The organism is Mucilaginibacter sp. P2_A5 (assembly GCF_056404995.1).
In genome coordinates this window covers 1-115,343 of sequence record NZ_JBFUCY010000010.1, presented here as the reverse complement: position 1 = coordinate 115,343, position 115,343 = coordinate 1, and the positions used below count along the sequence as shown (strand labels likewise).

Below are 115,343 nucleotides of genomic sequence, written 5' to 3'. Positions count from 1 at the left end.
GAAACGCCAGCCGCCAAGCCTGGTTTTAAACCGAGGTTTAACGCAGCCATGGTGAAGCCCAAACCTGCGGAAAGCACCGAAGCTTCCGAAAACCAGCCCGAAGTAAAGGAAGAAATACCGGCCCCATCGCCCGAAACGCCCGTTGCAAAACCTGGCTTTAAGCCCCGGTTTAATGCAGCCATGGTGAAGCCCAAACCTGAGGAAAGCACCGAAGCTTCCGAAAACCAGCCCGAAGTAAAGGAAGAAATACCGGCCCCATCGCCCGAAACGCCCGTTGCAAAACCTGGCTTTAAGCCCCGGTTTAATGCAGCCATGATGAAGCCCAAATCTGCTACAGAAGACGCTAAAGCGCCCGATGAACCGGAAGTAAAAGATGCGCCTGATGCGCCACTGGCAGGGGATGAAGCTAAGCCTGCCGGGGAATCCCCGATTGCAAAACCTGCCTACAAGCCAAAATTCAACATGAAAACCCTGCCGAAAAAACCGGATCAGGAATAGTTTTTTTGGAATAGATTGTAAAATTTCCTAAAATTATGAAGGGGGAATGACATGTATTGCTTCGCGGCGTGTCGATTCAACCTGACGGGCCGTAGCCATGCGATATACGTTAGAAAAATGATACTTATCCATAAATCTCTAATTATTTTAATTGTAATTTAGCATTTAAGCTCTTGCTAACCACATCATAAACCATCTTCCATGAAAATTTTATATAAAGCTGCGCTCCCGCTGTTTTTTATCCTGGCTGTATTTACCGGCTATTCGCAATCTATCAATCCTGCACTGCTAAAAGGTTCATGGAAAGCATCGTGGATCACGGTACCCGGCGAATCACTTAAAGATTATGGGGTGTACTATTTCCGGAAGAATATCGACATTAAAGATAAACCGGCCACGTTTATTGTACACGTATCTGCCGATAACCGCTACAAATTATACATAAACCAAACACTGGTATCCTTAGGCCCTGCCCGTGGCGATACTTATTACTGGAATTACGAAACTGTAGACCTGGCGCCTTATCTTAAAGCGGGCGAAAATACCATTGCCGCCGTGGTTTGGAACGAAGGCGACTACCGCCCCGAGGCCCAGATCTCTGTCCAAACAGGTTTTATTATGCAGGGCGATGGCGAGGCCGAAGCCGTGGTTAATACTGATAAAAGCTGGCGCTGCATCCGCGACAAAGCGTACAAGCCCATTGTTGGCCTTGGGTATGGCACTTATTATGTAGCAGGCCCCGGCGAAAGGGTAGATATGAACGCCGGTATTGATAACTGGAACGCCGAAATGACAAATATAAGCGACTGGAAAAACGCCATTAAAATAGATAGCGGTAACCCCAAAGGCACAGTGAACGCCTTTGGATGGATGCTGGTGCCATCCTCCATTCCGGCGATGGAATTAACCTACCAGCGCATCCCGGTACTGCGCAAGGCCGAAGGGGCAACCGTACCCAAAAGCTTCCCGGCAACTAAAACGGCTATAACTATCTCTGCCAATACCACCGCCACCTTATTGCTCGATCAAACTTTTTTAACCAACGCTTTTGTATCGCTCAATTTTAGTCTTGGTAAAAATGCCGGCATCAGCCTCAGTTATGCCGAAACATTATTTACCAAACTGCAGGGCCCCGGCGGTCTTGAAAAAGACAACCGCGATGATGTAGAAGGTAAAATATTTTCAGGCCGCCGGGATAGTATCGTTTCTAACGGCAGCGCCGGGCAATCGTTTAACACGCTTGCCTTTCGCACCTATCGTTACATCCAGGTAAAAATAACAACCGCCGGGCAGCCTTTACAGATCGATGATATCTATGGCACTTTTAGCGGTTATCCCTTTAAGCTGAACGCGAAGCTTAACGGAACACCCGAAATGCAAAAGATGTTGGATATTGGCTGGCGCACCGCGCGGCTTTGCGCAGGCGAAACCTATTACGATTGCCCTTATTATGAGCAGCTGCAGTACGTGGGCGATAGCCGCATACAGGCATTGGTATCGTACTATAACAGCGGCGATGACCGGCTGGTGCGTAATGCCATTAACCAGATGGACCACTCGCGCGTGGCCGAGGGCGTTACGCTAAGCCGCCACCCTTCGTTTTCGCCACAAATCATCTCCACGTTTTCTTTATGGTACATCGGGATGCTGCACGATTACTGGATGTACCGCCCGGATAGCACCTTTGTAAAAAACAAGCTGCAAGGCGTACAGGATGTGCTGGCTTTTTTTAGCAGATACCAACAGGCCGACGGCTCGTTAAAAGATACCCCCTACTGGAATTTTGCCGATTGGGTAAACGCCAAAGGCTGGGATTTTGGGGCAGCGCCAAAAAGCGCCAACGGTTCGTCGGCGTTGTTGGATATGCAACTGATGTGGGCCTACCAGCAAGCCGCCCAAATGGAAGCAAAAATGGGGATGCCCGCCCTGGCAGATCTGTATACAGGTAAAGCCGCCCAACTGAAAACTACCATTCAAAAAAAATATTGGGTGCCCGGCAAACAACTCTATTCGGATGTAGAAGACAGGGAACTTTTCTCACAACATACCAATTCGCTGGCAATTTTAACAGGCATGGTAACCGGCGCCGAAGCATCAGCCTTTGGCAAAAAGCTAATTACCGATACTACACTCACCCAATGCACCATCTACTTTAAATATTACCTGCACCAGGCCTTAATAAAAAGCGGTTATGGCGATGATTACTTGAAATGGCTTGATATATGGCGCAGCAATATTAAGATGGGGCTTACTACCTGGGCCGAAACATCCGACCTGGAACATAACCGTTCCGATTGCCATGCCTGGGGCGCCAGCCCAAACATTGAGTTTTACCGTACCATTTTGGGCATCGATAGCTATGCGCCCGGTTTCAGCAAAATAAAAATTGAGCCACACCTGGGCGATTTAAAAACTACTGGCGGAGAAATTCCGCACCCCAGCGGTAAAATCGTGGTAAAATATGAACTAAAAAAAGGAAAATGGAATATAGAGGTTGTGTTGCCACCAAACACATCGGGTATTTTTACCTGGAAAGGTCAAAATTATCCTATTAATCCAGGAAAAAACAGGATAATCGTTTAAAAAAGATCAAAAAACATGATTAATATCATATTTTCTTAGGAAAGTAACAATAAAAAAAGCATTTTTGTATCGTTTTTGACACTTTGGAGCAAAAAATGTCAGGTTTCTGTTTGAAAAGTAAAAAGCAACACTAACTTTACTTTTTTATGTTTATTAGTTATTGTATTAGTTACACTTGCGTTAATTACACATTTAACAATCAATTATTATTAAAAATGTGATATTTACGTGCTAAGTTGTTAAATTGACGGTTAGCCTTGAACCGAAAGTTCTAAGTAAGAAACAAGTAAAGTTTGACTTAGGGCCTCTGGCCAGGTACTGCCGACTTAACACCGGGTAACTAAATTCAATAAAGATGGGCCATCATTAAATGCGATATTAATTTTACAGCCAATGATGGCATCATCAAAACTTAAAAACAAACAACACCGATGAAAAACATTCCATCCCAGTTAAAAATTCTTTCAATCGATATTGGGGGCTCACATATTAAGGCCACAATTTTAAACATCAAGGGCGAACTTAAAATGGATTACGATAAGATAGCTACGCCGGCGCCGGCCAGCCCCGAAAACGTGATTAAGGCTGTCCAAACGCTGGTAAAAAAATTTCCTGGTTATGATAGAATTTCGGTGGGCTTTCCTGGTTATGTAAAAAACGGTGTTGTTAAAACAGCGCCCAATTTAAGCACCAAACTATGGGCAGATTTTGACCTGGCCAAAAAGCTAACCGATATATTAGGCAAACCTACCCAGGTAGTAAACGATGCCGATATGCAGGGTTTGGGCGTAGTAAAGGGCAAAGGCCTTGAAATGGTAATTACCCTGGGTACCGGTTTTGGTACCGCTTTGCTAATGGATGGCCATTTGCTGCCCCATTTTGAACTGGCGCACCTGCCCGTTAAAACCGGCAAAACTTACGACCAGTACATTGGTGAAAAAGCGCTTGAAAAATTTGGCAAAGAAAGATGGAACAAGCGCATACAAAAGGTTTTTGAGATTTTAAAAACTGTATTCAATTACGATACTTTATATATAGGCGGCGGTAACTCTGATGAGTTAACTTTTAAACTGGATAAAAACATGAAAATTGTAACCAATGCCGATGGCATTAAAGGCGGAGCCCGGTTATGGATAAATGACGATGACAGCAAAACCAAACGCGGCATAGCAACCCCAACAACATAACATACAATACCCAAAAAAGATAATGGAAAATACACAGGACATAGAAAAATTAGCAATAGATACCGTACGGATCTTATCGGCAGATGCAGTACAAAAAGCAAACTCGGGCCACCCCGGTACGGCTATGGCGCTTGCCCCTATGGGCCATGTTTTATGGTCAAAAGCGATGAATTACAATCCTAAAAACCCCGATTGGGCAAACCGCGACAGGTTTATCCTTTCGTGCGGGCATGCCTGTATGTTACAGTACAGTTTTTTGTACTTAACAGGATATGATCTGAGTTTGGATGATATCAAAAACTTCCGCCAGATGAACAGCAAAACCGCCGGCCACCCCGAGTACGGTTTGGCTCCTGGTATTGATGTAACCACCGGTCCGCTGGGCCAGGGCTTTGCTAATGGTGTTGGTTTTTCCATTGCCCAAAAACATTTGGCCGCCCGTTATAACAAACCGGGTTACAATCTTTTTGACTATCACGTTTACGCTATAGTGAGTGATGGCGACATGATGGAAGGCGTAACTTCTGAGGCCGCCTCATTAGCCGGTCACCTGGAGTTGGGCAACATTATTTATTTATACGATGATAACCATATTTCGATAGAAGGTGCTACCGATATTACTTTTAACGAAGATGTAAGCGCCCGCTTCCGTTCATACGGCTGGCATGTACAGGATTTGCCTGATGTTAACGATACGCACGCTTTAGAGCTGGCCTTAGTAAACGCCAAAGCCGAAGCGCAAAAACCATCATTGATCCGTGTGCGTTCGTTGATTGCTTATGGCAGCCCTAATAAATCGGGTACTGCAGGTTCACACGGTTCGCCGCTTGGCGCAGATGAAATTAAACTGGTTAAGGAGTTTTTTGGCTTCGATCCGGATAAATCATTCAATGTGCCTGATGATGTGTTGAAATATTACCACGATAAAGGCGCGCGCGGTGGTGCATCCGAAGAAAAATGGAACAAGCTATTTGCCGATTATAAAAAAGAATATCCTGAATTAGCCGCCGAATATGAAACCGCGTTTAAAGGCGACCTGCCCGAAGGCTGGCTTGATAAACTGCCGGTATTTAAAGGATCTGATCCTAAAATGGCTACCCGCCAGGCATCTGGTAAAGTATTAAACGCCATTGCGGCAAGCCTGCCCAATTTAATTGGCGGCGCGGCAGATTTGGCCCCATCAACAGAAACCAACCTGAAAGGGTTTGATTCATTCACTTCCGAAAACAGGAGCGGCCGTAACTTCCACTTTGGTATCCGCGAGCATGCCATGGGCTCGGCTTTAAATGGTATGTCTTTAACAAAAGGGGTATTGCCATTTGGCGCCACCTTCCTGATGTTTTCTGAATACATGCGCCCGCCAATCCGTTTGGCTGCCATTATGAAGATAAGTCCGATATTTGTTTACACTCACGATAGTATAGGTTTAGGCGAGGATGGTACAACCCACCAGCCGGTTGAGCAATTGGCTTCCCTGCGCTCTATCCCTAATGTAACCACCATCCGCCCGGCCGATGCCAATGAAAGCGCGCATGCATGGCGTGTGGCTATCCAGAAAAAAGATGGCCCAACTATATTGGTATTTACCCGCCAGGGCTTACCTATCCTTGATCAGGATAAGTATGGCAAGGCAGAAAACCTGGAAAAAGGTGCTTATATCCTATCCGAAGCCAGCAAAAATCCTGACCTGATATTAATGGCAACAGGATCGGAAGTTGCCTTGATTATGGATGCGCAGGTAAAACTGGAAGCAGAAGGTATATCAACCCGCGTGGTAAGTATGCCATCATGGGAGTTATTTGAAAAACAGGATGCTGCTTACAAAGAGTTGGTATTCCCTAAAGCATACCGCAAACGTTTGGCTGTTGAAATGGCATCCCCAATGGGCTGGCACAAGTACACCACCGACGAAGGCGATATGCTGGGCATGACAACCTTTGGCGAATCGGCCCCGGCCGATGATCTGTACAAGCATTTTGGCTTTACAGTTGATAATGTAGTGGCCCGCGCTAAAGCTTTGTTATAGTAGCAAGTAGTTAGTATCAAGTATCAAGATTTTTTCTTGCCGCTTGATACTAACTGTCGTTTCTACCTGAGGCGGTCTTGATACTTGATACTAAATACTTGATACTAAAAATGGATTGGGATAGTAGTTTAATTAAAAACCTGGCGTGGTCGTCAGAGATCATCAATGTCGCGGGCAAACAAAAGGTCGCGCAGCAAATTGCCGAAAAGGTAAAGGATGGCGATGTGCTTGGCATTGGCTCTGGATCAACCGTTTATATGGCTTTGCTGGCCATTGCGGATAGAATTAAGGGCGAAAAATTGAACGTGTTGGCTATCCCTACTTCGCTGGAAATTTCGATGTTTTGCACTAAACTGGGCATTCCGCTTACTACTTTGTTTGAGCACAAGCCCGATTGGTTGTTTGACGGCGCCGATGAGGTTGACCCGAACAACAGCCTGATTAAAGGCCGTGGCGGGGCTATGTTTAAAGAAAAATTGCTGATTGCATCCAGCGCGGTTAACTATATTATTGTCGACGAATCGAAAATAGTGGATAAGATAGGTACCAACTTCCCTATCCCTATCGAGGTTTTTCCGCAGGCTTTGCTGCATGTGGAAGCAGAACTGAAAAAGCTGGGCGCCAATAGTATTGTTATACGGCCGGCAAAGGGCAAGGATGGGCCAATTATATCCGAAAACAATAACCTGGTTTTGGATTGCCGCTTTGATGAAGTGCCGCTAAGCCTGGAAAAGGATATAAAAGGAATTACAGGCGTTATCGAGAGTGGATTATTTATAGGGTACAACCTGCAAATTTTAATGGCGGCAAACAATTAAATATTGTTACGCTGCTGTAACGCAATGATGATATTAAGCTTACAATAAACAGAATATTAACAAAGAACTTTACAAAACGGATCAAACGAATACATTTGCAGAAAATATCTATCAGATTCATAGGCATTCGCAAAATCAAAATTCAATCCAATAAAAAATACAATATTAAAAACCGACCAATATGGCAACCAACAATGTAAAACAGATACACGATTTCGGACAGAGTATCTGGCTTGATTTTATCGACCGCGAAATCATCGCATCCGGAAAACTGCAAAAATTAATTGACGAAGATGGTGTAAGAGGTGTTACCTCAAACCCGGCTATTTTTGAAAAAGCAATAACCGGCAGCTCTGATTATGATAATGATATCAGGGAGCTTTCGGCAACTACCGATGATAACGAGGAGTTATTTTTTGGTTTGGCAATAAGCGATATTCAGCAAGCTACCGCCCTGTTTAAAGGCGTTTATGACGAATCAAACAAAGTTGACGGATATGTTAGCCTTGAAGTTTCTCCGTTTTTAGCATTAGATACCGAAGGTACCGCAAAACAGGCCGAAGAACTTTGGAAAAAAGTTGACCGCGAAAATGTAATGATCAAAATCCCTGGTACTAAACCGGGTTTGGCAGCTATTCAGCAATCCATTGCAAAAGGCATCAACATTAACGTTACCCTGCTTTTTGGTTTGGAGCGTTACGAAGAAGTAACCGAGGCCTATATTTCTGGTTTAGAGGAGCATTTAGCTGCGGGCCATAAAATTGCGCACATATCGTCAGTAGCCAGCTTCTTTTTAAGCCGTATAGATGTTATTGTTGATCCATTATTGGAAGCCAAAGGCGCTAAAGACCTGCAAGGTGAAGTTGCTATCGCATCGGCTAAAAAAGCATACGAAATTTACAAAAGAGTATTCAGCACCGAAAGGTGGCAAAAACTGGCTGCCGAAGGCGCACAGCCACAGCGTTTACTTTGGGCAAGTACAGGAAGCAAAAACCCTGCATTTAAAGATACCAAATACGTTGAGGCTTTAATTGGTCCCGATACTGTTGATACCGTTCCGTTGGAAACTGTTGAAGCTTTCCGCGATCATGGTATTGCTGCCAACACGCTTGAAGCCGGTTTAGATGAAGCAACCGCTACTTTAGCCAAGCTAAAAGAGTTAGGTATCGATCTTGACGCCATTACCCAGCAACTGGAAGATGAAGGCATCGAAAAATTCAATAAACCATTCGAAAAACTGTTAAAAGCTATCGAAGATCAAAAAAGTAAAGTAGCCTAAACGGCTTTATGGAAACCGCAAACGTAAAGATCCTTTTTTTCGACGTAGGAGGTATTTTATTGTCGAACGGCTGGGGGCACGAGGCACGCGAGGAAGCAGCCAAAAGGTTTAACCTTGATTATGCCGAAGTAAACGCCCTGCACAATTTCATCTTCAACGTATATGAAATTGGCAGCATCACCTTAGATGAGTACCTGGATACGGTGATTTTTAACCATCCCCGAGATTTTGTAAGGGAAGATTTTAAGGATTTTATTTATTCTACCTCGTATGAGCTGCCGAATATGCTGGCCTGGCTTAAGGAGTGGAAAAAAGATTGCGGTTTCCGTATTATATCCCTTAATAACGAAGGTAAAGAGTTAAATGATTACCGCGTGCGCAAATTTAAACTGCATGATGCGTTCGACGCGTTTGTATCATCGTGCGAGGTAAAAATGCGCAAGCCCGATCCGGGCATCTGGCAACTGGCCATGGGTATTGCCCAGGCATCGCCCCAGCAATGTGTGTATTTTGATGACAGGATGATGTTTGTTACCACAGCCCAAAAACTGGGCATCCGCTCGTTTCAGCATACCAGTTTCGAGACCACCAAAAAAATATTAGAAGACCTTAAAAAAGAAAACCTCAAATAACATGAGCGCAACAACAGATAAATATGCTTTTGGCATGATAGGCTTAGGCGTTATGGGCCGCAGCTTACTACTTAACATGGCCGATCATGGCTTTGCAGTAGCCGGGCATGATAAGGACGCCGCAAAGGTATCATCATTAAATGATGAGGCCGGCGATAGGGCCGCTAAAGGCTTTGGCGATGTAAAAGAATTTATTCAAAGCCTTACCACACCACGTGCCATTATGATGCTGGTACCTGCCGGTAAAATTGTAGATGCCGTAATTGAGGAACTTACTCCGCTATTGGAGAAAGGCGATATTTTAATTGATGGCGGTAACTCGCACTTTACCGATACCAACCGCCGTGTTGAGCAGTTGGAGGCCATTGGCCTGCACTTCTTTGGTATGGGTGTATCTGGCGGCGAAGAAGGTGCCCGCCGCGGCCCAAGCATGATGCCGGGCGGCGATAAGGATGCCTACGCAGTAATGAAACCGATATTTGAAGCTATTGCCGCTAAGGTTGATGGCGCGCCATGCGTAACTTACATTGGCCCTGGCGCATCTGGTCACTTTGTTAAAATGGTGCATAATGGTATCGAGTATGGTATTATGCAGGTAATTGCCGAAACTTATGAGATATTAAGAAAAGGCTTAAGACTGGATAACGATGCTATTCAAAAGATTTTTGCTCAATGGAATGCTGGCCGCTTACAATCATTCCTGTTGGATATCACCAAAGATATTTTTGCCTATAAAGCTCCGGGAACCGATCATCTGTTACTGGATGATGTTAAAGATGAGGCTAAAGCCAAAGGTACCGGTAAATGGACATCGCAGGTGGCTATGGACCTGGTTACGCCTATCCCAACCATCGATACTTCGGTATCCATGCGCGATCTGTCGAAATACAAACAACTGCGCGAAAAAGCTTCAACCCTTTACGGATCTGAAGTTGAATTAGCAGGCGATAAAGACGAATTGCTGGTTGCATTGGAGCAGGCTTTTTACTTTACATCTATCATTACTTACGCACAGGGTATGCACCTGTTATCAAAAGCATCCGAAGAGTATAAATACGACCTTCACCTTGGCGAGATAGCCAAAATATGGAGAGGTGGCTGTATCATCCGTTCGGAGTTTTTAAACGATATTTTTAACGCCTACAGTAAAGACGCGCAATTGCCACACCTGTTATTGGATAGCGATATTCAAAAACTGGTTGAAGCAACGCTGCCGGGTATTCGTAAAATTCTTGCCGGTACTATTGCCGCCGGTGTTGCAGCGCCGGGATATGCATCAGCTTTAAGCTATTTTGATGCTTTCCGCAGCGAAAAAATGCCATCGAACCTTACCCAGGCACAGCGCGATTATTTTGGCGCGCATACCTACGAGTTGATAGGCAAAGAAGGAACCTTCCATACACAGTGGCCCAAAGCCGAAGACTAAACATAAACTATTAAAGCTGATCACAATGAGCGCAAGCGTAAAATCAGACCCTACCATATTCATCATTTTTGGTGGCACGGGCGATTTAAATTCCCGCAAAATTGCCCCGGCACTCTATAATCTGTTTTTAGATGGATGGATGCCTAAACAATTTTCAATTATTGGTACCGGTCGTACAAAATTAACCGACGAACAGTTCAGGGAAAACCTGCATAACGATATCAACCAGTTTTCGCGCAGCGGCAAAGCCGACGAAGCAAAATGGGCCGAATTCGTAAAAAACATTTACTACCAGGTATCGGATGCAACCGACTTTGAAACTTATAAAGAATTTGGCAAACGTATTGAAAAACATAATGCCGAATGGAAAGCCAAAGCCAACGTATTGTTTTACCTGGCTGTAGCACCAAACTTTTTCCCAATCATCGCATCCAACATATCAAAAGCCAAACTGGCCGAAGATAAAAAACGTGTGCGTATCATTATTGAAAAACCATTTGGCCACGACCTGGAAACAGCAAAAGAGCTGAACGCATTACTGAAAAGCATTTTTGACGAGTGCCAGATTTACCGTATAGATCATTACCTGGGTAAAGAAACCGTTCAGAACATTATGGCTTTCCGCTTTGCCAACTCCATTATGGAGCCACTGTGGAACCGTAATTATATTGAGCACGTACAGATTTCGGTTACCGAGCAACTGGGTGTTGAAGAACGCGGAGATTATTACGATGGATCGGGTGCCATGAGGGATATGATCCAGAACCACCTGTTGCAGCTGCTTTGCCACATAGCCATGGAGCCGCCTGTAAGCTTTAGTGCCGATGAGGTACGCGACCGTAAGGTTGATGTATTAAAGGCCATGCGTAAGTTTACACCCGAGGATGTACGTAATTCGGCCGTTAGGGGCCAGTACGGCAGCGGATGGATGAAAGGTAAAGAAGTAGCCGGCTACCGCGAAGAGCCAAAGGTTAACCCCGAATCAAATACAGAAACTTTTGCAGCCATCAAATTTTTTATAGATAACTGGCGCTGGCAGGGTGTGCCGTTTTATTTGCGTACAGGTAAAAGAATGCACCAGTCATCGTCGGTTATCACCATACAGTTTAAAGATGTTCCGCATTTGATATTCCCTACCGAAGCCGCCGAAAGCTGGCAGCAAAACAGGCTCATCATCAGCATTCAGCCCGAGATGAGCATCCGTTTGCAGGTACAGGCCAAGCGCCCCGGCATTGATATGGTATTAAACGTAGTTGATATGGTGTTTGATTATAAAGGCACTTATACCAACCAGGCGCCTGAAGCTTATGAAACCCTGATACTGGATACCATGATGGGCGATCAAACCCTGTTTATGCGTGGCGACCAGGTAGAAGAGGCATGGGCATTGGTTATGCCGATACTAAGCACCTGGCAACATAAAAAGAGCCTGAATTTCCCTAACTATTCTGCCGATTCGTGGGGCCCCGAAGCCGCCGAAGCATTAATTGCACGCGATGGCTTTAACTGGTTTACATTACCGGTGAATGGGAAGAAAAATTAATTGAGGTTCGGGTTGCGTGGTGCGAGGTTCGGTTGCTTGGTTTATGAATAGATAGATTCTTTTCCCGAACCACGCAACCCGACCCTCGCAACTGGAACCCCACAACCCGACCCTCGAACCTAAAAAACATGAATTTAAATATCTTTAATACAGCCGACGAAGTGCTGATGGCACTTGCAGATTATTTTGTTAAAATAGCCGATGCATCCATCACCGCGAGGGGCAAATTTACCGTTGCACTATCTGGAGGCAGCTCGCCTAAAAAGCTTTATGAGTTGCTGGCATCTACCAGCTACGCCGACCAGGTTGACTGGACAAAAGTTTATTTCTTTTTTGGCGACGAGCGCAACGTGCCCCAAACCCATAAGGACAGCAACTACCTGATGGCCAAAACCGCCCTGTTTGATCCTTTGCTGATAAGCCCGGCCAACGTATTTGCGGTTGATACCACATTTGAACCGGCCGACGCCGCTGCAAGGTATTGGGACATGATAGCTACATTTTTTGATGAAGACGAGCTAAGCTTTGACCTGGTACTTTTAGGTTTAGGCGATAACTCGCATACCGCGTCGTTATTTCCGCATACCCCGGTATTGCACGATACCACGCCGGGTGTAAAAGAAGTTTGGCTGGAAGATCAGCAGGTTTGGCGTATTACGCTGAATGCGCCGCTGATTAATGATGCGCGCTACATTGCGTTCCTGGTTTATGGCGAAGGCAAAGCAATCGCTGTACACCATGTACTGGAAGATGATGAAGATATTGAAGAATACCCTGCCCAGCTGATAGATTCGATAGTTGGCGAAACGGAGTGGTTTTTAGACGAACCCGCCGCCGCAAACCTGCAGGAACTGGAATAAATAGATTTTTTTTAATCAGAATCAATAAGGCCGATAGACTAACAATCTACCGGCCTTTTTTTTGCTTTGATATTTGCAACGAAACTAATGTTTTAGGCCAGGGAATGGTGTATGATCTTAGTGTATTAATGATGCGGTAAAATAAAGAACAAAACTCGTAAATAAAATTATAATCTTCATTTTTATATATCATTTTATTAATAATTATGCACTAGATAATGAAATAATTGATAGAATTTAAATTTATTTAAAAATTTCTTATGTTTTTTGTCATAACTAATAAAATAAATTGAAACACTAAGTGATTTTTATTAAAAATTGTTTGATGAATTAACTTTTGAATAACATAAGTTTAATAAAAGATGCTTTTTCTGTGCATTTTTTGCTTTGTTGGCGCCGGTTTATTGTATTTATTCAAATTAAATCGCCAAAAAAATACAAATCACATAATATCGACCCCTGATTTAGCCGCTATTTTACTTCATTGCTAAAAATTAGTTCCGCATTTGTAATGCAAATGTTACAAGCTATCTTGTTTTTTAACAACTATTAACTATTTAACTGATTTAAGTATGAAAAAAAGTTTTCTCAAAAACTTAATGGGGATCCTATTGGCATTATTTTGCCAATACGCGTACGCCCAAAACCGAACCATTACAGGTACCGTTACAAGCAAGGATGATGGCTTACCTGTTCCCGGAGTAAGTGTTACCGTAAAAGGAACACACATAGGTACACAAACCTCCGGGTCTGGTAAATTTTCAATCAATGTACCTTCATCTGGTACCACACTGGTTTTTACCTTTATTGGGTTTGCAAAAACAGAAGTGCCAATTGGCAGCACCGGAGTGGTGAACGTAGCTTTAGCTAACGATTTTAAACTACTGAGCGAGGTTGTTGTAACAGGATCAGGCGTGGCTACAAGTAAGACTAAATTAGGCATCTCGGTTGAATCCGTTTCAGGCAAAAGCCTTTCCTCTTCGCCCCAGGCATCTATTGACCAGGGTTTGATCGGCAAAATTCCCGGTGCGCAAATCTCATCTGTTGACGGAACCCCCGGAGCCAGAACAAACATTGTGCTTAGGGGTATCAATACTATCCAGGCCGGTACACAGCCAATGATTTTGATTGATGGCGTAGAGTCAAAAACCGATATCAGCCTACTTGACCCGGACATTGTAGATCACACAGAAGTAGTGCAGGGAGCTGCGGCTTCAACTATTTACGGTGCCCAGGGAGCTAATGGCGTAATACAGATATTTACCAAAAAAGGCAAGATTGGCAAAGCACAGGTTGACATTTCAAGTTCAGTTACTGCCAGTGATTATATCAATATGGGTAACGTTCACCAGGCAAAGCTAAGCAGTTTTTTAACAGATGCCAGTGGCAACTTTATTACCACCAGCGGTACTAAAATAGTTTTAAACGAGGATGGAATTTATCCGGGAGTAAGGTGGCAGTTCCAGTCTGATGCTAATAATCCAACGGCGATGTCTAACCCATTGAACGTTGCACGCCAGCAGTACGGCACCAACCTTAAGTACTACGACCATTTAAAACAATTGTTCAGAACAGCTTATACCACAAATTATAATGCCACTATTTCGGGCGGTACCGATAAAAGCGACTACAATCTGACGATCTCAAATAATCACCAGCAAAGTAATATTCGTACCAATGGGTATAACGATCGTACCAACTTAACAACTAACCTGGGTACAGAATTATTCAAGGGGTTTACCATTCGCAATATTACCCAGTTGATATATAATAAAAACACGCTTAACCCTGCTATGGGTAACGGTAACTCTGGTTCCTTATACGCGATACTTAACGCTTCACCATTTTATGACCTGAACCAGAAGCTGGCCTCAGGCGACTATCCGCTTTCTTTAAACTCAGGATCTGTAAGCGTTAACGGCTCAAATCCATTTTATTTTTCCGAATATGGCAGCAAGATAGACAACCGCGTTGATGTACTCGAAAACTTGCAGGCAAACTATAAGATAAATAAGTTTGTGGAGTTAAATGCTAAATATGGCATTAACTACAGCCACGAGGAAGCCAATTATCTTTATAAATCGCAAACAGAAAATCAAAACTCTATAGATACTAAGGCTACCTACGGCGCCTATGGGGGCGAGCTGGATAAAAACACTTATACCACGGTTTTCCAGAATTTCAATGGATCGGCAACTATCCGTACCGATTTTGAAAAAGATTTTCATATCAACGTACCGATAACTACCAGTACACTGTTACAATACGATTATCGTAAAAACAACTACAAACAATTTTTTACGCAGGGTATTGGGTTGCCGTCATACGCCATTTATAACTTTGGCCAAACCAGCACCCAGGCGGTAACCTCTGATTACACCGAGCCATTTGTAACCTTCGGTTATGTGGTAAATCAAAAAATTGATGTTGGTGAATATGGCGGTGTAAGCGGCGGTTTCAGGAGCGATTATTCATCAGCTTTTGGCGAGGGTTCAAAACCATTTACTTTTCCTAATGTTAATGGCTACCTGCGTGTATCCTCATTCGATTTTTGGAAAAACAGCAAACTGGGTGCCCTGTTCCCGGAGTGGAAGTTAAGGGCGGCCTATGGTGAGGCAGGAATACAGCCCGGGCCATTTGACCGGTACCCAACAGTGAGTACAGGAAACCTCGGCTCGGCCCTTGTGTTTACGATACCTGCAAACGGCAGAAACCCGGCATTAAATGTGGAAGTCTCAAAAGAGTACGAGTATGGTACAGATTTAGCCATCAAAGGGATGGATGGCAACTGGTTAAACGATTTTAGCCTGAGTGCAACTTACTGGCGCCGTAAGGGTTCAAATGTTATCTACAATGTGAGTGTAGCACCATCAACAGGCAGTTCACAAATATTAACAAATGCAATTGATCTTTCATCACATGGCGTGCAGGCTTCATTAAATATCAGTGTTTTAAAAACGCGCGATTTTAATTGGGGCTTTACAACCAATTTCAGTAACGAAACTTCAAAAATTGATAATATAAACGGTCCGCCTATTATTTTAACAACCGCTGCAGGCAGTACGCAGGAAGCATTGGTGGCAGGTCAAAAAATTGGCCAGATATATGGTTTCAAAGCTTTAACAAGCTTAACGGCTGTTAACCACGAAGGAGCAAGGTATATTAGCGATGCCGACCTGGGTAGTTACGAAGTTGTTCAGGGCAGGGTGGTTAACAAAACTACCAAAGCCATTCAGTTTGAAAACGAAGTATCGTCCCTGGGCGACCCCAACCCTAAGTTCAACATGTCGTTCATTAACTCATTCTCCTATAAAAAGCTGTCGTTCGGTTTTCAGTTTGATTGGGTTCATGGCAGCCATTTGTATAACCAAACCAAGGAGTGGATGTACCGCGATGGTATAAGCGGCGATTACGATAACGCCGTAACTATTGGTGGCCAAAGCGGGGCTTATACAGCTTATTACCGAAGCGCTTACGCCGACTTTTTTGGCGCCCGCAATGGTGCCCGTAACGGAACGAAGGATTATTTTTTTGAGGATGCTTCATTCCTGAGATTGCGTAACGTTTCATTAGCCTATGATTTTAGCGGCCTTATCAAAGGAAAAATCTTCAGAAAAGCTATTTTAACATTTACCGGACGCAACTTGTTTACCTCAACCAAATATACCGGTTTTGATCCCGAGATCAGCTCAGGTGGCTCAAACTCGGCATTTGACCGCGGTGTAGATCACAGTTCGATGCCGAACTCAAAATCGTACCAGGTTGGTTTAAGTCTTGGATTTTAATTGAACTAAAAAAGAAAGAAATGAAAATAAATAAATATATATACGCATTAATGATGATGGCTGCTTTATTTGGCGCGTCATCATGTAAAAAAGACCTGGATGTAAAAAATCCAAACTCACCTACACTTGAACAAACCAAAACCGAATCCGGTGTTATTTCTCTGGCTTCGGGCGGTGTTTATATTAATGGCTTTGTAAACGGCGATGGCTGGCTGGGCGACAGCTATTTTTCGCTCCCTATTGGTTTTCATGAATTGCTGGCCGATAACGTATCGGCAGAAGCCGCCAACCAGAACATAAACATAGTAAACGTACCCGACTATGTGATACTTGATGATGGAAGCAAAATTTCAAATACATCGCCACAAAAAGGTAACCTTCGTATAAACAACACGAGGGATAAACAAAGCCAAAACATGTTTTACTATGAATGGACAAATATGTATGCCATGAATAATGCCTGTAACCAGGTTTTAGCGCTTGTAGACAACCTCAGCTTCAGTGGCGATGCCACTGCCCGCAAGAACACAATTAAAGCCTGGGCCTATTGGTGGAAAGGCTTCGCGTATGCTAAATTAGGTTCTGTTTACTATGCCGGGTTGGTGAACAATACAGTTAATGTGGTTAATCCAATTTATGTAAACAGCGCCGCACTAATTGCAGAATCAAATAAAGACCTTGACCAGGCGGCTACCTTGTTATCAGGCATATCAAAAACAGACGACTATTACACGGTGATGGCAAAGCTCCTGCCTGATTTTGTGCAGGTAGGTTTAGGCAAGGTGCCTACTCCCGCCATGTTTATCCATAGTATTAATACCCTGAAAGCCCGCAATATTTTAGCTAATAAAAAGCTGAGCGATATGACAGCTGCCGATTGGAGCGCTATTTTAACACTGGTTAATAATGGCGTAAAATCTGGCGAAAGTGTATTTACCGGCCGTACAAATGCAGCTAACAACAACGGCTTCTTTTCGGCAACCGGCGGTACGGTAGCTTCGCTGGCCTCTGGATTACCTTCATCAACTACGTTTAAAATAAGTGAACGCCTGATACAGGATTTCAAAACCGGCGATAAGCGCTTATCAAATAATTTTAAGGTAAATGAATATTTTAACCAGGTAGGTGGTTTTACCTTTAGCTCCAGATGGCAGCTAATTGATGCTAAACAGGGGTCGCCAAATAATGGTGCTGTTATACTCGCTAATACAACAAACGCTGCCTATGAGCTTTACATAGCGTCTACTTATGAAGAAAATGAATTGATGAAAGCTGAGGCATTAATTAATACCGGGCAGGTAGAACAAGGACTTACCAGTATTGATAATGTTAGAACTTACCAGGGAGCAGGTTTGGCAAAAGTAGCTGGGGTTGGTTTGAGCCTCAATGATGCAAAAGAGGAACTGAGAAAGGAGAGAAGGGCTGCATTGGTGTTCAGGGGAACCGCATTTTATGATGCCCGCAGATGGGGTGTTACTGATGATGTTACAAAAGGCGGCGGCCGTAAAAATGCTGTAGTTCTTACATCGGGAGGAGTGTTGAACACGCACGCCACCATCAACTATAACTTCCTTGATTATTGGGATGTGCCTGCTGATGAGTTTGTATTAAACCCACCGGGAGCCGGCAGTGCTCCAATCAAAAACCCTAATTGATTTGTATCGTTCTTTATATAATATCAGTTAATACTGTTAAGGTCGCGCAAACAAATGCGCGGCCTTTTATATTAAAAAAATAAATGATTATATCTCCACCACGCCATCAAACACCTGCACTGCGGGGCCTTCTAAAAATATATCGGTAAAAACCTTGCCATCGTAATTAAAGCGGATGTTAAGATTACCGCCCAATACTTTTATGGGCGTATCAATGTGCCCGGTTTGCTGGTTATGGCTGGCCATGGCAAGCGCTACCGCGGTAACTCCTGTTCCGCAGGCAAATGTTTCGTCCTCGACGCCCCGTTCAAATGTGCGCACAAAGTAACCATCATCAGCCGGCTCAACAAAGTTTACGTTGATTCCTTTCTCGCGGTAGGTAGCGTTGTTACGGATGGCTTTACCCTCATGGAATACATCGCGGTGCGCCAGGTCGTCAACCAGTTTCACGTAATGTGGCGACCCGGTGTTGAGCACATAGGCATCCAGGTCGGTTTTCAATTCCTTAACATCTATCATTTGCAGGCTTACCCAATTGCCTTCCGCTGAAATTTTGGCATGGTGTGGTCCGTCAACCGCCAAAAATTCAGTTTCGGTATCTATCACACCTAAAAATTTTGCAAAGGCCACAATACACCTGCCGCCATTGCCACACATGCTGCTGGGCTGGCCGTCGGCATTGTAGTAAACCATCTCAAAATCAAAGCCTTCTTTGTTTTGTAAAAACATCATACCATCGCCGCCAATTCCAAAACGGCGATCGCACAGGCCCGCAATCAGCTTAGGGTTGCTGTGATCAACTATATTCTGGCGGTTATCAACCAGGATAAAATCATTGCCTGCGCCCTGGTATTTATAAAATCGTAACTTCACAATAATGTCATTTAGTTAGCCCCTTCTAAATCTCCCCCGGTAGGGGAGACTTGACAGACTTCAAGCTTAATAAATCCGAAATCGAACATCCGAAACCCGAAATAAAATTAAATAAAAATCTTTTAACAAATTTTAACAAAAAACCTGATAACTTATCATTGCTTATGTCGTCTATATGGTATTAAATTTGATTTGTTAATTATAAACAAAATAAAGAAAGGCAAATATAAAGATGAAAAAGATTGGTTTAACATTATTAACCGCTTTTGTTGGAGGAGCCATGGCTTTAGGCACTTACAAGGTTATCGAAAACAAGTATTCTGACAACCTAAGCTTCGAAGACAAACAAAAAGTTTATTTTACCAGTAACCCATCGGCACCTGTAGTATCCTCAACAGGTTCGCTTGATTTTACCGAGGCCGCTGCTGCTGTAACGCCCGCGGTGGTTTACATTCGTACTACCTACAGCAGCCAATCGGGCAGCAGCGGACAAGACCAGTTTGAGCAGATGTTTGGCGATATGTTTGGCCAGCGCATACGCCCGCAGGGCCCGCAAATGGCATCAGGATCGGGTGTAATCATTTCAAATGACGGGTACATCGTAACCAATAACCACGTGGTCGAAAAAGCCGATAAAATTACCGTTGCTACCAACGATCACCGCACCTTCCAGGCCAAAGTGATTGGTACCGACCCAAGCACCGATCTTGCCCTGATCAAGATCAGCGCTACTGACCTCCCGATTGTAAAATTAGGCAACTCAGATGATGCGCGTGTAGGCGAATGGGTATTGGCCGTTGGTAACCCTTTCAACCTTAATTCAACTGTTACTGCCGGTATTATCAGTGCTAAAGGCCGCAACATAGGCATTATTGGCAGCCAGGACAACCAGGACGAGAGCAATCCGTTTGGCCGTACCCGCAACCAGCAAACTACGCCTAAGCTGAACAAGGCTATCGAGTCGTTCATCCAAACAGATGCCGCTATTAATCCCGGTAACAGCGGAGGCGCACTTGTAAACACCAAAGGCGAGCTGATAGGTATTAACGCCGCGATAGCATCGCATACAGGATCATATGAAGGCTACGGCTTTGCCATCCCGGTTAACCTGGCCAAAAAAGTATTGAACGATATTAAAAAGTTTGGTTCGGTTAAACGTGGATTTATTGGCGTAAACTTTACCGAGCTTAATCCGGATGTGGCTCAAAAATTGAACATCAACAACACCACCGGCTTATATGTTAATGACCTGGTTGAGGACGGCGGTGCACAACAAGCGGGGATTCAAAAGGGCGATATCATCGAAAAAGTAGAGGGTATTCCCGTTTATGAATCATCAGACCTGCAGGAACATGTGGGCCGTATGCAGCCAGGCGATAAAATAAATCTTACCGTGCTGCGTGATGGTAAAGAGAAAACCTTTGCCGTAACGCTTAAAGCAGACGCGAATCCTACGGGTACCCGCACAGCAGCCGTATCAAAATCGGCCGAGGAATTGTTTAACAAACTGGGTGCAAGCTTCCAGCCATTAACCCCGGCCCAAAAAGCGAAATTCCATGTAAATTCGGGTGTTATGGTAACCCAGGTGCGCGAAGGCAGGGTGTTTGATAGCTTTGAAATCCCTGTGGGATCTATCATCACCAGCATCAATAAATCGCCAATCAACAGCGTGGCCGATATTGATAAAGTGATCACCAACCTGCGCAATGGTAACCTCGTAATTTCGGGCTATTACCCTGACGGAACAAACTTTAACAACATGTTCCAGGTGCAATAAGCATCTTGATGTGCAGATATGCGGATTAACTTCGTTGAGGGCTTCGCCGTTTCAGATGTGCAGATTTAGGTGCACAGATAACAACAAAAGCCCGGCACTCGCCGGGCTTTTGTTGTTATGGAGACTGGATATAAAAAATGGGGCTTTGAAAGGGGAATAATTTTGGTGATTCGACTCACCCCGACGATCCATTAGCTAACGGACGTCTGCCCCTCCGACTGCGTCGCATAGAAGGGCTAAAAAGGAAAAGCAAATAAGGCTTCACCCTCTTTGCGGCGCAGCCGGAGGGTTGGCCAGCGTAGCGTAGCCGGGTGAGTTTTCGCCAGCGTTCAAAGCCGGCGCCTCACTTAAACCATACCCCCCCCCATAGAGCCGGCCCGTTTTTTAATGCGGCCCTGCAAAAGTGTTCCACCGGAACTGACTGGAACATGCGGAGCGCTTTGGAACGCATTGTGTCTGATAATCAACAGTTTGTATTTTATCGCAAACGCGGTGTGGAACACTATAGTATCTGACTGTCAGGAGCTTAAGTATCTGGCAAAAGACATCAAGCTTGTTTGTATAAAGGCTGTTTATTGCACATTACTGTTATTTGAACAGAAAATCAATGTGTTAAACTTTATGTACTCCTATCCCGCGATCTGTGTCCTCACAGATCGCCATTATCCATTTGGTCCGGCCCTATCCCTTTATACTCAAAATATCATGTATCGCATACTCCGCCTTTTCGTACTGAAAGGCAAAACCGGCATCAAGCAGGCGCTGCGGTTTTACCCAGCGGCTTTTTAATATCAGCTCCGGTTCGGTGCCAATAATAAAGGCGCCAATCTCCAGTAACCATTGCGGCGCAGGCAGGCCAACAGGCATACCGTACGCTTCGCGGATGTGGCGCATAAAATCGGTGTTCTTTTCGCCATATGGGGCTGCGCAGTTGTAAATGCCTTCCGTTTCAGGGTGATTCAGCAAAAATTGTGTGCTGCGGGCAACATCATGCTCATGCACCCAGGCCAGGTATTGTTGCCCGTCGCCCTGCCGGCCGCCCATTCCCATTTTCACCAGGTTGAGCAGGCGCGGAAAAACGCTGCCACTACGACCAAGCGCGATGCCCAGGCGCAAAGCTATTTTCCGGGTGTGCGGTGTTTCGCACTTAAAGAAAGTGCCTTCCCATATCTTGCATACGTCGATGCTGAAACCGTAGCCTATTTCGCCGGTAGTTTCGTCCTGCGGATGGTCTTCGGCATGGCGGTAAATAGTGGCAGAGGTAATGTTGATCCACAGCTTTGGCGGATCGGTCATTTTATGAATCACATCGCCCAATAGTTTGGTAGGCACAACGCGGGAACTGATGATTTCGGCCCTGTTCTTTTTGTTATACCGGCAGTTTACGTTTTTACCGCAAAGGTTAATGAGCATATCCGCGTGAATGAGTTGCACTGTCCAGCCGTTTTCTGTTTTGCCATCCCAAACCACGGTGCGGATGTTCCCGATAGCGGGGGCTTGTTTGCGGGCCAGGATAATGACCTCATCAGCCAGATCTTTATAATATTTGGCCAGCATGGTGCCCAGGTAGCCATTGCCACCGGCGAGCACTATTTTTTTGTACGCTTTCATGATATCAGTTTAAGATCAGGATCAATAAAACAATGCGGTAGCTTACCCAACTGATGGTCATTACCCAACCCAGCTGCAAGAGTTTGGTACGGCGAACATGTTCCAAAAACATTAGCCCGGCTACAGACAGGAAGCACACGGCATATACCAACGGGCCAAGTTGAAACCACTGATTAACAGTGAGTGGTACAAGCAATAACAAACTGCCCGCAAATGAGATGGTCATCATATTGCCAAGGTAAGTCCAGGCTTTGTCTTTGGCATATGCACTTATTACAGCGGCCTGCACAGCTATTTGCCCGCCGCAAACCAGGTATTCGCGGTAGCTATTGCCGAGTGGCGCCATGCCCACCAGCAAATGCGCGTAGCGGGTTAATATAAATGCTGTACAAAACCAGGTAAACAGCAGGTAGGCTATGCGGTAATGCAACTTGAAGGATGGTTTGTAAGCAAAGGCCGCATCCTCATGCACCGGCGGAATAATTACCCGCCTGTTGTAGGATACAAAAGCGTAAACCTTGCTCATCAGCCAGGCAAAGGGCTTAAAAGCAAACAGGGGATTAAACACCGGCCAGGTGTTGCCCAGAATTTTAAACAGGCTTTTGATGCCATAGGTCACTTCGCCGCTATCCAGGTTGATGAGGGCTATTTCGTTAACGGCGCGTTGCCTGTCATAAACAGGGCAGGCGTTTTGGGGCAAGGTTTGGTAAGCAGCCCGGCCACCATTGTCAAGCATGCCGGTTTTTACAAAGGCTTTGGTATAAACACTGCACATGGGGCATTCGGCATCAAAAAGGATCATGTGGTTGTTAAGCGTTTTCATTGTTTTACGTGTTGTTGATTGACAACACAAATATATAGTTTATTTTATATTTTCAATAATTATTGAAAATATAAAATAAATCATCAAACTAGATTTTTCTTCCTGCAGATTAGTTTAAATTTTTAACCTGTTTTTGCAAATCACCTGACGATTGTCAAGGACCCTGACATGGTACTCCTGCCATGTTTGGGATTGATGATATAGTAATATACGCCACCGGGTACCGCCGTACCTTTATAAGTACCATCCCAGGGGACAGCGTAACCTGTGGAGGCGAATAGTTTGGCGCCGTAACGGTTATAAACTTCTACAGTGCAGTTGGCGTAGGTGTTCAGGTATTTGATGTTCCATTGGTCGTTAACGCCATCGCCATTGGGCGAGAAGGCATTGGGTACCACCGGCCCCTGCAATACCGAAACATTCACCTGCCCGCTTACCAAGCAGCCCGAACTGTTGGTTACTGTGAGTGTATAGGTAATATCATCGGTAGGGGTAACGGTTGGGTTTAGCAGGGTGGCATCATTTAAGTAGGTGGTTGGCGACCATAAATAGGTGAGGCCGGTACCCTGGGCGGTTGCCGGCAGTTTAGCGGTTCCGCCGGATAGCACGGTAATATCGGGGCCGGTGGTAATAACCGGGATAGGGTTAACCGTAATTGCCTGGCTTGCCGAAACCGGGCAGGAATTTGTGGCCGTGTAAACATAGTTTATAGTAAAAGTACCGGCCCCTGCTACAGCCGGGTCAAACAAGCCGGTGGCGTTTACGCCCGTGCCTGAGTACGCGCCCGTACCGGATATTCCAGAGGTTTCCCGGGCGGCCAGCTGTACAGTGCCGCTGTTAATACATACTGCCGATGGCGCGGTAAAAGTTATATCAGGCACGGCAAGCAGGGTGATGGTTTTATCGACAACGGATACACAACTACCGCCAGAATAAGCAACCATGCGCACCTGGTAGTTTTGTGTGGCCGGGGTATGAAAAGCCGTATAAGTGTGGTAATATAACTTGCCGTAGGCCGGGCTTTCGTCTGTTTCAACAGTGCCGGGGTTGTTACCATAGTCGTAATACCATTCTACTTTGGTAATGCTGCCAAAATCGACGGTAGAGGTGTTGGTGAATGTTACCTGCTGATCGCTGCACAGCGCTGATGTATTGGCTACTGTAAATGATGCTACGGGTATCGATCCATTTACTGTAAAGCTTTGGGTAATAGTAGCTGTACAGCCGCTTGCCGACGTTACGGTAAGCGTAACCGGGTATACCGCCGCCTGGGTATATTTATGAGATGGGCTTTTCAGGGTGGATGTATTGGGATTGGCGGTAGTTGCATTGCCATCGCCAAAATTCCACAGATAGGTAAAGCTGCCGGTGGTATTGTCGGCAATAGTACTGTTATCCGTAAACGTGGCCGATGCATCGGCCAGGCAAACATCGGGCATGCTGAATGCCGCCACCGGCAGCGGACTTACCGCAAGGGTTTTTGTAAGTGTGGCAGTACACCCGCCAGTATTGGTTATGGTTAGCTTTAAACTATAAGTACCGGCCTTGGTGTACAGGTGGGTAAAGGCTGTATTGGTGGTTTTGGTTTCGGTTGCGCCGTCGCCGTAATCCCATAGCCAGGTGGTAATTGTACCCGTGCCGGTTGTTGACTGATCGGTAATGGTAACCGCCTGGGTTAAACAATCGGGCGTGGTAAAGCCGAACGCCGCTACCGGCAGCGCATTGATGGTTACGGTTTTGGTAGCAACCGATGGCGTACACCCGGTATTGCCTGTCACGGTAAGCGTTACCGTATAAGTGCCGGTTTTAGTGTAGGTATGCGAAGGGCTTTGCAATGCCGACGTTTGCCCGTCGCCAAAGTTCCAGGCCCAGGATTGTATGGTTGATCCGTTGGTTACCGAGGCATCGGTAAATACATTGGCCGTGCCCAGGCAGGTTTGCCCGGCAACGGTAAATGCGGCTGCCGGCGCCGGGGTAACTACCAGTGTCAGGTTGTTGGATGCCACAACGCAGCTGGCCGATGTGATATTTGCTGTTATTGCCGAAACCAGGCGGTACAAGTAGGTGCCGGCCATAGTAGGGGCGGTTATAGTATAAGTAGTTGCTGTGCCGGCGGTACTGAGGTCTGTCCATGCGCCATTGGTATAAACCTGCAGTTTTTGCACATAGCCGCTGGCCAGGGTACTGGTGGCATTAATGGTATAGGTTTGCGCCGAACCCGCACAAGTGGTTTCGGTACCGGTAGTTGAACCGTTGAAAACAGCCGAAACGGTTGATCCGTAAGGGCTAAAGGTTATATCATCTACCGCGAAATCGTTGCCCTGCGTGCCGCTGGCATTACTTACCAGTTTAATAACTACGTCACCAGTGCCAGCGGGTAAGGTAAAGTTTGCGGTATAATTATGCCATACATTACCGGTAGGGACATCGCCGGTTGATACGCCGGTACCTAATTCGGTTACGCCGTCGGCGGCGTAAATGTGAAAAACCATATTAGGCAGTATGCCACCGGTTGATAGTACGTTTTTTATCCAAACGCCAAACTGGTATTGGGTATTGCCGCAAAGGCCGGGTACAGTACGGGTATAAACGGTTCCTGCCTGCACGTTGCCGTTTACCACCATCATATAGCCGTTGGTATTGCCAGTTGTTTCGTAGTCGTGATCATAACTCGTTACAAAGCCGCCGTGTACCGTAGTATTGCTTTGGTTGGTTATGGTGTAGTAATTTTCGCCAATTTGCCCGCTTGCGCTGTAAACATAAGTGGTGGTGCCCGAATCTGCCGATAGTGCGCCTGCTCTTGAGGCCGTACCCGAACCAAAGGTAATTTTAACTACCGGATCGCCCAGGCTTTGTGCCCCGGCCCGGCGGTATGTAAACAGGATGAACAGAAGACAGGCGATAAGGGCAAGCAGCTTGCCGGGCTTTAAAGTAAACAACATCTATAAGCACAATTAATTATGGTGAATTGGCGCAATAACGCGAACCGATGCCTACCAAAGGGAGTAAGCAAGCAGCCAATCTGTACTAAAGATGTTGTAACATAGGCGTATTTATAGTAATGTATCGATTAACTGGCTGTTTCAATCGGTAAATGAAATCCATCATTTAAACTAAAACAGGTTTGAGGGAGGGGCACGTTTTGTTTGTTGATTCATGGGCGCTGGATGCAGGTGGTTAATCATCTGCTGCAGGCTTTTTTAGGCACATGAATATGCCCTCGTAAAATTACCTCGCAATCTTCTAAATAGCCATGATTTATATCATTCTGCTTCGTGGCTTAAGGCATATTTAGCTGCTATATGGCAAATATCTTTGACCTATAATTAAAAATCAAACAACATGAACAAATTATTATTATCCGTTTTTACAATATTAATGATTGCCTCTTTAAGAGGTTTTGGTCAACAAAAAAATGAGTGGGACGTACGCGTTCGCGGCGTATATGTTGCCCCGCAGGAAAGTGCAGCTATTGGTGTTATCGGTGGCGGTATCAATATTAGCAAGGTTGTTATTCCCGAAATCGATTTTACGTACTACTTTATGAAGGATTTTTCGGCCGAACTGATACTGGGCACATCAAGGCATAAAGTAAACACCACGGCCTCAAATTTAACGGCTATTGGCGGTAGCTCATCTGCCGATGTTACGCTGGGCAAGGTTTCGCTGTTGCCGCCAACGCTCACACTTCAATATCACCTGCCAACGGGTACTGCGTTTAAACCATACTTAGGCGCGGGCGCCAACTACACCATTTTTTATAACGCCAACGCGGGCTCCGTGGTAAAAAATGTTACTTATCAAAATAAATTTGCCTTCGCCACGCAGGTCGGATTCGACTATGATCTGAATAAGAAATTCTTTTTGAACATAGACGTTAAGAAAGTGTTCCTATCCACCAACGCAACGGTTGATGCATCTAATTTAACACCGGCATCAAGTCCCGAATTGGCGCCTACACTTGCCGGTATCAAAGCTGATGTTAAAATTAATCCCTGGCTTATCGGCATTGGGTTTGGCGCCCGGTTTAAATAAAAATCAGGTAACGATATCAACAAGCAATTAATTGTAACCATCGCAGGCAACCATCCTTGCGGTGGTTTTTGTATTTCTTTATTTTATATGTTGGTTTTTTTTCAACAAAAAAGCCCTGTATATTGATACAGGGCCCATCGTAATATGATTAACAGGTCGGTTATGACATTTTTAGCTTCTTTTGGATGTCGGCAACGTAGCCTTTGAACTTTTTATCGGTATCAATCAAATCTTCCACCGTTTGGCAGGCATAAATCACGGTAGAGTGATCGCGGCCGCCAAAAAAATTGCCTATTGATTTTAATGAGCTTTTGGTATGCGCCTTGGCCAGGTACATTGATATCTGGCGGGCCTGCACAATTTCGCGTTTGCGGGTTTGTGATTTCACCATCTCGATAGGTACTTCAAAATATTCACAAACCAGGCTTTGGATATACTCCATCGAAATTTCTTTTGATGAGTTTTTCACAAAGTTTTTCAACATTTGTTTGGCAAGGTTCAGGTCAATCTCCTTACGGTTAAGGGTTGATTGAGCCAGTAACGATACCATTGCGCCTTCCAGTTCACGTACATTGTTATCAATATTATGAGCTACATACTCAATAACATCGTTTGATAGTTCGATGCCATCCTGGTAGATTTTATTTTTAAGGATAGCCATACGGGTTTCCAGGTCGGGGATCTGTAAATCGGCCGACAGGCCCCATTTAAACCTTGATAACAGGCGCTCTTCTAAACCAGCCAGGTCTTTTGGCGCTTTATCTGATGTAATGATCAGTTGTTTGCCGCTTTGGTGCAGGTGGTTGAAAATATGGAAGAAGAAATCCTGTGTTTTTTCTTTACCGGCAAAGTTGTGTACATCATCCATAATGAGCACATCAATGGCCTGGTAAAAGTTAACAAAATCGTTAATGTTATTATGTTTAAGCGCGTCTACAAATTGCTGTGTAAATTTCTCGCACGATACATAAAGTACCAGTTTATCGGGCAGTGAACGTTTTATTTCGTTACCGATGGCCTGGGCAAGGTGTGTTTTACCTAAACCTACGCCGCCATAAATCATCAAAGGGTTAAATGAAGTACCTCCTGGTTTTGCAGCCACTGCGTAACCGGCCGATCTGGCCAAACGGTTGCAATCCCCTTCAACAAAATTTTCGAAGGTATAGTTCCTGTTCAGTTGCGGGTCGACATTTAACTTTTTAAGGCCGGGTATCACAAAAGGATTTTTAATGTCCTTATTTATTGAGATAGGGATCGGCATCGACTGATTTTTTGACTCGGCTCCATTTCCGTTCGAGGGCATATTAGTTGTATAGGGTTTACTTGATGATGATTGCTCAACAACAATATTGTACTCTAAACGCCCTTCATCGCCCAATTGTTTTTTAATTGTTTTGCGCAATAACCCTACGTAGTGCTCTTCAAGCCATTCGTAAAAAAACAAACTTGGTACTTGTATCGTCAAGACACTCCCTTCCATTCTTAAGGCTTTTATCGGCTCGAACCAGGTTTTAAAGCTCTGTGCCGGTATGTTGTCCTTTATGATCTGAAGACAGCTATTCCAAACGTTAGTACAAGTTTTTTCCATAGTAAATATAAGTAATTATTTGATTTCCAACCCCTCAGTCAACTTCTTTCGGGACTGTTACGGAACATCAAATGTGTCCAAAAAAAGTGTATAAAAAAATTAAATTTTCACTTTTTTAACATTTCGTAAGTTATCAACAAAAGTTGTTTTTAAGTATAAAATTTGTATATAACGCAATGTTTTGTAATAAAAAACGCAATTGAATTATTTAAAAATTAATTTTTATCCTTTTCGATTAATCCGTTAAAAACCACCTGGATAGCGCCGTTTTTTTTGCAGCTATACGGTAAAATAAAGGCAATTGTTTAGCCATTTTAGCCTTTTGCGTTGCACTAAAAACTAAAGCACTGGTTTAATGCTTATTAAAAATAAAAGCTGTTCTTTTGTTAATTATGGCACGGTACCCACACAAATCCTGAAGCTTCACCCGCGATACTAATATTCCCCAAAAACCTCCCGCAGTATATCCGCGATTTCTCCTAAGGTAGCATAATTTTCAACCGAAGATACTATAAAAGGCATTAAATTTTCTGTGCCCTTTGCCGCTATTCTTAATTGTTGTAAAGTTCTTTCAACAGCTTGGTTATCTCTTTTGTTTTTGAGTTTTTTAATTTTTTCTATCTGCATTTTGCGGATGGAGTCATCAACCCTGAACACGCCCGAGGGAGCATCTTCCTGCTGGGTAAATTTGTTTACACCTACCAGGATTTTATCGCCACTTTCAATATCATTTTGGTACTGGTATGCTGATGCGGCTATCTCCTGTTGAATGTAATCCTGCTCAATGGCTTTAACAGCGCCGCCCATGGCGTCTATCTTATCCAGATACAATTGTGCCGCGGCTTCTACCTCGTTGGTGAGGGCTTCTATAAAGTACGATCCTGCCAGGGGATCTACAGTATCGGTAACGCCGCTTTCAAAGGCGATGATCTGTTGGGTACGCAGGGCTATTTTAGCTGCGGCCTCGGTTGGCAGGGATAATGCTTCGTCGTAACCATTGGTATGCAGGGATTGGGTACCGCCTAACACCGCGGCCAAAGCCTGGTTACTTACCCTGATAATATTATTAAGCGGTTGTTGTGCGGTTAAGGTCGATCCACCGGTTTGGGTATGGAAACGCAGCTTTTGCGCACCGGCATCGGTTGCTCCTAATTCTTTGGTAATATGCGCCCACATTCGCCGGGCGGCCCTGAATTTAGCTATCTCCTCGAAAAAGTTATTATGGCAGTTAAAAAAGAAAGAAAGGCGTTTGGCAAATACATTTATATCCAGCCCTTTTTCAAGCGCGGCTTTTAAATAGGCTTTGCCATTGGCCAGGGTAAAGGCCAGTTCCTGTACCGCCGTTGAACCCGCCTCGCGAATGTGGTAACCGGATATGGATATGGTATTCCATTTGGGCACCTCTTTGCTGCAATACTCGAATATATCGGTAATTAACCGCATAGATGGCGTGGGCGGGTATATATAAGTGCCGCGGGCGGCATACTCCTTTAATATATCGTTTTGAATAGTACCTGATATTTGGCTTAAATCCGCTCCTTGTTTTTTTGCTAACGCGATGTACATGGCCAGCAAAATAGCGGCGGTAGCATTAATGGTCATGCTGGTGGTGATATCCTTTAGCTGGATGCCATCAAACAAAATCTCGATATCTTCCAGCGAATCTATAGCCACGCCAACTTTGCCTACTTCGCCTTCGGATAGCTCATGGTCGCTATCATAACCAATCTGTGTAGGCAGGTCAAAAGCTACCGAAAGGCCGGTTGTGCCCTGGCTTAATAAATAATGATAGCGTTTGTTTGATTCTTCGGCCGTTGAAAACCCGGCATATTGGCGCATGGTCCAGGCTTTGCCCCGGTACATATCTTTTTGAATACCGCGTGTAAAAGGGAACTGGCCCGGCAGTTCGTCCATTTTGGAGGGTTCGGTGTAAACCTCCTTTATTTCGATACCCGATGTGGTGCTGAATTTTTTTGGCATCGCGGGTTAAAATAATTCCTCCAGGTCCTGTCTTACCAGGTTAATGGCAATTTCATAAGGATCATCTTCCAGCTGGCTTAGGTGGATAAGCACGGTTTTACTCAGCTCCATCGCGGTGGCGTTTTGGGGAAGGCCTTTTATGGCATTGTTTACCAAACTCATGGTATCTTCTTTAACCCTTTTCATAACAGCCCAAACCCGGCTGCTTACATAAATTTGCTGGGTAACGTTGTGCTGAAACTCAGTACGAATCTCGTTAACAATAACAATATGCAAATCGGCCGCCGAAAGACCGCCCGCGTTAAGGCGGATGAGCATGTTAGCCGGATTAATACGGTCTATAAATAAAACAACCCGCTCATAAGCCTGTAACCGCAAAGGCAATGTCTGGCTGCTTACGCTGCGTTTAAGCTCCAGTAATTGTACCTGGTTTTGCTTATCAAGATAGGGCTTAACCAGGTAAAAGGCTATCCATATAACGCCGGCGCCGGCTATGGTAAACTTTAAAATATCGAGTAAATATTGGGTTGTAAGCATGGTTATTAAAATGTTATATAGAGGTCATAAAATAGCTGTGGATGTAAAAATCCACATTTTACCTTATATTTGTATAGATTAAATAAAAATAAGATGAGTACTGCTGTTGAAATTTTGCCGGTATCATTTACACCGGGCGCCGTTAAGGAACTTTTTAAATTGAAGGACCAGCAAGAGATTGGCGATGAGTTTGGCCTGCGTGTTGGTGTTGAAGGTGGTGGCTGCTCGGGTATGAGCTACATACTGGGTTTTGACCAGAAAAAGGACGGCGACCAGGAATTTATTATTGATGGTATAAAAGTGTTTATGCACAAAGCCCACGGCATGTACCTGATGGGCATGCAGATAGATTTCCAGGATGGCTTAAACGCCCGTGGCTTTACATTTAATAACCCTAATGCGGCAAGCAGCTGCGGTTGCGGAACGTCGTTTTCGGTGTAAATAGAGTCAAGAGTTAAGAATGCAAGAGTTAAGACGAAGAATCTATCCGGAGTAAACCGTAAGAAAGATTCATTAGTTAGATATACAGGCAGCCCATTGGGCTGCCTGTTTTATGTATTGTGGATTTTACAGGTCCTTATATTTATCTATTGCTGCATCAATAAACTTCGCCCAGTGCGGCCCGTAGCCTACGGTATTAAGCCTGATAATACCTTGTTTATCAACTACCATGTTAAGGGGGTACTGGCGAATGCCTAAAGGATCAGTAAAATAACGACCATCGGCTACCAGGTGATAGGCAAACGGGGTCTCTTTTATAAACTTTTCAATGTCGCTTTTGCTATCCAGGCAAATGCCGATGAATATGATGTTTTGATTACCGGCGTATTTGGTTACCAACTTATTTAACTCGGGAATTTCCTGGCGGCACGGCGGGCAGTTGATAAACCAAAAGTTGAGGACAACGATTTTGCCTGGCCAATCCTTCGATTTCAACTTGAATTTATCAATACCGCTAAGGTAAAAAGGTTCAACCGATTGCTCGTCATTTTTAAACGGGCCGGTAGTTGGCGGTGGCATGTTGGCCATTGAGATAGCTATTTGCTGCTCCGAAAGCCTTTTAAGTACAAATACAGTATCTTTTTCATGAGCTTGCCTACCTGCCAAGGTGTACTCGCCAGTCATCAGTTTGTTGTACCAGTCATCATAAGTTAGTTTTTTGCCGGCAGAGTCGACAACAGGGGTTTGCCTGTCGATACTGGCGATAGATCTTCTGACAACCGTGGTCGAACCGTTTTGGGCAATGCAGGTAAAATGGCATAGTGCGGCAAATACAAATAACATGATATAGGTTTTCATAAGGCGGGTATTTATGGAGGTAATATATTATCTATTGAGCAAATCGTCAATAATATTTGCACCTCTAATTCGAATACTGCCTGTGCAATAAAAACATTTTTGATGCTGTAACAAATTGGTATAGTGCTTAGTCATACGGGCAAGTTTTTTATTTTGATAGCATGCCGGTAAAAACCTCCTACAGAGAAAATATTTCGATAGCGTTACAATCCATTGCCGGTAACAGGTTGCGTACATCGCTTACGGCTTTAATTATCGCTATTGGCATTATGGCATTGGTGAGTATTTTAACGGCCATTGAAGGTATCAGGCAATTTACCAACGATGCCTTTGCCGATTTGGGGGCCAATTCCTTCACCATACAAAACCGGGGCGAAGGACTTAATTTTGGTAATGGCGGTCACCGTAAAATGTACCCGCCCATTACTTATGACCAGGCCGATCGCTTTAAAAAAACCTTTAAGCTGCCCGTTATTATTGCCGTAAATATTGATGTTACCGGCACCGCTGTTGCTAAATTTGGCAGCGAAAAAACAAACCAGAATATCTCGATATCCGGCTCAAACGAAAACTACCTGGCCACCAGTGGTAAAAAACTTTCCTTCGGCCGTAATTTTTCAACTTCCGAACTGGAGCATGGTTCAAACGTGGTGCTCATTGGCGATGAGATAAAACAAAAGCTTTTCAAACACTCCGATCCGGTTAACCAAAACGTTTTTATTGGCGGTAATAAATACAAAATAGTAGGCGTAATTGCCTCAAAGGGCTCAAGCTCATTTGGTGGCGACAAGTTTTGCATTATCCCGATATTAAAAGCCAAGCAAATTGACACCAATAAAAACGCATCCTATACGGTTACGGTTAAAGTGAAAGGCCCAGGCGCTTTGGACGCCACCCTTGGCGAGGCCACCTCGCTGTTTAGGAACGTACGCGGCCTGAATGTGGCTAACCAGGACAATTTTGAAATATCACGGAGCGATTCGATCCAGAAGGAATTATCCGGCCAGTTGGAAGGGATTACTGCCGGTGGTTTTGCCATCAGCATTATTACATTAATTGGCGCCGCTATAGGCCTCATGAATATTATGCTGGTATCGGTAACCGAACGCACCCGCGAAATTGGGGTGCGTAAAGCCATAGGCGCCACGCCGGCGGTAATACGCAAACAGTTTTTAATTGAGGCGATAGTAATATGCCTCATAGGCGGGGCTGCGGGCATAGTATTGGGCATGGCTGCCGGTAACGTCATCGCTGTTCAGATAAGCGGAACATTTGCCGTGCCTTGGGGATGGCTCGTATTCGCTGTTGTACTTTGTACATTAATCGGGTTGATATCCGGTTATTACCCGGCTAAAAAAGCTGCAAAACTTGATCCGGTTGAAGCCCTGCGGTACGAGTAGCGGAAACGCTTAAAGCAGAAGGCTCAAAGCTGAAAGCAAGAGTTAAAAATATATAACCCACTATAATTCTTATCATAATAAAAATGCCGCAGGTTGTTAACAAGCGGCATTTTGCATTAATATCTTTTTCAAATTACCTGCTAAACTTCAGCCAGGCAAAATAGCCTATCCAAAGTACGGCGTTGGAGTATACTCCGGCCAGCACATCGTCCATCATTACGCCGGTACCGCTGGGCAGTGCTTCCATTTTGCGAATACCAAGCGGTTTAACGATATCAAAAAACCGGAACAGTACCAACCCGGCCAATAAAATGTAAAGGGTTTGCGGTAAAAACAATACCGAGATGAGCATACCGGCAACTTCGTCTATCACCACGCGCGAACTATCTTCGCCCCAATCCGGTTCAACTTTGTTGCTCACGTATACACCCCAAAGGGTGATAACGATGGTTGTAGCCAATAAATAAAACGGGTTTTGCAAGGCAGGACATTGCCACAACAGCCAAATGCCACCACAGGTAACTATAGCCGCATAAGTGCCGCCGCCTTTTAAAAAGCCTATACCGAATATGGAGGCTATTATTTTGTTGAAGTTCATTGTTATTCGTTCATTTGTTCACTGGTTCATTAGTTCATTGGTGCGTAGTTTGTTAGACTAACTTACAGCCGGCCAGTTTTGCCAACTGCCAACTGAAAACCGCCAACTGAAAACTGCTAACTGAAAACTGCCAACCGAACTACTGCTTATCCAGTACATCCTCCGCAGCCTCGGCTACTTCCGGTTCGATGGTGTGGCGTTTGGGGAAGTTGAATAGCATTGATGTTAATACAGGTATAATGAATATGGCTACTGTAAATATAGATGTAGCTATATCGGCACCTTCGCCTTCCATCATTTTAGAGAAACCTGTTTCCGGGTAAAAGTGGATGTACAACGATGCCGATAACTTTAAGCCCAGCACACCAATCACAATAAAGGCTACGGTTTCCAGGAATGTGAATTTTTCCATCAGCTTAACAAAGGCCTGGGCAACAAAACGCATGGCCAGTATGCCTATGAATACGCCTATGTAAATTAAAACCACATGATCTGTAAAAGCTACAGCCGCAAATACGTTATCGATAGAGAAGGCAAGGTCCATCAATTCAACCAATGCCACGGTAGCCCAAAATACGCCAAATACGCCCACTGTCGATTTGTATAGCCAGTTTTTGTTTTTGTCAACTTCTTCCTCTTCCCCGCCTGCGTTTGCTGCCTGAATTTTGCCTTTAAAATAATCAAAGCAAAGGTATAACAGGTATAAGCCACCAATGGGTTTCAGCCACCATATTTTTACCAACCACGCGGCCAGGAAAAGACAAACGCCCCGCAATACATAAGCGCCAATAATGCCGTACCTCAAAGCTCTTTTTCGTTGGTGTTTTGGAAGGTCGAGCACCATCGTTGCAAGCACGGCCGCGTTATCTACAGATAGCAGGCTCTCTATCAAAATCAGGTTTAAAATAACCAGCAAACCGGCTTTAATGTCGGTGCCAAGCAGTTGATGTAAAAAATCCATATTATAACAGGTAATGTATTTTTGTTAAGGTTAAATAAACTAAATTAAATCGGTATTCAGCATGCTTTTTAAAATATTGGCTTGCACATCAATATTACTGATATTATCCAGGAAGGTAATATCCGAGATCTTTTTATAATTGTCGGCAAGCAGGGCGGCAATTTCTGGCGGCATATAGCCTTTCATAGCGGCGGCGTTGCCCTCCAGCCTGTCATTTTTATCCTTCAGCTCATACATCAGCCGTTCTTTTTTCGACATGTTGGTGGTCATATCCAGCCCGGCTATCTTTGCAACATCAAAAAACACAAACAGGTTGTCGCCCGGGGCATATATAAAATACCTGTCGGTATCAATAAACTTGTAAACCTCTGTTACCTGCGCGCCCGATTTTAAACCGCAATAAAACTCTGTTTTAAAATCGTATTTGCACAACACCCCCATCAGCTTACGCTGAATTTTGGCGTACTCATTTTTGTAAACGTCCGCAAGATTAAAAGCCGTAACCTCTTCCATCAAATCGGTGCTGATGGTATAAAAAAAATCGGCCGCAAACCGCGAACTGAAGGCGTTGATGTTTTTAGACAGAGGATTTTCTGTTGAACTATCTGACAATACCTGGAACAGCTTGCGTAACGACAGGTTGATCTTGAGCGCTTGCCTTTGTTTTTCGAGATTGAAGTTTGCCAGGGTATAGGTAGGGTCGTTCAATCGTTCAATCATCTCGCGGTTAATCTGGATCTCGTCAAACAACAGGCTTACATTGGTCTCGTTGTTCTTTTTGATCTTGCGGAGCAGGTCTATCAAACTTTGGGTAAACTGCAGGTGGAACAGATCGAGCTTATTCATATCCAACTCGGGATTGGCTTCAAACAGTTTATGGATCACCTGGCTGCGCAGGTAAATTTTATAAATCATATCGTCGCCAAAAAATACAGAAAGCAGTTGCAGCTTACTGAGCATCCGGTTACTCTGATTTAAAATATTTAACCTGTTTTCGTCCATGAATAAGGTACAAATTTACGAAAAAAAGCCCCATCCAAATCCTCCCCGGAAGGGATGGCTTTAAAAATTAAATTTTTTATGCTGTGCCGGCTTTTGTGTTACTGCATTGCCGTTCTTATAAATGCAAATCGCCTGTGAGGACACAGACGATGGGAAATTATGTCATTGCGAGCGCAGCGCGGCAATCGCGAACTATACAGTGTACGCAAGGTTCGCGATTGCTTCGTTCCTTATAATGACATAAAGGACGACGGGGCCTGGCTTACGCATTAGTCACATGTTTCTTCAACTCTGTTTCCAGTGTCTGCAATTCTGTGTTGAGTACCTTCCTGTTGGCTGTGCCTTCATCATGAATACGTTTTACCTCGGTGAGGGTTTCAATCAGCGATGCTGTTGTTTTTTTCAGCGTATCAAGCGATACTACCGTTTTTTCGTTCTCGCGGGCAACGTCGATGCTGTTTTGTTTAAGCAACTCGGCATTTTTTTGCAGGATAGTGTTGGTTGTATCCGAAATCTTTTTCTGCATCTCCACATTTTCCTTTTGCCTGTTGAGGGCAACCGCTATGGTGAGCTGGTTTTTCCAAACCGGAATGGTGGTTGATACGATGGATTGTGCTTTCTCGGCTATGGTAGTGTTATTGCTTTGCACTACGCGAATTTGCGCCAGCGATTGCATCATAATAAAGCGTACCACTTTCAAGTCGGCGAGGCGTTTGTCAAGTCGGTTCACAAAATCGCGCAGGTCGGCAATTTCGTAATCATTGTAGGCAGATGGGTTGGCATCCATTTGCGCCAGCTGCTCGTTTAGTTCATTGTACTTTAACTGGCCCGAGATAATCAGTTCTTCCATCTGGTGAATGTAAGTCACGTTGCTATCAAACATGGTTTGCAACGAACTATTATCCTTTAAAGAATTAACGCGACCGGCTTTTATCTTATTGGTTATTTTATCAATGTTGTTGATAACCGTATCGTATTTCTGAAAAAGCTTTTTGGCATCAAACACCAGCTTTTTCATGAAAGGAATATGCGAGATAAAGGAGGTGAATGCGTTTTGGTTCAGCTCATCCACATCGATGTAATTCAGTTCGGTAAGCAGGTCGTTGATCAGTAAACCAACCTCGCCGGAGTTATAGGTACGTACCGAAGTTAAAAAGTTGTTACTGTACTTTTCCATTGACGCCTGTACGTCGGTGCCGTAATTCAGGATGGAGTTAACATCCTTAGGGTCGAGGGCCTTAGCCACCTCGCTATATTTTTGAACTTCGGTAGGGGTAATGTTAGCTAAATCTACATTGCCTTCCTTATCCAGCAATTTTACAGGAGTTGTTGTTCCCGGTGCCGGAGTTATATCCAGGGTAACCGGGGTTATATTTATCGGGTTGTTGTTTGGTGCGCCTTCCATTTTCTTAAGTTTTTAATGGTGATTTTGGTGAGTGGTCAGTAGTGAGTGGTGAATGGTCAGTAGTGAATGGCCAGTCGGCAGTAGTGAGCGGTGATTGATATTAATCTTCTTCCTAACTCACTACTCACCGCTCACTATTCACCAACTCACTATAAATAATTATTGGCAACAGTTTTAACGGTTTCTTCCAGCTTGCGGTCACGGGTTGGTTCGCCAATGGCGTTAAACTTCCATTCGCTGTTCTTTTTGTAAAAAACGCCCATTACCATAGCTACGTGCCCCGCAAATTCTTTGCTGTGTGCAATATCGTAGGTAGCAAATACCTCGTTTACACGGGTTGGTGTTCCTTCATAAATACGGATAGACGCGAACGGAATAGTGCCAAAATCCTGTCCGCGAAAGCTGTTGAGCATAAATGCCACATAAGCTACCGGTGCAGGCAACCCCTGCAGATTAACGGTTATCACTTCGTTGTCAATGCCATCATTGCCATTAATGTCGCCTGTAAGGTCGTCGCCGCTATGTTTTACGGAACCGTCTTTTGATTTTAAATTACCAAAGTACACCACATCTATCAAGCGTTTGCCTTCGTCAAACAAAGCGCAGCTGGCGTCAAGGTCAACCGCCTCTTTAGTTGCCCCAATGCCAAAAAGGCCTTTTTTTTCAATTGCGCCCCAGTTAATGCCTACACAAACACTTTGTAATTTGCTGCCGTTACTTTTTTCGAGACTAATGCGTTGTCCCTTTTGAAGATTAATTGCCATGTTTTTATTGGTATTTGTTTAAATAATCCTGCAGGCCGCCCTTCATGCCAACGCCAACAGCTTCAAATTTCCAGTTGTTATCTTTTTTGTAAATGCGGCCAAACTCTACAGCGGTTTCTATCGAAAAATCCTCTTCCAGTTCATACTTCAAAATATCGGCGCCTGTTTCGGCGTCAAATATCCTGATGAAAGAGTTGCGTACCTGGCCAAAGTTTTGTTTGCGGGCTTCGGCCTCATGAATGGTTACCACGATGCAAATTTCGGATACTTTGGCGTCGGCTTTTGATAAATCAACCTTGATTTGCTCATCATCCCCATCGCCGGCACCGGTAAGGTTATCGCCGGTATGCTCAACCGCGCCGTCAGGCGATACCAGGTTATTGTAAAAAACAAAATACTCGTCGGCGACTAATCTTTTATTATCGCCCAAAATAAAAATAGAGGCGTCTAAATCGAACGCGCTGCCCGTTGATGAGCTATTGGTATCCCAGCCCAGCCCGATGGTGAATTTGGGGGCATGGATGCTTTCGCGCTGGCCTTTTTGCAAATTAATTGCCATGTTTAATCAGATTTTTATTGTTTATAAATAGGTTTTTGCTAATAAAGTTAAGGTTTTGGGCGTAGGCGTCAATAGTATGGTAGCCATTGCCCAAAGCCATATCATACAGCAAGTTTACAAAATCCATTGATTGGTTTTGTATAAAAATGCCAAAACAATCGGCATTGTAATTCAATATATATTTAACTATGCGGGTATTAATGGCAAAACTACCGCCTTGAATAATAGGCTCCAGGTCGAATATTGTTTTTACCTGGTGATAGTTTAAAAAATTTTCGATGTTGGGGTGGATGTTTTTGTTCACCAGTTCGGCAAAGTAAAGCATATAAATGCTGTTGCTTAAGCCATTGGCATTTACCATTTTCATGATCATACGTTCGTGGCTGCCGGTTATTTTAATATCATCCAAAAATATCAGCGTTTTACCGGTCAAAAAGTCCTTATCAATATGGAACGAATCGTTACCTATCAGGTTCATCCTTTGCTCAGCATCCAGTTCGCCATAATCCTCTTTATAAGTAATAGTGCGGTGTACCCTGGTTTCCTGCACAACCGGGTAGCCATGCTGTGCCAGCCAACGGTTAAGCCCGTAAACAAACCATGTTTTCATGGCAAAGGTTGCCGTCGGGATAAACGAATAAGGGCTTGATATCACTACAATTTGTTGCGTTACAGGTTGTAACAATAATACTTCTGCTATAAAACCATCGGCCAAAGCGCTGCCAAATTCGCGGGCTACCGCCTCATCGCCAAATTTGAAACGGCTGTAGCTATCCGGGCAAAAGCCGAATTTACTATCATTGCTGATGTGATGTAATGAGTAGGTAGTGTTCATTAACTTAATAAGGCTAAAATAGATTGGTTGTTTGAGTTGATGAGCAAACTTTTTATGCCCGCCGCATGAGCGCCTTCAATATCAGCCTTAGGGTTATCGCCTATGTGGATGATATCGCTTAAACGAATATCCTTATTTATATTGATCTGTTTGATATTTTGCAACATTAAATTAAATAAAGCAGGGTTTGGTTTCGACATCCCCACTTCGTCCGAGTACAGCTGAAAATCAAAGTATTCAATAATCCTTAACTCCGCCAGCACCTTTCGTAATGTTGCCCCTTTTATAAAACCAGTATTGCTTAACAAACTAAATGTACTACCTGTTTTATTTTTTAGATGCTGCAGCGTTGAAATTGTTACAGGCGAGTATACCAGGGGCATATAGTAGAATAACAGCTTCTCCATATCCTGGTACAGCTTGCCGGTGTCAATACCCGATAAATTAAGCTGGTTATCATTAATGAGGCTGATCACCATCAGGTACATCTCGTCCGCATCAATGTTTTTGCCGGTGCTCTCGTTCACGGCGTTGCACATCAAATCCACCTGCCTGAAAGCCCGCGCCACCTCGTCAATACTTTTGCCCGCAGGGTTAAAATCTCGGTGGAATACTTTGGTACGCTCAATTTTAAAATACGGGTTTGATTTGATCAGCGTAAGCCAGAGGTCGAAGGAGTAGTGTTGGTACATTAGGCTCGTGGTTCGGGTTGCGTGGTTCGGGTTGCCGGATTCGGGTTGCGTGGTTCGGATTCCTGAGTTGATCTCGAACCTCGCAACCCGCTACCCGAACCTCAATATTGCTTAAGTAGTTCTAAAAAATTATCGGTAGCATATGGTTCGCCAATGGCGCAGAATTTCCAGGTGCCGTCTTTGCGGTAAACTTCGGCAAATTTCATCGAGCACATGCCGTTGTAGGTGGCATCGCCCGATAAACTGAATTTGGCTATCTCTTTCCCGTGATTATCAACTGCACGGATAAAGGCGTTCTCGATCATGCCAAAATGCTGGTTTTTTCGCTGACCCTGGTATATAGTTACGATAAACAAAATCCGGTCGTATTTGGTGTCCAGCGAATCCAGTTTTACGATGATTTGCTCATCGTCGCCATCGCCCGCGCCAGTACGGTTGTCGCCCGTGAGCCAAATGTGGTTTGATGGATGGCGCATGGAGTTAAAGTACACCACGTCGCCTTCGTATAAATTTACTTTATTGCCGTTGGGTTTTTGAAAGGTGCGGCCCCTATTGGCCACCTGGCCGTTTTTATCCAGCACAAAAGCGATGGCATCCAGATCGTATTCCACTTCTTCGCTGCTGCCGCCAAATAGTTTGCCTAAAAAACCGCCACCGCCGTGGCTTTGCCTTACATCCCAACCCAGGCCGATGGTTACCGAAGACAGATCGAAGCTTTCGCCTTTATCATTTTTACGAAGATCAATTGTTTGACCTTTTACCAAATTTATTGCCATAATAATATTGTTAATTAATACAAGCCAGCCCCCTCTAAAGCCCCCCCCTTCCGGGGAGGGTTGGGTGGGGCCTCCCCTTTTTATTTAATAATCTGCCCTTTAAAATATTTACCCAAAAAGAAGGCCAGGTCTTCTTTATAACCCACGCCGGATGCCTCAAACTTCCAGGCCCCGTTGCGGCGATACAAGCGACCAAACTCAATAGCTGTTTCGATAGAGAAATCCTCGCCCAGCTCATATTTGCAAACTTCGCTGCCGGTTTGCTCGTCTATGATACGGATATATGAATCGCGCACCTGGCCAAAATTTTGCCTGCGGGGCTGTGCTTCGTGGATGGTTACCACAAACAGTATCTCCTGTATCTTGCCATCAACTTTAGTCAAATCAACGTTGATGGATTCGTCATCGCCGCCATCGCTGTTACCGCCCGAAGGGTCGTCGCCGGTGTGGTGAACTGCACCGTCGGGAGAGTCAACATTGTTATAAAAAACGAAGAACTCGTCTTCGGGTACAAAGCGGTTGGCATCTATCATTATAGCTGATACATCCAGGTCGAAATCATAACCTGTGCCTTCGTTTGGGTTCCAGCCCAAACCTACTGTCATTTTTGACAGCCCGATATCTATTTTTTGTCCTTTTTGAAGATTAATAGCCATTGTAAAATGTATTTATATATTGACAGGCAGGCCGCGTAATTGTTACGAAAATGCCTGTGTATTTTGCATAGTTTAGGTTTAAATTACGGAACTAAGGTATATGTTTTTTTGATAAAAAAAAGCCCCACCCAAACCCTCCCCGGAAGGGAGGGCTTAAAAAAATAGTGAAGTTAAGTCTCCCCTACCGGGGGAGATTTAGAGGGGGCTCTTCCCGAGGATGATTTAGGAGGGCTACCACTTTCAATATTCGCAGGTATTCAACACATTTGTATAACCTTAACAACCTGCAAATAATCATGGCCAAATTACCTCCCAAAACAAACACCCAGCTGGTAACCGAATACATTGAAAACCTGGATGCTCCCGTTGCCGAAATTGTTACAGCTATCAGGCAGATAGTTTTAAGCGTTGATCCTGAAATTGGTGAAGAAATAAAGTGGAACGCTCCCAGCTTTTTGTACACCGGCGATATGAAACCTTTTAATCCAAAAGAATATAAAAGATATATCATTGTCATGAACCTGCATAAGCGTATCCTGCTGGTTTTCCCAAGCGGGGCAAAAATTAACGATACCGGTGGCTTGCTTACAGGTGATTATACCGATGGCCGGCGCCTGGTGTATATTAAGGATATGGATGATTTGAAAAGCAAAGAGGCCGGCATTAAAAAAGTAGTGCTGGATTGGCTGGCCCTGGTTGAGAAATAAGCCCGGTTAATTCTTCAAAAGGCATCTTGTTTTTTGACTCCGAAAGTGCTTCCCTTTTTTAGAATCACGTTAGTCTGCAACTCATTTTCTATTGAGCAAAGCAACTTGTTATAAGCTTGTAATATTTGCGATACCCAAGTTACGCAATCGATGGAAATTCTTACATTTAGCCCGCCTTAAGCATAAAACTATTAAGCCAAAACAACCAATAAAACCTATCAATAACTTCATATGCGATTAAAAATTACTTTACTGCTGGCGCTTGCAATGCTTGCATTTAACTTCAGCAAAATAGTTGTTAAGCCCAAAATCCTGGTATTTACAAAAACATCCGGCTATCATCATGCATCCATCGCGGCAGGCGCTGCAGCTATCATTAAACTGGGTGCCGAAAATGATTTCTCGGTTGATACCACATCCAACGCTGCAAAAATCAGCGAAACTAATCTTAGCCAATATGCCGCAGTTGTTTTCTTGAGCACTACCGGCTATATGCTTAACAATTACCAGCAGGCCGACCTGGAACGCTATATGCAGGCAGGCGGCAATTTTGTTGGTGTACATGCTGCTGCCGATGCCGAGTACGACTGGCAATGGTACGGCCGTTTGGTAGGCGCATACTTTGACAGCCACCCCGCTATGCAGGAGGCTATTTTAAAAGTTGTGGATAAAAGCCATCCCTCAACCCGCACTTTGCCCGATGATTGGAAAAGAACAGATGAGTGGTACAACTTTAAAAAGATCAGCAAAAACCTGCATGTGCTTATTAAAATTGATGAAGACAGCTACAAAGGCGGCACCAACGGTGATAACCACCCAATGGCCTGGTACCATAACTTTGAAAACGGACGCGCCTTTTATACCGAGCTTGGCCATACTGATGAATCATATAGCGACCCTGTATATTTAAGCCACCTGCTGGGCGGTATTAAATACGCTATTGGCGACAATAAAAAACTCGATTACTCCAAATGTACTACGCTGCGCGTGCCAGAGGAAAACCGTTTTGTGAGAACATCCCTGATCCAGGGCACTTTTTACGAACCTACCGAAATGACTATTTTGCCAAACCTGGATATTTTGGTTACCCAGCGCCGCGGCGAGATCATGTTGTTTAAAAATGCTACCAAGACTATTAAGCAAGCCGGTTTCCTGGATGCTTATTTTAAAACGCGTCATACCAAAGGGGTAAATGCCGAAGAAGGTGTTTTAGGCATCCAGGCCGATCCCGACTTTAAAACCAACCATTACGTTTATATTTATTACAGCCCGGCAGATACTTCGGTGAACCGTTTATCGCGCTTTACGCTTACGGGCGATACTATCGACAACAAATCAGAAAAAGTTGTATTGCAGCTGTACTCCCAGCGCGAAATTTGCTGCCATACGGGCGGCTCCATAGCGTTTGGGCCAGATCATTTGCTGTTTGTATCTACCGGGGATAATACTACGCCATTTGACGAGGGTAGAAAACTGCTGCATGATACGCACTCATTTGCACCGCTGGATGACAGGCCCGAGCATATCAATCACGATTCAAGGCGTTCGGCGGGTAATACCAACGATTTAAGGGGGAAAATTCTGCGGATAAAAATGAAAAGTGATGGTACCTATACCATTCCCGATGGTAACTTATTTAAACCCGGTACGCCAGGTACCCGCCCCGAGATTTATGTAATGGGCGACAGGAACCCGTACCGTATAGCCGTTGATAAAAAGAACGACTACCTGTACTGGGGCGAAGTTGGCCCCGATGCACATAACGATAGCCTGGCTACACGTGGCCCCCGTGGTTACGATGAATTTAACCAGGCCAAAGCTGCGGGTTTCTTCGGCTGGCCGTTGTTTATCGGCCCCAATATCCCTTATCGCCCTTATAACTACGAAACCGGCGAATCGGGCCCTGCTTTTGATCCGCTGCACCCGGTAAACGATTCCAGGAATAATACTGGCTTAAGGAGCCTGCCGCCTGCACAGCCGGCATTTATCTGGTACCCTTACGGGGAATCGAAAGATTTTCCGCAAGTTGGCTCTGGCGGACGTACCACTATGGCCGGCCCTATTTATTATTCCGATATGTACCCCAAGGCAACACGCCTGCCCGATTATTATAACAAAAAAGTATTTTTTTATGATTGGATCCGCGGCTGGATAAAGGTACTTACCCTGCAACCAAACGGCGACCTGGACAAAATGGAACCGTTTATGGCCACTACAAAATTCAACTCGCCTATTGATATGGAAACCGGCCCCGATGGCAAAATTTATGTGCTTGAATATGGCTCGGGCTGGTTTACCAAAAACAAAGATGCCGGCCTGGCCCGTATTGATTACAATACCGGTAACCGCGCCCCCGAAGTAAAAAGCATTGTTGCAAACAAAGCTTTTGGCAAATTGCCTTTAGCGGTAACTTTTACCGCAACAGCAACCGATCCGGAAAATAATAAAATGATGTACACCTGGAACCTGGGCAACGGCATCAAAAAAACAACTGCCTTGCCAAAGCTGGTTTACACTTATACCAAAAAGGGCAACTACAATGTATCTGTAGAGGTTAAGGACGATGAGGGCGCGGCTACATTAAGTAAAACCACCGCAGTATTGGCTGGGCAGGATTCGCCGGATATGAAGCTTAAAATGGCCAATATTAAAGCTAATGCTGCCGGGATGGCCTTGGTTATGTCGTCAGATTGCAAGGCCTGCCATAAGGTAGCCGAAAAATCCGTCGGCCCGGCTTTTACCGATGTAGCAAAAAAATATCCCAATAATACCGCGTCAACCAATCACCTGGCCAAAAAAATAGTTACCGGCGGCCATGGCGTTTGGGGCGATGTTGATATGCCGGCACATCCCAATCTTAAACCGGCCGAAATTAAACAGATAATTAATTGGGTATACTCACTTAAATAGTCCTTTTCTACCATAACAACAAATCCGGCTTGTAAAACAGGCCGGATTTGTTGGTTTAAGTAAGATGCAATTCTCGAAATCTTTTGCCTGCTAAGGGGGGGCGCACCAAAGTCGCCGGCGTTCAAACGGATGTTTATGTAAACCGGGCATCAATAATTATATACCTCTATAACCATCTGCCAATTGACCTGACTTACTTATTTTTTCATAGCGTTGTGGCGGGTCTTTTACGAAATTGAAATTTTAATATTTCGTGTTACTTAACTGGATTGTGCGACTATTACATGGTAAACCACGGACCTGCCCGGATAAAAACAGGGTCATTTTTTGAGCATTTTGATTGAAAAAATGGCAAAATAAGGGCCTTTTTTTCAAAAAACACGCCTTTTTGATCAAAATATGGTGTTTTTTCATAAAAATGAAGCTTTTTTTGCCAAAAATTAGTCTACTAATCCTATAGTGCTTATATTTGTCCTAATTGTTATTATCGATCTAACCAATTAGTTCTTTATGGTAAATAATGAGGTCAGTCAACTTAAAAAAAAGAGAGAGCCACTTGGCTATCTCTTTTTTTGTTTTAGACCTGTATTTATGCTTAAATAAAGTATCTAACCGGTAATACTAATATGCCGGTAGCGTCATCTAATAACCGATTGTTTAGGAGTTGGGAAAATTGTCGGGCAATGATGTTGCATTGTAAATAAGGCTTATTTTTAATTTGAAACTTAAGACTTTCGGCTCAAGACTAACATGGCCAGGTGATTTAAGAAAGCACTTCCTCCAACACATCCCCAGACTTGATATTACCAAACCCCTCAATGTGCAGGGCATAATATTCAATTAATTTCTGGATCAGGTACCTGCGCTCGTCGTTGCTCAATTTCAGCTGGTCCATGCTTTCAAAATTACACTGGAGCAGCCTGCTAAAATTTTGTGTATGCGGGGGCGACAAATACATCACAGTATCCGGCTTGTATTTGCTGAACGTACCGTTTTTTAGGTCGAAATAATCGGCATGGTTAATCAAACTCCGGTCGGGATAAAACCCGAGGTACCGTGTAAGCCGCGTTAAAAACAGCAGGTGAAAGTTGGCCACATTACCTGTTTGATGATCGAGCCATTCTATAGCGCTGAAAACAAAATCAAAAATATTTTCTTCGGCCGATTGTTGTTTGATGGATTTATATAGCACCTCATTCAAAAAAATGGCTATGCAGCTCTTGATCACATCATAAGGGATGGTTTGCAATACGGGCGAATTTTTAAGTTCGGCTATACGCTGCACGCTGCCGGTATTTTTATGATAAACAACCAAATCAAGCAAGTGCAGCGGTTGCAGCATATTACGGCCTATTTTAGCTTTTGGCTTTTTAGCCCCGTTGATGATATATGATTGCAGGCCAAACTTCTCGGTAAAAATTTGCACAATTACGCTGCTTTCGCCATAATCGGTGGCTTTAAATACTATACCACGGGTTTTATGCAACATGCTTTACCAATAAAATAAGTTTAGGCAAAAATATTACGATGCCGGTTATAAGCGCAAACAAGGCCGCAATTACTACTGCGCCGGCGCAAACATCTTTCACCCTGCCGGCCTTTTCATTGTATCCGGGCGATACCAGGTCGGTTAATGTTTCAATCCCGGTATTTAAAAGCTCAATTACCAGTACGAGAGCAATAGCCAGCATAATCCATTGCCATTCTGCAAAGGAGATATGGAGCGAAAAGCCCAGCATAACCGCAATAAAGGCCAGTACCAGGTGTATCCTGAAATTAGGCTGTGTTGCTGCGGCATACTTTAAACCTTTAAAAGCGAAGCCAAAACTGCGCATCAGTCTTTTCATGACTCAAAAATACGTGTAATTGGTGTAACTGATATATTAAAGATTCTTTGGTAGTAAGTTCATAGGTGTTCGGAAGACTTTTTAGTTCCCTCCCAACGGGAGGGGTGCGGTCGGAAATGAGCGTAAAGGCAGGGAGGGGTTTATACGAGCGGCGAGTTGCAAAGTGGCTTAAACGCCTGATTTAACCCCTACCTCCCCCTTCCCCAAGGAAGGAATCGCACACCCCTCCGCTTTTTTTATTTCTTCCGAATACTTATGGTGTTAAGCCCTACAAGTAAAATAGTATTCAACCAGGCCCCCTGGTGTTATAAATACTATAACCCGGGCAAACATCTTCTGTAATAATATTGATATAATACAATTGGCCGATTAGTTGTAATTTCATCGCTGCTAATCATAATACATGAAAAAAACATTACTACTCGCGCTTGCCTCCCTCTTTGCGGCCACCGCCATAGCTCAGCAGGATGCACCAAAAGCTATTTATTATTCCATATCGTTTCCTAATGCTGCCCATCACGAGGCCGAGATTACCATCACCATTCCGCAGGCCCCAACCGGCCCTTTGCTGGTTAGGATGAGCCGTTCGTCGGCCGGCCGCTATGCTACGCATGAGTTTGGTAAAAATATTTATAACGTTGCCGCTACCGATATAAACGGAAAGGCCCTTGAACTGAAGCAGGTAGAAGGAGATGTTTACTCGATAGAAGATCACCCGTCTACCGTAAAAGTAAGCTACACCTTTTTTGGCAACTGGACAGATGGCACTTACGCCAGTATCGACCCAAGCCACGCCCACCTGAACATGCCCGCCGCTTTTATGTGGGTAGTAGGGCAGGATAAACGGCCGCTTACCTTCCAGTTTAACGATTTGGATAAATATGGTTGGCATGTAGCTACCCAGCTAAAGCACGAGGATAAAAATGTGTACAGCGCCCCCAACCTGCAGTACATGATGGATTGCCCGACAGAATTATCCGATTATAAAATTACCAGCTGGGATGTGGTTAATTACGACAATAAAAAAGAAAAGATAAACCTTACCGTTCATTCCGATGATAGCCAGGCCGTGATAGATAATTTTGGCAAAATGGTTGCCAAAATGGTACAAGAGGAGAAAGCTGTGTTTGGCGAATTTCCGGCCTACGATTACGGCGAATATACTTTTATCAGCGATATCCACCCAACAACTTCTGGCGATGGTATGGAGCACCGTAATTCAACTTGCATTACAATACCTGCACCTAAGGTTGAAGGTTTAGAGAAAAGACTGCTGGGCGTTTATGCCCACGAATACTTTCATAGCTGGAATGTGAAACGCATCCGCCCCAAAACATTGGAGCCTTTCAATTTTGAGCACGCCAACATGAGCAGCGAGCTTTGGTTTGCCGAGGGCTTTACCCAATACTACGGCGAGTTGCTGCTGGTACGGTCGGGCTTTGTTGATCTCGACGATTATACAGGTACTTTAGCGGGCCTGGTAAACCAGGTATTAAATACCCCTGCCGCTGCCAAATACCCGGCAACCCAAATGAGCCGTTACTCGGTATTTGCAGATGCGGGTGTTTCTATCGACCCTAACAACAACGCCAACGATTTTACCAGTTACTACACCTATGGCGGTGCCATAGCCCTTGCACTTGACTTGCGCCTGCGCAGCGATTTTAACATTACGCTTGACGATTATATGCGCCAGGTTTGGCTAAGCCGCGGCAAGGTAATGAAACCTTATACCGTTCCTGATTTGCAAACCGACCTGGGCAAAGTAACCAACCCGAAATTTGCTGCCGACTTTTTTAAGAGATACATTACCGGCATTGATAAAAATAACTACGAAGAACTATTAGCCAAAGCTGGTTTGGTTTTACGCAAGGTTAATCCCGAAAAAGGCTGGGCCGGTTCATTGGCAACCACCGCAGGCCGTGGCAGGGCAGGCCAGCCGCGCGCAGGTAATGCCGAAGGTTTACCAATACTATCAAGCACAATTATCGGCTCGCCGGTTTATAAGGCCGGGCTTGACGCAGGTGATGTTATATTAAAAGTAAACGGCGTTGACATCAAAGACCAGAAAGGTTTTGACGACCAGCTTACTGATAAAAAATCTGGCGACAAGCTCACTGTAAATTATAAAAACCGCACCGGCAGCCACGAAACAACCATTGTATTAGAGGCAAACCCTAATTTTGAAGTAGTTACCTTTGAAAAAGCGGGCAAACAATTATCAAAAGACCAGGAAACATTCCGTAACAATTGGTTGCAAACTAAAGTCAAATAACCATGAAAAAAACCTTATTAAGCTTAGCTTTATTAGCAGCTTCAACTTGTGGATTTGCCCAGGACGTAAATAAAATGATTGGGCAGGATGATGTTGGCCGCATTATTAAAACCCTATCTGCCGATGATATGCGGGGCAGGGCAACTTTTACGCCGGGGATTGACAAGGCAGCCAAATTTATTGAAGGTGAGTTTAAAATCGCCGGCTTAAAGCCACTGGCCGGGAACGTCGGCTTCAGGCAAAATTTTAAAGTGCTGCGTTCAACTCCTGTTAAATTAACGCTGGGCATTAATGGAAAAAGCGTTGCGGCTGATAGCGCTTTTGTAACCGGTGGCGATTCATTTAACTGGGCTACCAACGCCGATGTGCAGGTAGTACAGGTAACCGCTGATAAAGATTTCAGACAGGAATATGGCATTACTACAAACAGTGGTAAAAAATCGCTGGTATTGGTAGACCCTAAATTTAAAGACCTGTTTAACCGCGTGCGTGAATTTAGCAGCAGGGGCAGCATAACCTTTAAGGGCAAAGCAAGCGCCCCAGTGGTGTTTGTGCTCGGAAGTTTTGAAAAGGTAACCGCCTTTGATGTCAGCTACGAAACCAAAAGCGAGGAGCTTTCTTTGTTTAACGTTGCAGGCGTAATTCCCGGCAAAAGCAAGCCAAATGAGTTTGTGGTATTCTCGGGGCATTATGATCATCTGGGCATTCTTAAACCTATGGAAGGCGATAGCATTGCCAACGGTGCTGATGACGATGCATCGGGCACAACGGCTGTAATATCACTGGCTAAATACTACAAAAAGTTAAATAACAATGCCCGCACCCTTATTTTTGTAGCTTTTTGTGCCGAAGAGATTGGCGGCTACGGTTCGCAATACTTCTCGGGCCAGGTTAACCCTGATAAAACCGTGGCTATGTTTAACATTGAAATGATAGGCAAGGCATCAAAATTTGGCGAAAACTCGGCATTTATTACCGGCTACGAGCGTTCGGATTTTGGTAAGATACTGCAAAAAAACCTGCGCGGCACCGCCTTTAAATTTTACCCGGACCCTTACCCCGAGCAGAATTTGTTTTACCGCAGCGATAACGCCACACTGGCCAGGCTTGGCGTACCTGCACACACCATATCAACCGACCAGATAGATATCGACAAGTTATACCATACAGTAAAAGACGAGTTTAGCTCGTTAGATGTAAGTAATATTACTTTAACCATCAGGGCCATCGCGCTAAGCTCGCGCAGTATTGTTGCGGGTAAAGATACGCCAACAAGGATAGCAAAGTTGGAGCGGTAGTAGATGTGCAGAGTGATAAAATTTGGTAAAACGCTGAAGAGAGGTTAACATCCTTTAAAGAGTTGTCATGCTGAGGAACGAAGCATCTGCGAACTTTTCTATCGGTCATGCACAGCTGATAGATCCTTCGTACCTTATAATGACGTGTTTTTAAGTTGCTGATTGTTAGTATTATTAATTATGTCATTGCGAGGAACGAAGCAATCGCGAACTTTGTATGGCGGACTTGCACAGTTCGCGATTGCCACGCTGCGCTCGCAATGACATAGTTGTTGTGTGGCGCTAAAGCCAATACGTCATCCCCGTTTTTTTCAGGATCATCCTGATGGTTACTCAGGATGACAAGTTGAAAAACGGAAGTCATCCCGAACTTGTTTCGGGATCCCACGGGACAGGTGACCGGCATGATGTACACTTAGCATATGGGGTGCCGAAACAAGTTCGGCATGACAATGGGAATTAAATAGTTGTCATTTCCTCTTCAAAATTCGCAGATTTTACTATCCAGGATGACAAAAAATAATAGCAAAACTCATGTCCCATATCCCCAAAATAGCAGTAGTAGGTCCCGAATCGACAGGTAAATCAACCATGTCAGATTACCTGGCGGCGCATTACCATACCGTTGCCGTGCCTGAATATGCCCGTGGTTACTGCGAAAAGTTAACAGAGCCCTGCACCTGGGAGGATGAGATTAATATGTTTTATGGCCAACTCGCTTTAGAAGAACAAATGCTGCCCCTGGCCAACAAGATCCTGATCTGCGATACCACTTTTATCACCGTAAAAATATGGAGCGAGGAAATGTTTGGCCGCTCGCCACAGGAAGTATTGGACGAATTGCCCAAACATCCTTACGATTTATACCTTCTGCTCAATATCGATCTGCCCTGGCAGGATGATCCGCTGCGCAACTTCCCTACCAAACGGGAGTATTTTATGGATGTTTGGCATAAAGAGCTACGCGCGCTGAATGCAAATTATGTGCTGATATCGGGCACCGGCGCGGATAGGTATGAAAGCGCGGTAAAAGCAATAGATGAGTTTTTGGGGAAATGAGGCTCTTTTTAGATGTGCAGATTAACTACGTTGAGGGCTTCGCCGTTTCAGATGATTTAAATCAATTTGAAAATTTGAGGATTTGAAAATTTGAAAATAAAATCTACGTATCTGAAATACTGCCCTTCATCTGCACATCTGAAATCTGCACATTCATTAGTGTCAATTCAATTTCTTATTCACAATCCTGTCTGCATAATCCTGGATGAAGGCCTTGCAATCGGCTATGCCGGTATTCATTTCGGGATTCGGGTTGTTAGTCATCAGGTTTTTTTTCAGGCCTTTGTCGGCAACGGCGTATATCCCGGTAACGTTTTTTCCGTCGAACAGGTAGGTGTAATTGCCCTGCATCAGCTGGTAGATGTTCCCTGTTGAATTAATAACTCTCGGCGTCTCGGCTGGCAGGCTGCTGACCAGGCTGCGCCCCCATGACCGGAAGGGTTTGTTGTAACCTATCAAATCGGCTACCGATGGGTATATGTCCATTTGCGAGGCGAGGTCGGTACGTACGCCCTTTAGCCCATAGGTATTGTTGGCGCTGTAAAACAATATCGGCACGGCAAAGCGGTTAACGCCTTCGCTGTATTCGGGGTAATATGTCTGGCTGGTATGGTCGGCGGTTATTACAAAAATGGTGTTGCTATACCAGGGCTGGGTTTTGGCATAGTTAAAAAATATCCGCAGCGCGTTATCAGTATATTGAACGCATTTATCAATAGCAAGCGGCCCGCCTTTAAATCTGGTCTTATATTTTTCGGGCAGCTGATAGGGGTCATGCGACGACAGGCTGAACAAAGTAGCCATAAACGGCTGTTTTTGGGTGCTGAGTGTTTTGCCCATAAACTGAAAAAAGTGCTCGTCCCAAATGCCCCAGATGCCGTCAAAATCCCGGTCGTTATTGTATTCTGTTCTGCCGTAATAGTTTTTAAATCCCAAAATGCTTCCAAAGCCCTGGAAACCCATGGAGCCATTTGCCGCGCCATGAAAAAATGAGGTTTGATACCCCATGCCATTACATACCGACACAATAGATTCAATTTTTTGCTTGGCAAAAGGGGATGAAGTAAAAGCCGTTTGAAACGAAGGAATGCCCGCCAAAACCGACGACATGGCGTGGATTGACTGGCGGCCATTGGCGTATGCGTTGGTAAATATCAGGCTGTTGCCAGACAGTGAATCTAAAAACGGCGTGTACGATACAAAGCCAGGTATATTGGCGCCCTTGTTCATGCTGCCCCAGTATTCTTTGGCCATGCTCTCTAAAATAATGATCACCACGTTGGGTTTTGCAGCGGGCTTGCTGTTGTACTGTTTTATGGGTTTAATGTTTGCGTTAATATAATCTGCAGTGGTCCAGTGCTGAAGCTTGAAGTTGTTGCTGCTGATGGTGCGGATAATGGCAAAGGGCGTATTTAAAACCACGTCGCCCTGGTTAGGTACGGTAACGTGTTTATAAGCATCTACCATATTAATAGGCCTGGTACTGTGCGCAAAATCGCCCCGGATACCACCTATAACCAGTGCCACGGCAACAAGAAGCGAAACTATCGACGTGTAAAAATAAGGCCGTAAATGCTTTACTGGCCGCGGTTTAACTTTTACGCGGGAGTACAGCCAAACCCAGCAAACACAACACAATATGTATATCACCAGGATATACCAATAGGCCCAGGTAAAATGTTCGAGCAACGCTTTTTTATTGGTTTCGTCGGACAGAACATCAAGCACAGCTTTGGTTGAGCGTACCTGGCTGAAGCGATAGTAAATGATATCGACAAAGTTGGTGGCGTAGGCCAAAAAATTGGTAACAAAGTATAAAATGGTGATGCCTTTTTGGGATCCTGGCCGTGTATTGATGGTTAACGGCAGTACGCTTAATAAGATAAACAGGCTGTTAACGTATAGTAGGGCCGTGGTATCAAAGGCCATCCCGTAATAGCACAGTTTTAACAGCGTAGAAAGATTATCAACGGCCAGCAAGTGCGTGTTATAGGCAAAAAACAAGACCCTGGCTATAAAATAGAACAGGTAGCCTAAAAACATGCGATATATAAGAACCTTATACTCGGATAACCTAAATTTATCGTCCATGAAAATATTGTTTTGGCTACCCCCCAAATTGTGTAAGGCGAAAGGTGGTTACCTCCTGGTTAAGGAGAAACTTTGAATTTATCGTCGTTTAAAATGCAGGGGTGCTTATTAAGCAACGAATGTAATAAATAAGTAAACCAGGAGTTTTGATTTTTTGTCATAATTTAAAATAACCTGTGAGTTTATATAATGTTATCAAATTATTAAATAAAAGGAAATGTTTTGGCGCTTGCGGTCGGTGTTCTAACACAGGCAGCTATTCCGGAAGAACGACAGGCTTCGGGGAAAGCGTTTGTGAGGACACAAACGCCGGGAGGGGCGTAAACCCAAAAAAGCCGCGTTGAGCGGCTTTTTTGCATATCGTTAGTTGCTCATTATTCCTCAACCATTTCGCTGTTCGGGCTGGCGGTTTCAGGTACTTCGTGTTTGAAGTAGCGTTTCTGGTATAGCAGGATCATAATAACCCCTACACATATGGCCGAATCGGCCAGGTTAAATACCGGCCTGAAAAACTCAAATGCCTCGCCTCCCCAAAACGGAAACCATGACGGGTATGTGCCTCTTAACAGGGGGAAGTAAAACATATCTACAACGCGGCCATGAAACAGTTTACCATGCTGAAACAGGACGCCGTAAAAGGTAGAATCGATAATGTTACCTACAGCGCCGGCTAAAATAAGCGCCACGTTCATGATTAGCCCGCGATGATATTTGTGTTTAATGAGGTAAACCAAGCTGTATACTATACCTACAACCGCCGCTATGCGGAACAGGGTTAACGCCAGCTTACCGGCATCGCCGCCCCATTCCATGCCAAATGCCATGCCGTTATTTTCGGTGTAGTGCAGCATGCCATGGCTGCCCAGGAAACGAATTTCTTCGCCCATGTACATATACCTGCGTACCCAGGTTTTAATAGCCTGATCGGCAAGGATAATGATGAAAGCGGTAAAAAAAGGTTTGGTGTAAGCAGCCTTCATTTATTGCCTTAATTTTGCTTCCATCGTCATGGTGGTGTGCGGCACTGCGCGCAAACGCTCCTTAGGTATTAGTTTACCGGTTTCGCGGCAAATACCGTAAGTTTTGTTTTCTATGCGTACCAACGCAGCTTCCAGCTGATCGATGAATTTTTTCTGACGGGCAGCCAACTGGTTAATTTGTTCTTTTTCCAGTGTGGCCGAGCCATCTTCTAAAGTTTTATAGGTGCCTGCGGTATCATCGGTCCCGTTCGCGTTTGGCGAACTTAATGATGTTGCAAGTGAATTTAATTCTTCTTTAGCAATACGCAGTTTATCCAGGATTAGCGCTTTAAATTCCTGCAGGTCTGACTCAGAATATCTGGTTTTTTCGTTTTCTACTTTCATTTATATTTTACTAATTACAATCAAAATTTCATGTCCGTCAATGGCTATTAAATCGCCATCATTTAACTGGGTATCAAGCACTATACCCACTGCCAAAACTTCGGCGCAAATATATGCTAAATTATTTTTTACCGCTTCGCTGATGTAAGGATGATCAAAAAGCTTAACGTCTATTTTATCAGTTACTTCAAACCCTTTATCCTTACGAAGATTTTGAATGCGGTTAATCAATTCGCGCGCTATACCCTCCTGTTTCAGCTCGTTGGTTATGGTAACATCCAAAGCAACGGTTAGTTTGCCCTGGTTTGCAACCTGCCAGCCGGGTACGTCTTCGGCAATAATCTCTACGTCAGTGGTGAGTAGTGAGTAGTGAGTAGTGAGTGAGTTGGCACCAGTCACTTCTAAATCAATACTTCCGTTCGCTTCCAGTTCAGCTATTTGTTCATTGGTGAGCTTATTTATCGCCTCGGCTACTGCTTTCATATCCTTACCTACTTTTTGGCCAAGGGCTTTAAAGTTTGGCTTTATCTTCTTTTTGATGAAGCCTGCGGTATCGGTAATATACTCAATATCCTTAATGTTGGTTTCAGATAATATCAAATCCTTAACCTGCTCTACGTGTACCTTAAAGTCTTTATCCAATATAGGCAAAAGTATTTTGCTTAAAGGCTGCCTTACGTTAATCCCTATCTTTTTACGTAATGATAACACTAAGGATGAAATATCCTGCGCCAGTTTCATGCGCTCTTCCAGGTCGGCATCAACCAGGTTTGCATGATACTCGGGGAAGTAGGCCAGGTGAACAGATTCAAAGGCCTCTTTGCCGGTAACGCTGTTTAAATCGCTGTATAACCTATCGGCAAAGAAAGGCGCAATGGGCGACATCAGCTTGCTGATGGTGATTAAACAGGTATATAGCGTTTGGTAAGCCGATAACTTATCATCCGAATTATCCGACCTCCAGAAACGGCGGCGGCTTAAGCGGATAAACCAGTTGCTGAAATGCGCATCCACAAATTCCTGTATAGCGCGGGCGGCTTTGGTTGGCTCAAAATCAGCATAAAAACCATCAACCTCCTGGGTTAAGGTGTTTAATAATGATATAATCCAGCGATCGATCTCCGGGCGTTTGCCGATCTCAATTTCAGCTTCGCTGTAAGTGAACTTATCGATATTGGCGTAGAGTACGAAGAATGAGTAGGTATTATAAAGCGTACCGAAAAACTTACGGCGAACCTCGTCAATGCCCTCTACATTAAATTTCAGGTTATCCCATGGCGATGCATTGCTGATCATGTACCAGCGCGGCGCATCGGCGCCAAACTGCTCGATGGTTTCAAAAGGATCGACACCATTACCCAAACGTTTAGACATTTTGTTGCCGTTTTTATCCAGCACCAAACCGTTCGATATCACGTTTTTAAAGGCTACACCACCGTTGCCAACTTTTTCGTTTACAGCTTTAACTTCATCGCTGCATTCGCTCAGCATTACAGCTATGGCGTGCAGGGTAAAAAACCAGCCGCGGGTTTGGTCAACACCTTCGGCAATAAAATCAGCCGGGTAGGCTTTGGCAAACTCATCTTTATTTTCGAAAGGGAAATGCCATTGCGCGTAAGGCATAGCGCCGCTATCAAACCAAACGTCAATCAGATCCGGCTCGCGGAACATTTTGTTGCCGGTCGACGAAGTTAATATTACATCGTCCACATAAGGGCGGTGCATGTCTTCCAGCGTGAAGCCTTCAGGCATAAATCCGGCGGCAATTGATTTTTCAATCTCGGCGTTCAGTTCGGCAATGGAGCCGATGCATTTTTCTTCTCCACCGTTTTCCTCGCGCCAGATGGGCAGCGGCGTACCCCAGTAACGGGAGCGCGAAAGGTTCCAGTCAACTAAATTTTCAAGCCAGTTACCAAAACGGCCGGTACCGGTCGATTCGGGTTTCCAGTTGATGGTTTTGTTAAGCGCTACCATTTTATCCTTAACGGCAGTTGTTTTGATAAACCAGCTATCCAGCGGATAGTATAAAATCGGCTCATCAGAACGCCAGGAGTGCGGGTAGCTGTGCTCGTATTTTTTTACGTCGAAGGCTTTGTTCTCGGTTTTTAGTTTAATCGAGATCTGTACGTCGGTAGCCCTGAAGCCTTCCACGGCGCGCTCTTCGGCGGTATAATATTCTTCTTTAACGTATTGGCCTGCAAAATCGGTAACCTCGTCAACAAAACGGCCTTGCTTGTCTACCAACGGAACTTCCTTGCCGTTCTCGTCTTTCACCATTACCGATGGTACGTTGTTTTCTTTACAGGCCCTAAAGTCATCCGCTCCAAAAACAGATGCGGTATGTACTATGCCTGTACCATCCTCGGTAGTAACAAAATCGGCAGGGATTACACGGAACGCGTTTTTCTCTAAATCCTCATTGGTTACGTAAGGCATCAGCTGCTCATAGTGGATGCCTAATAGTTGGCTCCCCTTAAATTCGGCCGCTAATGTCCATGGGATGATCTTGTCGCCGCCTTTGTAATCATCAAAGGATGCGTTTTCGCCTTCGGCCTTAAAGTATTTTTTTACCAGGTCTTTTGCTAATACAACGCAGATTGGCTCAAAAGTGTAGGGGTTAAAGGTGCTGATTTTAACGTACGTGATATTTTCGCCAACGGCAAGGGCACAATTTGAAGGCAGTGTCCAGGGGGTGGTTGTCCAGGCCAGGATAAACACATCGGTATTTACGCCTTCAAACAAAAAGGCCGAATCCTGGTCGCGTTTAACTTTAAACTGGGCAACAATGGTGGTATCCTTCACCATTTTATAAGTGCCCGGCTGGTTAAGCTCATGCGAGCTTAGGCCGGTACCCGATTTTGGCGAATAAGGTTGTACAGTGTACCCTTTATACAAAAAGCCTGCATCGTAAAACTTCTTCAGTATCCACCAAAGGCTTTCAATATATTCGTTTTTGTAGGTGATGTACGGATCTTCAAGGTCGACCCAATAACCCATTTTCTCGGTCAGGTCGTTCCAAACATCGGTATAGCGCATTACCTCCTTGCGGCAGGCATCGTTGTACTCTTTAACAGTAATTTTTTTACCAATATCGTCTTTGGTTATCCCCAAAGCTTTTTCAACAGCCAGCTCAATGGGCAGGCCGTGGGTATCCCACCCGCCTTTACGTTTAACCTGGTAGCCTTTTAAAGTTTTATAGCGGCAAAAAATATCCTTGATAGAACGCGCCATTACGTGGTGGATACCGGGCATACCATTGGCGCTCGGCGGCCCTTCGTAAAAAGTGTAAGGGTTATCTTCCGGGCGGCTGCTGATACTTTTTTCGAAAATGTTATTCTTTTTCCAAAATTTAAGTACCTCTTTGCCTGTTTGCGATAAGTTTAACTGCTTATATTCCTTGTACATGTATATATTCTACCGTTTATCACCTCTTTTTTAAGAGGTTGCAAAAATACGGAATTTATAAATGATTTTTTTAATTTAGACAGGTGAAAAATAATAAAGTAAAGCGCACGATATTAATGTTGTTAGTAGCCGTGATCCTGTTTTCGGCCACAATGGTTATCCCGGCTTTACAGGGCTCCAATTGGAAAGTTTACATGCAGGGCGGGGCCACCGGGTTAACCATGGCAGCTATTGTGAGTATTATTACTTTGATTATTGATAATTTGAAGGAGAGTAGGAAGTAGACACGATTTTTATGATTAGACAGGATTTACAGGATTTTTGATTGTCTGATTAAGGCTGAACTTGGATTAAACGGATTTATCAGATTTTTTGGATTTGATTTGCAAATTGGTGAACTTGAATCAGATTATTCCGCCCAGGACAGTCAAAAAAATCCAGTATAATCCCATAAATCTGTTTAATCCGAGTTCAGAAAAAAAGAAAAAATCCTGTCAAGCCTGCAAAATCCCTAAATCCTGTTAAAAGATTGCCCTATTAGCTCCACCATCAACCTGGATAGTTGTGCCGCTAATATAAGCCGCCTGTTCTGATGCCAAAAAGGCAACCAGCGCTGCCAGCTCTTCGGGTTTGCCAATACGGCCAAGGGGGATGGCTTTTGCTTTGTCTTTTATCGCTTGTTCAGGGTCAACATCTTTCGGAAAAGTGTGCTTAATGCGGTCGGTAAGGATTAAGCCGGGTGCCACATTGTTTACGGTGATATTATATGGTCCAAATTCATCTGCCATTAGCTTGGCCATCCCCACAACGCCCATGCGCATGGTGGTTGATAATACAGAATTGCCCAACACCGCCTTTACCGAACCACTAATGATGTTGATGATTCTGCCGCTGCCGGTTTTTTGCATATGGGGCAGTACTAATTTACTTAAGCGGGCTACGCTTAGCAGGTTTAGTTCAAATGCCTTTTGCCACTGCTCATCATCAAAGTTTTCAAATTTATCAAACGGTGGGCCGCCAGCGTTATTCAGCAAAATATCAATGCGACCAAAAGTGGCCGCGGCTTTGGCGACAAAGGCGTCTATTTCATCAGTTTTGGAAACATCAACAGGAATTACAACCACCTCGCCACCAGTTAGCCTTTTGATTTCTTCGGCAGTTTTATTCAGTTCCGCCTCATCGCGCGAGCCGATAATTACTTTGGCGCCTTCGGCAGATAGCGTTGTGGCTATTGCCTTGCCCAACCCTTTGCTGGCGGCCAGCACCAGGGCTACTTTGTTGTTGAGTTTAAGATCCATGTCGATGTTCTTCGTATAGTTAAATTCTAAAAGGGAAATGACATTTTTATCATGATAGTAGTGATTCAATAAAAACAGGCTCCCTACTCCTCTATATCCGGCCCTTTTAATTTTTTCCTGTCAACGCCTTTTTCAAGCGTTAATAAAAACGCAGGCAACAGGGTAAGGTTGCTGATCATGGCTACTAACAATGTAATTGATAGCAGGATGCCAAGGGCTTGTGTGCCGCCAAATTTTGATACGACAAACACGCCAAAGCCAAAAAATAGTACAGTGGCTATAAATATCATGCTCACCCCTGTTTCGCGGATGGTATCGGATACAATTACAGATATACTTTTGCGGGTGTTGCGCAGCTCGTGGCGGTAACGGGTGATAAAATAAATGGTCTGGTCGGATGAAATACCCATGGCTATACTGAAGATGAGGATAGTTGAAGGTTTAAGCGGGATGCCAAAAAAACCCATGATGCCGGCTGTAATAATCAGCGGTACCAGGTTGGGTACCAGGGATACAGCTATCATTTTAACACCGCGAAATAATATCCACATCACAATGGCAATCAGGAAAATAGCCCAGGCCAAACTTTCATACAGGTTAATAAGCAGGTAATTGGTGCCTTTAATAAATATGATACTGCTGCCGGTAAGCTCTACATGAAACTTTTTAGGGTTGAAGATAGAATCAATACGCGGCTGCAGTTCGGCCAGCACTACATTCATTTTTTTCGAACCTGCATCAATCATTTCGAACGTTACGCGGGTTACCTGCTTGGTGCTATCTACATAACTGTTTAACGCGCTGGTGCCTTTACCCGCCGAGTTGCCTGCATAGTTCAGGATAAAGTTTTGCTCCAATCCATCGGGCAGCCGGTAATATTCGGGCGCCCCGCCGTAAAATGCCTGGGTGCTGAATTTTAAAACCTGGATAAGCGATATCGACCGGCTGAACTGCGGGTACGACGAAATTAGTTTTTCCAGCTTCTCTACCTTGCGGATTACGCCCAGGTTTACCACACCGTTTTTACGTTTGGTATCGATGCTTACCTCTAAGGGCAGTACGCCGTTAAAATTGGCCTCAAAAAATTTCAGGTCTTCCAGCGTGTTGTTATGCTGGGGCAGGTCGTCAACCACAAACCCATTAATGTTTATTTGGTAAATGCCCGCACATGATATGGCAATTAATACCAATGTACCTATGTAAATAGCTTTGCGCCTGGTATGCACCAGCTTATCTAAACCGCTTAGCAAGCCGGCCATCAGCTTACTATCCTTAATGCCGGCCATTTGGGGTTTGGGCGATGGCAGGTAGCTGAAAATAATGGGTACTAAAATTAAACTTAAGGCAAAAGTAGCTATTATGCTGATGGAGGCTACCAGGCCAAACTGGGTAAGCAACTCGCTGTTGGTAAAGCATAATACGCCAAAACCTATGGCGGTTGTAATATTGGCAATAAAGGTGGTTATACCGGCTTTTTCAACAGCCAGGTGCAATGCCTCCATTTTATCGCCGCACAGCCCGTATTCGTGGTAGTATTTGTTAAGGATAAAGATAGTATTCGGGATGCCGATAACCACAATAAGCGGCGGAATGATGCCGGTAAGGATAGTCATTTCGTAATGCATCAGCACCAGTGTGCCCAGGCTCCAAACTACCCCAAGTACAACAATTATTATAGGGAATACTACCGGGAAAAACGAGCGGAAGAACGCCAGTAATATTATCGCGGTAATTAACACCGATAGGCCCAGGAACATGGAAAACTCGTGCGCCACCAAATCGCCAACCACGGTACGGATAAGCGGCAGGCCCGAGTAGTGTACTTTTATGCCATGTTTTTGCTCAAAGGCCGCGCCCAGTTTTTTTATTTTGTTGATGATAGGTACACGGTATGGGGTGTTGATGATCTTATCATCAAAAGTAATAGCCATCAGGGTAGATTTGCCATCGTTACTCAATACCACTCCCTTATAAAAAGGCAGGCTGGCCAGTTTTTGTTTTATACTATCAACCGCCTGCGCTGTTGGCAATATACCGGTAACCAATGGTTTTATGATAAAACGATGTTGGGCGGTATCCTTTTGCAGGTTATAAACATTGGCTACCGAAATAACCGCTTTAACACCTTTTACCTGCCTCAAATCGTTGCCTATCTGGTACCAGTCGTTAAATACATCTTTGTCAAAAATTTTATCCGATTTGATGCCGATTACCATGGATGACGCATCCTGGCCAAACATTTTTTTAAACTGGTTATACCGGATATAGGCCGAATCGGTAACGGGCAGCACCTTGCCGCCATTAAAGGTTATTTTTACTTTGGATGCTTCATAGCTCATAAAAACGCTTAATGCCACAACGCTTATCAACACAAGAAGCCTGTTTTTAAGAATAAATGATGCCGTTTTTTTCCAGAACATGAACAGTAAATTATGACCGCCGCTAAACTACGAATTTAGATTTAACCCCCCATGGAAGATATTGACTTTGTGACAATAGCTGGTGCCCGAAGCTGACGTATAAGCTATAACTATACAGGTATGGCAAACTTATTGACCAGGTTGTTATAAGCTATGCACAGCCGCAATTTGTTAACCTTTATTTAATACTTCGGCACATATAAAACGGGCTATCGCAAAATACCGGGTTATTTATCCGTACCTTTAAAGAAATTCTTTAAGCTCATGATCCTTTTTTCGAAGCGAAACCTGCATTATACCGATTACAAATGGACAAACTATACCCAAAACGACCCACGCGTAAACGGCAAACCAGATGCAACCCCATTTGCAAAGGATGAGGGTAACGAAGTTGTTTACCTGATAAACAAACTGATGATATTATGGGATTACCGCTTTGCCAATACCGGCAACAAAATGGAAAAACTTATTCACGATAAACTGCCCGCCGAAATATTTACCCAGGAAGATGTACAGGTTTGGCTAAAGTCGAATTTGAAGTTTTAGTGAGTGGTAAATAGTTGATTGGGTGAGTGGTTGATTAAGTTATAGAATTTGCTATTCAAGCCGGTTAATATCTTCCGATCTCAACCAACCTTGAGTGCTGTGGTTATTTACGTCGGTAAAGGTGCAATGAACCCAATTGTTCTTTTCCTCATCAATGTAAATAATATTCCCTTTTACTAAATATGCTTTCCTTTTGGTTTCCAACCCGGCATCTGTATAAAAGAATGCTTTGATGGCGGTGATATATTTGATAGCTATCCAATTTTGTTTTTTACTAATAGCAAAAATCACCGGCTCGTCTTTAAAATGTTGCACCATAGAGCAGCCACCGTGTTCTTTGTCTAATTTTAAAGATAGTTTATTATTGGCGGTCGGAATAAGTGTACCTGCTATCAAGTCGTTATTGTCAGCCGGAAAATTATCCAACGGAAAAAAGGACCTGACTTTTGCCTGTTTATCCGTTAGTTTTCCTTCGATATAAAAAGCACAAGAAAATTGTGGGCTCCCGCCAGCAGCATCTTCGCCGGTACCGCTTTCAAAGTAGCCGGTTACCTGGTTGTTTGCAGGGTTGAAAGCTATTTTCAATTCATCATATTCGCCGGATAAAACAAGGGGATCATTAAGACTCGATTTTTTAGCGCTTTGTTGGCAAGCGGTAAAAATTACTACGAAACCGGCAACCAATAATGCTTTTTTCATTGTGAAGATTCAGGATCTAAAGATATAAAAATCTACATCCAAATCGCCTCACTCCTTCTTAAAATCATAAGGGTTATACTCCACAAAATCGGCTGCATCATTTTTAAAGTCCTCCCTACCGGGGAGGATTTAGGAGGGGCTTCATTCCTTCTTAAAATCGTAAGGATTATACTCTACAAAATCGGCTACTTTAACCCGTACGCCTGTTACCCTGCCGTTTTGTACGGTAAAGGGGAATATGGCCTTGCCTAAAGTGGGATCTGAAAAGGTTACGTAGTAACGGTTGCCACCCAAAGGTTGTAGTTTGGCAAACATTTTAGGGTGGTGTTCAAAACGCATCTCCAGGTCGTTGTTTTCGCCTTGGGTTACTGTCATGCTGCCGTAAAGGCTGTTGGTGTATTTACCGGTGTAGTTTTGTGCCGGTAATGCCGGGCGTAGGTTTAACAACACCGAATCGCGCAGCTTTTTATCTGTGGCAAGGTCGGCAGTGGCGTGGGTTTTGTAATTAGCCAGGTAAGCATCACTATAATTGCGGTATCCCTGGCCAAAATAAGCATCTAATATTTCCCAGCGCAGGGCTTCAAAAAACTGGTTCTGATCGGTATTGGTTAAAATGATAATACCCAGGTGGTCCTGCGGAGATAATGTTACCGATGATAAATAGCCATTCACCCCGCCATCGTGCATTACCAGCCTGTGGCCCGAGTAATCCTGTATAAACCATCCCAGCCCGTATAGCTCAAAATTATTTTCGCCATTCAGGTGGTGGATGCTGCCTACAATATCCTGTGGTTGGCGGGTAGCCTGGATGGCTGCGGCGGGAATTACCTGCCTGTTGCCAACTTTGCCATCATTAAGCAAAGCCATAACCCATTTGCTCATATCATTTACCGACGAACTGATAGCTCCTGCCGGTGCAAGCCCGTCAATCTGGCAATAAGGTATCGCGGTTAGCCGGCCATCATTCAAGGTATGCGGTACCGTGCGGTTTATTGATTTGGGCATTTCGGCTGTAAGGGCCAGGGTGTTGCTCATGCCCAGTGGGGCAAAAATATTTTCTTTCAGATAAACTTCCCAGGGCTTGCCGGTTACCTTCGGGATAATTTGGCCAGCCGTTAAAAATGCTGAATTGGTATAGCCCCATTTGGTGCGGAAAGGATACGGCGCTTTAATTTGCCCCAGCTTTTGAATAATTTCTTCGCGGCTAAGGTTGGTATTGTAAAATGTAAAATCGCCCTGGAAGGTTTGAAGCCCCAGGCGGTGGCACAATAAATCGCGCACAATGGCTTGCTCGCCGGCCGGTTTGTTATCCAGCCTAAACTCCGGAATGTATTTGGTTACCTTATCATCTAAGGAAAGCTTACCGCTGCTTTGCAGCATGGCCAGGGCAGTGGCCGTAAAGGCTTTGGTGTTACTGCCTACCATAAACAAGGTGTTTACATCCACAAGGTTTGGCAAGCCAAGTTCCTTAATGCCGTAACCTTTCATTAGTACAATTTTATTGTCTTTAACAATACATACAGCCACTCCCGGGATGCGCCAGTTAGTGAGGGCGCGGCTTACATACAGGTCAAGGCTGTCGCTTATAAATTTGCTCCGGTTGGCGCGTTGGGCCTGTGTAACAGTAACTAATGAAACAAAAAGGATAATAAGCAGAAGTATTTTTTTCATTACACTGGTTTTATGCTTGGCGAATGTGCTAATTTAACGCAAAATTTACGGCGGCATTACTTATTTTTTAAATAATGCCGCATTCATTATTCAAAGTATAATTATATGAAATTTTACCGTTCAGGCTGGTGTTTCCTGTTAATCGTTCTGTTTATTTTAAACAATAACCTGGCTAAAGCGCAACGCGCACCTACACACTGGGCCAATGATGGCTATCAGTATTATAAAATCACAGGCGGCGAAATTACCGTTTACGATACCCGCGACAGCAGCAAAAAAACAGTTTGGATAAGCACCGCCATGCTTACACCCAAAGGCAAAACACCCATTGGCGTAAAAAGGTTTACGATATCTGACGATGGAAAGAAGGTACTCATTAACACCAATACCCAAAAAGTATGGCGCTATGATACCCGTGGCGATTACTGGGTGTTTGATACCGGCACGCAAAAACTATCGCAATTAGGCAAAAACCTGCCCGAATCATCACTAATGTTTGCCAAACTATCGCCCGATGCAACTAAAGCAGCTTACGTGAGCGGCCATAATATTTATGTAGAGGACCTGGCCAGCGGCGATGTTAAGCAACTGACCACAGATGGAAGTACCCATGTAATTAATGGCACTTTTGATTGGGCCTATGAAGAGGAATTTGGCTGCCGCGATGGTTTTCGCTGGTCGCCCGATAGCCGTAATATAGCTTATTGGAAGATAGACGCCACCAAAATTAAAAGCTATTATATGCTAAATACCACCGATTCGATATATCCGTTTGTGGTACCGGTAGAGTATCCTGTTGCAGGCGAGGACCCAAGTTCGGCAAAAATTGGCGTGGTTGATATCAACACCGCCGCTACCAAATGGATGGATATTCCCGGCGATAACGTACAGCACTATATCCCCCGTATGGAGTGGGCCTTAAGCCCCAACGAAATTATTGTGGAGCAACTGAACCGCGCCCAAACCGAAAGCCGCGTATTTATCGGCAATATATCAAACGGTACAACACGGCTTATCCGTGAGGAAAAAAGCGACTCCTGGATTGATGGCAAAGAGCGCTGGAACAATGGCGACCCGATTGGCTGGGAGTGGATAAACAAAGGCAAAGACTTTTTATGGGTGAGCGAAAAAGATGGCTGGAAACACATTTACCGGGTAAGCCGCGAGGGCAAAGAAACCCTGCTTACCAAAGGCGATTATGATGTAATTACCGTAAGCCTGATTGACGAGGCCGGCGGTTACATTTATTTTATGGCTTCGCCGGATAATGCTACCCAGAAGTATTTATACCGCATAAAACTGGCAGGTGGCAAAGCAGAGCGTGTTTCGCCTGCCGATCAGCCTGGTACCCATGGCTACGATATTTCGCCTAACGGAAAAGTGGCGCTACACAATTTTAGCAATAGCTATACACCGCCAGCAAGCGAAGTGGTAAGCCTGCCCAGCCATCAACACATTGGCGGTAAAGTTATTGCCGTTGATAAGAATGCTAAAAACAAGCCCGAGTTTTTCAAGGTAAAAACAGTTGATGGTATTGAGATGGACGGCTGGATGATGAAGCCAACCAACTTTGATCCGAATAAAAAATACCCTGTTGTATTTACCGTTTATGGCGAACCTGCCGGCCAAACTGTTACCGATACCTGGGGTACAGGCCGTAATGGCTTATACGTAGGCAGTATGGCCGATGATGGCTACATTTACATGTCTGTTGAAGGGCGTGGCGCACCGGCCCCCAAAGGTACAGCCTGGCGTAAGGCTATCTATAAAAATATTGGCATCATCAACATCCGCGACCAGGCCATGGCTGCCAAAGAGATCCTGAAATGGCCTTTTGTTGATTCGGCACGCGTAGCGGTACACGGCTGGAGCGGCGGCGGTTCATCAACCCTTAACCTGATGTTCCAATACCCCGAGATTTACAAAACAGGGATAGCTGTAGCAGCGGTAGGCGACCAGCTAACCTATGATAATATTTACCAGGAACGCTACATGGGCGTACCGGTTAATGACGAAGGTAAAGCGGCATTCATCAAAGGATCGCCAATTACCTATGCCAAAAATCTGCGCGGCAACCTGCTGTACATACACGGTACAGGCGATGATAACGTACACTACAAAAACGCCGAAGAACTGATTAACGAGCTGGTTAAATACAACCGCCAGTTTGAACTAATGGCATACCCCAACCGCACCCACGGTATTTTTGAAGGCCCGGGCACCAGCCTGCACCTGCATACCATGTTCACCAAATATTTGAAAGAACATTGCCCGCCGGGTGGGAGATAGGATGGTGGTTTGATATCGAGATGCCCCTAGTGAAAATGAGGGGCATTTTTTAATTCGCGCTTGTGATGTTTTGCCCCTCTGGGGCAGAAGAAGGGTGTGCGGCGCGTTTCTACAAAGCTATTGTCCCTCTGGGACAGGGGGCGTGCATGTAGGCGTTTTGTTAAATTTCAAATATTACATGATTTCTTTTCGTTAGTATTTAAAAAGAGCTTTTTACTACAATTTTGTAAACGCTATCCACTCTTCAATCAATTCCTTAAGGTGGGTTAATGGAACCTCTACCTGCTGATTAATTATTGCAGCAGGAGGAATGATCTGAACACCATCGGAAAAGTTGGCGTTATCAGGACTGTAATACTCTTCGAATGGGCGGTTGTTCAATGCGTTATCGAGTTCCTCAAGTAAAGATGGTCCTTCCAACCTTCCAAGTGCATATAACAAATTGGATAAAGCATGAGCCTCTGCCGACTCTCCAACCTGCGTGCACAAGAAACTATCAAAGTATCCCTGCACGGTAAGTTTTGAAAAAACTAAATTATATTGTTGCTTCCTGCTCATGAAACTTTAGCTGCTTACTGTTATTTAAACTACAACCTCCCCGACAAAACACCCGAACAAGGTTAAATAATATATCGGCCTTGTATTTTTTAAATTAACCTTTTGTTTGATCACGATTAATTATTCTATCTGCTTTTACTCTCCTATAAATCAAGCGCTTTTGTTATGCATAGTTTACTTCTACTGCCTCGCAAACACCATCCCATCCACATTAACCGTACTTACTTTACCCAGTTCATCAATGTTAAAAGTTGCGCCAATTTTGCCGTACTCCTTGCGGGCGTATGGGCCAACAAAAGTGTCATAGTTCCAGCAGGTGGCTTCGGCGGTTATAAAATTGTTGATGTTGAAAGTTAGCTTATCGGCGGTGGCGGTTATTACTACCGTTCCGTAAAGCGGATCGGTGTAGGTGCCCGCATAAGCTTTAAGGTCCAATGTGGGATGGGTGCCCATAACCCGTTTAGCTTCATATTCTTTGGTTGATTTTTCCCGTTTGGCCCGGATATCTCCATAAAGCGTTAAAAACTCCTTACTCCAATCGCGGTTGCCCCCTAATGCAAAGTAATCAAAAGCTTTAAACATCAGTGCGTGGCGCACTTCGGCGTGGTCAAGGTTGGCCAGTATGTATACGCCCACCTTTTTATCTACAATCATTCCGTTTATGGCAATCAGGCCTGTTAAACTGCCTGTATGGAAATCAATTTTTTGTCCCTGGTAATCCTGCTGGAACCAGCCCAGCCCGTAGGTTATCCAATGGGGTTTGGTAACGCGGGCTGTGGGGTAAAATTCGCTTTCGGATACAAAGGTTTGCGGTTTAAGCAGCATGGCCCAGCTTTCGGGTTTAAGCAGGCGCTGGTTGCCGTTATACTTAGTGCTATCCAGCATGCAATTAACCCATTTGGCCATATCCTCCGCGCTTGACCATACGCCACCCGCAGGGCCAATGACGTCCGTAACATCTTTTTGGGCCACAACAATGCTGCTATCAACCTTAATATGCGCCGATGATTGGTTGAGCATCGCTTTACTTTTGCTAAAGGCTGGTACGGTATGTATCATTTTTAGCGGTGTGAAAATCCTTTTCTGCACAAAATCTTCCCAGGGCATACCGCTGACTTTTTCAATTACTTTACCGGCTGTTACATAAAATATGTTCTGGTACACAAAGCCGTCCCTGAAGCCATATTCTGGTTTTACCAGGCGCAAACGGCGTAGCATGTCGTCAGCAGGAATGTTCATGAAAGCCCATAAATAATCGGTATTGCCTACACCGCTATCGTGCAAAAATAAATCGCGTACGGTTAGTTCGCGGGTTACGTAAGGGTCATATAGCTGAAAACCGGGCAGGTAATCGGTTACCTTATCATCCCAGTGCAGCTTACCTTCGTCAACCAGCATGGCGGCACAGGCGGCGGTCATGGCCTTGGTTGTTGATGCAATGGCGAATATAGTTTGCGCATCAACTTTATCGGGTTTGCCCAGTTCACGTACGCCGTAACCTTTGGCAAATATTACCTTGCCATCTTTAACCACCGCTATGGCCAGGCCTGGTACATGCCAATCGGTAACGGCCTGCTGTACGTAGTTGTCAAATTCCTGGATTTTTGGGTTGGTTTGGGCAAACGCTATGGCGGGGGCAAGGCATATAGATAGCAGGCATTTTAAAAATTTCATGATTTTGGGGCAAAGGTTTTTTGCACTCAATATAGCAATAAAATATAATCCTGCCAGTGCCTCGCTATCGAAATAAAAAGCACAAAAAACACCCTTTGGCAATGGGCAAAGGGTGGCAGGTAATAATTGGTTAAAACACGCTAATAAGCAGGCGGCAAATCTTCTCCATTCGTGTAAATTACCGATTCCGCGCTTTTTGCCAACCTGTTAGGATCTGTTTCAAAATCGGTTTTGCGGCCAAGCATGGTAAAGTTTTCGGCAACAACTTCGGTGGTGTACTTTTTAATGCCGTCTTTATCTTCAAATGAGCGGGTGCGTAATTTTCCTTCTATGTAAACCAGTTTGCCTTTTTGTAAAAATTTAACGGCCATATCTGCAAGGCCGCGCCACATTACAATATTGTGCCACTCGGTTTGCTCTACCTTGCGGCCATCTTTGTTAAAGGTTTCGGAAGTAGCTAACGGAAAGCTTGTTACGGATACTCCGCCATCTAAAGTACGCAATTCGGGATCCTTGCCTAAGTGGCCGACAAGGATAACTTTATTAATTCCAGACATGCCATAAAATAACGGAAAATTCTTTTATAAATTAAAAATATTTTTTATTAATATAAAAATAACCTTCGGCAGCGCTAATTCATGCAGGTTTTCAACCGGAATATAAGCCCAGTTTGGGTTCAATACAGGTGGGAAATTATCGGTTTTAATCATCCGCACAAATAACCGCTGATGGGTAAGAATGTGTTTTATTACGGGTGTATCTTCTATAATGTTCAGTTTATCGCCAAAAATACCGGCCACGCCAGGCTGCTTTGCCAGTTCATGTGCCGGTAACAGCGATGTGGTTTCAACCATGGGCAAATCGTACATATTGGCCCAGATGTCTTTATCGTCCCTTTTATTCATTAAAACAGTTTGCCCGTCAGTAACTAAAAAGTAATTAAAAAAGCGTTCGCGCACTTTTACCGTTTTTAATTTTACCGGTAAAGCTGTTGTCGCGTTGTTTAAAAAAGCGGCGCAGCCCATATGTACCGGGCAAACACCGCAAGCCGGGTTTTTAGGTTTACAAAGCATCGCCCCAAATTCCATCATGGCCTGGTTGTGCAATGCTGCATTTTGCTCATTAAGCAAATCTGTTGCAAGCGACTGGAAAACCTTTTTACCGGTGGTGGAATTAATGGCATCATAAATACCAAAATACCGCGCCAGCACCCTGTACACATTGCCATCAACAACGGCCTTAGCTTCGTTTGCCGAAAAGGATGAAATTGCAGCCGCTGTATACTCGCCGATGCCTTTTAGTTTAATCAATTCGTTATAGGATTCGGGGAACACGCCATTGTACATTTCCTGTACAAGCCGCGCGGTTTTAAGCATATTACGGCCACGGGAGTAGTAGCCAAGGCCCTGCCAAAGCTTAAGCACTTCGTCCTCATGTGCGGCTGCAAAATCGCTTACTGTTGGGTACTTTTCAATAAAACGGTTAAAATAAGGCAGCCCTTGCTCAACCCGGGTTTGCTGCAAAATAATTTCCGATAACCATATGGTATAAGCATCGGTAGTGTTACGCCAGGGCAGGTCGCGCTTGTTTGCAAGGTACCATTGTACCAGTTGGTCGGTAAAGTTCATTGGGGTAAAGGTAGGGAGGATAAAGTTAATGAGGGTAAAGGTGAAAGGATAAAGGCGAAGGGTAGCTGCGGTTGAGGAGCAGGTGAAAGATAGCTGCGGTTAAGGGGAGGTTAAAGGTAAAAGGTGAAGGGTAAAAGGTAGCTGCGGTTGAGAGGGTAACTGGCTTAAAAACCTTTCGCCTTTTACCTTTTGCCTTTCACCTAAAAATAAAGCCTTTTACCCTTGATTGTCTATACTTTGTAACGAAAATGTACGTTTTAGGTACTGGGTAAAAAAAAACTGTTAAATATTTCGCACTTAAATATTAAAGCGATACTTTTGCAACCCCAAAACAGTTAAGTATTTATATAATTAAATAAGAAAAATTAGACATGACTAAGGCAGAAATTATAACTGAAATCTCATCTAAGACAGGTATCGAGAAAGTAGACGTGCAGGAAACTGTTGAGGCGTTTTTTAAAGTTGTTAAAAGCTCAATGGTAGGTGGCGAAAATGTTTACGTAAGAGGATTCGGTAGTTTTGTAGTAAAGAAAAGAGCAAAAAAGACAGCACGTAACATTTCAAAAAACACTGCCATCATTATTCCAGAGCATTTTGTGCCAAGCTTTAAACCAGCAAAAACTTTTGTTGAAAAAGTAAAAACAGGCAACAAAACCAGCAAATAATTTTAAGATATGTATAAGAAACAAATAGCCGTTAGTGTAGCAATAGTTGTTGTTATGGGCTATTTGTATTATTTACCTGTTAAAGGTTTAATAAAAGCTAAAGAGGCCAAAAGCGATAAAACAACGGTACTTAACGGCCGCAAGGCAACAACGGTAACGGTTGATATGGTATCTGAGCCAGCCAAAGCAGCAATTGGGGCAGCATTGGCAGCAAAGATAAATGACCTTGAAGGGCAATTGAAAACAGCATCGGGCGCTGATGCCGATAAGTTGCAGCTGCAGCTGGCCAAACAGTGGGACGATGATAACCAACCCGCACCCGCGGCGTTTTACTACCAGGCCCTGGCCCGGAAAAATAATACAGCCGGGGATTGGTTAAATGCAGGTAATCGTTTTAACGATGCATATAAACTTACCCAGGATACTTTATTGCAGCCTGCTTTTGTAAGCAACGCTGCCGAGGCTTTTCAAAATGCCTTAAAGTTACAACCTGAAAGCCTTGCAGGCAAAACAGGGTTAGGCGTGGCGTACGTAAATGGCGCAGGCGCACCTATGCAAGGTATAGCCTTACTGCTTGAAGTAGTAAAAAAGGACCCGAATAACTGGAGTGCAAACCTCAATTTAGGAATGTTCGCCATGAAATCGGGCCAGTTTGAAAAAGCAGTTGCAAGGTTTAAAACATTGCTTGCCCAAAGAACAGAGCTTGAGCCGGAGTTTTACCTGGCCGAAAGCTATAAGCAACTGGGCATGAAAAAGGAAGCCATTGAGGCTTACCAAAAGTGCAAAAGTATGGTGCCCGATTCAACATTCGTGCAGCGTATTGATGACGATATAAACGAATTAAAGAAGTAATCAACATTTAAAAATTATTATTATGCCCAGCGGTAAAAAACGTAAAAGACACAAAATGGCTACCCACAAACGTAAAAAACGTTTAAGAAAAAACAGACATAAAAAGAAATAGGCTGCGATAACCAAAGCAGATTTTACCCGCCTTTACTAAAGGTGGGTACTTTTTATTATGAGTGTTTTTTACCCTCTTATTTACATACGGTATTTACCGTTTTAAGAAATGGAGTAGCAGTTGATAAAAGAATTAATTATCGATTCATCCCCCAATGGGGCTACCATTGCATTATTACAGGACAAACAACTTGTAGAGCTTCATAAAGAGCAAATCAGCAACAATTATACTGTTGGTGATATTTACCTTGGACGCATTAAAAAAATAATGCCCAGTTTAAATGCTGCCTTTGTGGATGTAGGCTACGAGAAGGATGCCTTTTTGCATTATCTTGATTTGGGGCCGCAGGTGCAAAGCCTGCTTAAGCTAACCAAGCAAGTACGTAGCGGGGGATATCAGTCAAAGCTGTTGGACGGCTTTAAGCTGGAAGCCGATATCAATAAAGGAGGCAAAATCTCTGATATATTGACTAAGGGCCAGCTCATTCCGGTTCAAATAGCCAAAGAACCTATATCAACCAAAGGGCCGCGCTTAAGTTCTGATCTTTCTATCGCAGGGCGATATGTAGTACTGGTTCCGTTTTCGGAAGCTATCTCTATCTCCAAAAAAATAAAAAGTAACACAGAGCGTAACCGCTTGCGCAAGGTTGTTGAAAGTATTAAGCCAAAGCATTTTGGCGTAATTATCCGTACGGTATCTGAAAGCAAAGGCGTTGAGGAATTACAGAAAGACTTGCTTGATCTGATATCAAAGTGGGAAGCATTTATTACCAGGTTGCCGTCTATCGAACCATCTAAAAAGGTTTTGGGCGAAATTGGGCGTACATCAACTATCCTGAGGGATATATTGAACCCCGATTTTCAGCACATCTACGTAAATGATAACAGTATGTTCGAAGAAATCCGGTCATACATCCACGAGATTTCGCCGGATATGGAAAGTATAGTGCGTATGCATAAGCATAAGGAGCCTATATTTGAACATTTTGGCGTTGATAAACAGATTAAAGGAGCTTTTGGTAAAACCGTAAACCTTGCCGGTGGAGCTTACCTGGTAATTGAGCATACCGAAGCGTTGCACGTTATTGACGTAAACAGCGGTAACCGCACAGCCAGTAAAGAAAACCAGGAAGAAAACGCCTACCAGGTAAACAAAGAAGCGGCTAAAGAAATTGCCCGCCAGCTACGCCTGCGCGATATGGGCGGCATTGTTGTTATCGATTTTATTGATATGCACAAACCCCAAAACCGCAAAGAGCTGTTTGATCACCTGCGTGCCGAAATGCAACTGGATAGGGCAAAGCACACCATTTTACCACCCAGTAAATTTGGCCTGGTGCAAATTACCCGCCAGCGCGTAAGGCCCGAAATGAATATTGTAACCAGCGAAGTGTGCCCTACATGTAATGGTACAGGTACCATTAGGCCAACCATTTTGCTGATGGACGACATTGAAAATAACTTCAATTATATATTGGATGAGCAAAACGAAAAGGGCATTACCCTATCTGTGCACCCCTATATTGAAGCTTATATTAAACAGGGTATTTATACCCGCCAAATGAAATGGTTCCTGAAATACGGACAGTGGATTAAGGTTAAAAGCAATCCTGCTTACCAGATCACCGAGTTTCACTTCTTCTCCTCAAAAGACGAAGAGATCAAATTATAAATGTGCAGATTTCAGATTGCAGATGTGCAGATGTTGATAAAACACCTGCACATTTTTTGTGCGCCTTTAACAATCCGAACTATATGGTACCGGGCAAACCGCCCGGTCGTTTTTGTCCTTTAATTGCTGAACTCACCATAGTGGCGCCCTCACTTAGTTTTCTGTTTTATAAAACTATTTACAGGTTACAATGTTTAAATGGCAGATAGATTGAATAAAGATAGACGGTTGTTTCGAAAGCTCCTTTTCAGTTAATTTTTTTAATTATTTATCACACGATTGAAACAAAATTAACTTTTTACCGTTTTAAATACATCAAGAAATCCGGACAGGTTGGTAGAATAGCCTATCCAGTTTTTAAGATTAAACGACAAAGACAGGGCCACAAAAGAAATTTTGGGGCCCTGTCTTGTTAAGCGGCTCTTCGGTTCATGTGGTCCATGTCCCGCAGATCGCTATCGGAGCGGAAAGACTTGCGAAGTTTTTAAAACTTCGTAAGTCTGATTGGCCTTCCCCCGCGATCTGTGTCCTCACAGATCGCTTCTCCGTCGGTCTGTCCCCGCGGTCTGTGTCTCCGCAGTCTGTGTCCCCACAGAACGCTATTCCTAAAGCTTTCGTTAATTACAACCGCCTATCTGAAAGATGCCTGTGAGGGCACAGCCATCGGGCGGGGGCAATTGTTAAATCATTCAGGCCCCAAACTGCCTTAAATGATGGTCGATATGTTTATAGGCGAAGCAACCTATTTGTTCCTTGGTCATTTTGCCAAAAAAGGGGTGTACAAAACTGTGGTTCGAGAAATTTTCCTCTTCATTGATCAGGCCAATCCATTTAACTTTTTCGGCCTCCACATCGCCCGTGCCCGTAATGTTAAAGCCGGGAACAGTGGGCATGTTTTTTTTAACAGGGCTGTCGTCTTTCAGCATGCCTTTCAGGGCCATTTTACCAAACAGCTTCCCGATAAACGATTGTTTGTAGATGGTTTTACCCAATACCATCTCTTCCCACAGGCTGCAATGTTTCAGCATCTGGTAAACGGTCATTTTGCCCCATTGCGCGGTGCTGGTTTCATTAAGGGTGCCAATGCGGGTAATAAGTTCCTGGCGGGTGGCGTTGTCAAAAATGGTTTTCATGGTTGGGGAATTGGTTTTTTGGGCTGGTTTAAAAGTAGTTAATTATTTGTGAGGATAAAACTTTGGCAAACTCGTTGTGTTGAGGTGAAAAATTTTGCAAAGGAATGGCGTATATCGCATGGCGGCGACGACTCACCCTGTCGAGGCTGCGCCCGACATCCCTCTCTTCATCTGCGATGGAAAGAGGGGCTTGAACGGTGGATAATTTTGGTGCGCTATATGCATTCAGCTCTTCAAGCCCCACTTTCCGGCGAAGCCGAAGAGAGTGGGGCCAGCGCAGCGTAGCCGGGCGAGTCTTCGCCAGCGTTCGAAGCCGATATTCATTTGAACCGAAACACATCATAACGAGGTAAGTTGCCAAACAAAGCTATCGGATACTGATGAATAATTGTAGTTTTGGTTGCGACAAACAAAAGGTAAAATGCGACAATAGCAGCAGGTATTTAGAGATGAATTTTATGTATAACCGCACCTGTTCAATAGTTGTTTGTTGTATAACTGTGATGTTGTTTGCATGCTCGCGTGGTAAAAGAAACAGCACGGCTACAACTGCTTTTTACTATTGGAAAACCAATTTTAAACTGGATGCCGGGCAGGCAGCATTGGTAAAACAGGCCGGATCCAACAAAATATACGTCCGCTTTTTTGATGTGAACTGGGATAAGGGCCAGCACCGCGCCTACCCCAACGCGGTGATACAGTTTAACAACACCCCGGCCAGGCTAAATATCATACCGGTTATTTACATCACCAATACAACCTTTGAAAACATGGCCGATACGGCTATTAACAGCCTGGCCATAAATTGTAATAAACTGCTTGGCAGCCTTGCCGCCGAACAACATCTCAGTTACGCCAAAGTACAGGTGGATTGCGACTGGACGCTGACCACCCGGCAACGGTATTTTAATTTCCTGCTGGCTTTTAAAAAGCTTAACCACCTGGAATTACAGGCCACCATTCGGCTGCACCAGGTAAAGTTTAAGGAGCGAACCGGCGTGCCGCCTGTTGATAAAGGAGTACTGATGTTTTACAATATGGGCAAGCTGAATCCCAATTTGCAGCAGCCAAACTCTATTTACAATGATGCCGATGCCGAAAAGTATATACCCTATTTAACATTATATCCGCTGAAGATGGATGTTGCCCTGCCGCTGTTTTCATGGGCTATCCACATTAGGGAGGGCAGGGTGATACAGGTGTACGGTAAAATTGGGCATCCTCAACTTAACAACCGCGACGACTTTGAACCTACCTACGGCGAGAATAATTACCGGGCCAAACACAGCTTTTTTTTAACGGGGATTTATATCAAACAAAATGATATTTTTAAGCTTGAACAAACTACCGCTGCCGGTTTAAACACCGCCGCAAAACAATTGGTTAAATACCTGCCGCAACAACCCGGCAGGACTATAATTTACTATGAACTGGCCAACATCAACCTATCAGAATATCAGGCAGAAACTATCCGCCAGGTTTCTGATCGTTTTTAGCTTTTGTACCCTTGCCCTTGCCGGGGTCATCTGGGCCTGTGCCGATTCGTACGAGCCGGAGTACTCAGCCTTTACACCCGAGTTTTTTGTAAACAAGCAATACTCGCCATTTTTTTATACCGGCAACGAGGTTTACTACGGGTTGGACCACGCAGATGACAGTAATATATGGTACAATGATAAGGTGACTGATGAGTGGTATCATCATTTTAACGGGCAGTTTGCCCGCCAGTCTCTCCTGTTTTTGTTGACTACGGCAACCCCCGGCATAATTGACACCGTTTATAAAAACTACACCGGTGCCTTGCATGTTTTACCGGCAGCATACCCCGATAGCAGCAAAGGGCGGCCCGATAAAGCGCAGCTTTCCGGCTTTTTTAAATACCTGCAGCTTGCCAAAAGTTGCGAAACGTTTACCGTAAACAATAGCTCGCGTAGCTGGGATAAAGTTACCCCGTTATACGCGCCCGCTAAACTGGAGTCATCGTTAATGAATGCTTTTCGGGATGAAAAAGATCCGTTCATCAAATCGCGGTTGTGGTTTCAGTTGGTCAGGTACTATTATTTCAGGGACGATGAAGCTGCCAACGCCAAATCGGTAGCGATATTTAATAAATATAAAGATGGGTTTGCAAAGGATTTAACTTACTACCGCGCCCTTGGCTACGTGGCCGGGTATTATTATCGCCAAAAAAACTATGCGCTATCCAATTACCTGTATAGCCTGTGTTACAATTACTCGTACGAGTTAAAGATCCCCAGTTACTGGAGCTTCCACCCGCAAAATGAGGCTGATTGGAAGGCTACGCTGCGGATGGCAAAAAACAAGGATGAGCAAATAACACTTTGGCAAATGCTGGGCATCCAGTATGATGAAAACCGGGCTATGAAAGAGATTATGGCGCTTGACCCAAAATCTGAAAAACTTGACTTGTTGTTAAGCCGGATGGTTAACAGCCATGAATCCTCGGGGATATACAGTGATCCTGTTAACCCGGATTCGGTTAGGAAAAGCTACCTTGATCGTAAACGCCTGGTAGAAAACATTGCACTGAAAGGTATCACTGCCAAACCCTACTTCTGGAACCTGGCTGCCGGCTATATCAATTATATGGATAGCAATTATAAGGCCGCCGGCAAGTTTTACGCCATTGCCAAAAAACAGTTCCCGGCGGGCGACGTAAACGTACAGGCGCAGGGTAAATTGCTGGATATATTGCTGATAGTTAACAAACTCAAAAGAATGGATGCCGCCACCGAGCGCCTGCTAACCGAACCATTAAACTGGCTGGCCGACCCAACCCTAGGAAAAAGCGGAGCGACATTAAGTAAATTGAGATACAGTGACGCCAAAGGCACGGTAATGCAAGTAATTGCGCGGTTATATCACCAGCAAGGTAACCTGCTTAAGGAAGTATGCTTTAACAACAACTATGTAATTTATAAAGATAGTGCGCAGGTAGAAAACCTGGTTAAGCTGCTTACAAAAACCGGTAAAACGCCGTTTGAAAAGGTGATGGTACGTTACTACCCTGTAACTTTAGATAACCTGTACTATCACCAGGCGCTTAGCCTGGTTTATCGGCAGCAAAATGGCAAAGCGATGGTGCTGCTAAAAAAAATGAAGCCCGTCGAATTTGTACTTTACGCCAATCCCTTCAACAGCCGGATAACGGATTGCCATGATTGTGACGCCGCCGCCCCGCAAAAGCAAAAATTTACGCCATTATCCTTTGTACAAACGCTGCTAAAACTGCAAACCGAAGTAAAAGCCGGCAAAAACGTATACCGCAATACCTGGCTTATGGCCAACGCCTATTACAATATTACCTATTACGGAAACGGGAGAGCATTTTACCAGAATGAAAATCTTGGCATCGATACATCGCCTAATGCGGATTTATCGGGTACCGGTGATGATGCCAATGCGGCTTTGGAAAATTATTATGACATGGCCACAGCTACCAAATATTACACCCTTGCGCTCCGCAACGCCACAACCAATGAACAGCGTGCACGCTGCACCTTCATGCTGAGCAAATGCGCCCAAAATGATTTTTACAACGGGGTGGATAATCCTAACTATATTAAAAAGGATATTACCGATACAAGCTATACTTATTTAAACAAGTATTTCCAGCTGTTAAAAAACAACTACAGCAAAACGGCTTATTATAAAGAAGTGCTTAAAGAGTGTGAATACTTCAGGAGTTATGTGGATGAGAAATAGCGTGGGATGGAAACAGTTATAGGTTTACTCATAGTGTATTCTATTTTGTGTCATCCTGAGTTGTAAAATTTCGCGAAAGTCTGAAGGAGGGGTGACATCGTAAAAAGGTTGTCATGGTAAGCTTGTCGAACCATAGCAGGCAAAGGCCTGCTCCGCGCGACCCTTCGACAGACAAATATTGCTAAATCGATATTTTCAGTGGCAGTGTGCATATATTAATATCAGGCCGGGGTTTGCTAAATTTAGCAGGATCCGTTTAATTCCCCGCGTAATTTTCCTGTGCGTAAAAGTTGAATATTTTTGTAAATTTTTTGTATAAAAGTGAAAATTAACCGCTGTTTAGTTAAACATTATTATGCGTTATTTGCATATTTTTACATTGCTTAGGGGGTTAAAATTCAGCTATTTATCAAAATTGCTGATGGCATTTTGTCAGTGTTCGGATGTAAAAAAAGGTGTTCGGATTTTTGTTCTGCAATAAAAAGCAACTATCTGATTATTAGATATTTGAGTTGGTGCGCTCTGTGTTTGCTAATAATTAAGTTGCTGATTATCAGTGCAATATGTGTTTTTGTATTTGTTGCGTTATCTATTCCTGTAAAAAACCGACCGATTGATTTGCTAACCAAATTAGTAAAACCCGGATTTTTATCTGCATATTTGTGTATACAATGCAAATTTCACCATCTGCATATCTGAAATCAAAAATCTGCACATCTAAATTTCCATGGCCAAAACTAAAATAGCCTATTTCTGCCAAAGCTGCGGCTTCGAATCGCCCAAATGGTTGGGTAAATGCCCATCGTGCCAGCAATGGAATACTTTTGTAGAAGAAATTATAGAAAAAGGTAACACCAGCAATGCCGTACCCACCTGGAAAGTAACATCCAACACCCAGCAACGGGCCAACAAGCCCGTGCAGGTAGCCGATATTACCTTTAACGAGGAGGATAGGGTACTTACCCCCGATAAAGAATTTAACCGCGTTTTGGGCGGTGGGATAGTTGCCGGTTCGCTGGTGCTTATTGGCGGAGAGCCCGGCATTGGCAAATCAACCCTGATGCTGCAGCTGGCGCTTAATATGCCAAACCTGAAGGTGTTGTACGTATCGGGCGAGGAAAGTGAAAGGCAAATTAAGATGAGGGCAGAAAGGCTGATGCCCCCCCCGCCCCCTGAAGGGGGAGCCCAAAAGAATAGGCCGGCGATAATTAATTCAGAGGCTCCCCCTTCAGGGGGCGGGGGGGGCTCTTACGTACTTTGCGAAACCTCCACCCAAAACATATTTAAACAAATAGAGGCTTTGGAGCCTGATCTGGTAGTGATAGATTCTATCCAGACACTGCACTCATCGCACATCGAATCGACCCCGGGAAGTGTATCGCAGGTACGGGAGTGTACGGCCGAAATGCTGCGCTTTGCCAAAGAAACCTCTACGCCGGTGTTCCTGATAGGACATATTACCAAGGATGGTGCTATAGCCGGTCCCAAAATCCTGGAGCATATGGTTGACACCGTGCTGCAATTTGAGGGTGACAGGCACCATGTTTACCGCATATTGCGTACAATTAAAAACCGTTTTGGTTCGGCATCGGAGCTGGGTATTTACGAGATGATGGGCGAGGGGCTGCGGGAAGTATCCAACCCATCCGAAATCCTGCTATCGCACCGCGACGAACCGCTTAGCGGCATCACCATATCGGCCACCTTAGAGGGCATGAGGCCCATGCTGATAGAAACCCAGGCATTGGTAAGTGCATCGGCCTATGGTACCCCTCAGCGTACTGCAACAGGCTTTGATACCAAACGAATGAGCATGTTGCTGGCTGTATTAGAAAAACGTTGTGGTTTCAGGCTGGCCGCTAAAGATGTATTCCTGAATATTACGGGCGGCATCAGGGTAGAAGACCCCGCGATAGACCTGGGCCTGGCCGCAGCCATTATATCATCTCACGAAGACATGCCCATCCCCTTTAAAACCTGTTTCGCAGGTGAGATTGGGCTGTCGGGTGAGATAAGGGCTGTAAACCGCGTTGAACAACGTATTGCCGAAGCCCAAAAGCTGGGCTTTAACCAGATCTTTATCTCCAAATACAACCTCCCATCAGGCGGCCAGGATAAAAAGCGTATGGACCTGTCCCGCTACGATATCGACATCAAAATAGTAAGCAGCATCGAAGAGGTATTTGGGCAGTTGTTTGGATAGTAGTGAAAGGTGAAAGGTGAAAGGTGAAAGGTGAAAGGTGAAAGGTGAAAGGTGAAAGGTGAAAGGTGAAAGGTGAAAGGTGAAAGGTGAAAGGTGAAAGGTGAAAGGTGAAAGGTGAAAGGTGAATCAACCGGGCTTCGCCGGTTGATTCACCTGGTTGGGACATGCCGCTAACGCAGCCGCCTTTTACCTTTCGCCTTTATCCTTTCACCTACTATAAAGATGGTAGTACAATTTTGCGGATACGGTTATTGCCCGAGTCTGCAACGTATAGGTTGCCGCTCGCGTCGGCAGCTACGCCTTGTGGCGATGCAAACAGTGCGTTTTTACCGCTGCCTTCGGCAAAGCCTGCGGTGGCGCTAAGGCCGGCTAATGGTAATAAAACTTTATTGGTAGTAATTTCAAAAATACGGCCGGTTTGGTCGGCCACAAAAAGGTTTCCTTTGGCATCAAATGTTAATGCCGAAGGCGAGCCGATAACCTTGTGTTTGGGATCGCCTAAATAGGTGCTCACCACACCAGCTGAGGTTATTTTGCGGATAGAATAATTTAGCGCGTCGGCTACATAAATATTGCCGGATGCATCTATAGCAAGCCCCGATGGCTTGTTAAACGAAGCAGTGGTGGCAGTAGTGTTATCAACCCAGGCAGCTGTCCTGTTGCCGGCAAATGTGGTTACCACACCAGCCGCAGTAACCTTACGGACCAGGTTGTTGCCCCTGTCGGCTACGTAAAGGTTACCCGAACCGTCAATAACCAGGCCGCGAGGATTGTTAAATGAGGCTGCTATGCCTGTTCCATCGTTATAACCTGCGCTGCCGCTACCAGCCAATGTGCTTACCACGCCGGCTGGCGTTATTTTACGGATAACGTTATTGCTGAAATCGGCTACGTATATATTACCTGCGGCATCAGTTACCACGCTTTGCGGAGCATAAAAACGAGCGTTGGCTAAGGGGCCGTCTACATATCCAATACTTCCGTTACCGGTTAACGTGGTTACCGTGCCGCCCGTAGTAACAGTCCTGATGGCGCTGTTAAAAGCATCGGCTATGTAAATAGTACCTGTACTGCCGATTGTGATACCCTGCGGACTATAAAAAGACGCCACGGCTCCATCCCCATCAATGAAGCCGGCACTACTGTTACCGGCAAATGTGCTCACTGTACCTACTTTCGATGTAAGATTGGCACCGGTAGTAAATTCCACAACTTTACCATAGCCGGTACCAACAGAATTGGTGGCGTAGGCGCGTACATAATATTTGGTATTAACTTTTAAACCTTTCATTTTACTTGTATAGGTTAAATAGTTAACAGTATCGGCAGTTTTTGAATCGGCAGTGGTTGGGGTAGAGTTTGTGGCGCTCCAGCATACACCATATGTTGATACAGCATAAGTAAGCGCTTCGGTAATAAAACCGCCGCTATGGGCGCTGGTATCGGCAGCATCTTTAACCACATCAATGGTAGATATAACAGGTATAACGCCAGGAGTAGCGTCATTGCTTTTAACACATCCTGTTTGGGTTAACGATATAGTGAACAGCGCTGCCGCAAACAGAATGGAATTAGTAAGATTTTTGTTCATTTGAAATAATATGAATTAGTGGGCACGGTATTATCAGCTGTAAAAATAAACAACTTGACAAAGCTTATTACTCAAAACGAATATTTTAACATTCATTAACACTTAAATAAAAACCGGCTGCAAATTGACTAAAAATAAATGAGTTTAAGGTGAATATAATACGGCCAATAACCACAAAATGTAACAGTAGCAGGCCGGTAAAGTAAATGCAACATTTTGCCGGCTATAGTGTTATGTAAAAACAAGTTATTGTTATGAAAATATCCGTGTTACTGATGGCCTTGCTGATGTCTGCAATGGTATTTGCTCAAAAGCATATTCCGCTTCCTCATGGTATGGTTTACGGACAAAAACCCGATACCGTGGCCATGATGACTGCCAGCAAAGTTGAAGCCTTTATGGGTAAAAAGACAAGAATAAGTACCACTATTGAGGCGAAGATCATAAAAGTGACCAAAGAAAAAGGCGGCTGGTTTGATATGGACGCAGGTGGCGGCAAAGTAATTGCCGCCCATTTTAAAGATTATAATATTACCTTACCTAAACAGTTGGCCGGCCGTACCGTAATCATCGAAGGGGTGGCCGAAAAAGTGTTTATTGCCGATGATCTGCAGCATCTTGCCGGAGATACCGTTGTTGGAAAAAAGCAACACACGGTAAAAACCGATCCGAAGAGAAAAGTAACTTTTGAGGTTAAGGGACTATTGGTAGATATTTAATGTAGATGATTATTCAATCAACCAATTTGGTGAACGAGTAGCTGTATATGATTCTCATACCGTAAATGGCCAGATTTTTACCGGTGTTATTCTTAAAATCGGCATGGAAATTAAGGTCGATAGTTTGATGGGGCCTCACAAATACCATATAGCCCAGCCCTCCGGTGCCACCGCCCCCCGTTTCGCCAAAACCATCACCCTCGGCATTTACAAATCCGCCTCCATGTACATATAGTTTAGGGTTTATATAAAACCTTACAGCAAGACCTGCGTAAACCAGGTACGGTATTTCCACACCAACAGATGGTGTTACGCTCACAAATCTATTCAGCCTGACCTCGCCCTGGCTTACAACGCCAAAACCAGGCATATTTTCTTTTGAGTAACTTAACGCACCGCCACCGCCAACGGCAAACTTAGCCTGGGCATCGGCCTGTTTAGAACAAATAGTTAAGCAAAATAATAAAAGAATAAGGGTGATAGCTTTACAGGCAGTTTTCATAAGGTTATGTTAAAACCAACAAGGGCCCTTTTGCCGGGCCTCTGTTGGTTAAATACAATAACGGTAAAAATACCGGTTAATGATAAGCTTAATTAAATTTTGTATTGCGGGATAAAACCGGTTCCAAGTAAACCTGGGCTGTAAACAGTTCTTTTACTTTTTGTGTCACCTCTGCACGGTTTACAAGGGATGCTTCGCGTTTGCATTTAAGGTGATGCTCCCTTGCCACTTTTTCGGCCAGGTCGCCAAGGGTTTTTACTTTTAACTCTTTGCCAAATTTACCGGCAAGTGCCAGGCCTGAAAGCGCTATGGCCAGGCCAAAGCATGCCATTATCGGCTGGAAAAAGAAACCGGCAACCGAGGCGGCTAAAATAAACGCGAACGCAGCTATTATGCCCTGTTTAGGCTCCAATAAATTGAGCTGGAAACCCATTTCTCTTTCTATTTCGTTAATAACCACTATACGGTTATCGCGCGGAAAAATGTCTTCAAGCTTTGTTTGGGGTTTTACCAGTTCACGCGGAGCGGCAGTGGTGGAGTTGATGGCATTCCTGATTTTATAAAATGCCTGCTGGGTGGTGCAGCTTTCGTTATTTACGTGTTTTACCTTTTCAACAACAATATCGCAAAGCTTACCGAAGGTTTTCACATCCCTTACAGATGTATCTTCGAAGCTGATATTAAATGATCTTTCAATTTTTACAAGAACGTCACCTAAATCGTCAGGATCAACACTACTAAGGTTGAATTCCTGGTTATTATTCAAATTAACTTTCAAACTATAGCAACTAAATTTAACCATAAATTGCCTGTAACCGGGGCTACAGGCAATTGTTTATTAGTATTTTAAACACTGTTAAGTCTTAAGTTCTAAGCCTTAAGTCCTAAGGCTGATTCGTTACTTTTAACTTAGGACTTGAGACTTTCGACTACAGACTACCGGCTCAGGTACATCGATTTCTCCTTGTACAGATGCCTGAAATACGGGTCCTGCAGGTTAGGGATAAAGCGGATAGCCTCGCCTGTAGACTTCATTTCAGGGCCTAACTCCTTATTCACTTCAGGGAATTTATCAAAAGAGAACACAGGTTCTTTGATGGCGTAGCCCCAAAGTTTGCGTTCGATGGTAAAGTCTTTTAATTTGGCCACACCCAGCATCACTTTAGCAGCTATGTTGATGTAAGGCACATCATAAGCCTTGGCAATGAAAGGTACGGTGCGCGATGCACGCGGGTTGGCTTCTATCACAAACACCTGGTCGTTTTTAACCGCGAACTGGATGTTTAGCAAGCCGCGCACGTTTAAGGCTTTGGCAATTTTAACAGTATATTCTTCCATCAGGCTGATCACATTGTCCGACAGGTCAAAAGGGGGCAATACTGCGAATGAATCGCCCGAGTGGATACCAGCAGGCTCAATGTGTTCCATTAAGCCAACAATATGTACATCGTCGCCATCGCTTATCGAGTCGGATTCGGCCTCGGCAGCACGGTCAAGGAAGTGGTCAATCAGTACACGGTTGCCTGGCAGGTTTTTAAGCAGGCCAACAACAGCTTTCTCCAAATCCTCGTCATTTATCACAATGCTCATGCCCTGGCCGCCTAATACATAGCTTGGGCGAACCAATACCGGGTAACCAACCTGGTGTGCAACCTCAAGAGCTTCTTCGGCACTTTCGGCTACGCCATATTTAGGGTAAGGAATTTCGAGTTCTTTTAACAGGTCGCTAAAGCGGCCACGGTCTTCGGCCACATCCATATCATTGAATGAGGTACCGATGATTTTGATGCCGTGCTCATGCATTTTTTCGGCCATTTTTAAAGCGGTTTGGCCACCAAGCTGAACAATTACACCGTAAGGTTTCTCCAGTTCGATGATCTCGCGCACGTGCTCCCAGTAAACCGGCTCAAAGTACAGCTTATCGGCCATGTTAAAGTCGGTTGATACCGTTTCGGGGTTACAGTTAACCATGATAGCTTCAAAGCCCGATTCTTTTGCGGCCAGTAAACCATGTACGCAGCTGTAGTCAAACTCGATACCCTGGCCAATACGGTTAGGGCCCGATCCTAATACAATGATCTTCTTTTTATCAGAGCAAACAGATTCGTTTTCGCCCTCGTAAGTTGAGTAGTAGTAAGGTGTTTTTGCGGGGAACTCTGCAGCGCAGGTGTCAACCATTTTGTAAACACGCTTAATGCCCAGGGCTTTGCGGCGCTGGTAAACGTCCTCTTCGGTAACGTTGCCCAAAATGTAGGCTATCTGGGTATCCGAGAAACCTTTTTGTTTTAGGGTGAATAAGAAATCTTCGGGGATATTATTCAGTGAGTAGCGGCGCAGCTCATTCTCTAAGTTAACCACATCCATGATCTGGTTAAGGAACCAGCGGTCTATCTTGGTAACTTTACGTACCGATTCGATAGGTACGCCAAGGCTTAAAGCATCGTAAATATGGAACAGCCTGTCCCAGCTTGGGTGTTCCAGGCTGTGCATAATTTCTTCCAGGTTGCGGCTTTGGCGGCCATCGGCGCCTAAGCCCGCGCGGCCAATTTCTAAACTCTGACAAGCTTTTTGCAATGCTTCAATAAAGCTGCGGCCAATGCCCATTACCTCGCCTACCGATTTCATTTGCAGGCCAAGTTCGCGGTTGGCGCCTTTGAACTTATCAAAGTTCCAGCGTGGTATTTTTACAATCACGTAATCCAAAGTAGGCTCAAAATAAGCCGAAGTTGTTTTGGTGATCTGGTTTTCTATTTCATCAAGGTTATAACCTATGGCCAGCTTGGCAGCAATTTTGGCAATAGGGTAACCGGTTGCTTTTGATGCCAGGGCAGAAGAGCGCGATACGCGGGGGTTAATTTCAATGGCGATGATGGCTTCATCGGCAGGGTTAACCGAGAACTGTACATTACAGCCACCTGCGAAGTTACCAATGGCGCGCATCATGCGGATGGCCTGGTTACGCATATCCTGGTAGCAACGGTCGCTCAGGGTCATGGCCGGGGCCACGGTTATCGAGTCGCCGGTATGGATACCCATCGGGTCGAAGTTTTCGATAGAGCAGATGATAATTACGTTGTCGTTATTATCGCGCAGCAACTCTAATTCGTATTCTTTCCAACCTATAACGGCTTGTTCAACCAAAACCTCGTGGGTAGGCGATGCCTGTAGGCCCTTGCTTAAAGCAGCATCAAAATCTTCTTTTTTGTGTACAAAGCCTGCACCTTTACCGCCAAGGGTATAGCTTGGGCGGATAACCAGCGGGAAACCAATTTCCTGCGCGGCTTCTTTACCTTCAAGGAAAGAGTTGGCAATTTTGGATTTGGCAACGCCTACACCAATATCAACCATTAATTGGCGGAAAGCTTCGCGGTTTTCGGTTTTCTCGATGGCGGCAATATCAACACCCACAATTTTTACATTGTGTTTTTCCCAAATGCCTTGCTCGGCAGCCTCAATACAAAGGTTAAGCGCGGTTTGACCACCCATGGTAGGCAGTACCGCGTCAATTTGCCGCTCGTTAAGTATCTGCTCGATACTTGCGCAGGTTAAGGGCAGCAGGTAAACATGATCGCCAATAACCTTATCCGTCATGATAGTGGCGGGGTTGCTGTTGATAATGGAAACGGTGATGCCTTCTTCTTTAAGGGAAAGGGCGGCTTGCGAGCCGGCGTAATCAAATTCGCAGGCCTGGCCAATAATGATGGGGCCAGAGCCAATGATCAGAACGGATTTGATGGAATTATCTTTGGGCATAGGGCTTTTTTTTAAATCAAAAGTTCTAAGTCAAAAGCTAAAGGATTTTTAACTCCTTTAAACGATTTTTCCTATGCACTGAAGGCGAGAAATCCCGACCTCAGTGTCGGGGTGCAAAGATAGAGTTTTGACGCACACAATTAATCTTTTTTTTGAATTAATATTTATATTTTATGTACGTCCTTAAATTTTAGCATTTCGGTGAGTTTTAGCTCCTTGCCGGTATCAAATCCGCATGGGTGGCCGGTTTTTTTTGAGTGGATAATAATTGCCAAATAACATATTATATCATTGCTGTTTAACGAAACAAATGGACTGTTAAATCAGTATACGTTTAAATATTAGAAACCGGGTTGCTGTAAGTTTTATATTATCCAATAGCTGCGGCAGGTCGTTTGTTTCAATAAAAAACTTAATATATTTATACAGGTATAAATTACCTATAAAACCAATTAAACTTGTAATTGTAGTATTGTACGATTACCTTACAGCGATAAATTATGATAAGGAAACCTACATTTTTTCTGTTTGCCGCTATTTTCTTGCTCGGAAGCTGTGGTATGTTACAGTCAATCGTTAAATCCACCTTCCCTTATACGGCTACACTGGTAATTCCGGCATCGTCGGATGTTGGCCAATCGCATACAGCCATAAGTACGGCCAATAGTTTCGACCAGGATTTTACAAAAGATGGCAACAATGCCAATCGGATAAGCGAAGTACGGATCATATCTGCTAAACTGCAATCAAAATCCCCTTCCGATTATAATATAGGGAACATCTCGGCGCTTAGGGTTTACATGGCTAAGGCTGATGGCACCGATGAAGTATTAGTTGCAGTACGTAAAGATATAACCCCAAATGTAGGAAACAGTATAGTGTTGGATATAGACAATTCGCATTTTTTGGACGAAATTGTAAGGGAGCCAAGCGTGCGTATCAGGATGGTTTACCTGTTGCGTAAAGCGGTTAATACCGATGTGGAGCTTAAAGTATCATTGAGCATAGGGGCCGAGCCCAGGGAGCGATAATATCAATACCCCGACAGCGCAAAAGCAACCGGCACCGAATACAGAACCCTGACAGGCGACCCAAAACGCATACCGGGAATCCACTTCGGCGAAGCATTTAATACTCTTACGGCTTCGGCATCGAGCTCCCGGCTAACAGATTTTGTAACTTTAACCTCTGAAACCTGCCCGCTTTTTTCAACAACAAAAGTTAAAACCACACGGCCTTGTATATTGTTTAGCCTTGCGTAGGTGGGGTATTCAATATGGTTGGAAAGATACCGGCCAAAGCCTTCTATCCCACCTTTAAATTGCGGCGGTACACCCCTTGTTTTAGTATAGGTATAAACCTTACCATCATCTAATGTTGCGGTACCTGAAATGAGCAGGCCGCTACTATAATTCTCTTCAAAGCGGGTATGAATATCATCAAACCTTCCTTTCCAAAGGCCTTCCCGTTTGCCATTTTTGATTTCACCCTCTTCGGTTATTTTTCTAAAATCGTTATTATAGCCAACATAATGCCCGTTACCATCGATAACCAATGGCGTTCCTAAAGAATCTCGGCAATCCGTCAATAAGTAGTTATCGTCAAAATCATTATAAGGACTGTCGTTATCAGGAAACTCCCTGCCAAGGTATAACTTGCCGTTTGGGAAATAATCATACGCGCTATTAATCTCTTTGCCTTTTTTGTAGGTGCGCACAGATTCTTTGTTGCTGTTTTTAAAGTACGTGATACACTGGTCCTCAAGTGTTACCGGATCGATGGTAGAGGTTTTACCCAACATCTTAATTTTCCCGTTAAGGTAGTACTCCAGAACATTGAAGAAAACAGTTCCAGAATCGGGCTCGCGAATGATTCTGATATAATCGGCACTGTCTCGTAGGTCAACATGTTTGCCGTTGTTTTTCAAAAAATAAACATTCTGGCGTTGGGCAAAGCACAGCGATGCCACGAAAAGAAAGGTAAAGGTTAAAGGTAATTTCATTAATAAAGCAAGTGCGTTAAAACCGGCACTAATTTACTTTATTAATTTATTATCGGCATCAGGAAATACCAATATTGGTTCATAAGCACGGGCTTCGTCGCGCTCCATATAGGCGTACGACATAATGATAACCACATCGCCAACTTGCGCCAGCCTGGCAGTAGCGCCGTTTAAGCAAACTGTGCCGCTGCCACGCTCACCTTTTATAACGTAAGTTTCAAAGCGGGCGCCATTGTTATTGTTTACTATCTGAACCTTTTCGTTCGGGATAATGTCGGCTGCTTCTATCAGGTCTTCATCAATTGTAATACTGCCCACGTAATTCAGCTCTGCCTGCGTAACCTTCACCCTGTGAATTTTGGACTTCAATATCTCAATAATCATGGCGCAAAGTTATAAACTTTTTTGTTCATGGGTCATAGTTGATGGTTCATGGCCAAAAAGATTACAATTAATTCATAGTCAACACATAATAAACAACCTGTGCCATGAACGATGAACCATCAACTATGAACTAAAGCATCAACATATTATCTATCAATCTTGTTTTACCGGCGCGGGCGGCTACCAGGGCAACAATGCTTTTTGTATCGGCAGTGGCCGGCAACAAGGTATCGCCATCAACGATTTCAAAATATTCAAGGGCGATGCCAGGTTCATCGGCTATCATCTGTTCGGCCTGTTGCTGTAACTCAAGAATGTTGCTATTATTGAAATTGGCTTTAACCCAGTTTAATGTTTTGGATAATATGAGGGCATGCTGCCTGTCATCGGCGGTTAAATGAATGTTCCTTGAGCTCATGGCCAGTCCATCGGCATCGCGCAAAATGGGGCACATCACCAGTTTTACAGGCATCTTCAATAAATCAACCATTTTGCTGATCACCATAAACTGCTGGTAGTCTTTCTGCCCAAAAAAAGCGATGTCGGGCTTTACAATGTTAAACAGTTTATTTACCACCTGCATAACACCCTGGTAATGCCCGGGGCGGAATTTGCCCTCCAGCAAATGCTCCAGCGGGCCTATATCTAAATGCCATTTCTCATTATCATCATACATGTCATCAACCGCCGGGTTAAACAAAATATCGCAGCCGGCCTGCTCCAGCATGGCTATGTCGGCATTAATAGGGCGGGGGTATTTTTCAAGGTCTTTGGGATCGTTAAACTGGGTTGGGTTTACAAAAATACTGCAAACCACTTCGGTGCTAATTTGCTGAGCCTGTTTAATTAACGATATGTGGCCATTATGCAGCGCGCCCATTGTAGGTACAAAGCCAACGGTTTTGTTGGCTTTATTGGCAAAGTACCGGGTTACCTGTTGCCTGGTGGAAAATATCTTCAATGCTTTTGGATTACAAAAATTTGGTAAAGGTGTGCATTTACGCAAAAAATACCAAAAGTTACTTGCACAATTCGTTGACAGTTCATATAATAATGATTATATTTGCACACTCAAATTTTTTGACTTCTTTACATATTTTTAATACTGATTAAGTGATGGGTAAATCTAAGCTATTGTTTATAACTCATGAAATGTCTCCTTTCCTTGAACTCACTAAAATTGCTGAAATAACACGCCAACTTCCGCAGGCAATGCAGGAGAAGGGATTCGAGATCCGGATCCTTATGCCGCGTTTTGGCAATATTAACGAGCGCAGGAACAGGCTTCATGAAGTTATCCGTTTATCGGGTATGAATATTATTATCAACGATAATGATAACCCGCTGATCATTAAGGTAGCATCTATCCCGGCAGCACGTATGCAGGTGTATTTTTTAGATAATGAAGAATATTTTCAGCGTAAACATGTGTTTGGTGATAAGGACGGTAAATTTTATGCCGATAATGATGAACGTATGATCTTCTTTTGCAAGGGCGCATTGGAGACTGTTAAAAAATTAGGATGGGCCCCTGATATTATCCATTGCCATGGATGGTTAAGCGCCCTGGTGCCTGCGTATTTAAAAACTACTTACAAAGACGATCCAACTTTTAAGCATTCAAAAATCATTTATTCGATTTACGAAAATGATTTTAATGATAAGCTTAGTGCCGATTTTGCCCAAAAAGCAATCATGAGCAACATGACCGAGGCACACGTTGACGCTTACAAGGAAGGTACTAATACTGCTCTTTATGCCGGTGCAATCCAATACTCAGACGGTATTGTTTTAGGCAGCGATAATATCGATGCAGATGTGTTAAATAATGTTAAAAACAGCAATAAATCGGTTTTAGAATTTGATTCTACCGCAGATTTCGAAAATTATTACAATTTTTACGACGAAATTACCAACGACGAATTGGTGCATGTTGCATAAGACTTAATATTATATATGAAATTTTTCAGATTAGACTTATTGACCCTGTTAATAAGTCTTTTTATTTTCAATAGCTGTAAGCGCCAGGAGGGCATAGGATTAGGGGTGGATACATCTGCCCAGGTAAGCGGCACTTTGCTTGTTGATACTACTGTTACTATCAATACTGTAGATGAAGATACCGTTACCGTAGTTACATCCGGTTTAACCAAAACACCGCTTGGTGAGTTTGCTGACCCGGTGTTTGGTACAACAAAAACTAACGTGGCACTGGGTATGCAGTTGCCAACCGCTCCCTATACTGTTCCTGCGGGTACACTTACTATAGATTCGGCCGTACTTGTGCTGGGCTATGCTGACGGTTTTTACGGCGATTCTGTGGTATCAAAGTATAAGATTAATGTGTACCAGTTGCAGGATAAGCCGGTTAACCAAACCTATTACGGTACCAAACGCTGGGCCAACCAGGGAACTGTTTGGGCAACCAAAACATTTACTGCCAATACACACGACAGCTTAACCATAGCCCGGATTCGGCAGGATACCGTTGATACCGTGCAACGCGTGGCCCCACAGTTGCGCGTGCCTTTCAGTAAACAGTTTATTTATAAATACCTTTTTAATGCCAGTGGCACTTCCCTGGCCTCTGATGCTGCATTCCAGGATGCTGTTAAAGGATTATACCTCACTTTGGAAAGGGCGCAGCCTTCAAATGCCGGCGGTACATTGCAATTAAACCTTGCATCTGCAAACTCTCATCTGGATGTGTTTTATAAGGCCAAAAAGGATACTACAACTGATACGGCAAGCGTATCGCTGACCTTCCCGATACATGCTGCCGAAATAAAGCGCCAGTACAGTGATGTGGTTGACAAAGCCAGAAAAGCGGCAGTAACTTCCCAAACTACAGTTTACCTGCAGGGCTTGGGTACATTACGTGCAAAAGTTGGGTTCCCCGGGTTAAGTAAGCTTATCGCCGATTCGATTGTGTTAAACCGTGCGGAATTGGTTATAACGCCGGTTCAGGGATCGGGCATTCCATATGCGCCGTTACCCAAACTGACCATGTACCAACTGGATATTGCCAAACAACGTATCCTAATCCAGGATGCATCGTCATCAAACCCGCTTTACCAGGCGGGCATATTTGGCGGCTTTTACACTAACACCACCAAAGAGGTGGTAAAAGCTTATCGCTTTGTAATTACAAGCTACATCCAGGATCTGCTCCGTAAAAAGACTACTGACTATGGAACATATATTGCGCCTGTTGATATTACCGAAGTAAATTCAACCACAGGGGCAACCGGGATAGCCCCAAGTGCGCAAATTGCCGGCCGTGCCATATTAATTGGCAGCGATAAAAATTCGCCTTACCGCATTAAGCTCAATATCTTTTATACCAAGATACCCAAGCTGTAAAATCGTAATTAAAATAAAAAGAATCCCCGCTTAGGGGATTTTTTTGTTTAAGCCCAAAGTGCTTCTTAAAATTATTTTTTAAGTAAGTGAAAACCTTCTGCTTTTCTGAAATAATTAAAATAATAAGCTATGAAGTGTGTTATATAGCTGATTATTTTTGCTCCATTTACACTTTATTAAATTTATTATGTGCGGAATTGTTGGTTATATAGGTTACAGGGATGCTTATCCCATCGTTATAAAAGGGCTTCATCGTTTAGAATACAGGGGGTATGACAGTGCCGGTGTTGCACTGTTAAATAAAGAACTTAGGGTTTATAAAAAGGCTGGCAAGGTTGATGATCTTGAAAAATTTGTAAAGGGTATCGACCTTAAAGGGTCATTGGGAATGGGCCATACACGCTGGGCAACCCACGGCGAGCCAAGCGACCGCAATTCGCACCCGCATTCATCGGGCAATCGCAAGCTTACCATCATACACAATGGCATTATCGAAAACTACGGCATCATCAAAGAAACGCTTATTGCCAAAGGCCACATTTTTAAAAGTGACACCGATACCGAAGTGTTGATACACCTGATAGAAGATATTATGGACCAGACCGGGCTTGGCCTGCGCGAGGCCGTAAGGGTATCTTTAACCAAGGTTATTGGCGCGTACGCCATAGTGATCATGAGCGCCGACGAACCCGACCTGCTGATAGCAGCGCGCAAAGGCAGCCCAATGGTTATAGGTGTTGGCAAAGGCGAATACTTTATAGCGTCAGACGCCACGCCGATTGTGGAGTACACCAAAAACGTGATCTACTTAAATGATAACGAAATTGCTTACATACACCGGGACAGCCTGCTGATAAAAAATATCGATAACTCGGTACAAACTCCCTATATCCAGGAGCTTGACCTGAAGCTGGAGATGCTGGAAAAAGGCGGGTACGATCATTTTATGCTCAAAGAAATATATGAGCAGCCGCGTTCTATCCGCGATTGTTTACGCGGCCGTATTTACCCACAGCAGGGCAAGGTACAATTGGGCGGGATTAAAGAATATACCGAAAAGCTGAAGAATGTAGACAGGATCATCATTATTGCCTGCGGAACCTCGTGGCATGCCGGCCTGGTTGGCGAATATTTGATTGAGGAATACGCCCGCGTACCCGTTGAGGTGGAGTACGCCTCAGAGTTTAGATACCGTAACCCTATCATCACGGAAAAAGATTTGGTAATAGCCATCTCCCAATCCGGCGAAACTGCCGATACCATGGCCGCTATTGAGTTGGCTAAGGAAAAGGGTGCCACCATTTTTGGTATATGTAACGTGGTGGGCGCATCTATTCCGCGTACCACGCATGCCGGTGTTTATACGCATGCCGGCCCCGAGATAGGTGTGGCATCAACAAAAGCGTTTACAGCCCAGGTAAGTGTTTTAACACTGATAGCCTTTTACATAGCCCAGCAGCGTGGTAAAATAACCCAAAGCAAGCTGGTTGAATATTTGACCGAACTAAACCAAATCCCTCAATTGGTAGAGCAGGCCTTAAAATGCAACGATCACGTGATAAAGATAGCCGCCAAATTTAAAGATTCAACCAATTGCCTTTTCCTGGGCAGGGGCAGTTCATTCCCGGTAGCATTGGAAGGTGCTTTGAAGCTGAAGGAGATCTCCTATATTCATGCCGAAGGTTATCCCGCTGCCGAAATGAAGCACGGCCCTATCGCGTTAATTGACGATGATATGCCTGTGGTTGTAATTGCAACCCAAAGTTCATCGTACGAAAAAGTGATTAGTAACATACAGGAAGTTAAAGCCCGCAAAGGACACGTAATAGCCATTGTTACCGAAGGCGATACCGAAGTAAGGGATATGGCCGACTATGTGATTGAAATTCCGCAAACCCACGAAGCATTTGTGCCGCTTATTGCAACCATCCCACTGCAATTATTAGCTTACCATATAGCTGTAATGCGTGGCTGCAATGTAGATCAGCCCAGGAACCTGGCGAAATCTGTTACGGTAGAGTAGGGGCGTGAGTAGTGAGTTGAGGATATGAGATTTGAGACGGCTTTACGATAGTTCAAATCTCATATTTTTGCTTTGCAAGGGGCCGGCATTTCGTATCCGATTTTGCCTTTTGCAAGGCTATCTCACGTCTCAAATCTCATGTCTCAAATCCAATAGAGGAATCCAATAAAATATTATATTTGCATAGGATTTATCTATACCATGACTATAACCCAGCTTGAATACATTGTGGCAGTTGATACTTATCGCAGCTTTGTTTTAGCCGCCGAAAAATGTTTTGTTACTCAGCCTACCTTAAGTATGCAGGTACAAAAACTGGAGGATACCCTTGGGGTTAAAATATTCGACCGCAGTAAGCAGCCCGTTACACCAACCGAAATTGGCATCGAGATAATTACCCAGGCACGCATTATGCTGTCTGAAAGTGAAAAGATCAAAGAAATTATTACCGACCGGCAAAAAGAATTATCGGGCGAGTTAAGGGTTGGCATTATCCCCACCATATCGCCCTATATATTGCCTAAGATCATTCATGGCTTTATTGAAAAATATCCGCAGGTAAAGCTTGTAGTATGGGAGCAAACCACCGAGGAAATCGTTCAGCAATTGAAACTGGGGATGATTGATTGCGGCATTTTATCAACGCCGCTGCATGAAAGCAACCTGACCGAGATCCCGGTTTTTTATGAAAACTTTGTGGCCTATGTATCAAAGAACAGCAAGCTTTCCAAAAAGAAAAGTATTACGCCCGATGATATTGATATGGAAGAGATCTGGATCCTGAACGAAGGGCATTGTATGCGCGAACAGGTATTAAATATTTGCCAGCGCCGCAAGGCCACCAAGGGCTTCCAGCATTTTGAGTACAATACCGGCAGCGTGGAAACCCTCAAACGCATGGTCGACCAAAATAATGGCGCAACCATATTGCCCGAACTTGCCCTCTCCGATTTAACCGATAAACAGCTCGACAAAGTCCGCTACTTTAAAACACCCGAACCGGCCCGTGAAGTAAGCATAGTTATCCAACGCAACTTTCTCAAACGCCGTATGATTGAAGCTCTCAAAAATGAGATCCTTGAGTTTGTACCCAAACGCATGAAGAGTAAGAAGAAAAAAGAGGTAATGGATATATAGGATTTTCGATTTCGGATTTTTGAATGTGGGGATTGTAGATGTTCAGATTTCAAATGTGCGGATGAGCAAAGCGAATCTTATAATGCCGTCTTGATACTTACTACTTGATACTTTTCTCGCTTCTTTAGAATCTTTCTAAATAAATTTGGATGAATTGTCATAATGGATTACTTTTGGCCATTATTTATAATTAGTCTAAATAAAAATGTGTCAACCCAAACTCAACTTTTACAAATTTTTTTCTCTTCTTTTTCTAGCCGCAGCGCTGCTTTTTACTATTAAGCCGGCATTAGCGCAACAAAACCGGGGTACAGTTAGCGGGCATGTGGTTACCAATACCAATAAGCCGGCCGATAATGTTTCGGTAATGTTAGAGGGGACCAAATACGGTACAGTTACCAATGATGACGGCGATTTTAGCTTCAGGGCGCCACAAGGTAAATACGTACTTGTAGTATCGCAGGTGGGTAGCCAAAGCCAGGAGGCGGCTGTCGAGGTTATCGCCGGAAAAACCGTTACAGTGCCACAATTCACGGTTTCTGATATTACCCGCGGCTTGCAGGAAGTAAATATCAATGCCAATAAAACCAATAAGTTTAAACACAATAAAAGTATCGATGTATCTAAAATGCCTTTGAACAACCTGGAGAACGCTTCGGTTTACAATAGCATAAGCAGCCAGTTGTTGCAGGAGCAACAGGTGTTTTCGGTAGATGATGCCATACGCAACGCGTCGGGTATCCAAAAAATGTGGGAGGCAACCGGCCGCGGTGGCGATGGCGGCGCTTATTACGCAAGTCGTGGTTTTGTTGTACAGGCTGCGTTGCGCAATGGTATTGCAGGTAATGTTACCAGCTCTATTGACGCATCTAATATCGATCGTATCGAAATCATCAAAGGGCCATCGGCTACTTTATTCGGCAGCAGCCTTACTTCGTACGGAGGGTTAATAAACCGTGTAACCAAAAAGCCTTATGATTCATTTGGCGGCGAAGTATCCACCTCGGCAGGTAACTTTGATTTTCAGCGGGTGAGCGCCGATATCAATGCCCCGCTTGATGCCGGCAAAAAAGTATTGTTCCGTTTAAATACGGCTTATAACCACGAGGGCAGCTTTCAAAATACCGGCTTTAACCGCACGGTTGCCATAGCGCCAAGCCTGGTTTATAATGCTACCGATAGGTTAAGCTTCTCGTTTGATGCCGAGCTGTTTTACGGTAAAAGCATTGGTAAACTTATTTTCTTTTTCCCGTATGGCGTTTCTATAGCCGATTTAGGCCATGATCGTGCTGATCAACTCCCGGTTGATTACAGGCAATCATACATGGGCAATGATTTAACCGAAACATCAAGAAATACCAATTTTTATGGCGAAATAAAATATAAAATCTCCAATTCGTGGACCTCGCGTACCAACATCGCATCAACCCATAGCTACTCTGATGGTTTTGGCCCATACTTTTACCTGCTGCCCGGCGATTCTGTTTCCCGCAATGATCAGTCAACCCGCAAAAGCAAGGATGATATGATCGAAATTCAGCAGAATTTTAATGGCGATTTCAAGATCGGGAAGTTCAGGAACAGGTTTGTAGGCGGGCTTGATTTTTTCAGGGACAACTCCAACCAGTTTTTCTTCGGCAGTACCCTGGATACCGTGTCATTAAAAGGGACCCAAAACTACGGCAACTTTAATAAGGCCGCGATGGATGCCATGTATGCCACCGGTACCTATGGTTTTACGTATCCGGCTATTTACATCCGCAACACCTACAGCGCATATGTATCTGATGTATTCAACGTTACCGATCAGTTGCTTGCATCGGCAGCCCTGCGGGTAGATCGTTTTGTTAATATCGGCAACTATGATCCTACCACTAAAACCAGGTATGGTGCTTATCAACAGACCGCTTTCTCACCAAAATTTGGCCTGGTTTATCAGCCGGTTAAAGATCATGTATCCTTATTTGCCAATTATCAAAACAGCTTCCGCAACCAAACCGGCATTACCGAAGATAACAAACCGCTTAAGCCAGAGCATGCCAACCAAATTGAAGGCGGCGTTAAGCTGGATTTGTTTGAGGGCAAGCTGAGCAGCACCGTTAGCTATTACGATATCAAAGTTAAAGATATCACCCGCCCATCGGCTACGCCAAACAGGGTTATCCAGGATGGTACCCAGCTGAGCAAAGGTATCGAGGCCGAAGTAATTGCCAACCCTATTGCCGGCTTAAATGCTGTTTTGGGCTTCTCCTACAACGATTCTGAATACGATGCTACCACCAATGCCGATGTGGCCAATCGCCGCCCGGGTACAGCATCATCGCCATACCTGGCCAACTTTTGGGTAAGCTACCGTTTACAAAAAGGCGCGGTTAAAGGTTTAGGCTTTGGCTTTGGCGGCAACTATGCCAGCGACAACAAAATTATTAACAGCGTAAGCCAGGGTGTATTTACTTTGCCCGCATACACCATTTTTAATGCATCAGCCTTTTACGACCTTAAGCATTACCGCATAGGCGCGAAGATGGATAACCTGACCAATCAAAAATACTGGATAGGTTACACCACCGTTAACCCGCAAAAATTAAGAAACTACGCCCTTACATTTACCTATAAATTTTAAATATGACGTTCAAAAAAGTCATGTTATTTATACATCGCTGGCTCGGGTTTATATCCGGGCTGGTGGTGTTTTTGGTGAGTATTACCGGTTGTATCTTTTGTTTCCAGGACGAGATCCAGGATGCCATTCACAACTATCGCCATGTAGAAAACCAGCATAAACCCTATCTGTCGCCATCGGCACTAAAGGCCGAAGGTTTAAAAGGACATCCAGGCGCCACGGCAAGTTACATGTATTATTATGGCGCCGACAGGCCGGCCGGTGTGCTGGTGAATTTGCCAAAAGATAAGGGAATGTTGTATGTATACCTTAACCCTTATACCGGGCGGGTTTTACATGCCGAAAATCCGGAAAGCAATTTTTTCATTATTGTTGAATACATTCATTTATACCTGTTGCTGCCGCCCAAAATAGGCGGCCTGGTAGTGGGGATATCGGTTATTATATTTGTAGTGCTCATGATAACAGGCATCATTTTGTGGTGGCCTAAACGTAAAACCGACCGTAAGCGCAGCTTCACCATCAAATGGAAGGGCCGCTGGCGCAGGGTTAATTACGATTTGCACAACGTATTGGGCTTTTACGCCACCGGCGTGGCCATTATATTGGCTATAACCGGTTTGGCCATTGCTTTTGATTGGATGCGGGAAGGCATATATACAACGGCCAACCTTGGCAAAGCCTATCCCCAGGAAAAAGTAGTGTTAAAATCAGATTCACTTTTAAAAGGTAAAACCGATAACCGTATTGTTATTGATAAGGCATTTGAAGCCGCCCAGGCTGGATCGCCCCGGGCCGAAATGTTTTTGCTTTTTGATGATGCATCCGCTTCGGGAACTATCGGCGTAAGCGCCTACGCCCAAAGCCTGCATTACTATAAAAGCGATGAATATGCTTTTGAAAAGTATACCGGCAAAATAATCAAAAAAACCACCCATGCCCAAAAAAGTCCCGGCATGAAAATGAATAACATGAATTACGATTTGCACGTTGGCCAGGTACTGGGCCTTACAGGTAAAATCATTGCCTTTTTGGCCAGCCTCATCTGTGCATCGTTACCCATAACCGGCTTTATTATATGGTTGGGGAAACGTAAAAAAGGTAAATCAAAAAAAGGGAAAGAGGTGGCGCATAGGCGGGTGGTGAAGCAGATGGGTGTTTGAGTCATAAAAGCAGTATTGACATCATTCGAGATCTTGTAGAGGCTCATGTGATTGTGGATGCGTATATAACAGTTCTAATAATCAATGTTTTATAGTTATGTTATTATAACACAAGAAGTAATCTCCAGACTATGCTCCGTGTTCCTTGGATTACGAAATATTTAATAGAGGCTACAGCATCGGCCCGCTCAATTGCCGCGGGAAGGCTGTTACTTTGTCTTGATACAAAGTAACCAAAAATCAAGTCAGCAGAAATGCTTCTTTACGCTCGGGGCCTTTGCCCTGCAAAACGGCCAAAACCTGGGCTGGAATTATTTTGCCCTGGCGCGCGTAGCCCCGCCGCAAAAACTTCCTATGCCTGCAACCGCACAGCCCAGCATTGTTTTGGCCGTTTTCGCCCGAAACTGATCTGCTGACGGTTTGGGGAGGACGAGAGATTTTTGGTGATTAATGAAAAAAAAATAATTGAAGCACAAAGGTTAAGTAGTGCCATAAGCGATGAGCCGTATCATGCCACTTTAATTATCCGCTCTTTGTTGGCTGCATAGGCAAGACATGCAAATATGGTTTCGGATGTTAGTTGCGGGAAATCGCTTAGAATTTCCTCATGACTCAAGCCGGATGCCAACCATTGCAAAACATCATATACAGAAATCCGCGTGCCCTTAATAACCGGTTTACCAAACCTTATTTCGGGGTTAAATTCAATATATTCTTTATAATCAATTGGCTGCATGTTCAAATTTACCTAAATTGTCGTCAAATTTCATCACATGAAAAATATATTCTTTTTAATTCTTGTCCTGTTTACATCCTTCAAAACCTTTGCCCAGCAAACTGATAAGGATGCCGTAAAGCAAACCATTAACACCATGTTTGATGCTATGCGCAAGGGCGATAGTACGATGTTGCGGTCAGCTTTTCATAAAAACATCGTTTTTGAAGGCGTGGCCAATAAAAAGGACGGCACTGTTGAGCTGGAAACGGAAAACCCTAATGATTTTATAAAAGCCGTGGGCACGCCTCATAAAGAAATTTGGGACGAGCAGATTACCTTTAACGATATCAAAATTGATGGCGACCTGGCCAGCGTTTGGACGCCCTATAAATTTTACCTGGGCAAAACCTTTAGCCATTGCGGGGTTGATGTTTTCCAACTGATGCGCACCGCGGCAGGTTGGAAGATCATATACGTTGTTGATACCCGCCGTAAAGGTAATTGCCCGGAGTAATTACAAAGCCCCCAGTTTCATCATTCCATAAAACAGCCCGGTGCAATGCATGGATTGTTTTATTTTATTATCAAGCAGCAGTTGTTTTACTTCCTCAATGGTATACTCTTCTACAATTAGCTCTTCATGATCATCCAATGCCTGGCCTTGTACTTTTTTGCCGCCTTTGGTAAAATAGGTAAAGGTTTGGTTGTTGGCGGTTGATGGGTTACCATACACGGTGCAAATCAGCTCAAATTCATCAAACTGGTAACCGGTTTCTTCCAGCAGTTCGCGGCGGATAGCATCGATAGGCTCTTCCCCGGCATCCACAACACCGCCCGGAATTTCGAGCGAAATAACACCCGCAGCATGGCGGTATTGTGTTACCATTAATATTTTATTGTCTTCGGTTACGGCAACTGCATTAGCCCAGCTCGGGTACTCTAAAACGTAATAGTCGTCAACAATTCGTTTATCAGGCATTTCGCAACGGTCAACCCGTAACGTAGCCCACGGGCCTTTATGAACATAGGTAGATGATAATAGTTTCCAGGTTAAATCCTTACTCATAGTTTGTTTGTAGAAATTGATAGATGGTATTGCGCTTGTTAATTATTTCAAATGACGAGCTGTGGTGTTTTTGCTCCAGCCATTCAAAAATCAATAATATTTTTTGTAACGCGCCCAAAGTCTCGGGCGAAGCACTAAAGGGCCCGGTATGCATGTATAGTATTTGGGCCAAAGCATCAAGTTTATCCGCTTTGTATTTCCCTTTTATCAAAAAGGCTTCGAAATCGTCGATAGATAATTTTAATAGTTCGTCAAACTTAATGTTAAACTCGTTTTGCAGCATAGTATCTGCAAGTTTTATAAATTCATCTGGCTTCAACTGCTCCTTAAAGCCAACCAGGCGGGCCATCATGACCGTTATTTTTTCGAGTTCCCTTAAAATATAGTCTTTATTCATTTGTTAACATGCGGTAAGGCAGTAGTAAATAACAGCTAATTTACTAATTAGCCTGCAGCTCAAATCACTAATTCACTAAACCAATCATTCACTAATTAATTTCCAGCTCAAATCACTAATTCACTAATTAAAAAGCTACCAGCTGCCGCTTGATCCGCCGCCACCGCCGCTACCACCACCGAAGCCTCCAAAGCCGCCGCCTCCACCGCCACTGCTTCCGCCGCCGCCCGAGAAACCTCCCCAGTCGCTTCCGCTGCTGCGGCCGCTTCCTCCAAGCATGCTCCCCGCCAAAAACCACCAGAACGGACTTGCACCACCCCGGCGATCAATGATCTGCCGGCCGCCGCCACCGCCGCGGTTACGAAATATGATGATGAGGATAACCACTATAATAATAATGATAATAATTCCCGCACCGCTACCTCCGCTACCCTTGTCGGTTTGTTCGGCCTCTGCCTTAAATTCGCCTTTTGTTGCTTTTATGATATTGTCTGTAGCTGCATCCAGCCCGCCATAATAATCGCCCGCCTTAAAGTGGGGTTTCATGTCGTTTTGAATAATGCGCTGGGTAAGTATGTCTGGCAGCGGTCCCTCGGCGCCGTAGCCGGTTTGGATGGCCATTTTACGGTCGCTTATAGCAACAATTACCAGTATACCATTATTCTTTTCTTTTTGGCCTATGCCCCATTTGCGTAGCAATTGCTGGCCATAGTCGTTAATGTCATAGCTCCCGGTCGATTTCATGATCACCACCGCTATCTGGGTGGAAGTAGAATCGTTAAAGGCTACGAGCTTGTTTTCGAGCTTTTGTTTATCATCCGTAGATAAAGTATTGGTATAATCGGTTACCAGGGTTGCCGACCGCTCGGGAAAATCCTGCGCAAAGGCTATAGCGGTGCAAAGCAACAGGCTGCAAAATATAATGAGTTTTTTAAACATGGGTTCCATAGGGTTATTTGCCATCCATAAAAGCGATATCATCGGGCAGTTCGTTAATATCACCAGCCTGGCGGGGGAAGTACTTTTGTAGTTGCTCGCCGGCAATTTTTAAGCCGGTTACTATACCTTCAACAATATTACCATACTTAAAATGCTGCAGCATGTCTTCTTTGGCCGTATCCCAAAAATCGGCAGGTACAACCTGGTTAATGCCGGCATCGCCAATAATGGCAAACTTCCTGTCGACAGTGGCCACGTATATCAATACACCATGCCTGAGGGCTGTTTTGTGCATATTGAGCTGGAAAAAGTATTTTGCAGCCCGGTCAAGTACTTCCTCACTACATTTTTTTTCGATACAAACCCGTATCTCGCCACTGCTACGGTTTTCGGCCTGTTCAATAGCCTTACGGATGAGTTGCTGTTCTTCTTCGTTAAATACCGCCATCTTTTTAATTAGTGATTTACTGAGTTAGTGAATTAGTGATTTGAGCTGCAAATAATTAGTGAGTTAGTGATTTAGTGAATGGGTGATTTAATGAATGACTGAATTATTATTTCTTTAAGCACAAAATGATCGATACGAATCGGTAGCTCAAACCGCTAACTACCCTGTAGTTCAACTCACTAAATCACTAATTCAGTCATTCAATAATTAAACTGTTCAAATCACTAATTCAGTCATTCAATAATTAAACTGCTCAAATCACTAACTCGCTAATTCACTAATTAATTTAAAACTCCACCTTCGGTGCTTTATCGCTTCCCGGCTCGGCGGTGAAATATCCTTTTTCGGAGAATCCAAACATTTTAGCGGTGATATTGGCCGGGAACGAGCGGATTTTGGAATTATATTGCATTACAGCATCGTTAAAATCCTTACGGGATACGTTGATCCTGTTTTCGGTCCCTTCCAGTTGAACGGATAGGTCGCGGAAGTTTTCGTTCGCTTTTAAATCCGGGTATTTTTCTGATACAACCAGCAGCCTGCCAATGGCCGAACTTAACTCGCCCTGCGATGACTGGAAAGCTTTGATAGATTCGGGTGTAAGTTTTGTAGGGTCAACCTGTACCGATGTTGCTTTTGCGCGGGCTTCTATTACCGCGGTCAGGGTGCTTTTTTCAAAATTGGCCGCGCCTTTAACGGTATTTACCAAATTTGGTATCAGGTCGCTGCGGCGTTGGTAATCGCTTTGTACTGCGCCCCATTTTGATTTAACGGTTTCATCCAGTTTAACCATGCTGTTGTAACTGCACGAGCTTAAGCCCATGGCCGCCGCTGCAATTAATATTATTGAAAGTAACTTTTTCATGAATTGATATTGTTTTACAGGTATGTTTTTGATTTAGATTACAAAACGCATACCGTTGTTACAATTGGTATGGTTTAATGACATTATGTCAAGGTACAGAATTTATCACGGTAAGCGAAACATTTAACTGTTATAGCCTATATTTGAAGCTTAATGTTGACATCGACCCACAAAATGAAGAAGACACTCTGCCTTTTTTTTACTGCTATTTCGCTTGGCGCAGCCGCACAAACTAAAACTGCCGAAAATTTAGTACAATATGTAAACCCTATTATAGGCACCCAGCGCATGGGGCACGTGTATCCGGGCGCAACCGTTCCTTTTGGTATGGTACAGCTAAGCCCCGAAACCGACACCCCCAGCTACGAGCTGAACGGCAAATACAACCCCGATGTATATAAATACTGCGCCGGTTACCAATACGATGATAAAACGATAGTTGGTTTTAGCCATACCCACTTTAGCGGTACCGGCCACTCAGACCTGGGCGACTTTTTAATAATGCCTACAGTTGGGGCATTAAAACTTAACCCCGGCACCGCCGATAAACCGGGCAGCGGTTACCGCTCGGCATTTTCGCACCAGAACGAAGTGAGCCAGGCTAATTACTACAAAGTAAAACTGGATGAAAGCAATATTATAGCCGAAATGACCACCAGCAACAGGGTTGGCTTTCATCAATACACATTCCCCAAGTCAGATCAGTCGCATATTGTTTTGGATTTGATGGCAGGCATTTATAACTATCCTGATAAAAATGTGTGGACGTATTTGCGGATTGTAAATGATAGTACCGTTGTAGGATACCGCCAAACCAATGGCTGGGCACGTACGCGGTCGTTATACTTTGCCATGAGTTTTTCAAAATCTTTCTTTGCCCATGGCTATAAAAAATACGATAAGCGTGAAGTATACGGTGGTTTTTGGGGCAAATTTAACCGGGTGAAAAACTTCCCCGAAATTGCGGGCAGGCAAATAAGGGCTTACTTTGATTTTAAAACCGAAGAGGGTGAAAAAATAAAGATCAAATTTGCTTTATCGCCGGTGAGTATGGATGGCGCGCTGAACAATATGCAAACCGAAATTCCGGGCTGGGATTTCGAAAAAGTAAAGGCCGACGGCCAGCAGTTATGGGAAACCGAACTGCACAAAATAGACATAGCAGGCAGCAAGGAGATAAAAGAGAACTTTTATACCGCCATGTACCATGCCATGATTAACCCTACCGTGTACATGGATGCCGATGGCCAGTATAAGGGCCTTGATCAAAACGTGCATAAGGCCGAAGGTTTTACCAATTATACAACCTTCTCGCTTTGGGATACCTACCGGGCGCTGCACCCCCTGTTCAATATTATTGAACCCAAAAGGAATGCGGATATGGTACAAAGCATGCTGGTCCATTTTGACCAAAGTCCGGAGCATATGCTGCCTATCTGGTCAAATTCGGGTAACGAGAATTGGTGTATGAGTGGGTACCATAGCGTAGCGGTACTTGCCGATGCCGTGGTTAAAGGCAATGTAAACTTTGATGCCAATAAAGCGCTGGATGCCTGCGTAGCCACCGCAAAGCACCGCGATTATGAGGGAATAGGCGACTATATGGATAAAGGGTACATCCCCGACGAAAAAAGCGGCGTATCTGTATCATCTACCCTGGAGTATGCTTTTGACGACTGGGCCATAGCCCAAATGGCCAAAAAGCTGAACAGGATGGATGTTTATAATGAATTCATCAAACGATCAGAAAATTACAAAAACGTATACGATAAGGCAGCCGGGTTTATGCGCCCCAGGCTGGCCGACGGCACTTTCCGCCAAAAGTTTGATCCGCTGAGCACCATCAACGAAGGATTTATTGAAGGCAACAGCTGGAACTATACGCTGTTTGCGCCGCAGGATCCTAAAGGCCTGATTACGCTGATGGGCGGTAACAAGCGGTTTGTTGGTTACCTCGATTCGCTGTTCACCATGAACCTGCCCGATAAATACTTTGCCGAAACGGAAGATATTACCCGCGATGGCATCATCGGCAACTATGTACATGGCAACGAGCCATCGCACCACGTAGCCTATTTATACAACTGGACAGATAAGCCCTGGAAAACACAGGAGCGCATCCGGATGATATTGCCACGTATGTACAAACCAACACCAGATGGTTTGGGCGGTAATGATGATACCGGCCAGATGAGCGCCTGGTACATTTTTAGTTCGCTGGGATTTTACCCCGTAGCCCCCGGATCAGACCAGTATTCAATAGGCAGCCCGGCCGTGAACGGAGGCGTTATCAATTTAGATAATGGCAAAAAGTTCACCATCAACGTAAAAAACCAAAGCGCTAAAAATGTTTATGTACAAAAGATAGTGCTGAATGGTAAACCTTTGGATGGCCTATTCATCAGCCATACCGATATCATGAACGGTGGCGAGATCACGTATTATATGAGCAGTAAACATAAATAGATGTGCAGATTTCAAATTTCAGATGTGCAGATGAATAATTTGAAAATTTGAGTATTTGAAGATTTGAAAATGAAAATAAACAGATGTGCAGATTTGGATTTTAGGTGGGTAGATGAAAATAAGTAGAACAGACGCAATTAAAGTCTCCCCTACCGGGGGAGATTTAGAGGGGGCTCGGAGGGCTTGTTGTTTAGAGGGGGCCGGGGCTTGGATCTTGGCCTTGCTTTTGGGACTACTACTCTTGAGTTCATGCGCTGAATCGTTTAAGCAGATTCCGCCGGATAAGTTTAATGATACGATAGCGGAACGAAAGGATATTAAAACATCCGACGAGCTGATTAAAGCTTATTACCAGTACCGGCAGTATTATAGCGAAGTTCAGGCGCGTCCGCGATTAAATATTACGTCGAGAAAACTGGATTCGGGCGACTATGAAATAACGGCGATAGATACCATTGTGAACGATGATGCTCTGGCAGCCGAAAAAATTGTAATGATTGCCACCCGGAAAGCTGAAACCTGGAAAGCTTTAGATATCAAATACAACTGGAAAGCCCGCGAAGGCTATGGCAGTTCAGAATGGGGCACAGGGAACTAATTTTTAAACTTTATTTTACTCAACAACCACCCCGCTAATCAGAACCCTCTCCTTTGGAGAGGGCAGGGTGAGGCTGGAGCTTTTTACGCGTAGCAATGCTCTTCGCGGGTGGTCAGTTTACCAATCATTTCTTTTAAGGCAGTACGTGCACGGTGTAAAGTTGTACGCGACAGCAATTCGCTCATCCCCAGCGATGTGCCAATTTCCTGGTGCGAATAGCCTTCAATGGCGTACATATTAAATACCGAGCGATAAGTTTTAGGTAGTTTTTGAATAAGCTTCATTAAATCTTTTGCTTCAAGCTCATTATCATTATAAGCTTTGCTGATAGGCATATCACTATCGGCAGCAAAATCTTCAACCAACACAACCGGGCGTAATTTGCGGTAGCGCGAAATAGCCGCGTGCACCATAATACGGCGCACCCAACCTTCCAGGCTGCCATCGCCACGGTAGTTTTGCATGTTCCTGAATATTTTTATGAAACCCTCTTGCAGTATATCCTGTGCTTCATCTTTATCGGTAGCATAGCGCATGCAAACAGCCAGCATCCGCGATGCAAATAGTTTGTAAAATTGTTCCTGGCTTTTACGTTCGTTGCGTAAGCATCCTTCCCAAATTGTCTGTAAACGTTCGTCGGCAGTAGTCATTGTATTGTGTGTTTATTTGTGAAGCCTATGCCAATCCAAGTGCCATTTTGTAATTAATTGATTTTTAGATAGATATAAAATATGGCCTTAAATAAACTGTACGATAGCGGACGGTTGATGTGCACATGCGGACAGAAACGCGACCCCTAGCCCCCTGAAGGGGGAACGATGACCGGAGATGCATTAAGAATATAGGATAACAACCAGGGGAATCATAACCCGGGGAAGTCGACAGCTATTCTCTTCGTTAATTCGTCGTAGAGATGATAAGGGAATTCGGTTCTCCTGTCATTTGCAAAGCTTTGTTCTTGGAGCAAACAATAAGTTTTTTTCAGTTGAGAAAATCCAATAATTAGAAACTGTTTTTGTTTAATTTCAAAGCTCACTAGCTCTGATTTATTGGTTGCAACTTTGGTTACAACATCATATTCAAAATCGCTGATTTTTATGTTGAGAAGATGTCGTTGAGTTTTGTTTCTGATGATTTTGATTTCATATCCCCCTGGTTCACCAAGGCATTGAATATTTACTTCGTTCTCATTATTTAGTAATGATATCAACAAGTTCATAAAATCATAAAATGGATCGCTGAACACACCCGAAATTAATATTTCATAACACTTCTTATCAACATAAAAGAAAAATGTAGTCCAGCCATGTTTGTGTAGAATTAAAGAAAAGTCGATATCATCCATGACAATTTCATACGTTTTGTTTCAAATATAAAACAATCCGTAGGCGTCTCATGAGGATAATTTAGCGGGTATCTAAACCTGTATAATTATAACCCTCGTCTTTGGCTGAGACTATCAAATAAATTAAGCCTAAAAGAAATATTCAAAAGTCTCCCCTTCAGGGTGAGATTATTCGCGGTTTGTTGTTATGCGGGCTCATGAACGCTTTGCTATTTAGAGGGGGGGTGTTACCTTTGCCTTAATCCGGGATAAAAACCCGGCGATAGTATGACAAAAGAAATTGAAATAGTATGCCCTCCCGGGCAGCATGAAGACGAGGCAGTGATTAAACGCCTGGCGGCTGCGGCTTTAAATATGCAACCTCAAAAGTTATCGGCTGTAAAAGTGTTAAAACGATCTATAGATGCCCGTGGCCGTAAAGTGGTTTACCGCATGATGGTGCAGGTGTTTATTGATGAGCCGTACACACCCGAAATTTTTACCGTAAATTATCCCGATGTGCAGTTTGGCCGCCCGGTTATTATAGTAGGCGCCGGTCCGGCGGGGATATTTGCCGCATTGCAATGCATTGAGCTAGGATTAAAACCCGTGATACTGGAACGGGGCAAAGATGTTAAACAACGACGGCGCGATTTGGCCAATATCAACAAACAAGGCCTGGTAAACCCCGAATCAAATTATTGCTTTGGCGAGGGCGGAGCAGGCACCTACTCTGATGGTAAGCTGTACACCCGCTCAACCAAGCGCGGCGATGTAAGCAAGGTGCTCAAAATGTTTGTTGCCCATGGGGCTGATGAGGATATTTTGATAGATGCCCGCCCGCATATAGGCACCAACAAGTTGCCGCAGATTATCACCGCTATGCGCGAAACGATACTAAATGCAGGCGGCGAGTTTTTGTTTGATAGCAAAGTGACGGCTTTACTGGTAGAGTTTGGCAAGATAAAAGGTGTAAAGCTGGCCAGCGGCGAAAAAATGACCGCCGATGCCGTAATCCTGGCAACGGGCCACTCGGCAAGGGATGTGTTTGAAATGCTGCATCATCAAAATATACTGATTGAAGCCAAGCCTTTCGCTTTAGGTGTACGTATAGAACATCCGCAGGAAATAATTGACCGTGCCCAATATCATTGCGAAAACCGCGGCCCCGATTTGCCGCCATCTTATTATAATTTGGTAGAGCAGGTGGAAGACAGGGGAGTATTCTCCTTCTGCATGTGCCCCGGCGGTATTATTGCCCCATGCGCAACTGCCGAGAACGAAATTGTAGTGAACGGCTGGAGCCCGTCAAAACGGAATAACCCTTTTGCCAATTCAGGCACGGTAGTACAAATTAATATGGAAGATGTGGTCGGCGATGACAGCGATCCATTCAAGATGCTGAACTTTCAGCATGAGGTGGAGCAAGCCGCTTTCAAAGCCGGCGGCGGCAGCCTGGTTGCACCGGGCCAGCGTATGGTTGATTTTGTGGAAGGACGTTTGTCAAATGATCTGCCCGTAAACTCCTACCTGCCGGGCACAAAAAGTACCGAACTAAAGGAGGTGTTACCCGATTGGATTCATAAACGTTTGCAGAAGGCATTGCCTGCTTTCGGCCGGAAGATGAAAGGGTATTATACCAACGAGGCAATTTTGGTGGGGGTAGAGTCGCGCACGTCGTCGCCGGTGAAAATTCCCAGGGATAAAGAAACCTTGCAGCATCCACAAGTTAAAGGATTATTTCCGTGCGGAGAGGGTGCCGGTTATGCGGGTGGCATTATTTCTGCTGCTATTGATGGTGTTAACTGCGCATTGGCCACTTTAAAAATATTAGCATGACAATTTCTGAAAAATTGAGTACCGAATTGCAAAAGATACTATCGGGCGATGCATGGTATGGTTCGCCTGTTTATGAGATCATCGATAGCATTAGCTTTGAGCCAGCCTATGAAAAAACGCCCGGGTCTGTCCATAACATAGCCGAAATTGTTTTGCACATGATAGCCTGGACAGAAGAGGTGATGGACAGGATGAACGGCCTTACCGCCGGCATCCCCACCAGTGGCGACTGGCCCGAAACCGGCGCGCCCGACGAACAAAAATGGCAAAACTATGTTGATGATTTAAAGCTGGTGAACGTAAATTTGATTGGCGTTATCCAGAACTTCCCGCAGGAACAATGGGATGAGCCAATAAAAGACGAGCGGAACCGCGAGATGGGAACAGGTGTGAGCCATGAAGAATTGATTAACGGACTTATCCAGCATCATATTTATCACTCCGGCCAAATTGCTTTATTAAACAGAATTATCAATGGCTGATAAAAAGACACTTATATTAGGAGCAACGCCCGACACCGGCAGGTACGCAAACCTCGCCGCCAACAGGTTGGTCGGTCGCGGCCATACCATAGTTAACGTAGGCATAAAAACAGGCGAGGTTGCCGGTGTACCTATCGAGAAGCCCGAAGCCATTCATAATGATATTGATACGGTTACTTTGTATGTTGGCCCTCAAAATCAACCGCCGTTGTATGACTATATATTAAAAACTCACCCCAAACGGATCATATTTAATCCCGGTACCGAAAATTCGGAACTCAGGCGCATGGCCAATGAAAAAGGAATTGAAACAGAATATGTCTGCACACTGGTGTTACTATCCATCGGGCAATATTAAAAGCCCCCTAACCCCCTGAAGGGGGAACCAAGGTTTACATCATACAACTATGCTCGTCAAAAAGCTCCCCCTTCAGGGGGCTGGGGGCTCGCCAATATCCTGATCTCTTTAGGATAATAATTATTGATCCTATTCGGTAATAGCTTAGCCCATCCTAAGGCTTGTCCCCCGTAGTTCATCAGGCTCCAGCCCTTTTCGGTAGGGTTTAGGTCGATGTTGTCTCGGCGAAGGTATTGAATAGCCTGGTCGTAAGTTAGCTCCGTTTGTAAAACCATATCCTTATTAATAATGGTACTTAAAGCCAGCTCATGATCGGGTATCAAATCTTTCCCCATTAATTTACCCACGCGCACACCGGATTTTTTAAGGTACAGATGTCTTTGTAATATGTTCAGGCTTTCTTTATGCGCGCGGTTAATCGCCAGCCAATCTTCGTTCACTTTAAAATAATAGTAGTCGTCCGGGTTATTAACATATGCTTTCACCTGGTCAATTTCCTTACTGCTTATTTTTTGATGCATGTTGTTTTTAAAGGTGCCCAGTTCGCCGGTGTTGGTTTTCTTTTTAAGGCACGATGCAAATAGCCCCTCACCCTTAACCTTGCCCGGATAAAAGCGATATCCCCATGCCTTTTTATCGGCCGATTGCGTTTCTACAATACCCCACTCCTTATATATAGGTATACGGATACTTTCCAAATCAAATTCCTGGCAAAGCCAATCCAGTATATCTTCGTTTTCCTGGTGCGAGTAGGAGCAGGTACTATATATAAGGTATCCATCCTCTTTTAAAGCGGGGAGTATATCGGCCAGGATCCGTTCCTGCCGCTGGTGACAGAGCTCCACATTTGTCTCCGACCATTCATTCATCGCCTGCGGATCTTTACGAAACATGCCCGAGCCCGAACATGGTGCATCAACCAGGATGATATCGAAAAAGCTTTTTAGCCGGCCAATGTCTTTCGGATCATTATTGCTAACTATTACGTTTGCCTGGCCCCAACGGCTAAGGTTATCTGTTAATACAGGTACGCGTGTTTTAATAATTTCGTTGGCAACCAACAGATCGCCGGCATTAATGGCCGAGTTAAGGAGTGTGCTTTTGCCACCCGGAGCAGCGCAAAGGTCAAGTACTTTTATCGTGTCATCTATATTAGGGCGGATATATTTTAAAATATGGTCGATAAACATGGAAGAAGCCTCCTGCACATAATAACACCCGGCATGAAAAAGCGGGTCGAAAGTGAAAGAGGGTCGGGTGTTTAAATAAAATCCATCGCTACACCAGGCTACCCGTTCATCAGTTTTTAAGGATGGACGTTTAAAAGGATTAAGCCTTATAGAGGTAGGCGCATCAGTAATTTGATGTGCTTTGATAAAATTTTCTTCGTCAAATCCATTTTCCGCGCTTAATGATTGCAGGAAATTATCGGGAAACCGTTGCTCATTCATATACTTTGTAAATATACAAATTCGATATATGCTATTGTTTATAAGATATTCGGGCGCTGCCGGGGTGTATTTAACGTTAGTTTACAGTTACTTGTAAAATTGTTTTAATTATTTGAAAATTTCTTTTGGTGCGTAACTGGTTTTCTGTGTACATTTGTGGCCGCTCCAGAAAAAGGGCGTTGTTTTTTGAAGAGTTAGCGAATATAAAAAAGATTAAAAAGAGTGAAATTATCACTTGTTAAATCAAATTAAAATTCGCACTTTTGCAACCCGCAATCGAAGAAGAAGATTAAGTGAAAATGATCGATTTCGGGCCTCCAAAAAAAGAAAAAATAAGTTTTGGAAAAGTAAAAAGGTTTTCTACCTTTGCAGACCCAAACGGAGGGTTGCTTTAAGGAGCAAAAGAAGTAAGAAGCTAAAGCGATTTTAGCGGATAAAAATGAAAAGTTAGGTGGATGCAAATCCAACAAAACATATAGCGGATTCGGATGATGAAGCGAGAAAGTTCTTTTAAGAAATAGAAAATCATGTAGAGTAACACGGGAGCAGAAAGCGGAAGGCGTAAAGC

94 protein-coding genes (1 of these 94 running past the window's edge) are annotated in these 115,343 nt (G+C 44.2%); 45 read left to right on the top strand and 49 right to left on the bottom strand.

Annotation, left to right across the window (positions count from 1 at the left end):
• From AC1DXF_RS10645 to AC1DXF_RS10590, 12 genes are all read left to right on the top strand, one after another.
• Window positions 1-498, top strand: partial view of a hypothetical protein gene (locus AC1DXF_RS10645; protein ID WP_477448346.1) — the 3' end only. It extends 501 nt beyond the left edge of the window; 498 of the gene's 999 nt are visible here — the last part of the coding sequence; its start codon lies beyond the left edge, outside the window; it ends in the stop codon at window positions 496-498.
• A gap of 201 nt (window positions 499-699) precedes the next feature.
• Window positions 700-3,081, top strand: a complete 2,382-nt coding sequence (locus AC1DXF_RS10640) for an alpha-L-rhamnosidase-related protein (RefSeq protein ID WP_477448344.1) — start codon at window positions 700-702, stop codon at window positions 3,079-3,081.
• A 431-nt stretch (window positions 3,082-3,512) separates the two neighbouring features.
• The gene (locus tag AC1DXF_RS10635) at window positions 3,513-4,268 is read left to right on the top strand and encodes an ROK family protein (protein WP_477448343.1); all 756 of its coding nucleotides are present in this window, start codon (window positions 3,513-3,515) and stop codon (window positions 4,266-4,268) included.
• A gap of 22 nt (window positions 4,269-4,290) precedes the next feature.
• Window positions 4,291-6,294: a transketolase gene (gene tkt / locus AC1DXF_RS10630; RefSeq protein ID WP_477448341.1), complete on the top strand. Its 2,004-nt coding sequence runs from the start codon at window positions 4,291-4,293 to the stop codon at window positions 6,292-6,294.
• Window positions 6,295-6,392: 98 nt separating this feature from the next.
• A complete protein-coding gene (gene rpiA, locus AC1DXF_RS10625) occupies window positions 6,393-7,112 on the top strand; it encodes a ribose 5-phosphate isomerase A (RefSeq protein WP_477448339.1) in 720 nt (239 codons plus the stop codon).
• A gap of 181 nt (window positions 7,113-7,293) precedes the next feature.
• Window positions 7,294-8,391, top strand: coding sequence for a transaldolase (gene tal / locus AC1DXF_RS10620; RefSeq protein ID WP_477448337.1), 1,098 nt, complete (start codon window positions 7,294-7,296; stop codon window positions 8,389-8,391).
• Between the two features lie 8 nt (window positions 8,392-8,399).
• Window positions 8,400-9,023 carry an HAD family hydrolase gene (locus AC1DXF_RS10615; protein WP_477448335.1) on the top strand — a complete coding sequence of 208 codons (624 nt, stop codon included), beginning with the start codon at window positions 8,400-8,402 and terminating at the stop codon, window positions 9,021-9,023.
• Window position 9,024: 1 nt separating this feature from the next.
• A complete protein-coding gene (gene gndA / locus AC1DXF_RS10610) occupies window positions 9,025-10,449 on the top strand; it encodes an NADP-dependent phosphogluconate dehydrogenase (protein ID WP_477448333.1) in 1,425 nt (474 codons plus the stop codon).
• Window positions 10,450-10,474: 25 nt separating this feature from the next.
• A complete protein-coding gene (gene zwf, locus AC1DXF_RS10605; protein ID WP_439695211.1) occupies window positions 10,475-11,992 on the top strand; it encodes a glucose-6-phosphate dehydrogenase in 1,518 nt (505 codons plus the stop codon).
• A 128-nt stretch (window positions 11,993-12,120) separates the two neighbouring features.
• Window positions 12,121-12,852 carry a 6-phosphogluconolactonase gene (gene pgl / locus AC1DXF_RS10600; RefSeq protein ID WP_477448331.1) on the top strand — a complete coding sequence of 244 codons (732 nt, stop codon included), beginning with the start codon at window positions 12,121-12,123 and terminating at the stop codon, window positions 12,850-12,852.
• Window positions 12,853-13,424: 572 nt separating this feature from the next.
• Window positions 13,425-16,637, top strand: coding sequence for a SusC/RagA family TonB-linked outer membrane protein (locus AC1DXF_RS10595; RefSeq protein WP_477448329.1), 3,213 nt, complete (start codon window positions 13,425-13,427; stop codon window positions 16,635-16,637).
• A gap of 20 nt (window positions 16,638-16,657) precedes the next feature.
• On the top strand, window positions 16,658-18,292 hold the full coding sequence (locus AC1DXF_RS10590) for a RagB/SusD family nutrient uptake outer membrane protein (protein ID WP_477448327.1): 1,635 nt from the start codon (window positions 16,658-16,660) through the stop codon (window positions 18,290-18,292).
• 87 nt (window positions 18,293-18,379) lie between these two features.
• Here the strand turns inward: AC1DXF_RS10590 and dapF are convergent, their stop codons facing one another.
• On the bottom strand, window positions 18,380-19,165 hold the full coding sequence (gene dapF, locus AC1DXF_RS10585) for a diaminopimelate epimerase (protein ID WP_477448326.1): 786 nt from the start codon (window positions 19,163-19,165) through the stop codon (window positions 18,380-18,382).
• 232 nt (window positions 19,166-19,397) lie between these two features.
• Here dapF and AC1DXF_RS10580 point away from each other — a divergent pair, with 232 nt between their 5' ends.
• A complete protein-coding gene (locus tag AC1DXF_RS10580; RefSeq protein ID WP_477448324.1) occupies window positions 19,398-20,942 on the top strand; it encodes a Do family serine endopeptidase in 1,545 nt (514 codons plus the stop codon).
• Between the two features lie 681 nt (window positions 20,943-21,623).
• On the opposite strand, the gene AC1DXF_RS10575 is transcribed toward AC1DXF_RS10580, so the two are convergent.
• The 3 genes from AC1DXF_RS10575 to AC1DXF_RS10565 all read right to left on the bottom strand — a co-directional run bounded on the left by AC1DXF_RS10575 (window position 21,624) and on the right by AC1DXF_RS10565 (window position 26,318).
• Window positions 21,624-22,553 carry a TIGR01777 family oxidoreductase gene (locus AC1DXF_RS10575; protein WP_477448322.1) on the bottom strand — a complete coding sequence of 310 codons (930 nt, stop codon included), beginning with the start codon at window positions 22,551-22,553 and terminating at the stop codon, window positions 21,624-21,626.
• Window positions 22,554-22,557: 4 nt separating this feature from the next.
• Window positions 22,558-23,376, bottom strand: a complete 819-nt coding sequence (locus AC1DXF_RS10570; RefSeq protein WP_477448320.1) for a thiol-disulfide oxidoreductase DCC family protein — start codon at window positions 23,374-23,376, stop codon at window positions 22,558-22,560.
• Window positions 23,377-23,516: 140 nt separating this feature from the next.
• Window positions 23,517-26,318 carry a PKD domain-containing protein gene (locus AC1DXF_RS10565; RefSeq protein WP_477448318.1) on the bottom strand — a complete coding sequence of 934 codons (2,802 nt, stop codon included), beginning with the start codon at window positions 26,316-26,318 and terminating at the stop codon, window positions 23,517-23,519.
• A gap of 400 nt (window positions 26,319-26,718) precedes the next feature.
• Here AC1DXF_RS10565 and AC1DXF_RS10560 point away from each other — a divergent pair, with 400 nt between their 5' ends.
• Window positions 26,719-27,411 (top strand): OmpW/AlkL family protein, encoded by a 693-nt coding sequence (locus AC1DXF_RS10560; protein ID WP_477448316.1) that lies wholly within the window; start codon window positions 26,719-26,721, stop codon window positions 27,409-27,411.
• Between the two features lie 160 nt (window positions 27,412-27,571).
• Here the strand turns inward: AC1DXF_RS10560 and dnaA are convergent, their stop codons facing one another.
• From dnaA to AC1DXF_RS10545, 3 genes are all read right to left on the bottom strand, one after another.
• Window positions 27,572-28,999, bottom strand: coding sequence for a chromosomal replication initiator protein DnaA (gene dnaA / locus AC1DXF_RS10555; RefSeq protein ID WP_090651550.1), 1,428 nt, complete (start codon window positions 28,997-28,999; stop codon window positions 27,572-27,574).
• 435 nt (window positions 29,000-29,434) lie between these two features.
• Window positions 29,435-30,979 carry an acyl-CoA mutase large subunit family protein gene (locus tag AC1DXF_RS10550; RefSeq protein ID WP_477448315.1) on the bottom strand — a complete coding sequence of 515 codons (1,545 nt, stop codon included), beginning with the start codon at window positions 30,977-30,979 and terminating at the stop codon, window positions 29,435-29,437.
• A gap of 6 nt (window positions 30,980-30,985) precedes the next feature.
• The gene (locus tag AC1DXF_RS10545) at window positions 30,986-31,516 is read right to left on the bottom strand and encodes a DUF7935 family protein (protein ID WP_477448314.1); all 531 of its coding nucleotides are present in this window, start codon (window positions 31,514-31,516) and stop codon (window positions 30,986-30,988) included.
• Between the two features lie 93 nt (window positions 31,517-31,609).
• Here AC1DXF_RS10545 and AC1DXF_RS10540 point away from each other — a divergent pair, with 93 nt between their 5' ends.
• Entirely contained in the window at window positions 31,610-31,957 is a 348-nt protein-coding gene (locus AC1DXF_RS10540) for a HesB/IscA family protein (protein WP_477448312.1), read from the top strand.
• Window positions 31,958-32,083: 126 nt separating this feature from the next.
• Here AC1DXF_RS10540 and AC1DXF_RS10535 read toward each other — a convergent pair whose 3' ends face one another.
• Complete coding sequence (locus tag AC1DXF_RS10535) at window positions 32,084-32,815, bottom strand: TlpA family protein disulfide reductase (protein WP_477448310.1); 732 nt, start codon at window positions 32,813-32,815, stop codon at window positions 32,084-32,086.
• A gap of 161 nt (window positions 32,816-32,976) precedes the next feature.
• Between AC1DXF_RS10535 and AC1DXF_RS10530 the strand changes: the two genes are divergently transcribed.
• Window positions 32,977-34,215 carry an ABC transporter permease gene (locus AC1DXF_RS10530; protein WP_477448309.1) on the top strand — a complete coding sequence of 413 codons (1,239 nt, stop codon included), beginning with the start codon at window positions 32,977-32,979 and terminating at the stop codon, window positions 34,213-34,215.
• Window positions 34,216-34,348: 133 nt separating this feature from the next.
• Here AC1DXF_RS10530 and AC1DXF_RS10525 read toward each other — a convergent pair whose 3' ends face one another.
• The 10 genes from AC1DXF_RS10525 to AC1DXF_RS10480 form a co-directional block, all read right to left on the bottom strand.
• Entirely contained in the window at window positions 34,349-34,813 is a 465-nt protein-coding gene (locus tag AC1DXF_RS10525) for a phosphatidylglycerophosphatase A family protein (protein ID WP_477448307.1), read from the bottom strand.
• A 139-nt stretch (window positions 34,814-34,952) separates the two neighbouring features.
• A complete protein-coding gene (locus tag AC1DXF_RS10520; RefSeq protein ID WP_477448305.1) occupies window positions 34,953-35,774 on the bottom strand; it encodes a TerC family protein in 822 nt (273 codons plus the stop codon).
• 39 nt (window positions 35,775-35,813) lie between these two features.
• Complete coding sequence (locus AC1DXF_RS10515) at window positions 35,814-36,776, bottom strand: hypothetical protein (RefSeq protein WP_477448303.1); 963 nt, start codon at window positions 36,774-36,776, stop codon at window positions 35,814-35,816.
• 262 nt (window positions 36,777-37,038) lie between these two features.
• The gene (locus AC1DXF_RS10510; protein WP_477448301.1) at window positions 37,039-38,181 is read right to left on the bottom strand and encodes a toxic anion resistance protein; all 1,143 of its coding nucleotides are present in this window, start codon (window positions 38,179-38,181) and stop codon (window positions 37,039-37,041) included.
• Between the two features lie 149 nt (window positions 38,182-38,330).
• Complete coding sequence (locus AC1DXF_RS10505; RefSeq protein WP_477448299.1) at window positions 38,331-38,945, bottom strand: TerD family protein; 615 nt, start codon at window positions 38,943-38,945, stop codon at window positions 38,331-38,333.
• A gap of 4 nt (window positions 38,946-38,949) precedes the next feature.
• The gene (locus AC1DXF_RS10500) at window positions 38,950-39,504 is read right to left on the bottom strand and encodes a TerD family protein (protein ID WP_477448297.1); all 555 of its coding nucleotides are present in this window, start codon (window positions 39,502-39,504) and stop codon (window positions 38,950-38,952) included.
• The gene (locus AC1DXF_RS10495) at window positions 39,494-40,339 is read right to left on the bottom strand and encodes a phosphoribosyltransferase family protein (RefSeq protein WP_477448295.1); all 846 of its coding nucleotides are present in this window, start codon (window positions 40,337-40,339) and stop codon (window positions 39,494-39,496) included. The genes AC1DXF_RS10500 and AC1DXF_RS10495 overlap by 11 nt, the downstream gene beginning before the upstream one ends.
• Entirely contained in the window at window positions 40,339-41,031 is a 693-nt protein-coding gene (locus AC1DXF_RS10490; protein ID WP_477448293.1) for an HAD family hydrolase, read from the bottom strand. Before AC1DXF_RS10490 ends, AC1DXF_RS10495 begins: the two co-directional genes overlap by 1 nt.
• Before the next feature lie 101 nt (window positions 41,032-41,132).
• Window positions 41,133-41,807, bottom strand: coding sequence for a TerD family protein (locus AC1DXF_RS10485; RefSeq protein WP_477448291.1), 675 nt, complete (start codon window positions 41,805-41,807; stop codon window positions 41,133-41,135).
• Between the two features lie 80 nt (window positions 41,808-41,887).
• Window positions 41,888-42,463 (bottom strand): TerD family protein, encoded by a 576-nt coding sequence (locus tag AC1DXF_RS10480; protein ID WP_477448289.1) that lies wholly within the window; start codon window positions 42,461-42,463, stop codon window positions 41,888-41,890.
• A gap of 296 nt (window positions 42,464-42,759) precedes the next feature.
• Between AC1DXF_RS10480 and AC1DXF_RS10475 the strand changes: the two genes are divergently transcribed.
• The gene (locus AC1DXF_RS10475) at window positions 42,760-43,170 is read left to right on the top strand and encodes a DUF1801 domain-containing protein (protein WP_477448287.1); all 411 of its coding nucleotides are present in this window, start codon (window positions 42,760-42,762) and stop codon (window positions 43,168-43,170) included.
• 231 nt (window positions 43,171-43,401) lie between these two features.
• On the top strand, window positions 43,402-46,080 hold the full coding sequence (locus AC1DXF_RS10470) for a ThuA domain-containing protein (RefSeq protein ID WP_477448285.1): 2,679 nt from the start codon (window positions 43,402-43,404) through the stop codon (window positions 46,078-46,080).
• Window positions 46,081-46,843: 763 nt separating this feature from the next.
• On the opposite strand, the gene recO is transcribed toward AC1DXF_RS10470, so the two are convergent.
• Together recO and AC1DXF_RS10460 are read right to left on the bottom strand one after the other, a co-directional pair.
• Complete coding sequence (gene recO, locus AC1DXF_RS10465) at window positions 46,844-47,569, bottom strand: DNA repair protein RecO (RefSeq protein ID WP_477448283.1); 726 nt, start codon at window positions 47,567-47,569, stop codon at window positions 46,844-46,846.
• A complete protein-coding gene (locus tag AC1DXF_RS10460; RefSeq protein ID WP_477448281.1) occupies window positions 47,559-47,927 on the bottom strand; it encodes a diacylglycerol kinase family protein in 369 nt (122 codons plus the stop codon). Before AC1DXF_RS10460 ends, recO begins: the two co-directional genes overlap by 11 nt.
• Before the next feature lie 403 nt (window positions 47,928-48,330).
• Between AC1DXF_RS10460 and AC1DXF_RS10455 the strand changes: the two genes are divergently transcribed.
• The 3 genes from AC1DXF_RS10455 (at window position 48,331) to AC1DXF_RS10445 (ending at window position 52,559) form a co-directional block, all read left to right on the top strand.
• Window positions 48,331-50,202 (top strand): M61 family metallopeptidase, encoded by a 1,872-nt coding sequence (locus AC1DXF_RS10455; protein ID WP_477448279.1) that lies wholly within the window; start codon window positions 48,331-48,333, stop codon window positions 50,200-50,202.
• Between the two features lie 2 nt (window positions 50,203-50,204).
• A complete protein-coding gene (locus AC1DXF_RS10450; RefSeq protein ID WP_477448277.1) occupies window positions 50,205-51,500 on the top strand; it encodes a M20/M25/M40 family metallo-hydrolase in 1,296 nt (431 codons plus the stop codon).
• A gap of 534 nt (window positions 51,501-52,034) precedes the next feature.
• On the top strand, window positions 52,035-52,559 hold the full coding sequence (locus AC1DXF_RS10445; RefSeq protein WP_477448275.1) for an AAA family ATPase: 525 nt from the start codon (window positions 52,035-52,037) through the stop codon (window positions 52,557-52,559).
• Window positions 52,560-52,721: 162 nt separating this feature from the next.
• On the opposite strand, the gene AC1DXF_RS10440 is transcribed toward AC1DXF_RS10445, so the two are convergent.
• The 4 genes from AC1DXF_RS10440 to ileS all read right to left on the bottom strand — a co-directional run bounded on the left by AC1DXF_RS10440 (window position 52,722) and on the right by ileS (window position 59,419).
• The gene (locus tag AC1DXF_RS10440) at window positions 52,722-54,650 is read right to left on the bottom strand and encodes an LTA synthase family protein (protein WP_477448273.1); all 1,929 of its coding nucleotides are present in this window, start codon (window positions 54,648-54,650) and stop codon (window positions 52,722-52,724) included.
• Window positions 54,651-55,024: 374 nt separating this feature from the next.
• Window positions 55,025-55,630 (bottom strand): lipoprotein signal peptidase, encoded by a 606-nt coding sequence (locus AC1DXF_RS10435; RefSeq protein WP_477448271.1) that lies wholly within the window; start codon window positions 55,628-55,630, stop codon window positions 55,025-55,027.
• Window positions 55,631-56,014: a TraR/DksA family transcriptional regulator gene (locus tag AC1DXF_RS10430; protein ID WP_091149429.1), complete on the bottom strand. Its 384-nt coding sequence runs from the start codon at window positions 56,012-56,014 to the stop codon at window positions 55,631-55,633.
• The gene (gene ileS / locus AC1DXF_RS10425; protein WP_477448269.1) at window positions 56,015-59,419 is read right to left on the bottom strand and encodes an isoleucine--tRNA ligase; all 3,405 of its coding nucleotides are present in this window, start codon (window positions 59,417-59,419) and stop codon (window positions 56,015-56,017) included. It lies immediately after the preceding gene.
• A gap of 83 nt (window positions 59,420-59,502) precedes the next feature.
• On the opposite strand from ileS, the gene AC1DXF_RS10420 reads away from it, so the two are divergent.
• A complete protein-coding gene (locus AC1DXF_RS10420) occupies window positions 59,503-59,703 on the top strand; it encodes a hypothetical protein (RefSeq protein ID WP_477448267.1) in 201 nt (66 codons plus the stop codon).
• A gap of 237 nt (window positions 59,704-59,940) precedes the next feature.
• Here the strand turns inward: AC1DXF_RS10420 and AC1DXF_RS10415 are convergent, their stop codons facing one another.
• Both AC1DXF_RS10415 and AC1DXF_RS10410 read right to left on the bottom strand, forming a co-directional pair.
• Window positions 59,941-60,717: an SDR family oxidoreductase gene (locus tag AC1DXF_RS10415; protein ID WP_477448265.1), complete on the bottom strand. Its 777-nt coding sequence runs from the start codon at window positions 60,715-60,717 to the stop codon at window positions 59,941-59,943.
• Between the two features lie 83 nt (window positions 60,718-60,800).
• Window positions 60,801-63,137 (bottom strand): efflux RND transporter permease subunit, encoded by a 2,337-nt coding sequence (locus AC1DXF_RS10410; protein WP_477448263.1) that lies wholly within the window; start codon window positions 63,135-63,137, stop codon window positions 60,801-60,803.
• A 264-nt stretch (window positions 63,138-63,401) separates the two neighbouring features.
• Between AC1DXF_RS10410 and AC1DXF_RS10405 the strand changes: the two genes are divergently transcribed.
• Window positions 63,402-63,683: a hypothetical protein gene (locus AC1DXF_RS10405; protein WP_090651582.1), complete on the top strand. Its 282-nt coding sequence runs from the start codon at window positions 63,402-63,404 to the stop codon at window positions 63,681-63,683.
• A 51-nt stretch (window positions 63,684-63,734) separates the two neighbouring features.
• Here AC1DXF_RS10405 and AC1DXF_RS10400 read toward each other — a convergent pair whose 3' ends face one another.
• Both AC1DXF_RS10400 and AC1DXF_RS10395 read right to left on the bottom strand, forming a co-directional pair.
• Window positions 63,735-64,382 (bottom strand): hypothetical protein, encoded by a 648-nt coding sequence (locus AC1DXF_RS10400; protein WP_477448261.1) that lies wholly within the window; start codon window positions 64,380-64,382, stop codon window positions 63,735-63,737.
• A 141-nt stretch (window positions 64,383-64,523) separates the two neighbouring features.
• The gene (locus AC1DXF_RS10395; protein ID WP_477448260.1) at window positions 64,524-66,053 is read right to left on the bottom strand and encodes a serine hydrolase; all 1,530 of its coding nucleotides are present in this window, start codon (window positions 66,051-66,053) and stop codon (window positions 64,524-64,526) included.
• Between the two features lie 105 nt (window positions 66,054-66,158).
• Between AC1DXF_RS10395 and AC1DXF_RS10390 the strand changes: the two genes are divergently transcribed.
• Window positions 66,159-68,342: a S9 family peptidase gene (locus AC1DXF_RS10390; RefSeq protein WP_477448258.1), complete on the top strand. Its 2,184-nt coding sequence runs from the start codon at window positions 66,159-66,161 to the stop codon at window positions 68,340-68,342.
• Window positions 68,343-68,558: 216 nt separating this feature from the next.
• Here AC1DXF_RS10390 and AC1DXF_RS10385 read toward each other — a convergent pair whose 3' ends face one another.
• The 4 genes from AC1DXF_RS10385 to mutY form a co-directional block, all read right to left on the bottom strand.
• Window positions 68,559-68,900 (bottom strand): hypothetical protein, encoded by a 342-nt coding sequence (locus tag AC1DXF_RS10385; protein ID WP_477448256.1) that lies wholly within the window; start codon window positions 68,898-68,900, stop codon window positions 68,559-68,561.
• Window positions 68,901-69,080: 180 nt separating this feature from the next.
• The gene (locus AC1DXF_RS10380; protein WP_477448254.1) at window positions 69,081-70,574 is read right to left on the bottom strand and encodes a serine hydrolase; all 1,494 of its coding nucleotides are present in this window, start codon (window positions 70,572-70,574) and stop codon (window positions 69,081-69,083) included.
• A 140-nt stretch (window positions 70,575-70,714) separates the two neighbouring features.
• Window positions 70,715-71,131 (bottom strand): single-stranded DNA-binding protein, encoded by a 417-nt coding sequence (locus tag AC1DXF_RS10375; RefSeq protein WP_477448252.1) that lies wholly within the window; start codon window positions 71,129-71,131, stop codon window positions 70,715-70,717.
• 24 nt (window positions 71,132-71,155) lie between these two features.
• Window positions 71,156-72,202 (bottom strand): A/G-specific adenine glycosylase, encoded by a 1,047-nt coding sequence (gene mutY / locus AC1DXF_RS10370; RefSeq protein ID WP_477448250.1) that lies wholly within the window; start codon window positions 72,200-72,202, stop codon window positions 71,156-71,158.
• 371 nt (window positions 72,203-72,573) lie between these two features.
• Here mutY and AC1DXF_RS10365 point away from each other — a divergent pair, with 371 nt between their 5' ends.
• The 3 genes from AC1DXF_RS10365 (at window position 72,574) to AC1DXF_RS10355 (ending at window position 75,502) form a co-directional block, all read left to right on the top strand.
• Complete coding sequence (locus tag AC1DXF_RS10365; RefSeq protein WP_076378439.1) at window positions 72,574-72,867, top strand: HU family DNA-binding protein; 294 nt, start codon at window positions 72,574-72,576, stop codon at window positions 72,865-72,867.
• A gap of 9 nt (window positions 72,868-72,876) precedes the next feature.
• Entirely contained in the window at window positions 72,877-73,719 is an 843-nt protein-coding gene (locus AC1DXF_RS10360) for a tetratricopeptide repeat protein (protein WP_477448248.1), read from the top strand.
• A gap of 232 nt (window positions 73,720-73,951) precedes the next feature.
• On the top strand, window positions 73,952-75,502 hold the full coding sequence (locus tag AC1DXF_RS10355) for an Rne/Rng family ribonuclease (RefSeq protein ID WP_477448246.1): 1,551 nt from the start codon (window positions 73,952-73,954) through the stop codon (window positions 75,500-75,502).
• Between the two features lie 689 nt (window positions 75,503-76,191).
• On the opposite strand, the gene AC1DXF_RS10350 is transcribed toward AC1DXF_RS10355, so the two are convergent.
• Window positions 76,192-76,635 (bottom strand): DUF1569 domain-containing protein, encoded by a 444-nt coding sequence (locus AC1DXF_RS10350; RefSeq protein WP_477448244.1) that lies wholly within the window; start codon window positions 76,633-76,635, stop codon window positions 76,192-76,194.
• Between the two features lie 503 nt (window positions 76,636-77,138).
• Here AC1DXF_RS10350 and AC1DXF_RS10345 point away from each other — a divergent pair.
• From AC1DXF_RS10345 to radA, 3 genes are all read left to right on the top strand, one after another.
• Entirely contained in the window at window positions 77,139-78,131 is a 993-nt protein-coding gene (locus AC1DXF_RS10345; RefSeq protein WP_477448242.1) for a hypothetical protein, read from the top strand.
• Window positions 78,061-80,361, top strand: a complete 2,301-nt coding sequence (locus AC1DXF_RS10340; RefSeq protein WP_477448240.1) for a hypothetical protein — start codon at window positions 78,061-78,063, stop codon at window positions 80,359-80,361. Before AC1DXF_RS10345 ends, AC1DXF_RS10340 begins: the two co-directional genes overlap by 71 nt.
• Before the next feature lie 727 nt (window positions 80,362-81,088).
• Window positions 81,089-82,564, top strand: coding sequence for a DNA repair protein RadA (gene radA / locus AC1DXF_RS10335; RefSeq protein ID WP_477448238.1), 1,476 nt, complete (start codon window positions 81,089-81,091; stop codon window positions 82,562-82,564).
• A 214-nt stretch (window positions 82,565-82,778) separates the two neighbouring features.
• Here radA and AC1DXF_RS10330 read toward each other — a convergent pair whose 3' ends face one another.
• Complete coding sequence (locus AC1DXF_RS10330; RefSeq protein WP_477448236.1) at window positions 82,779-84,155, bottom strand: NHL repeat-containing protein; 1,377 nt, start codon at window positions 84,153-84,155, stop codon at window positions 82,779-82,781.
• Between the two features lie 254 nt (window positions 84,156-84,409).
• Here AC1DXF_RS10330 and AC1DXF_RS10325 point away from each other — a divergent pair, with 254 nt between their 5' ends.
• On the top strand, window positions 84,410-84,874 hold the full coding sequence (locus tag AC1DXF_RS10325; protein WP_477448234.1) for a DUF4920 domain-containing protein: 465 nt from the start codon (window positions 84,410-84,412) through the stop codon (window positions 84,872-84,874).
• A 13-nt stretch (window positions 84,875-84,887) separates the two neighbouring features.
• On the opposite strand, the gene AC1DXF_RS10320 is transcribed toward AC1DXF_RS10325, so the two are convergent.
• The 3 genes from AC1DXF_RS10320 to carB form a co-directional block, all read right to left on the bottom strand.
• Complete coding sequence (locus tag AC1DXF_RS10320) at window positions 84,888-85,376, bottom strand: hypothetical protein (RefSeq protein WP_477448232.1); 489 nt, start codon at window positions 85,374-85,376, stop codon at window positions 84,888-84,890.
• 88 nt (window positions 85,377-85,464) lie between these two features.
• Window positions 85,465-86,154 carry an acyl carrier protein gene (locus AC1DXF_RS10315; RefSeq protein WP_477448230.1) on the bottom strand — a complete coding sequence of 230 codons (690 nt, stop codon included), beginning with the start codon at window positions 86,152-86,154 and terminating at the stop codon, window positions 85,465-85,467.
• A 158-nt stretch (window positions 86,155-86,312) separates the two neighbouring features.
• On the bottom strand, window positions 86,313-89,129 hold the full coding sequence (gene carB, locus AC1DXF_RS10310) for a carbamoyl-phosphate synthase large subunit (RefSeq protein ID WP_477448228.1): 2,817 nt from the start codon (window positions 89,127-89,129) through the stop codon (window positions 86,313-86,315).
• Between the two features lie 560 nt (window positions 89,130-89,689).
• Between carB and AC1DXF_RS10305 the strand changes: the two genes are divergently transcribed.
• On the top strand, window positions 89,690-90,160 hold the full coding sequence (locus AC1DXF_RS10305; RefSeq protein WP_477448226.1) for a hypothetical protein: 471 nt from the start codon (window positions 89,690-89,692) through the stop codon (window positions 90,158-90,160).
• Window positions 90,161-90,162: 2 nt separating this feature from the next.
• Here AC1DXF_RS10305 and AC1DXF_RS10300 read toward each other — a convergent pair whose 3' ends face one another.
• From AC1DXF_RS10300 to panC, 3 genes are all read right to left on the bottom strand, one after another.
• Window positions 90,163-91,131: an energy transducer TonB gene (locus AC1DXF_RS10300; RefSeq protein WP_477448224.1), complete on the bottom strand. Its 969-nt coding sequence runs from the start codon at window positions 91,129-91,131 to the stop codon at window positions 90,163-90,165.
• A 33-nt stretch (window positions 91,132-91,164) separates the two neighbouring features.
• On the bottom strand, window positions 91,165-91,515 hold the full coding sequence (panD, locus tag AC1DXF_RS10295; RefSeq protein WP_477448222.1) for an aspartate 1-decarboxylase: 351 nt from the start codon (window positions 91,513-91,515) through the stop codon (window positions 91,165-91,167).
• A gap of 130 nt (window positions 91,516-91,645) precedes the next feature.
• Complete coding sequence (panC, locus tag AC1DXF_RS10290) at window positions 91,646-92,476, bottom strand: pantoate--beta-alanine ligase (protein WP_477448220.1); 831 nt, start codon at window positions 92,474-92,476, stop codon at window positions 91,646-91,648.
• Window positions 92,477-92,631: 155 nt separating this feature from the next.
• On the opposite strand from panC, the gene AC1DXF_RS10285 reads away from it, so the two are divergent.
• From AC1DXF_RS10285 to AC1DXF_RS10255, 7 genes are all read left to right on the top strand, one after another.
• A complete protein-coding gene (locus AC1DXF_RS10285) occupies window positions 92,632-93,456 on the top strand; it encodes a glycogen/starch synthase (RefSeq protein ID WP_477448219.1) in 825 nt (274 codons plus the stop codon).
• A gap of 15 nt (window positions 93,457-93,471) precedes the next feature.
• Window positions 93,472-94,878 (top strand): DUF4270 family protein, encoded by a 1,407-nt coding sequence (locus AC1DXF_RS10280; protein WP_477448217.1) that lies wholly within the window; start codon window positions 93,472-93,474, stop codon window positions 94,876-94,878.
• A 187-nt stretch (window positions 94,879-95,065) separates the two neighbouring features.
• Window positions 95,066-96,901: a glutamine--fructose-6-phosphate transaminase (isomerizing) gene (gene glmS, locus AC1DXF_RS10275; RefSeq protein WP_477448216.1), complete on the top strand. Its 1,836-nt coding sequence runs from the start codon at window positions 95,066-95,068 to the stop codon at window positions 96,899-96,901.
• Window positions 96,902-97,102: 201 nt separating this feature from the next.
• Window positions 97,103-98,038 carry a LysR substrate-binding domain-containing protein gene (locus AC1DXF_RS10270; RefSeq protein WP_477448214.1) on the top strand — a complete coding sequence of 312 codons (936 nt, stop codon included), beginning with the start codon at window positions 97,103-97,105 and terminating at the stop codon, window positions 98,036-98,038.
• A gap of 205 nt (window positions 98,039-98,243) precedes the next feature.
• Entirely contained in the window at window positions 98,244-100,661 is a 2,418-nt protein-coding gene (locus AC1DXF_RS10265; protein ID WP_477448212.1) for a TonB-dependent siderophore receptor, read from the top strand.
• A gap of 2 nt (window positions 100,662-100,663) precedes the next feature.
• Entirely contained in the window at window positions 100,664-101,824 is a 1,161-nt protein-coding gene (locus AC1DXF_RS10260) for a PepSY-associated TM helix domain-containing protein (RefSeq protein ID WP_477448211.1), read from the top strand.
• A 219-nt stretch (window positions 101,825-102,043) separates the two neighbouring features.
• Entirely contained in the window at window positions 102,044-102,232 is a 189-nt protein-coding gene (locus AC1DXF_RS10255; protein ID WP_477448210.1) for a hypothetical protein, read from the top strand.
• A 100-nt stretch (window positions 102,233-102,332) separates the two neighbouring features.
• Here the strand turns inward: AC1DXF_RS10255 and AC1DXF_RS10250 are convergent, their stop codons facing one another.
• Complete coding sequence (locus tag AC1DXF_RS10250; protein ID WP_477448209.1) at window positions 102,333-102,560, bottom strand: DUF433 domain-containing protein; 228 nt, start codon at window positions 102,558-102,560, stop codon at window positions 102,333-102,335.
• A gap of 37 nt (window positions 102,561-102,597) precedes the next feature.
• Here AC1DXF_RS10250 and AC1DXF_RS10245 point away from each other — a divergent pair, with 37 nt between their 5' ends.
• Window positions 102,598-103,056 (top strand): nuclear transport factor 2 family protein, encoded by a 459-nt coding sequence (locus AC1DXF_RS10245; RefSeq protein WP_477448208.1) that lies wholly within the window; start codon window positions 102,598-102,600, stop codon window positions 103,054-103,056.
• Here the strand turns inward: AC1DXF_RS10245 and AC1DXF_RS10240 are convergent, their stop codons facing one another.
• The 5 genes from AC1DXF_RS10240 to AC1DXF_RS10220 form a co-directional block, all read right to left on the bottom strand.
• Entirely contained in the window at window positions 103,057-103,608 is a 552-nt protein-coding gene (locus tag AC1DXF_RS10240; protein ID WP_477448207.1) for an NUDIX hydrolase, read from the bottom strand.
• Window positions 103,601-104,005: a hypothetical protein gene (locus AC1DXF_RS10235; protein WP_477448206.1), complete on the bottom strand. Its 405-nt coding sequence runs from the start codon at window positions 104,003-104,005 to the stop codon at window positions 103,601-103,603. Before AC1DXF_RS10235 ends, AC1DXF_RS10240 begins: the two co-directional genes overlap by 8 nt.
• A 135-nt stretch (window positions 104,006-104,140) precedes the next feature.
• Window positions 104,141-104,986, bottom strand: coding sequence for a TPM domain-containing protein (locus AC1DXF_RS10230; protein WP_477448205.1), 846 nt, complete (start codon window positions 104,984-104,986; stop codon window positions 104,141-104,143).
• Window positions 104,958-105,392 (bottom strand): TPM domain-containing protein, encoded by a 435-nt coding sequence (locus tag AC1DXF_RS10225; RefSeq protein WP_477448204.1) that lies wholly within the window; start codon window positions 105,390-105,392, stop codon window positions 104,958-104,960. Before AC1DXF_RS10225 ends, AC1DXF_RS10230 begins: the two co-directional genes overlap by 29 nt.
• A gap of 286 nt (window positions 105,393-105,678) precedes the next feature.
• Entirely contained in the window at window positions 105,679-106,257 is a 579-nt protein-coding gene (locus AC1DXF_RS10220) for a LemA family protein (RefSeq protein WP_477448203.1), read from the bottom strand.
• Window positions 106,258-106,431: 174 nt separating this feature from the next.
• On the opposite strand from AC1DXF_RS10220, the gene AC1DXF_RS10215 reads away from it, so the two are divergent.
• Window positions 106,432-108,723, top strand: coding sequence for a GH92 family glycosyl hydrolase (locus AC1DXF_RS10215; RefSeq protein ID WP_477448202.1), 2,292 nt, complete (start codon window positions 106,432-106,434; stop codon window positions 108,721-108,723).
• A gap of 241 nt (window positions 108,724-108,964) precedes the next feature.
• Window positions 108,965-109,321, top strand: a complete 357-nt coding sequence (locus AC1DXF_RS10210; RefSeq protein ID WP_477448201.1) for a hypothetical protein — start codon at window positions 108,965-108,967, stop codon at window positions 109,319-109,321.
• A gap of 83 nt (window positions 109,322-109,404) precedes the next feature.
• Here AC1DXF_RS10210 and AC1DXF_RS10205 read toward each other — a convergent pair whose 3' ends face one another.
• Window positions 109,405-109,971 (bottom strand): RNA polymerase sigma factor, encoded by a 567-nt coding sequence (locus AC1DXF_RS10205; protein ID WP_090651624.1) that lies wholly within the window; start codon window positions 109,969-109,971, stop codon window positions 109,405-109,407.
• Between the two features lie 212 nt (window positions 109,972-110,183).
• On the bottom strand, window positions 110,184-110,666 hold the full coding sequence (locus AC1DXF_RS10200) for a hypothetical protein (RefSeq protein WP_477448200.1): 483 nt from the start codon (window positions 110,664-110,666) through the stop codon (window positions 110,184-110,186).
• A gap of 267 nt (window positions 110,667-110,933) precedes the next feature.
• Between AC1DXF_RS10200 and AC1DXF_RS10195 the strand changes: the two genes are divergently transcribed.
• Genes AC1DXF_RS10195 through AC1DXF_RS10185 form a run of 3 tightly spaced genes read left to right on the top strand, consistent with a single transcriptional unit; the run spans window position 110,934 to window position 113,324 of the window.
• Window positions 110,934-112,484: an NAD(P)/FAD-dependent oxidoreductase gene (locus AC1DXF_RS10195; RefSeq protein ID WP_477448199.1), complete on the top strand. Its 1,551-nt coding sequence runs from the start codon at window positions 110,934-110,936 to the stop codon at window positions 112,482-112,484.
• Window positions 112,481-112,966: a DinB family protein gene (locus tag AC1DXF_RS10190; RefSeq protein ID WP_477448198.1), complete on the top strand. Its 486-nt coding sequence runs from the start codon at window positions 112,481-112,483 to the stop codon at window positions 112,964-112,966. Before AC1DXF_RS10195 ends, AC1DXF_RS10190 begins: the two co-directional genes overlap by 4 nt.
• The gene (locus AC1DXF_RS10185) at window positions 112,959-113,324 is read left to right on the top strand and encodes a CoA-binding protein (protein WP_477448197.1); all 366 of its coding nucleotides are present in this window, start codon (window positions 112,959-112,961) and stop codon (window positions 113,322-113,324) included. Before AC1DXF_RS10190 ends, AC1DXF_RS10185 begins: the two co-directional genes overlap by 8 nt.
• A 56-nt stretch (window positions 113,325-113,380) precedes the next feature.
• On the opposite strand, the gene AC1DXF_RS10180 is transcribed toward AC1DXF_RS10185, so the two are convergent.
• Window positions 113,381-114,775 (bottom strand): methyltransferase RsmF C-terminal domain-like protein, encoded by a 1,395-nt coding sequence (locus tag AC1DXF_RS10180; protein WP_477448196.1) that lies wholly within the window; start codon window positions 114,773-114,775, stop codon window positions 113,381-113,383.
• Window positions 114,776-115,343: the final 568 nt, after the last annotated feature.

What these genes read in the sequence shown, in the direction of transcription:
- AC1DXF_RS10495 (WP_477448295.1), bottom strand. Translation starts at nt 40,339, where the DNA reads ATGAACACTACCTACTCATTACATCACATCAGCAATGATAGTAAATTC.
- AC1DXF_RS10305 (WP_477448226.1), top strand. Translation starts at nt 89,690, where the DNA reads ATGTTACAGTCAATCGTTAAATCCACCTTCCCTTATACGGCTACACTG.
- AC1DXF_RS10240 (WP_477448207.1), bottom strand. Translation starts at nt 103,608, where the DNA reads ATGAGTAAGGATTTAACCTGGAAACTATTATCATCTACCTATGTTCAT.
- AC1DXF_RS10220 (WP_477448203.1), bottom strand. Translation starts at nt 106,257, where the DNA reads ATGAAAAAGTTACTTTCAATAATATTAATTGCAGCGGCGGCCATGGGC.
- AC1DXF_RS10280 (WP_477448217.1), top strand. Translation starts at nt 93,472, where the DNA reads ATGAAATTTTTCAGATTAGACTTATTGACCCTGTTAATAAGTCTTTTT.
- AC1DXF_RS10410 (WP_477448263.1), bottom strand. Translation starts at nt 63,137, where the DNA reads ATGTTCTGGAAAAAAACGGCATCATTTATTCTTAAAAACAGGCTTCTT.
- AC1DXF_RS10265 (WP_477448212.1), top strand. Translation starts at nt 98,244, where the DNA reads ATGTGTCAACCCAAACTCAACTTTTACAAATTTTTTTCTCTTCTTTTT.
- AC1DXF_RS10515 (WP_477448303.1), bottom strand. Translation starts at nt 36,776, where the DNA reads ATGGACGAAAACAGGTTAAATATTTTAAATCAGAGTAACCGGATGCTC.
- AC1DXF_RS10545 (WP_477448314.1), bottom strand. Translation starts at nt 31,516, where the DNA reads ATGCTTACAACCCAATATTTACTCGATATTTTAAAGTTTACCATAGCC.
- panD (WP_477448222.1), bottom strand. Translation starts at nt 91,515, where the DNA reads ATGATTATTGAGATATTGAAGTCCAAAATTCACAGGGTGAAGGTTACG.
- AC1DXF_RS10440 (WP_477448273.1), bottom strand. Translation starts at nt 54,650, where the DNA reads ATGGACGATAAATTTAGGTTATCCGAGTATAAGGTTCTTATATATCGC.
- AC1DXF_RS10385 (WP_477448256.1), bottom strand. Translation starts at nt 68,900, where the DNA reads ATGAGCAGGAAGCAACAATATAATTTAGTTTTTTCAAAACTTACCGTG.
- AC1DXF_RS10535 (WP_477448310.1), bottom strand. Translation starts at nt 32,815, where the DNA reads ATGAAAACCTATATCATGTTATTTGTATTTGCCGCACTATGCCATTTT.
- AC1DXF_RS10205 (WP_090651624.1), bottom strand. Translation starts at nt 109,971, where the DNA reads ATGACTACTGCCGACGAACGTTTACAGACAATTTGGGAAGGATGCTTA.
- AC1DXF_RS10445 (WP_477448275.1), top strand. Translation starts at nt 52,035, where the DNA reads ATGTCCCATATCCCCAAAATAGCAGTAGTAGGTCCCGAATCGACAGGT.
- AC1DXF_RS10395 (WP_477448260.1), bottom strand. Translation starts at nt 66,053, where the DNA reads ATGAAAAAAATACTTCTGCTTATTATCCTTTTTGTTTCATTAGTTACT.
- AC1DXF_RS10380 (WP_477448254.1), bottom strand. Translation starts at nt 70,574, where the DNA reads ATGAAATTTTTAAAATGCCTGCTATCTATATGCCTTGCCCCCGCCATA.
- dnaA (WP_090651550.1), bottom strand. Translation starts at nt 28,999, where the DNA reads ATGGAAAAAACTTGTACTAACGTTTGGAATAGCTGTCTTCAGATCATA.
- AC1DXF_RS10390 (WP_477448258.1), top strand. Translation starts at nt 66,159, where the DNA reads ATGAAATTTTACCGTTCAGGCTGGTGTTTCCTGTTAATCGTTCTGTTT.
- AC1DXF_RS10245 (WP_477448208.1), top strand. Translation starts at nt 102,598, where the DNA reads ATGAAAAATATATTCTTTTTAATTCTTGTCCTGTTTACATCCTTCAAA.
- AC1DXF_RS10345 (WP_477448242.1), top strand. Translation starts at nt 77,139, where the DNA reads ATGTTGTTTGCATGCTCGCGTGGTAAAAGAAACAGCACGGCTACAACT.
- pgl (WP_477448331.1), top strand. Translation starts at nt 12,121, where the DNA reads ATGAATTTAAATATCTTTAATACAGCCGACGAAGTGCTGATGGCACTT.
- AC1DXF_RS10300 (WP_477448224.1), bottom strand. Translation starts at nt 91,131, where the DNA reads ATGAAATTACCTTTAACCTTTACCTTTCTTTTCGTGGCATCGCTGTGC.
- gndA (WP_477448333.1), top strand. Translation starts at nt 9,025, where the DNA reads ATGAGCGCAACAACAGATAAATATGCTTTTGGCATGATAGGCTTAGGC.
- AC1DXF_RS10525 (WP_477448307.1), bottom strand. Translation starts at nt 34,813, where the DNA reads ATGAACTTCAACAAAATAATAGCCTCCATATTCGGTATAGGCTTTTTA.
- AC1DXF_RS10180 (WP_477448196.1), bottom strand. Translation starts at nt 114,775, where the DNA reads ATGAATGAGCAACGGTTTCCCGATAATTTCCTGCAATCATTAAGCGCG.
- AC1DXF_RS10590 (WP_477448327.1), top strand. Translation starts at nt 16,658, where the DNA reads ATGAAAATAAATAAATATATATACGCATTAATGATGATGGCTGCTTTA.
- AC1DXF_RS10490 (WP_477448293.1), bottom strand. Translation starts at nt 41,031, where the DNA reads ATGTACCAACACTACTCCTTCGACCTCTGGCTTACGCTGATCAAATCA.
- AC1DXF_RS10195 (WP_477448199.1), top strand. Translation starts at nt 110,934, where the DNA reads ATGACAAAAGAAATTGAAATAGTATGCCCTCCCGGGCAGCATGAAGAC.
- AC1DXF_RS10510 (WP_477448301.1), bottom strand. Translation starts at nt 38,181, where the DNA reads ATGGAAGGCGCACCAAACAACAACCCGATAAATATAACCCCGGTTACC.
- AC1DXF_RS10470 (WP_477448285.1), top strand. Translation starts at nt 43,402, where the DNA reads ATGCGATTAAAAATTACTTTACTGCTGGCGCTTGCAATGCTTGCATTT.
- radA (WP_477448238.1), top strand. Translation starts at nt 81,089, where the DNA reads ATGGCCAAAACTAAAATAGCCTATTTCTGCCAAAGCTGCGGCTTCGAA.
- AC1DXF_RS10365 (WP_076378439.1), top strand. Translation starts at nt 72,574, where the DNA reads ATGACTAAGGCAGAAATTATAACTGAAATCTCATCTAAGACAGGTATC.
- AC1DXF_RS10260 (WP_477448211.1), top strand. Translation starts at nt 100,664, where the DNA reads ATGACGTTCAAAAAAGTCATGTTATTTATACATCGCTGGCTCGGGTTT.
- AC1DXF_RS10185 (WP_477448197.1), top strand. Translation starts at nt 112,959, where the DNA reads ATGGCTGATAAAAAGACACTTATATTAGGAGCAACGCCCGACACCGGC.
- AC1DXF_RS10325 (WP_477448234.1), top strand. Translation starts at nt 84,410, where the DNA reads ATGAAAATATCCGTGTTACTGATGGCCTTGCTGATGTCTGCAATGGTA.
- AC1DXF_RS10530 (WP_477448309.1), top strand. Translation starts at nt 32,977, where the DNA reads ATGCCGGTAAAAACCTCCTACAGAGAAAATATTTCGATAGCGTTACAA.
- tkt (WP_477448341.1), top strand. Translation starts at nt 4,291, where the DNA reads ATGGAAAATACACAGGACATAGAAAAATTAGCAATAGATACCGTACGG.
- AC1DXF_RS10500 (WP_477448297.1), bottom strand. Translation starts at nt 39,504, where the DNA reads ATGGCAATTAATTTGCAAAAAGGCCAGCGCGAAAGCATCCATGCCCCC.
- AC1DXF_RS10435 (WP_477448271.1), bottom strand. Translation starts at nt 55,630, where the DNA reads ATGAAGGCTGCTTACACCAAACCTTTTTTTACCGCTTTCATCATTATC.
- AC1DXF_RS10200 (WP_477448200.1), bottom strand. Translation starts at nt 110,666, where the DNA reads ATGGATGATATCGACTTTTCTTTAATTCTACACAAACATGGCTGGACT.
- AC1DXF_RS10475 (WP_477448287.1), top strand. Translation starts at nt 42,760, where the DNA reads ATGGCCAAATTACCTCCCAAAACAAACACCCAGCTGGTAACCGAATAC.
- carB (WP_477448228.1), bottom strand. Translation starts at nt 89,129, where the DNA reads ATGCCCAAAGATAATTCCATCAAATCCGTTCTGATCATTGGCTCTGGC.
- AC1DXF_RS10485 (WP_477448291.1), bottom strand. Translation starts at nt 41,807, where the DNA reads ATGGCAATAAATTTGGTAAAAGGTCAAACAATTGATCTTCGTAAAAAT.
- tal (WP_477448337.1), top strand. Translation starts at nt 7,294, where the DNA reads ATGGCAACCAACAATGTAAAACAGATACACGATTTCGGACAGAGTATC.
- mutY (WP_477448250.1), bottom strand. Translation starts at nt 72,202, where the DNA reads ATGAACTTTACCGACCAACTGGTACAATGGTACCTTGCAAACAAGCGC.
- AC1DXF_RS10230 (WP_477448205.1), bottom strand. Translation starts at nt 104,986, where the DNA reads ATGATATCGCTTTTATGGATGGCAAATAACCCTATGGAACCCATGTTT.
- AC1DXF_RS10550 (WP_477448315.1), bottom strand. Translation starts at nt 30,979, where the DNA reads ATGCCAAAAAAATTCAGCACCACATCGGGTATCGAAATAAAGGAGGTT.
- AC1DXF_RS10540 (WP_477448312.1), top strand. Translation starts at nt 31,610, where the DNA reads ATGAGTACTGCTGTTGAAATTTTGCCGGTATCATTTACACCGGGCGCC.
- AC1DXF_RS10250 (WP_477448209.1), bottom strand. Translation starts at nt 102,560, where the DNA reads ATGCAGCCAATTGATTATAAAGAATATATTGAATTTAACCCCGAAATA.
- AC1DXF_RS10565 (WP_477448318.1), bottom strand. Translation starts at nt 26,318, where the DNA reads ATGTTGTTTACTTTAAAGCCCGGCAAGCTGCTTGCCCTTATCGCCTGT.
- AC1DXF_RS10480 (WP_477448289.1), bottom strand. Translation starts at nt 42,463, where the DNA reads ATGGCTATTAATCTTCAAAAAGGACAAAAAATAGATATCGGGCTGTCA.
- recO (WP_477448283.1), bottom strand. Translation starts at nt 47,569, where the DNA reads ATGTTGCATAAAACCCGTGGTATAGTATTTAAAGCCACCGATTATGGC.
- AC1DXF_RS10190 (WP_477448198.1), top strand. Translation starts at nt 112,481, where the DNA reads ATGACAATTTCTGAAAAATTGAGTACCGAATTGCAAAAGATACTATCG.
- AC1DXF_RS10560 (WP_477448316.1), top strand. Translation starts at nt 26,719, where the DNA reads ATGAACAAATTATTATTATCCGTTTTTACAATATTAATGATTGCCTCT.
- AC1DXF_RS10520 (WP_477448305.1), bottom strand. Translation starts at nt 35,774, where the DNA reads ATGGATTTTTTACATCAACTGCTTGGCACCGACATTAAAGCCGGTTTG.
- AC1DXF_RS10320 (WP_477448232.1), bottom strand. Translation starts at nt 85,376, where the DNA reads ATGAAAACTGCCTGTAAAGCTATCACCCTTATTCTTTTATTATTTTGC.
- AC1DXF_RS10235 (WP_477448206.1), bottom strand. Translation starts at nt 104,005, where the DNA reads ATGAATAAAGACTATATTTTAAGGGAACTCGAAAAAATAACGGTCATG.
- AC1DXF_RS10400 (WP_477448261.1), bottom strand. Translation starts at nt 64,382, where the DNA reads ATGAAAAAAGCATTATTGGTTGCCGGTTTCGTAGTAATTTTTACCGCT.
- glmS (WP_477448216.1), top strand. Translation starts at nt 95,066, where the DNA reads ATGTGCGGAATTGTTGGTTATATAGGTTACAGGGATGCTTATCCCATC.
- AC1DXF_RS10360 (WP_477448248.1), top strand. Translation starts at nt 72,877, where the DNA reads ATGTATAAGAAACAAATAGCCGTTAGTGTAGCAATAGTTGTTGTTATG.
- AC1DXF_RS10405 (WP_090651582.1), top strand. Translation starts at nt 63,402, where the DNA reads ATGATCCTTTTTTCGAAGCGAAACCTGCATTATACCGATTACAAATGG.
- AC1DXF_RS10455 (WP_477448279.1), top strand. Translation starts at nt 48,331, where the DNA reads ATGAAAAAAACATTACTACTCGCGCTTGCCTCCCTCTTTGCGGCCACC.
- AC1DXF_RS10575 (WP_477448322.1), bottom strand. Translation starts at nt 22,553, where the DNA reads ATGAAAGCGTACAAAAAAATAGTGCTCGCCGGTGGCAATGGCTACCTG.
- AC1DXF_RS10635 (WP_477448343.1), top strand. Translation starts at nt 3,513, where the DNA reads ATGAAAAACATTCCATCCCAGTTAAAAATTCTTTCAATCGATATTGGG.
- AC1DXF_RS10615 (WP_477448335.1), top strand. Translation starts at nt 8,400, where the DNA reads ATGGAAACCGCAAACGTAAAGATCCTTTTTTTCGACGTAGGAGGTATT.
- AC1DXF_RS10640 (WP_477448344.1), top strand. Translation starts at nt 700, where the DNA reads ATGAAAATTTTATATAAAGCTGCGCTCCCGCTGTTTTTTATCCTGGCT.
- AC1DXF_RS10595 (WP_477448329.1), top strand. Translation starts at nt 13,425, where the DNA reads ATGAAAAAAAGTTTTCTCAAAAACTTAATGGGGATCCTATTGGCATTA.
- AC1DXF_RS10285 (WP_477448219.1), top strand. Translation starts at nt 92,632, where the DNA reads ATGGGTAAATCTAAGCTATTGTTTATAACTCATGAAATGTCTCCTTTC.
- AC1DXF_RS10270 (WP_477448214.1), top strand. Translation starts at nt 97,103, where the DNA reads ATGACTATAACCCAGCTTGAATACATTGTGGCAGTTGATACTTATCGC.
- AC1DXF_RS10340 (WP_477448240.1), top strand. Translation starts at nt 78,061, where the DNA reads ATGAACTGGCCAACATCAACCTATCAGAATATCAGGCAGAAACTATCC.
- AC1DXF_RS10580 (WP_477448324.1), top strand. Translation starts at nt 19,398, where the DNA reads ATGAAAAAGATTGGTTTAACATTATTAACCGCTTTTGTTGGAGGAGCC.
- AC1DXF_RS10215 (WP_477448202.1), top strand. Translation starts at nt 106,432, where the DNA reads ATGAAGAAGACACTCTGCCTTTTTTTTACTGCTATTTCGCTTGGCGCA.
- AC1DXF_RS10460 (WP_477448281.1), bottom strand. Translation starts at nt 47,927, where the DNA reads ATGAAAAGACTGATGCGCAGTTTTGGCTTCGCTTTTAAAGGTTTAAAG.
- AC1DXF_RS10430 (WP_091149429.1), bottom strand. Translation starts at nt 56,014, where the DNA reads ATGAAAGTAGAAAACGAAAAAACCAGATATTCTGAGTCAGACCTGCAG.
- AC1DXF_RS10330 (WP_477448236.1), bottom strand. Translation starts at nt 84,155, where the DNA reads ATGAACAAAAATCTTACTAATTCCATTCTGTTTGCGGCAGCGCTGTTC.
- zwf (WP_439695211.1), top strand. Translation starts at nt 10,475, where the DNA reads ATGAGCGCAAGCGTAAAATCAGACCCTACCATATTCATCATTTTTGGT.
- AC1DXF_RS10225 (WP_477448204.1), bottom strand. Translation starts at nt 105,392, where the DNA reads ATGGCGGTATTTAACGAAGAAGAACAGCAACTCATCCGTAAGGCTATT.
- AC1DXF_RS10375 (WP_477448252.1), bottom strand. Translation starts at nt 71,131, where the DNA reads ATGTCTGGAATTAATAAAGTTATCCTTGTCGGCCACTTAGGCAAGGAT.
- ileS (WP_477448269.1), bottom strand. Translation starts at nt 59,419, where the DNA reads ATGTACAAGGAATATAAGCAGTTAAACTTATCGCAAACAGGCAAAGAG.
- AC1DXF_RS10505 (WP_477448299.1), bottom strand. Translation starts at nt 38,945, where the DNA reads ATGGCAATTAATCTTCAAAAGGGACAACGCATTAGTCTCGAAAAAAGT.
- AC1DXF_RS10415 (WP_477448265.1), bottom strand. Translation starts at nt 60,717, where the DNA reads ATGGATCTTAAACTCAACAACAAAGTAGCCCTGGTGCTGGCCGCCAGC.
- AC1DXF_RS10350 (WP_477448244.1), bottom strand. Translation starts at nt 76,635, where the DNA reads ATGAAAACCATTTTTGACAACGCCACCCGCCAGGAACTTATTACCCGC.
- AC1DXF_RS10570 (WP_477448320.1), bottom strand. Translation starts at nt 23,376, where the DNA reads ATGAAAACGCTTAACAACCACATGATCCTTTTTGATGCCGAATGCCCC.
- AC1DXF_RS10450 (WP_477448277.1), top strand. Translation starts at nt 50,205, where the DNA reads ATGAAAAAAACCTTATTAAGCTTAGCTTTATTAGCAGCTTCAACTTGT.